Here is a 115,343-nt window from a genome sequence, read left to right on the forward strand (position 1 = left end):
CATTGGTAATATAAAAGGTATTGTTAAAAGAACTTCCGAAGGAATTATAGTTAACATTCCACCCATAACAAAACTGGCAAAACTAATTGCTAACGCACTCTATACCCCTAAATATATACAATTAAAACTTAACATATGAAGTTAAATACAATAAATTAATTAATGTAATATTATCCAAAACAGTAAATGGAATTTTACTTTTATTTAGTGCTGTCAAATTTAATTCTGTGGAATTATTCCAGCAGGCTCCGCCTAAAAATCTAGGCGACTATGGAATATATTGAATAATATTAACAGGTAATTATATGAAAATATAATTTTTATATTTGTACGAAATCTAGGTAATTAAATATATTTATATTATAAATTAAATAAATATTTAGAAAATTATTGAAATATATTGTTTATTAAAATAATGATGAATGATAAAATAATGATTAAGAGGTGATATAAATGAAAAAAATACTAAAGGTAATTTTATTCATTCTAATATTTAGTGGTATAGGATTTGCTATAGGATATTTTTTGTTTGGTAAACATATATAAATTTTAAGGAGATAGAAATGAGTAAATGTATCATATGTGGTGCACATGGCGAAAAACATCACATTGTTTATAAAAATCAAGGAGGAATAGATATTCCTTTAAATTATATTTATCTATGTTCTGAACACCATAGAGGAGCATTAGGTCCTCATAAAAACAGAAATGTAGATTATGAGTATAAAAAAGACTTTCAAAATAAGCTATTTAATATACTTAAAGAAGAATATTATAGCATGAATGATTTAAAAAAATTACTAAAGATAAATCCTTTTCAATGGAAAATAATTGAAAGAAAATTTAAAGAATATAAAAAGGGATATAAAAAGGGATATAAAAAAATAGACGTTATTAAAATACTTATGGGTGGAAAAATATATATTTAACAAATAAAAAATATAATGAACATATAGTTTACATAATATTTATTATGCATTTTTAAAACAAAAGTAAACTTAAATCAAAATTTGAAAAATAAATAAAATCCCTATATAATTATCTACATAAAAACAAGGCAGGTGATAGCAGTGATAGAAAGACTTCAAAAATACATGGCCTCATGCGGAGTTGATTCAAGAAGAAAATGTGAAGATATAATACTATCAGGTAAAGTAAGAGTTAATGATAAAATAGTACGAGAATTAGGAGTAAAAATTGATAATGATAAAGATAAAGTATATGTAGATTCTAAATTAATAACAAAAGAAAAAAGTAAATTATACATAGCTTTAAATAAACCTGAAGGATATGTATCCACTGTTAAAGATGATAGAGGAAGAAAAACAATTATAGACTTAATTAAACTAGATGAAAGAATATATCCAATAGGTAGATTGGACTATAACACTTCTGGATTAATTCTTCTTACAAATGACGGAGATATCTATAATAAAATAATTCATCCAAGAGAAGAAATAAATAAACTATATTTAGCAACTATTAAAGGTATTCCTTCCAAAGAAAAAATAGAGAAATTTTGTAATGGTATTGATATTGGAGGTTATATTACTTCAAATGCAAGTTTTAAAATAATAAAAAAACTTAAAGACACCTGTGAAGTTGAAATAACAATTCATGAAGGAAAAAACAGGCAAATTAGAAAAATGTGTGATAAAATAGGTCATCCAGTCATTTCCTTAAAACGAATTTGTATAGGTAAACTTACTTTAGGAAATTTAAAGCAAGGTGAATGGAGATATTTGCATGAATACGAAATGAATTATTTAAATTCTCTATGATTATACTATAATTCTCCTTAATTTCTACACACTAATCCCTTTAAATATGAAATGTAACTTGATAAATGTTTTAATTGATGTTAAAATGAAATAAAAATTTCATTTTTTTGCAATGTAAGAAAGGGTTTGATAACTATGGACGAAAATACTCAAGATCTCATGAGAACCATTCAGATAAAGTTTCCACGACTAAGTAAAGGTCAAAAATTAATTGCTGAATACATATTAAAACATTATGATAAAGCTGCTTTTATGACAGCAGCAAAGCTTGGTACAAGTGTAGGAGTTAGTGAATCTACAGTAGTTAGATTTGCAAATGAATTAGGCTTTAGTGGATATCCTAAATTACAAAAAGCACTTCATGACTTAATTAAAAATAAATTAACTACTGTTCAAAGAATAGAATTATCAAATAATTTGATAAATCAAGAAAACGCTTTAAAAGGTGTATTAAAAGCAGATATGGAAAATATACGAGCTACTTTAGAAAAGATTAATCATAAAGATTTTGAACAAGTAGTTAATTGTATATTAAATGCTAAAAGAATATATATTATTGGATTAAGAAGTTCTACTGCTTTAGCTGATTTTCTTGGTTTCTATTTAAATATTATGTTAGATAATGTAAAGGTTGTTAAGCACGGAATTAGCGATGTTTTTGACCAAATGATAAATATAACTGATGAAGACTTAGTAATTGGAATTGGATTTCCTCGTTATGCTGGAAGAACTATAGAAGCATTATCTTATGCCCAAAGTAAAGGTACTAAAGTTGTAGCACTAACTGATAGTTTGCTTTCTCCATTAGCAACTAGAGCTGAATATACTTTAATTGCTCAAAGTAATATGGCATCCTTTGTTGACTCCTTAGTTGCTCCTTTAAGTGTTATAAATGCTCTTATAGTAGCTGTTGGCTTGAGAAATAAGGAATCTACTTCCGCCACATTTAAGGAATTAGAAAGTATTTGGGAAGAATACCACGTATATTCTTATAAAAAAGAAGATTAATTTTTTAAAAAGGGGGAGCGTTATATACCCTCTTTTTTTATGTATTATTTATTTTAAATACTTGAATAAACACTAGTGTTATATTAAATTATAATAGTAGAAATTTATGTATGTACAATGAGGTGAATAAATGAGAACAGTTATAGTTGTAGGTGGCGGTCCCGCTGGAATGATGGCAGCAATTAAAGCTTCTGAAAAAAGCACAGTGACTTTGATTGATAAAAACGATAAACTTGGCAAAAAATTATTTATAACTGGTAAAGGTAGATGTAATGTAACTAATAGTAAAGATATAAGTGAGTTTTTTGACTATATACCAGTTAATTCAAACTTTTTATACAGTAGTTTATATACTTTTACTAATGAAAATACAATGGACTTTTTTAATAACTTAGGAGTAGAATTAAAAACTGAAAGAGGAGATAGAGTATTTCCAAAATCAGATAAATCCTCAGATATAATAAAAGCTTTTGAAAAAGCTCTTATAAAAAATAATGTTAAAGTAATGCTAAATTCTTATGTAAAAAAAGTTATAGCAAAAAATAATATGATAGAAAAAATAATTTTAGATAACAATGAAGAGTTTTATGCAGATAGCTTCATTTTTGCTACAGGTGGTTTATCCTATCCTCAAACAGGTTCTACTGGTGAAGGATTAAATTATTCTAAAAAGCTAGGCCATAATATAGTAACTCCTAAAGCAGCCTTAGTTCCAATTGAAGTTAAAGAGAATTGGATAAAAGATCTTCAAGGACTTTCTTTAAAAAACGTATCTTTGTCTATAAAAAATGAAAAAAATAAAATTTTATATAATGAATTTGGTGAAATGCTTTTTACCCATTTTGGTATATCTGGACCTATTGTTCTAAGTAGCAGTAGGGTAGTAAATGAGAGCAAAGGTCTTAAAGCTATTATAAATTTGAAACCTGCTTTAACCGAAGATGAGCTTGATAAAAGAATCCAAAAGGATTTTACTAAATATTGTAATAAAGATTTTAAAAATTCACTGAATGATTTATTACCTAATAAACTTATTGACATAATCATAAAATTAAGCAATATAGATGAATCTAAAAAAGTTAATTCCATAACAAAAGTTGAGAGAAAAACACTTGTTAATTTACTTCAAAATTTTGAACTTAATATTAAAGGATTAAGACCTATTGAGGAAGCAATTGTAACTAGTGGCGGTATTAATGTCAGAGAGATTGACCCTTCTTCAATGAAATCAAAACTAATCAATAATTTATATTTTGCTGGAGAAATGATTGATGTTGATGCTTACACTGGTGGCTATAATATTCAAATAGCTCTATCAACAGGTTATCTTGCAGGTATGTCTGTTAATGAATAATAAATATTGTAAATTATAAAGGATTTTCATAATTAATATAGAATATATTACATTGGTACTGTTTAAAATAGAAAGGCGGATTTATATGAGAATAATAGTGGCAATTGACGGTCCAGCCGGTGCAGGGAAAAGTACTATAGCTAAAAGGGTCGGGGAAAAATTTAATCTTATGTATATAAATACAGGATCTATGTATAGAGCTGTTACCTTAAAGGCTTTAGAAAAAGATATTCATCACTCCAACATGGATAAATTATGTAGATTAGTTGATACTATGGATATGTATTTTCAAAATAATGAATTAATATTAAATGGTGAAAATATAAATGACAAACTTACATTGCCTTATATAAGCAACAATGTTTCTAATTATGCTTCTATAAAAGAGGTAAGACATAGACTTGTTGCAATACAAAGGGAAATGGCTGAAAAGTATGATGTAATAATGGACGGTAGAGATATTGGTACTGTAGTACTTAAAGATGCTCCTTTTAAATTCTTTTTAACTGCTTCTCCAGAGGAAAGGGCTAGAAGAAGATATGAAGAGTTAAAATTAAAAAAACTTGATGTAAATTATGAAAATATTTTAGATGAAATAAAAAAGAGAGACTATATAGACTGCAATAGGGAAACTGATCCATTAACTAAAGCAGAAGATGCTATAGAAATTGATTCTACAAACATGAATATAGAAGAAGTGGTAGAAAAAATTTGCTCTTATATAAGAAATAAAATTAATAATTAATATTATAGAGGTTGTAAACTTATGCGGAATATAATTTTAGCTAGTAAAGCTGGCTTTTGCTTTGGGGTAAAAAGGGCCGTGGACAAAGCCTTAAATGCCAGAAATGAAAATGATAATACAATATATACTTTAGGTCCACTAATTCATAATAAAGATGTAGTAAATTACTTAGAATCTAAAAATATAAATTCTATAGATTTTAAAGATATCGATAAGTTAAAAGAAAAAGATGTTATCGTTATACGTTCCCATGGAACTACTCCTCATGTAATAAATAAACTTAAAGAAAAAAAGTTAACAATTATAGACTCTACTTGTCCTCACGTTTCTAAAATTCATCATGAGGTAGAGAAATATCACAAACTTGGTTATGGTATAGTTATAGTTGGAGACTCTAGCCATCCAGAAGTAATTGGAATAAATGGTTGGTGTGATAATTCAGCTTTAATTACTAAAGATGGTTCAAATATAGAAAATATATTAAAAAAAGTTTGTGTTGTTTCTCAAACTACTGAAAAACAAGAAAATTGGGGGAAGGTAATTAATGTTATTGCATCTAAATGTAGAGAATTTGTTGCTATAAATACTATCTGTAATGCAACTCATATACGCCAAAACTCCGCATGGGATCTTTCAAAAAAAGTTGATACTATGATTGTAATAGGAGGATATCATAGTTCCAATACTACTAAGTTATATGAGTTATGCAAACAAAATTGTAAAAATACTATACATGTAGAAAATTCAGGAGAAATCCCTGATAAAATAATTAAAACTAGTAAAAATATAGGTGTTACAGCCGGCGCTTCAACACCTGATTGGATAATAAAGGAGGCAATTACAAAGATGAATGAAAACAGAGAATTAGAATTTAATGAACAACTTGCTTTCATGGAACAAAATGATGTACAAATAGCAGTAGGTGACAAAATAAAAGGTCAAATAATTTCTTTAAATGAAAGAGAAGCTTTTGTAAATATTGGCTATAAAAAAGATGGTTTCTTACCTCTTAAAGAAGTTACAAATGATGAAAACATAAAATTAACTGACTTATTTAATATTGGAGACGAAATTGAGGCTAAAGTAATCAGTCTTAAAAATGATGATGGTTATGTAGTATTATCTAAAATAGAAATTGAAAGAGAAAAAGCTTATTCTGATATCAAGGAAGCTTTTAATAATAAGACTAATTTAAAAGTTGAAATTAGAGAAACTGTTAAAGGTGGACTAATTGCAAAATATAATGGAGCAAGAGTATTTATTCCAGCTTCTCATTTAGAATTACATCATGTAGATGATTTATCTTCATACATAGGTAAGACCTTAGATGTAAACATAATAGAATATAAACCTCAAAGAAAAGGCACAAGAATTGTAGCTTCTAGAAGAGATTTATTAATCAAAGAAAAAGAAGCAAAAGAAGCCAATGCATGGGAATCTCTTGAAAAAGGTAAGATAGTAGAGGGAGAAGTAAAAAGACTAACTAAATTTGGCGCTTTTGTAGATATAAATGGAATAGATGGACTACTTCATGTTTCCCAAATTTCTTGGGGAAGAGTTGAAAAACCTGAAGATGTTCTTAAAGTTAAAGAGAAAGTTAAAGTATGTATTTTAGATTTAGATAAAGAAAATAGAAAATTATCTTTAAGTATAAAAAGTTTAACACCTAATCCATGGCTTAATGTTGAAGAAAAATATCCTATTGGAAATGTGGTTCTTGGTAAAGTAGTTAGATTCGCTGATTTTGGTGCTTTCATAGAAATAGAACCAGGTGTAGATGGATTAGTTCATATTTCTGAAATAAGTCATAAGAGAATTAACAAACCAAATGAAGTATTAAATATAGGCGATGAAGTAAAAGCTAAAATTTTAAATGTAAGTAATTCAGAAAAAAGAATCAGTTTAAGTATTAAAGAAGTTGAATAACTTAAATATATTGGTTAGAACATGGGGTAAGCATACAGTTTATTGTATTCTTACCTCATTATTTTAGAAATTCTCTTTATAATATGTTGAAATTTAGTAATATTTCAACATTCCTACAATATATAATTTAATAGTAGGTGTATGGAGGGAAAGACTATGGGCAAAAAAAGTAAACGTATGAAGTATAATGAAATCATCTCAGATAAAGAAGATTTAATAATTAAAAAAGTGTTAGATAGATATAATATTGAGTTTATAGACTATAAAAAAGTAAGAAGTGCTTACAAAGTACGAACTTCCAAAGGAAATATATGCTTAAAAAGATTTAGTCATGGAAGAAATAAAGCTACTAACGGAAATATCTTAGTAGAAGCATTATACCAAAATAACTTCAACAATACTGCCACATTCATGAAAACACAAAATGATAATTTATTTGTTAAATATAAAAATTATTTTTTTTATACTACAGAATGGATAGATGGCGATGAATGTGATTTTTCAAATTTGGAAGAAGCTAAAAAATGTGCTTCACTATTAGCTAAATTTCACTCGGCTACTTCTGAAATTGATACTAAAGATCTTAAAATTAAAAACAACTTAAAAAATTGGACTCAAATTTACAAAAATAAACTCTATGACTTGCCAAACTTTAAAAAAATAATTTTAAATAAAAAGATTAAAAATGAATTTGATAAAAAGTATTTAGAACATATAGATGAATTTTATAAGAGAGGTTTGTTAACTCTAAGTATATTAAATAACTCAGAGTACTATAGATTATCTAAAGAAGCCGAAAAAAATCATACAATTTGCCACAATAGCTTTTATTATCAAAATATAATAAAAAGAGATAACAAATATTATATTATTGATCTTGATAGCATAACAATAGATCTACAAGTAAATGATTTAGGTAAATTTATACGAAGACTTATGAGTAAACACAATTATAAATGGGATTTTCAAAAAGCAAAACAAATTATTGAAGGTTATAATTCAGTAACTAAATTGAGTAAAAGCGAATTAGAAGTAATGTTGGCCATAATAGTATTTCCTCATAAATTTTGGAAATTAGGTAGAAAAAGATATATAAAATATAAACATTGGAGTGAAGAAAAATATTCTAGTAAATTAAATAAAATATTATCGAATATGACATTAGAAGAAAAATTTTTACAAGACTATATAAAGTTTTTAGATAGTTATACTTATTAATATCCTAGATTAAAGAAGGTAGAGTTATGTATGAAATAATTCCACTAACTAAAAGTAATTTTTATGAATTTAAAAAACTAAATGATTTAAAAGATAAATTTAATGAAATAAACAAAGATTTTTTTGAAATATATGATAGCAAAAACCCTTTTCAAAAGTTTTTAGAAAAAAAGAAAATTAAATTATTAAAAAATGATTCCTCTTATATAGGTTATATTTGGAGTGAGAATGTAAAAAAATCTATTTATAGAATACAATCTATGTTTGTTGCTAATATCAATAATGATCACATTTTAGATGAGTATAAGCTGTTACTAGATTCAATAAATGGATACTCTAAGATATATTATGATTGTGTGAAAAATAATTTTAATCATAAAATACTAAATACTCTTAATTTTATAAGAGCAAAAGGATTTTTTGAAATGTCTCTAAATCTAAATAATATTACCCCCTTTGATAAACCTGATTACGTTTCTTTTAAAAAGGTACTTATAGGACATGATGAGGAATTACGATGTTTCATTCAAAATGCCATATTTGAGAGTAAAGATAGAATTCCTTTGGAGCCAAAAGATATATACTACGATGAAATACAAGACTATTATTTCGCCAAAGGGGCAATACTTATAAAAGACGGTAATAATTATATTGGATATGGCCAAATAATAATACGAAACGGAACTCCATATATAGTGAATTTTGGAATAATACAAGAATTCAGAAAAAAAGGCTATGCTAAAATACTGTTATCATACCTATTAAATATATTAAAAGATAATAATTATAATAAAGTAAATATTCATGTGGATTTTAATAATTATTCCGCAATTAAATTATATAAATACTTTGGATTTCAAATAAAAAAAGAAACTTATACTTGGGTATTAAATAAATTATAGGAGCATAATATTATTGCTCCTATAGTCTTTGTTAAATAAGAAAATTGCATAGTTACATGTAAATTTCTTTTAATTATGCAATTTCTCTAAATAATTATCAAACTGTTCTTTTAAATTTTTATTCTAAAACATTTTCCCTAGGCACATAAGAAGATTTTAAGTTCATCATATTTTCAGTCTGTACCTTATAATAATAACTTCTATCATAAATACAATCATATCTACTATACTGAGTATCTCTATCTTTTTCTTCTAACTCTTTTGCATCATACATAAATCTCAACCCTCCTTTTTAATATTTTATCCAAAATTTAATTATTTTAACCCTGCTATCCTTTCTGATCCTTCTGAACATTCGTTCGTATTTTTATATCTCAATTAAAGGCTGATTTTAGAATTTACTTTGATATTAAATTAAGATAAATGTTAAAATAACTAAAAAGTCCTTTTAAAAGTTCTTTAAATTATATATAATAATTAATAGTTGCTTAACAAATGGTAAAACTTTATTGAAGGAGATTTAAGATTATGAAAAATTTAAAAGATAAATATTATATAGATACTTGGGGTTGTCAAATGAATGAGGAAGACTCTGAAAAAATATCAGGATTGTTGAAGGGATTAGGATGTAATAGAACTTCTGTTCGTAAAGAAGCTGATATAATAATATTTAATACTTGCTGTGTAAGAGAAAATGCCGAACAAAAAGTATTTGGCCACATAGGAGAATTAAAACACTTAAAAAAAGCAAACCCTAACTTAATAATTATAATTTGTGGTTGCATGACTCAACAAAAAGGGATGCCAGAAAAAATCATAAAGAAATTTCCTTATGTGGATATAATAGTTGGAAGCTTTAATTCCTATAAACTTCCTGAATATATAGATAGAGTGAAAAAAGACGGTAAATCTATAATAGAAGTTTGGGATAAAGAAGATGGCATAATAGAAGGATTGCCTATTGATAGAAAAAGTGATATAAAAGCCTTTGTAACAATAATGTATGGATGCAATAATTTCTGCTCTTACTGTATAGTTCCATATGTTAGAGGTAGGGAAAGAAGTAGAAAACCAGAGGATATAGTCAATGAAATTAAAGATTTAGTATCAAAAGGTTATAAAGAAATCACGCTTCTTGGTCAAAATGTTAATTCTTATGGTAAAGGCCTTGAACCTGAAATAACTTTTCCAAATCTTTTAAGAATGGTAAATAAAATAGATGGTGTTCAAAGAATAAGATTTATGACATCTCATCCTAAAGATGTATCAGATGATTTAATAAAGGCCATAGCTGAATGTGATAAAGTATGTGAACATGGACATTTTGCATTACAATCAGGTTCTACTAAAATTCTTACAGAGATGAACAGAAAATATACTAGAGAAAATTATTTGACTTTAGCTAAAAAACTTAGAGATAACATACCTGATGTAGCAATTACTACAGATATAATTATAGGTTTCCCTGGAGAAAGTGAAGAGGACTTTGAAGAAACCCTAAGTATAGTAAAAAAAGTAGAATTTGACTCTGTATTTACATTTATATATTCTATAAGAGAAGGTACACCAGCTGCAAAACTTCAAGCTCAAGTTCCTGATGATATTAAGCATAAAAGATTTAATAAATTGGTAGAAGCCATAAATGAAATAGTAGAAAGAAAAAATAAAGAATATGAAGGAAAAGTTGTTGAAGTTCTAGTAGAAGGAGCTAGCAAAAATGATGAAACTAGACTTACAGGTAGAACAAGAAACAATAGATTAGTTAACTTTAATGGAAGTCCTGAAAATATAGGAAAACTCGTTAATGTAAAGATAGTTAGAGCTCAGCCATTCTCATTAATTGGAGAAATAGTATAACTAGATTTTTTATCAACATTGATTTTTAATTCATAAGAGAACTTCATTATTAATTCAGTATTAATAATGAAATATAAATCGGATAACTGATATTAATTTAAAATGTCAGAATAATAAAAAGCTCTTATAAGAGCTTTTTATATTATCTTTAAAAAGGAGGTATTTTTGTGGGGTTAACTCCAATGATGCAACAATATCTAGAAGTAAAAGATAGAAACAAAGACTGCATAATATTTTTTAGATTAGGTGATTTTTATGAAATGTTTTTTGATGATGCAGAAATTGCGGCAAGAGAACTAGAGCTTGTTTTAACAGGTAGAGATTGCGGCCTTGAAAAAAGAGCTCCTATGTGTGGAATACCATATCACTCTGCTAATTCCTATATAACACGCCTTGTAAATAAAGGTTATAAGATAGCCATATGTGAACAATTAGAAGATCCTTCAAAGTGTAAAGGGCTTGTAAAAAGAGATGTCATTAAAATAATTACTCCTGGAACTTACTCTGATTCAAATTTTTTAGAAGAAACTAAAAATAACTATGTTATGAGTTTATTTATAGAAAATGACAAAGTAGCTATGAGTTTTGCGGATATATCAACAGGAGACTTTCAATGTACTTTTTCAGATTATGATATTACAACTGTCCTAGATGAAATATCTAAATATACTCCAAAAGAAATTATTATACAAGATAATATAAATACTAAGCTTCTACAATCTATAAAAGAAAGATTCCAAGTTTCCTTTACTTCTCGTCCTATAGATTATTTTAATGATAATGCAGAAGAGAACTTAAAAAGACAATTCAAAAACTTTAGTTCTATAAATTTTGATATTGTTTTACTACAAAGTTGTAATGGTCTTTTAAATTATATATTAGATACTCAAAAAACTATTCTTACACATATTGATACCATTGAATACTATCATATAATAGACTACTTAAGTATAGATATTAATTCTCGTAAAAATTTGGAACTTACGGAGACTTTAAGAGATAAATCAAAAAAAGGTTCTCTTCTTTGGGTAATAGATAAAACTAATACTGCTATGGGCGGAAGACTGCTCAGAAAATGGGTAGAACAACCTCTTATTCAAAAAAACTCAATAGATAAAAGGTTAAATTCAGTACAAGAAATCATAGAAAAAAATTATTTATATGAAGAATTAAAAGAGCAACTTATGGATATCTATGACATAGAAAGATTAGCTGGAAAAGTTTCTTCTAAAAGCGTAAATGCTAAAGAACTTCTATCTTTAAAAAATTCTATAGGAAAGATTCCTAAAGTAAAAGATCTTTTAAAAGGATTTGACAGCTCTCTTCTAAAAGAAATATATAATAAGTTAGATTGTCTTGAAGATGTGTTTAGTCTTTTAGATAAGTCTATTTCTTATGAACCTTCTTTATCGGTAAAAGAAGGAGGGATAATAAAGAACGGATATAATAAAGATGTAGATGAATTAAGGGAAGCAAAAGCTCATGGTAAAGAGTGGATTGCTAATCTTGAAAATACAGAAAGAGAAGTTACAGGAATAAAATCCTTGAAAATACGATATAATAAAGTATTTGGATATTATATCGAGGTTACAAAATCAAATCTAAATCTTGTACCTGATGGAAGGTATATAAGGAAACAAACACTTGCAAATTGCGAACGATATATAACTCCTGAATTAAAGGAAGTGGAAGATAAAATACTCGGAGCACAAGACAAATTAATAAACCTTGAATATGATCTATTTGTAGAAATAAGAGAATCTATAGAAAAAGAAATAGATAGAATGAAATTTACTGCAAAACTTATATCTGAAATAGACTGTTTATGTTCTCTAGCTATTGTAGCTCTTGAAAATAATTACTGCAAACCAGAAATAAAGGAATTTGGAGAATTGTATATTGAAGAGGGAAGGCATCCTGTAGTTGAAAAAATGCTACCAAGAGAAAGCTTTGTATCTAATAACACAACCATTAATAATGAAGATAATCAATTAATTTTGATTACAGGACCTAATATGGCAGGTAAATCTACTTATATGAGACAAGTAGCTTTAATTAGCATTTTAGCTCAAATAGGTAGCTTTGTACCTGCACAAAACGCATCTATAGCTATATGTGATAAAATATTTACAAGAATAGGAGCTTCTGATGACTTAGCTGGCGGTAAAAGTACATTTATGGTTGAAATGTGGGAAGTATCTAATATATTAAAAAATGCAACTAATCGAAGTCTTATATTATTAGATGAAGTAGGTAGAGGTACTAGTACTTATGACGGATTAAGCATTGCTTGGTCAGTAATAGAATATATATGTAATAATCCTTCTTTAAAATGCAAAACATTATTTGCAACTCATTATCACGAGCTAACTTCTCTAGAAGATAAAATTTTAGGTGTTAAAAATTATTCAATAGCTGTTAAAAAGCTTGAAGATGATATAGTATTCTTGCGTAAAATCGTAGAAGGCGGTGCAGACGAATCTTACGGAATAGAGGTAGCAAAACTTGCTGGGATACCTGATGATGTAATAGATAGAGCGCGATCCATACTTGAAAGATTAGAAAATGGGGACTCAGCATCTTCTAATATGGAACATATAAATAGCAACTATAATCCTAACATAATTAAATCAAAAGAAGAATTAAATGTAAAAGAAGCTGCTTTTTCTGCAATAGAAGTAGAAAAAGACATTAAAGATATCAAAAAGGAAACAATTGAAGTAAAACCTTTAGAAATAAAAAAAATAAAAGAAAAAAAACCTAACACCAATATACAGCAGATAGGGTTTTCTGATATAGGAAAAGAAACCTTATTAAAAGAAATAGCTTCTATTGATATTTTAAAAATGAATCCAATGGAAGGATTCAACAAATTATATGATATAATAGAGAAAGCTAAAGCATTGTAATTTATAGAAGGTGATCTAATGAAAAGAATTAGTATATTAAATGACGAAACTTCAAATAAAATTGCTGCAGGTGAAGTAGTAGAAAGACCTGCTTCTGTTGTAAAAGAATTGATAGAAAATAGTATAGATGCAGAGGCTAAGAATATAACTATAGAAATTCATGAAGGTGGTAAAAATCAAATAAAAGTCATCGATGATGGTTATGGAATACATCCTGATGATATGGGAAAAGCTTTTTTACCTCATGGAACTAGCAAAATATCTTCTTTAGAAGACATCTATAACATAAATACCTTTGGCTTTAGAGGAGAGGCTCTTCCAAGTATAGGTGCAGTATCTTCAATTAAATTAAAAAGTAGATATATTGATAACAGCTTTGGTAAAGAAATTTCTATAACTGGTAATAATTTAGACTATATAAAAGAAGTAGGGTGTAATGTAGGAACGTATGTTCAAGTTGACAATATATTTTTCAATGTACCTGCAAGACAAAAATTTTTAAAATCTACTCAAAGAGAATCTGCTTTAATATCTAATATAATAAATAGGCTTGCCTTAGCTAATCATGATATATCTTTTAAATATTATAACAATGATAAAAAATCATTAGTTACATTTGCTTCTAAAGATGTTACAGACACTATAAGAACAATCTATGGAAAAGAAGTATATAAAAATATAATTCATTTTGAAGAACACTCAGATATAGCTTCAGTATATGGATATATAGGAAATGCTGAAATCAGTAGGGGAAGTAGAAACAATCAAAATATATTTGTAAATAAAAGATACATAAAAAGCGGATTAATTACTGCTGCAGTAGAAAATGCTTTCAAATCTTTTCTTACAATAAATAAATATCCTTTTTTCGTCTTGTTTTTAGACATATATCCTGAATTTATAGATGTAAATGTGCATCCAACTAAATCAGAAATTAAATTTGAAAATGAGAGAAGCATATATAAACTAGTGTTCGATACTGTTCATAATGCAATGGCTAAGAGCGTGCGCGATTCTTATAATATGTCTTTAGATAAAGCAGATAATTCTAATCCGAAAGATATAACTGAAGATAAACTGGAAAATAATCTAGCAAAAGTTAATGATGATATTAAATCAGATAAATTAGAGCTTGTGCAAATTCCTATAGATTTAAAAAAAGAGGAATTTAAAACTAGTATTTCACCTAAGAATTTATTAACCGATAATAATATTGCTGCTCCAAATATAGTGACAAACAATAAAGAACATTTTAAAGCTAGCAATACTGAAAGTCTTAATAATTGTTTAAATGATAAAACTCCAGACACTATAAATGACAATACTGAAAAATATAATGAAATCATATATAATCAAACTAAAGAACATGAGCTCGTTGTTGAGAATAACAGTACAAGTGAATGTATAGAACCTAAGTTTCCTTCTCTAAAGATAATAGGACAGTTTAATAACACATATATCTTAGCAGAAGGAAACAATGAATTTTATATGATAGATCAACATGCCGCTCATGAAAAAGTATTATATGAAAAATATAAAAAACAAATAGGTAGTCAAGAGGTAATATCTCAAATACTAATGGTACCAGTAATTTTAGAGTTAACTCATGAGGAATTTTCATATTATGAAGAAAATCAAGATTTATTTAAACAAACTGGATTTGCTATAGAACTATTTGGTGATAATACGATAAATATAAGAGAAGCTCCTATGCTTCTCGGAAAAATCGATGTAAAAAACTTCTTTTTAGAAATTTTAGATAATATTAAGAACATGGGTTCTGGTAAGGTAGAAGAAGTAAAGTGGAGAACTATAGCTTCTCTAGCATGTAAAGCTGCTATTAAAGCTAACCATACCCTTTCCAATGGCGAAATGATAACCCTTGTGGAAACCTTAAGATATCTAGAAGAACCTTTTAACTGTCCTCATGGAAGACCTACTATTATAAGAATGACATTGAAAGACATTGAGAAAAAGTTTAAAAGAATACAATAAGAAAAGGAGAGGACTGATGAAAAGAGATTTATTTATACTTGCAGGTCCTACAGCTGTCGGAAAAACTGCCATATCTATAAATTTAGCTAAGAAGTTACATGGTGAAATTATCTCAGCAGACTCTATGCAAATATATAAATTTATGGATATAGGTTCTGCTAAAGTTAAAGATGATGAAAAACAAGGTGTACCTCATCATGTAATAGATTTTGTTGACCCTGCTCAAGACTTTAGTGTAGTGGAGTTTAAAAACGAGGCAACAAAATCTATAGAAAAGATAACTTCTAAAAACAAACTACCTATGGTGGTAGGAGGTACTGGTTTTTATATTGATTCGCTAATATTTAATTATGACTTTGCCAATACCTACAGAGATGAAGATTACCGAGAATATTTAAAAAACTTAGCTTCTGAAAAAGGTAATGAGTATGTACATTCTTTATTAAAACAGATAGACTCACAATCTTATAGCAAACTATATCCTAATGATTTAAAGAGGGTTATAAGAGCTTTAGAAGTATATAAAATCACTGGGAAAACTATAAGTGAATTTAATGCTATGCAAGATATATATGATATACCTTATAGCGTATATTATTTTGTACTCACTATGAATAGAGCTAAATTATATGAGAGAATTAATCATAGAGTAGATACAATGCTAGAAGAGGGTCTTATTGAGGAAGTTAAAAAATTAAAAGACATGGGTTTAACTGAAGATATGCAGTCTATGAAAGGAATAGGATATAAAGAAATCCTATACTATCTTGATGGTAAGTTATCTTTAGATGAAGCTATAGAAATGATAAAAAAAGGTAGCAGGAATTATGCTAAACGTCAATTGACATGGTTTAGAAAAGACAAAAGAGTTATTTGGATAGATAAAGATAATTATGAAGATAATTATCAAGTTACAGAAGCAATCATTAGTAAATTCAATGAAATGAAAAACCTTAAAATTTAAAGGATTTTATCCTTTTTTATAGAATATAAACATTATAAAAAATTGGAGGGATTGCTATGAATAAATCACCAAATAATTTGCAAGATTTATTTTTAAACAATGCTAGAAAAAACAAAATACCTGTTATAATATATTTAACTAATGGGTTCCAGTTAAAAGGTAATGTAAAAGGGTTTGATAATTTCACAGTAATACTTGATAATGATGGTAAACAAATGATGATATACAAACATGCTGTTTCTACAATAATTCCATCAAAACCTATTTTGTTCACTCAAGATGATAATAATTAAAATAGGCAATTAATTGCCTATTTTTTCATGTTTAATATATTAATCTAAAAATTAATTAATCTTATTTATATAAACATAAGATAAGATTAATTATTATGAAACAAAAGCTGAATTTTTAATATAATTGGAGGTTACTATAATGATTCAACAAATGAAAGAAGAATTAGCTTTAAAATACGGTATTAGCTCTAATATAATTGAGTTGTATAACCAAGCTATAGAGGACATTAAAGATAAGTTTGAAGCTTTAGATGAAATAAGAGAATTTAACCAATTAAAAGTCTTAAATGCTATGCAAGAAGAGAGAATAAGTGAATGTCACTTCACCAATTCTAGCGGATACGGATATGGTGATATGGGAAGGGACTCTTTAGATAAAGTATACGCTAGAATATTCAACTGTGAAGCTGCCCTTGTAAGACCTCACTTCGTTAATGGAACTCACGCCTTAGGAGCTGCTTTATTTGGGAACTTAAGACCTGGCGATACTATGATATCAGTGTGCGGTAAACCTTATGATACACTTCATAGCGTTATTGGTATAGATGGTGATGAAAGAATAGGTTCTTTAAAAGAATTTGGGGTACTGTACAAACAAATCGAGCTTAAAGAAGATGGGAAACCAGATATACAGGCCATTAAAAAAATGATAGCAGGGGATACAACAATAAAACTTGTTCACATCCAAAGATCTACAGGATATGGATGGAGAAGAGCTCTTTCTATAAATGATATAAAAGAAATAGTTGATTGTGTTAAATCAATAAGAAACAATATAATTTGTTTTGTAGATAATTGCTACGGTGAATTTATTGATATTTTAGAGCCAACAGATATAGGAGCTGATTTAGTTGCAGGTTCACTTATTAAAAACATAGGTGGAGGAATAGCGCCTACAGGAGGTTATATTGCTGGAACTAAAGAATGTGTAGAACAATCTTCTTACAGATTAACCGTTCCTGGCATAGGGGGAGAATGTGGCTCCACTTTCGGAGTTATGAGATCTATGTATCAAGGATTATTCTTTGCCCCTCATGTAGCCATAGAAGCATTAAAAGGTGCTATTTTCTGTGCTAGAATAATGGAACTAGCAGGTTTCGAAGTACTTCCTAGATTTGATGAGGATAGAAGTGATATAATTCAAGCTATAAAATTCAACGATAAAGAAAAATTAATTAAATTCTGCCAAGGTATCCAGCTAGGTTCTCCTATAGATTCATTTGTATCTTGTGAACCATGGAATATGCCAGGATACGCTGATCAAGTAATAATGGCTGCTGGGGCATTCGTACAAGGTTCTTCAATTGAACTATCCGCAGATGCACCAATAAGAGAACCATACATCGCTTATCTCCAAGGCGGTTTAACTTTTGATCACGCAAAAATAGGTGTGCTTATTGCATTAAATAAAATACTAAATAACAATCAATAAATAAAAAGCAGCTGTGAGAAGCAGGACCTCTCTTCAGCTGTTTTTAGTACCTTCTGAACAAACCTATTATTTTACCAATAATCTTACAATCATCTACTATTATAGGTTCCATAGCCTTATTTTCTGGCTGAAGCCTAATATGATCTTTTTCTTTAAAAAATCTCTTTATTGTAGCCTCATTTTCAATTAGCGCTACAACAATCTCTCCATTTTCCGCATAATTTGTTTTCTCTATTATCGCTAAATCCCCATCTAAAATACCAGCATCAATCATACTTTCCCCTGAAACATTTAACATAAATACATCCTTATTACTAGGCATAAAATTCAATGCAATAGGAAATGTATCTTCTATATTTTCTACGGCTAATATTGGTTCACCAGCAGTTACTTTCCCCACGATAGGAACGCTAAGCATTTCTTTTTTTATAGGAGGATCTTTTAAAATTTCTATAGTTCTAGGCTTAGTAGAGTCTCTTCTTATCATGCCTTTTTTCTCTAATTTTGAAAGATGCCCATGAACTGTAGACGTAGAACTTAATCCAACTCCCTTACATATCTCTCTTACAGAAGGTGGGTATCCTTTTTGGAGAATATGCTTTTTGATAAATTCGTAAACTTCCATTTGTTTCTCCGGCTTACTTTTACCCATATCTATGCACCTCTCTTTTTAATTTGAATTATATCATATATTTCCAAAAATATCAAACTAATGTTCTTAAAAAATTTGATTATGTTGTTCTATTCTGATATAATACCTTTGAAATACTATTAAAGGAGAAATATAATATGTTAAAATACTGTATCTTGCAATTAAATAAACCCTGTACCAACTGCGGCGACTGTAATAAATGTGATTTAAATTCATCAAAAATATGTAATAATTGTGGTAAATGTTTGCAAATGGAAGGTTATGATTCTAAAGCTATAGGAATAGATGAAATAGTAGAAGAGAACATAGCCGTAGAAGAAAATTTCTCATCAGAAGAATACAATAATAAGGAAGAATTAATCGAAAAATACGCTAAACATAATTCTAATCTAAAAAATAAAGACATAAAAATAGAATACATAGAGGATATAGATGGACTTAATGAAGTGTTAGAAGAAAATGAAGATGAGAAAAAATCCATGAAAGAAGTATTTCCAGGTTTATTTGTATTCGATAATGATAAAGGGGAGTAAAGAGCATAAAAATGTTCTTCACTCCTCACTTAAAGGATTCAAACTTACGGCTTTTCTCAATGATTCATCATCAACATGGGTATAAATTTGAGTAGTAGAAACATTTTCATGCCCTAAAATCTTCTGAAGACTTCTAATATCTACATTTCCATATTTATACATTAGTGTAGCTGCTGTATGCCTCAATTTATGTGGAGTGTATTTTTCTTTATCCAAACCTGCTTTTTCAAGATATTTCTTTACTAATAATTCAACACTTCTTTTGCTGATTCTTCTATTATTCTTACTTATAAATAAAGCATCTTTATCTCCAATATGTATTTTATCATATTTTTTATTTCTAATAGGAACATACGATTCTATGGACTTCAAACAAGCTTTATTAAGATAAACAGTTCTTTCTTTATTACCTTTACCAATTATAGTTAAAGTATCTCCTTTAATCCTAGATATATCTATACTACATAACTCCGAAAGTCTTAATCCACAGTTTAAAAATAAAGTTATTATGCAATAATCTCTCTCTTTTGCTTGTCCATCTATAGAGGAAAGCAGTCTTTTACTTTCATCTAAAGTTAAATAAACAGGATTTCTTTTATTTATTTTTGGAGATTCTAGTTCTGAAGCTGGATTTTCTTCAAGTATCTTAGCTTTTCCAAATAAATATTTAAAAAAAGATTTAAGAGAGGCGACCTTTCTAGCTCTAGCATAATTTCCATTATTCCTATAATTTTCAGCAAAAGATATAAAAGCGTATAGATCAGATAATTTTATTTTTCTAATAAAAGCTTTATCAATATCATCAATAGGTATTTTATCAAAATCTACATTAGATTCTACATAACCTTTGTAGAGTTTTAAAAATCTAAAAAACATAGTTAAATCCCATTTATATCCCTTTATTGTATTGGGGGATTTTCCTTTTATAGTACCTAAATAGTTTAAAAATTCATTTAAATATTCTGGCAAAGTGTTGTCGTATATTTCTCTTAGTGTATAATTCATAAACCCCTCCTATTTTTCCTATTTAACTTCGCTAAATTTACATTTAGCGAAGTTGCTTATGTATTTTTTATGTTAATTATATACTATTTTTAGTTATATGTAAAATATACTTCATCACTAACTAATATATATCCATATAAGCCATATATCTTCATTTAATTATTATACTTATATAATAACTCCTCAATAAATTTGTTTAATTAAATTTTTAACTATAAAATACAATATGACGTTTAAAATCTCTTTATAAATCACACAAAAGCAAAAATCTTGTTTATTTACAAAAAATATTTTCATTTTCAATTCAAACTTAGTTTTATACTTTTGGAATTTACTTTAACTTTATTTTTTATATAAATGGATGTATATATAAATTATATCGAAAGATTTTCATTTAATAATCAATATTTTCATATATCGATTTTCTATTTTAATTAAATATTTATTTTTATTTATTATCTTTTTATATTTATTATTTTTTATGATTTGTTATTTTTAAATATTTATTATTTAAGAATGTATTATGTTATTTAATTTTTAATATTAATTCATATGCAATACTATAAAATATACAATAGTGTTAGATGTACAGTACTATTATATAATTAATATTTTTTAAAATACATTGTCATTTCATTTTTTCCAACTAACAGTGATGAAAATTTATTTTAATTACTCAATCTACATAATTTCCATTTAGCATATTTCATTTAATGCAAAAAGAGGGAGAGAAAAAATATATAAAATAGAAAGAGATTGATATGAGCTCACAACTCATATCAATCTCAAAAATAAACTTCTAAATAACTACACATTTATAGAAACATCTATATTTAATTCTTCTTTATATTCTTCTATAATTGGATTTATATAATCTTTTATAAAATTATCTACTTGCCCTGGAGCCCTTCCTACAAAATTTTTAGGATCAATAATAGATAATATTTCTTCTTTATTCATAAGAAAAGACTCATCATTAATTATCCTTTCAATTAAATCATTATTAAGACCCTCTTCTTTAACTCTTTTTCCTGCTTCCATAGATAAAGTCCTTATTTTTTCGTGTAACTCTTGCCTATCCCCTCCCCTCTTTACAGCTTCCATCAATATATTTTCAGTAGCCATAAAAGGAAGTTCGTTTTCCACATGAGCGGCTATAACTTTTTCGTACACAACCATATTACTAGATATATTTATATATAAATTTAAAACTCCATCCAAAGCTAAAAATGCTTCTGACACCGCTAATCGTTTGTTTGCAGAATCATCTAATGTTCTTTCAAACCATTGAGTTCCAGCGGTAATTGCCGGATTAAGAGAGTTAACTATTATATGTCTGCTTAAAGCGCTTATTCTTTCAGACCTCATAGGGTTTCTTTTATAAGCCATAGCTGATGATCCCACTTGCTTTTTTTCAAAAGGTTCTTCCATCTCTTTCATACTTTGAAGCAACCTTAAGTCATTACTAAACTTATACGCACTTTGCGCTATTTCAGAAAGAACATTCAAAACTATTGAATCAACTTTTCTAGGATAAGTTTGACCAGTAACAGCATATGTATTTGCAAACCCCATTTTTCCAGATACTAATTTATCTAATTTCTTAACCAATTCTTCATTGTTATCAAATAACTTCATAAAACTTGCTTGAGTTCCTGTAGTTCCCTTTACCCCTCTCAACTTCAAACTATCTATAACAAAATTAATTCTTTCTACATCTAAAAGAAGATCTTGAATCCATAGGGTAGCTCTCTTACCAACCGTTGTAAGTTGAGCTGGTTGTAAATGAGTAAATCCCAAAGTAGGAAGTTCTTTATATTTCAATGCAAATTTGGATAAATTACTTACTACAGATAAAACCTTGTTTCTTATTATTATTAATGCTTCCTTCATTATTATTAAATCTGTATTATCCCCTACATAGCAACTAGTTGCCCCTAAATGTATAATCCCTTTTGCCTTAGGACATTGAAGCCCATAAGCATAAACATGACTCATTACATCATGACGTATTTCTTTTTCTTTTTTCTCAGCATCTTCATAATTTATACATTCTACATTTTCTTTTAATTCACAAATCTGTTCCTCAGATATATTTAAACCTAATTCTTTTTCACTTTCTGCTAAAGCTACCCAAAGCTTTCTCCATGTTTTAAATTTTTTTTCATCAGAAAAAAGGTATGACATCTCAAGAGATGCATATCTACTAGTCAAAGGTGTATTATAAACATTTCTTACCATATATAAAAAACCTCCATAACCATATGTTTTAAAGTTATACTGCGTTTATAATTCATATTATAACATATATTATTTATATTTGTAATATTTTTATTCGTATTTATGTGTTTGTTCTATTTTTTTAGGACAAGTAATATACTTTTACTAAGTAATATTTTGAATAATTAGGGGGTACATATGTATAAGTTAAATTCAATAGACAAAATTTCTTTTGTGCTTATTATAATTGGCGCTATTAACTGGGGAGTTATAGGATTATTTGATAAAAACCTAGTAAACTTACTTTTCAGTTTCGCACCGCTCGTAGAACGTTTAATTTACATTTTGATAGGGTTAAGTGCTATAAATACCATTTTATTCATTAAGAAAAGTAACTATTCTCAAAATAAATAAAAGGCTATAATAAGCCTTTTATTTATTCTTCTATAGATTCTATTAGCTTAGCAATCTCTTCAGTAGCTAAAGTTTCATCATCCCCTGAAGCTATGACAGTTACAGGTGAATCTTTAGTAACTCCTAAAGAAAGAACTCCAATTAAACTCTTAATATTTGCTTTTTTATCTTTATATTCAAGATATATATCTGATTTAAAAGAAGATGCTTTCTTTACTAACAAAGTAGCAGGTCTAGCATGTAATCCTGTTGAACATTTTACTACAGCTTCCTTTTTAATCATTTTTTCGTCACCCCTTATCCTTTTTTTACACTATGTATTATAGTCACAAGACTATTATAACATTTTTTTTCAATTTCTCAACTTATAAATACAAATTTGTATATACTATTCTAATTTTAGTAAGAATTTTTGAATTTTTTCTAATCCTTTTTCTATATTTTCCATAGATGTAGCATAAGAAACTCTTATGTAGTCACCTAATCCAAATGCATCACCTGGAATTACAGCTACATTTTCCTCTTCCAATAGAACTCTAGAAAATTCTAAAGAATCATTTATAACAGATTCTTTTATTTTTTTCCCATAAAAATTCGAAACATCAATCATAATATAAAAGGCACCATCAGCCTTTAAACAGGAAACTTTATCAATTTTATTTATTCTATCAATCATAGAGTCTCTTCTTTTTTCAAATTCTTTAACCATCAAATTCATTGAAGATTGGTCTCCATTCAATGCTTCTAAAGCTGCATATTGAGCAATAGAATTAGGGTTAGATGTTGTATGACTTTGAATACTTGACATTAACTTTATAATTTCCTTACTACTTGCAGCATAACCAATTCTCCACCCTGTCATAGCATAAGATTTAGAAACACCATTAATTACAATAGCCCTATTATATGCATCTTCAGATAAACTAGCAATGCTGATATGTTTATTATCTCCATAAATTAATTTTTCATATATTTCATCTGATATTATTATTAAATTGTATTTTTTAGCGAAATCAGCAATCATCTTTAGTTCATCTCTTGTATAAATACACCCAGTAGGATTATTAGGACTATTTACAATTATAGCCCTTGTATTTGCGGTAATACATTCCTCAAGAACATCTAAAGAGTATTTATAACCATTACTCTTTTTATTATTAACAAACACAGGCACTCCATCTGCCAACTTTATTAATTCTGGATAACTAACCCAATATGGGGTAGGAACTAAAACTTCATCTCCTCTATTAAGTATAGCTTGAAAAGCATTAGCTAAACATTGCTTAGCCCCTGTAGAAATAATTATTTGATCATTAGAATAATCTAATCCATTATCTGATTTGAATTTATTAACAATAGCTTCCTTTAGTTCATTTATACCCGATGCAGCAGTATATTTAGTTAACCCATTTTTTATAGCTTTTATAGCTGCATTTTGTATATTTTCAGGTGTATTAAAATCAGGTTCCCCCGCACCAAAACTCACAACATCAATACCATTTTTAGACATTTCCTTAGCTTTTGCAGTAATTGATAAAGTTAAAGATGGCGCTATTTGTTTTGCTTTACTTGATAAATTCATAAACACTTCCCCTATCTATTAAAGTTTATATAAAAAAATATATCATTTATTAACAAAAGTGTAAATCATAAATTAAATTTATTTTATCACATTTAAGGATTATATATTAATAAATTTATTAATAAAAAAAGCACAGTCTCTTATTTAATTAAAAGACTCCGCTTTTTTATCTTTAAATTTACTTTGCATACTCAATGGCCCTGATCTCACGTATTATATTAACTTTAATTTGACCAGGATACTCTAATTCTTTTTCTATTGTTTTAACTATATTTCTAGCCATTTCGATACACTCAGCATCATTAATTTGCTCTGGTTTAACCATAATCCTAACTTCTCTTCCTGCTTGTATAGCATATGACTTTTCTACACCCTCATAGGAATTCGCTATTTCTTCAAGTTTTTCTAATCTCTTAATATAAGCTTCTAAAGTTTCTCTTCTTGCCCCAGGTCTTGCTGCTGATATAGCATCCGCAGCTTGAACTAAAATCGCTTCTATTGAATCATATTCAACATCACCATGATGAGCCGCAATAGCGTTCACTATTATAGAAGACTCATGATGTTTTTTTGCAATTTCAGCACCTATGAGTGCATGTGGTCCTTCAATTTCATGATCTACAGCTTTACCAATATCATGTAGCAAACCTGCTCTTTTAGCCATTGTCGGATCTATTCCTAACTCTGAAGCCATAACACCTGCTAAATAAGAAACTTCTATAGAATGCTTCAAAACATTTTGACCGTAACTTGTTCTATACTTTAATCTTCCTAAAAGTTTTATTAACTCTTGATGAAGACCATGTACACCTGTTTCGAATGTTACCTGTTCGCCTTCTTCTTTTATATCGTTTTCTACTTCTTTTTTAGCTTTTTCTACCATCTCTTCAATTCTTGCTGGATGAATTCTACCGTCGATAATCAATTTTTCAAGAGCTATGCGAGCAACCTGTCTTCTTATAGGATCAAACCCAGATAAAATTACAGCTTCAGGAGTGTCATCGATTATTAAATCTACTCCTGTTAGAGTTTCTAATGTTCTTATATTTCTTCCTTCTCTACCAATAATTCTACCCTTCATTTCATCATTCGGAAGAGCCACTACATGTACAGTACTCTCTGCCACATGATCTGCTGCACATCTTTGTATAGCACAAGAAATTACTTCTCTAGCCTTTTTGTCAGCTTCTTCTTTAGCTTTGTTTTCCATATCTTTGATCATCATAGCAGTTTCATGTTTGATTTCTTTTCTAGTTTCTTCCAGTAAAATTTGACGAGCTTCTTCGGAAGTCAAACCAGATAATCTTTCAAGTTCTTGTCGTTGTTTTTCGTAAAGCTCTTCTATACTAGCTTCTTTCTCTTCTACTTCCTGTTGTTTTTTATTAAGTGCTTCTTCTTTTTTCTCAATTGCATCACTCTTCTTATCCAACAATTCTTCACGTTGAATATTTCTTCTTTCCAATCTTTGAAGCTCATTACGTCTTTCCCTTGATTCTTTTTCAAAATCATTTCTTAACCTATGAACTTCTTCTTTAGCTTCCAAAATAGCTTCTTTCTTTATAGATTCTGCATTTTTTTCAGCTTCTCCTACTATATCCTTTGCCTTAATCTCAGCTTCCGAAATCTTTGCTTGTGATATATTTTTTCTAACGTATACTGTTACAAACACAAATAAAATAACAACAGCAAAAAGCACTAAGTACATAAAATTATTATTACTCAAAACAACACCTCCTCACTATTCTATTTTGAATAAACCATAGTAAGCATTAGCGAAGTTTAGAAAGGTGTTTTATATTTACTTATATATAAATATCATTTTCACATGTTAAACCAGTATTTGTATTCATTTTATATTATTTTTAAATTTATGTCAAGTTTATGAAAAAACTGCTGAAAATCTTTATATCGCATAAATTAATCTTGCTTGTTCTTATATTATATCCATTTGTACAAATAAAAAGACACTTTTATTAAGTAAAATACCTAAAAAGTGTCTTTTTATTACATATTATTTTTTTTCTTTATTAGACTCTTTTTCACTATCAGCTTTTTTTTCTACCTTATTAGCCATATTTCTTTTTGGCAAATCGTGTTTATCTCTAATTTGGTTCTCTACTTCATATAAAACATTGGTATTTTCCCTTAAAAATTGTTTAGCATTTTCTCTTCCTTGACCTAAACGAATATCTTTATAAGAAAACCAAGAACCACTCTTTTGGATTATTTCTTCATCTACACCAACATCAAGCACATTACCTTCATATGAAATACCAGTTCCATACATTATGTCAAATTCAGCTTGTTTAAATGGAGGTGCTACCTTATTTTTAACAACCTTCACTCTTGTTCTATTACCTAAAAACTCATCTCCCTGTTTAATAGTTTCTATTCTTCTAACATCTAATCTTACAGAAGAATAGAATTTTAAAGCTCTACCACCTGGAGTTGTTTCAGGATTTCCAAACATAATTCCAACTTTTTCTCTTAATTGATTTATAAATATTGTTGAACATCTTGATTTGTTAATAGCTCCTGCCAATTTTCTTAGAGCTTGAGACATAAGTCTTGCTTGAAGTCCTACATGAGAATCTCCCATTTCACCTTCTATTTCAGCTTTTGGTACTAAAGCTGCAACTGAGTCAATTATTATTATATCTACTGCACCAGATCTTACTAGAGCCTCACAAATTTCCAATGCTTGTTCTCCCGTATCTGGTTGAGAAACTACTAAGTTATCAATGTCAACTCCCAATGCTTTTGCATAAATAGGATCTAGAGCATGCTCCGCATCTATAAAAGCTGCGGTTCCTCCTGCCTTTTGAGTTTCCGCAACAATATGTAGCGCAACTGTAGTTTTACCTGATGACTCAGGTCCAAACACTTCAATTATTCTACCTCTTGGTATTCCACCTATTCCTAGTGCTATATCTAAAGATAAACTTCCTGTTGAAATAGACTCCACATTAAGCACACTATCTTCTCCAAGTTTCATTACTGAACCTTTTCCAAATTGTTTTTCGATTTGATTCATAGCCGCTTGCAACGCTTTTAATTTTTCACTATCCATATATATCCCCGAAGGGGTCACCATCCTTTCTTATCGAACACTCGTTCTATTACAATTATATAACATTTTATATCTTAGGTCAACATTATAATAATATAAAAGTTCCTATTAGTTGGTAATATAGGAACTTATTAGTAATTATATCCATTTAAAAATAATTTAATCAGTTTTCAGTGCTAAGAGCACTTTTATTTTTTATAAAATAATCAAGTCCCGATATAATAGTTATCACAGTGCAAATGCCTAATGATATGTATGTTATATATACTATAAAAGCAGGACTATATATAAGTTTAATTAAAGCAACTATAATAGCTGTCATTTGAGAAACAGTTTTTATTTTTCCCCACCAACTAGCTGCTATAACAACGCCCTCTGCAGCTGCAACTGCCCTTAGCCCAGTTACAGCAAATTCTCTTGCTATTATTATCATAGCTACCCATGTAGGTACAACCCCATGTTCAACTAAAGAAACAAGAGCAGAAGTAACTAAAAGTTTGTCTGCTAGTGGATCCATGAACTTACCAAATTTCGTTACTTGATTTCTACTTCTCGCAATGTATCCATCTAATTTATCTGTGAAGGATGCAGCTGCAAAAATCACAATAGCTATAATAGTACCTAGAGTAGTATTTAAAGAAATAAATACTAAAAAACCAGGTATTAGTATAATTCTCAATATTGTTAATTTATTTGCAAGATTCATCGCATACAACTCCTATTAAATCATATTCTAAAGCCTCTTTTATTGAAACTTCTATAAAATCACCTATATTTAATATTTTATCACACTTAAAGAAAATTGCACCATCTATTTCTGGAGACATTTCATAGCTTCTTCCAATCCAGTACTCTTCATTTTTTCCTTCCACTAACACTTTATATCTTTTGCCTATCTTTTGACTATTATTCTCTTTAGAAACTCTCTGCTGTATGAGCATTAACTCTTCTTCTCTTTTTTCTTTAATATCAGTTTCTATCTGATTTTCCATTTTAGCTGCTGGTGTATTTTCTTCCTGAGAGTATTTAAATACCCCAAGCTTATCAAATTTTATTTCGGATATAAAATCTTTTAGTTCATTAAATTCAGAATCAGTTTCTCCTGGAAAACCTACAATTATTGAAGTACGTAAAGATAAATCTTTTATCTTAGCTTTTAATTTTAAAATATTACTAATTATTTCTTCTTTAGTACCTTTTCTGTTCATTCTCTTCAATACTGAATTGCTTATATGTTGTATAGGAATATCTAAATAATTACACACTTTATCATTAGTCGCTATCTCCTCTATTAATTCATCTGTAATTTCTTCTGGATAACAGTATAATACCCTTATCCACTCTAAGTCATTTATTTTAGATATTTCCTTTATCAATTCTGGCAGCTTATGTTCATTATATAAATCAATTCCATAACGAGTAGTATCTTGAGCAACTAATATTAATTCTTTAACACCATTTTCAACTAATTCTTTTGCTTCTGTAAGTATATTTTCCATTTTCCTGCTTCTATATTTACCTCTTATTTTAGGGATAACACAATATGTACAAAAATTACTGCAACCTTCACCTATTCTTAGATAAGCACTATGTGAAGGAGTAGTAAGTATTCTTTTACCTTCATTAATTATAGTATCACTATAATTACAATTACGTATTCTATCTATAGTCTTTTTATTAAAAAAACATTCTATATAATCATTTAATTTCTTGTAATCATTCACCCCTAACATAATATCAATCTCTGGTATAAGATTATGTAATTCATCAGAGTATCTTTGTGTAAGACATCCTGTTGCAATTAAAAGTTTACATTTCTCATTCTTATATTCAGACATTTCTAATATGGTATTTATAGATTCTTCTTTTGAGCTTTCAATAAATCCGCATGTATTCACAATAATTATATCTGCTTCTTTTGGGTTATTTACTATTTTGTATTTATCATATAAACTGCCTAATATTAATTCAGAATCAATCCTATTTTTATCACATCCTAAACTAACAAGTCCTATACTATATTTGGTCACTTGATTTCCTCCTTAAAGTTAATTATTTAATATATCATAAAACATATTGTAAATCTTACAATAGATTTTAACAAGTAATTTTACAGATTTTTAATTTTCTTTTTCATCTATACTACTATCTACTAATATTTGCCTTGGTTTGCTACCATTTCTACCTGATATTATCCCTTTTCCCTCCATTTGTTCTATAATCCTAGCCGCTCTATTATATCCTATTCTAAGCTTTCTTTGCAAAAATGATGCAGAAGCTTGTCCTGATTCAATAACTAATTTTATAGCTTCATCAAGTAATTCGTCATAATCTGAATTCTTTTTTTCAAAGTTTGTATTAATTTCTTCCAATATTTCTTCTTCATAAACTACATCATTTTCATGATTTTTAATAGAACCCACTACTTTCTCCACTTCTTCTTCTGATATAAAAGCTCCTTGTATTCTTACAGGCTTAGATTCTCCTACAGGATAGAACAACATATCTCCTCTACCTAATAATTTTTCAGCTCCAGATGAATCTAATATTGTTCTTGAATCAATTTGACTTGAAACAGCGAAAGATATCCTAGATGGAATATTAGCTTTGATTACTCCAGTTATTACATCTACTGATGGTCTTTGAGTTGCAATTACCAAGTGCATACCTGCAGCTCTAGCCATTTGTGCTAATCTAGCTATATATTCTTCCACTTCTCCAGGGGATACCATCATAAGATCAGCGAGCTCGTCTATTATAATTACTATCCATGGAAGCTTATCTTCTACTTTTCCCTTGCTAAATAAATCGTTATACCCTTCTATATTCCTAACATTATTTTCTGCAAATAGACTATATCTTCTAGTCATTTCATTTACAGCCCAATTCAGTGCTCCAGCGGCTTTTTTAGGATTAGTAACTACAGGTATTAGTAAATGAGGTATTTCATTATATACAATTAATTCTACCACCTTAGGATCTACTAAAAGTAATTTTACATCATCTGGAGAATATTTATAAAGCAAACTAATAATAAGTGTATTTATACAAACACTTTTACCTGATCCAGTTGCTCCTGCTATAAGTAAATGAGGCATCTTAGATAAATCTGCAACAACACAGTTTCCACCTATACCTTTTCCTAATGCAAAAGCTAAATTTTTATCAAAATTTCTAAAAGCAGGATCTTCTAAAACTTCTCTTAAATACACAGGTGATACAGTTGTATTAGGCACTTCTATTCCAACAGCACTTTTCCCTGGGATAGGCGCTTCTATCCTAATACTTGAAGCTGCCAAACTTAAAGCTATATCATCCGATAAATGTGTTATTTTACTAACTTTTACTCCTGGACTTGGTTGAAGTTCAAATCTGGTTACAGATGGTCCTCTAGTAACTTGTATAACTTTAGCATCTACTCCAAAACTAGCTAAAGTTTCTTCAAGCTTAGAAGCTATACTTATAAGTTCTCTTTTATTGTTTTTATTATTAATTTCAACTGGATTATAATTTAATAATTCCTCTGAAGGGTATATATATTCTGTTTTGTGATTATCCGATGCTTTTATTATTTTTTCATTCAATTCCTCATTAATTTTTTCTGCAGAAACTTCCTCTTCTATAACATTTCTATTACTTATATTATCTATAATTTTAGGCTCTTGATTACTATCTCCAGCTTTCATAAAATCTATAATTTTAAGCTTATTATTTATATTTTTTATAAAAGATTGTTCATCTTCGTCCTTTTCTTTTATATCAATAGATTCTTTTTCTTTAAAATCTATTAATGTCTTATCTTTCTCTTTTAGTGTATTAGTATTTTTATTTCTGTTTTTAAAGTTTTTTAATATATCATTTAAAGTTATTTGAGATATTAATATAAAAGCAATACTATAAATACCTATGAAAATTATATAAGAACCCATACTACCAAATAACTTATAAAGAGGTATATCTATCAAGAATCCTATAACCCCTGCATGTATATAATCTTGTTCCATATATAACCTTTTTAAAACATCTAACATTTTTCCTTCTTCATAATATTTATCAATGCTCATCATTTGGATAAAAAGAAGAGAGTTAATTATACACAATATTATGCCATAAAATCTTCTATTAAAATTCAATTTACCATTATTAGTTATAAAGCTTACCCCTAAAAGTATCAATACAATAGGTGCAACGTATGCTCCTATCCCCATAAGATAAATAAGTACTTTCTTTACAGTTTGTCCTACTAATCCTGCAGAATTTGTTGCAAAAACACTTAGAAGCATTAGTATTCCACAAGTTATAAGAACTATACCTTTAATATCATTGTGATATCTAGACTTTTCTCGATTTGTGCTTCTCTTCTTTTTATCATTTATTTTTCTGGCCATTATATCACCTCTATCTTTAGTTCTACATTTTAAATAAATAATCCTTTTTATATTATCATAAAGAAAACTAGCCAAGAATGAAATATTTGGCTAGTTTTCTTTTTTATTATCCTGAATCATTCTCTCTAATTTATTTATAGAATCACTAAGCCCTCCTACCTCATCTATAAGTCCATACTCTACTGCTTGATTTCCTATTAATATTGTTCCCATATCATTTAATAATTCGTCTGTTTGAAGCATCAACCTTCTAAGAGTACCTTTGGTTATCTTTGAAGTCTCTGTTATAAATTCAATTATTCTTTCTTGCATCTTATTAAAATACTCAAATGTCTGAGGTACACCTAATACTAATCCATTCATTCTTATTGGATGAATAATCATAGTAGCACTAGGAGATATAAATGAATAATCTGCACATGTAGCAAGTGGCACTCCAATCGAATGTCCTCCTCCAATAACTAAAGATACTGTAGGTTTACTCAAGCTTCTTATCATCTCTGATATAGCAAGCCCTGCCTCTACATCTCCTCCTACTGTATTTAAAATTATTAAAACACCTTCTACACTATCATTCATTTCAATAGATACTAATTGAGGAATTAAATGCTCATATTTAGTAGCTTTTGTTTGGGGCGTAGATATAGAATGACCTTCTATTTGGCCTATTATAGGTAATACGCTAATTCTTTCAGGAAAACTTGTAACATTAGGTACTCCTAATTCTTTTATTGTATCTGTTTTTGTGTTTTTTTCTTCATTATCTATTATTTTTTCACTCACTGCCACTCCTCCTATCTAAACTTATTCTTTACTTAATGAGGAATGACTATTCATTTTATTTATTTTCTAAATTAAATTCTTTATGAAGTGCATTTATAGCTTCTTGTGTATACCTAGATTCTACTAAACACCATATTGTTGTATGAGAATCTGCTGTCTGAAAAATTTCAATATTCTCTTTTGTTAAAGATTTTAAAATTCTAGCCATAACTCCTGGTATTCCACACATACCAGAACCTATAATAGCTATCTTACTACAATTATCAATATGAGAATATTTTAAATTTAGCTTTTTCATTATAGAATCAACCTTTGCTAAATCACTATGATTTATTGTAAATATCTTCTGATTCGTAAACACATTTATTAAATCTATACTTATTAAATTTTCTGCGAGCTCAGGTAATATAGTATGATAATTATCATTATCATGATTTTTTGATAACTCTACTTTAATTTGAACTCTATCAGTCATATGAGTTATTCCAGTTACAGGCTTGTTACTATCTAAGTCACCTACATTATCAATAGTTGTTCCTACACACTCACTCATTGTATTCTTTATAACTAGAGGTATATTACCTTTCATAGCAATTTCTACAGCTCTAGGATGAATTACCTTAGCTCCTTGGTATGCAAATTGAGAAACTTCATTATAACTCATCTCTTTTATAAGAGCTGCATTTTCAACTATTCTAGGATCTGCTGTCATAATTCCATCAACATCTGTGTATATATGAATTTCTTCTGCTTTTAAAGCCACACCTAGTATAGCTGCACTAACATCACTGCCGCCTCTTCCAAGTGTAGTTAAGAACCCATCTTCATTCTCGCCTTGGAACCCTGTTACAACTGGTATTTTATCTTCTTTTAACAACTTCATTAAATTATCTGTATTAACATTTTTTAATTGTGCATTACCAAACTCATTATCAGTTATAATTCCAGCCTGGCCTCCTGTAAGCGGAACTGAATCTATATCATGAGAATATAATTCGTTACATAAAACCACAGAACTTATTATTTCCCCACATCCCATTAAAAGATCTACACCTTGTTTATTTTTATCATTATTTTTATATTCGTCTGTTAAAAGCATTAAAAGAGAATCTGTAGCGTATGGTTGTCCTATTCTACCCATAGCTGACACAACTACAACTGGTGAATAACCAGATTCTTTAGCTTTAGCAATTTTTTCAACTACAGCTATTCTTCGTTCATGAGTAGATACAGATGTTCCCCCAAATTTTTGTATTAAAATTTTCATGTTATTCCTCCAAGTCACTTTATTTATTTATTCTTTTTAATTCTGATTCTTCTACATCTACTATTATAGTTCTCGCACCAATTTTATTTACATATTCCCAAGGTATCTCTAAAATTTCAGAATTAGAAAAAAAGTTAAAATGGGATTTACCATTATTTATTATCAAAAATTTCATTTCCCCATTTTCATCGATTATTATATCATTATTTGAAAGATAATTATATCTCTCCCCATTATTTATATTAATTATTTCATAATTTTCAAGTTCACTATAAAACTTACTATTATTAAATTCCAAATTCATTCCCCCTCTACTATATATATTATATATAGTATGATATATAGCAGAGGTATATTACTATATATTTATACTTTTATAATTTTTAAATGCCACTTTATCTTTTTCTAATACATTTAGTATTAGCTCTTCATCAAAATTTTGACCTACAAAAGCTGAATTTTGTATTCCAAGCTTAAAAGTATTGTTCATTACTCTTTGTAAATCTTCTTTATTTATAGAATCAACTTTATTCATTATATCTTCTGGTGTAATAATTTTATTTAAAAATAATGCAATTCTTCCATTTCTAAACATCCTACTACTAGTGCTTTCTAACCCTAAAATAAAATTACCTTTTATCTGCTCTTTTAACTTTAACAATTTAAAATCAGTAATTTCTGTTTTAGAAAAATCAATTAATTCTTCTTTTATATAATTTATTGCATCAATTGCATATATAGGATTTAGACTAGTATATATAGTAGTTATTCCGCAATTTATGTAAGGAGACAAATATGAATATATAGAATAACACATCCCTAAATCTTCTCTTATTTTCTGAAATAATTTTGATGATGCTCCACCACCTAGAATAGTATTTAATATCATCATAGGGTAAACATCATCATTACCTGTTTCTACACCCCTCAATCCTAATCCTATATGAAGTTGTTCTATTTTTTTATTTTGAAATAAGTTATTATTTAAAATCTGTGGTAATGAATAATTTGTAATTTTTTTATTATTACTATTCCATTCTCCAAAAAATTTTTCTATTATTTTATGTATATTATCTTCATCAAAATTACCACATATGGATATTACTGAATTTTCTGGTATGTAATATGATTTTACATATTCTAAAAGCATTTCTCTAGTAAAAGAACCTACAGTCTCTTCATTTCCCAAAATGGGTAAAGCAATTGAATCTTCACCAAAAGCAGCGCATGAGTGTAAATCTATCAAAACATCTTCTGGATCATCTTTGCTCATATTTATTTCTTCTATTACTACTTTTTTTTCCTTTTCTATATCCTCTACAGAAAATTTACTATTAAACAACATATCAGACAACAACTCTAATCCAAGTTCCAAATGAGAATTCAATACCTTTATGTAAAAACAAGTTGCTTCTTTTCCTGTAAAAGCATTTATTTGACCACCTAAGTTTTCAACAACTTCAACTATTTCTTTAGCATTTTTACTTTCTGTCCCTTTAAAAAACATATGTTCTATAAAATGTGAAATACCATTGTTTTTATAATTTTCATTTCTTGAACCATTTTCAACCCAAATACCTACAGTAGCAGAACTTACATAGTCTATTTTTTCAAATATAATTCTTAAACCATTATTTAATTTAAATAACTTATACATACGCCCTCCTGCTATATAAGCTAAAATTATAAAATAAAAAGGCATTTCAATGCCCTTCTACTTATCGCTTCATTTAATCATATTTTAGTTGTTTTGCTCTTCAGCATCTTTTGTTGAGTCTTGAATAGCATCCTTTCTTGAAAGGTTTATTCTACCCATTTGATCTATATCAGTAACTTTAACTAATATTTCATCTCCAACAGATACAATATCTTCAACTTTATTTACACGTTTAACATCTAGTTTAGATATATGAACTAATCCTTCTTTACCAGGTAAGATTTCTACAAAAGCTCCAAAGTTTGATACCTTAGTAACTCTACCTAAATAAACTTCTCCAGCAATAACTTCTTTTGCATAGCTTTCAATTAACTCTAAAGCTCTTTTACCTGATGGGTAATCTTCAGCTGTTACAAAAACAGAACCATCATCTTTAATATCTATCTTAACACCAGTTTCATCAATAATCTTATTGATAGTTTTACCACCACCACCAATTACATCCTTTATCTTGTCAGGATTTATTTTTATTGTAAATACTTTTGGTGCATAAACAGATACTTCTTCTCTTGGTTGTGGTATACATTCATTCATAACATTTAGTATTTGCATTCTAGCTTCTCTTGCATCATTTATAGCCTTCTTTATACATTCATTAGATAAACCAGCTATTTTTGTATCAACTTGTATAGCTGTAATACCTTTTTCTGTTCCTGCTACTTTAAAGTCCATATCTCCAAAGAAATCTTCAAGTCCTTGTATATCTGTGAGTATTTCTTCTTCTTTAAGGTCTTCACTTGTAACTAACCCCATAGCAATACCAGCAGCTGGTCTTATAATTGGAACACCTGCATCAAGTAACGCAAGAGTACTTGCACAAACACTAGCTTGAGAAGTTGAACCGTTTGAGCTTAAAACTTCTGAAACTACTCTTATAGCATATGGAAATTTATCTTCACTAGGAATTAAAGGTTCTAATGCTTTTTCTGCTAATGCACCATGGCCTATTTCTCTTCTATTTGGTCCTCTTAATGGTTTTACTTCACCAACACTATAAGATGGGAAATTATAATGATGCATATATCTTTTAGATGTTTCTTCTCCAATACCATCTAATATTTGTACTTCACTTATAGAACCTAGTGTAGCTACACTCATAACTTGAGTTAATCCTCTTGTAAATACTCCACTTCCATGAGTTCTAGGTAATATTTGAACTTCAGATGATAACGGTCTTATTTGCTTGAAGCTTCTTCCATCAGGTCTTCTTTCTTCATTTAAAATCATATTTCTTACTACGTATTTTTGAGTCTTATATACTATTTCACTTATGTCTGCAGCATTATCTGGATATTTTTCTGCAAATTCTTCATTTATCTTTTCTTTTACTTTATCTATAGCTGCATTTCTCTCATCTTTATCTGTAATGTACATAGCTTCTTTTATCATATCAAAGGCAAATTCTTTAACTTCTTTTTCAATATTCTCATCTACCTTGTATAATTCAACTTCTGCTTTAGTTTTTCCATACTGCTCCATAACTTCTTCTTGGAATTTAGCTATTTTTTTACATTCTTCAAATCCAAACATTATGGCATCACACATTACATCTTCAGGAATTTCAGAACCACCTGCTTCTATCATCATAACTCTGTCTTGAGTTGCGCAAACAGTTAAATCAAGTGTACTTTCTTCCCTTTGTTTTGATGTAGGGTTTATTACAAACTCTCCATTTAATATTCCAACAGATACAGTACCTACCGGAGTTGTAAATGGTATGCTAGATAGACATAAAGCTAAAGAAGCTCCATTCATAGCCAAAATATTTGGTAAGTTGTCTTGCTCAACAGATAGAACTGTACATACTATTTGAACATCATTTCTGTATCCTTTAGGAAATAAAGGTCTAAGTGGTCTATCTATAGCTCTTGCATTTAGCACTGATTTATCAGAAGGTTTACCTTCCCTTTTTATAAAACCTCCTGGTATTTTTCCTACAGAATACAATCTTTCTTGATATTCTATACTTAATGGAAAAAAGTCTATTCCTTCCCTTGGACTATCTGAAGCATTTGCATTAACAAGCACTACAGTATCTCCATAGCTTATTTTTAAAGCACAATCTGAAAGCATACCTAGCTTTCCAAATTCGCCTCTCAATTTTCTTCCAGCTATAGTTGTTTCAAAAACATGATTCATTTAATAACCTCCCTTCACACATATACAATACATAAATATATTATTGCCTAATAAATTTAACATATTAATGTTTTCTAAAATAATAGAGCGGTACTAGCCCGCTCTGAATTATTTTCTTAATCCTAATTTTTTAATTAATTCACGATATCTTTCAATTTCTGTATCTTTTAAGTAGTTTAAAAGACCTCTTCTTTTACCAACCATCATTAAAAGACCTCTTCTTGAATGATGATCTTTTTTATGTTCTTTTAAGTGCTCATTTAAGTGATTAATTCTTTCAGTTAATAAAGCAACTTGAACTTCTGGAGATCCAGTATCTCCTTCGTGAACTGCATATTGATTAATAATTTCTTGCTTTCTAGCCTTATCCATTCTCAACACCTCCGTTGTATTATCCCCTCTATCCCATGAATGCCGCTGGCCGTTCAGTATTCATAGCATAAGGTTCGCACCTCCAATTATAACAAATAAGTTACAAAATGTAAAATATTTTTTTGATGTTTTGCATAATTTTTATCTTTTTTTATTTGAGCTGAAAGTTCTTCTAAAGAATTAAATCTTTTTTCATCTCTTATGCGTTTTAAAAAATATACTTTTATATCTTCACCATATATATCTTTATTAAATTCTAACATGTGGGTTTCTATACTTAATTTTTTGTTTTTTACAGTAGGATTATATCCCACATTAGTTATACCTTTATAAGGTATACCATTGTATTCCACAACAGTATAATACACCCCACCCCTTGGCAAAACAAATTTTTTATCGTAATCTAAATTAACAGTAGGAAAATTCATTTTTCTTCCTACCTGATTTCCTCTTATAACTTTTCCTTCTAACATAAAAGCTCTTGTTAAATATTTATTCGCTTTTTCAATATCCCCTTCAGAAATAAGATGTCTTATACTAGAGCTACTTATTATTTCGTCATTTTCCTTTACAGGATCAATTACATAGACCTCAAATCCTAGTCTATCTCCCAATTCTCGAAGTAAATCTACATCTCCTAAATTTTTATATCCAAATCTATTATTAAACCCTACAACTACTCCTTGTACATTGTAACACTTAATTAGTTTTTCAACGTATTCCTCAGGCGTTATCTGCATAAACTCCTCATCAAAATTAGCATAATTAACTATATCTATACCAATATCATTTAAAAGTCTTGATTTAATTTCATTATTTATTATTAATTTAGGAGCTATTTCCTCATTGATAATAGTCAGTGGATGGTTTTTAAAGGTGAAAACCATACTTTTGCATTTGTTTTGTTTTGCCAAATTAATAGTTTTATTTATTAAACTGATATGTCCTAAGTGAAGTCCATCAAAACTTCCTAATGCTACATATGTTTTTTCTTTCAAACGCAAACTAAAATTATCTTCGTATATAATCATATCCCCAACCTCTATATCAGTAGTTTTTCCATTTTAAGTCCATAATCACTTCTTTTACCTAGGCCTAAAAATTCCTCATCCTGGCTATAAATCCTATACAATAAATTTTTCTCTATGCCAGCTAATAAGGATGTATCTTTAACTTGAACACCATTAATTAATAGTCGTTTACATTTATCATTTACTTTGACTTTACTATAGTCCGTTAAAGCTTCCTCTATAGAAATTAGCTTTTGCAAAAAATTTAATTCGTTTAGTTCTTCTAATAATATAGAATTATTTTTTGAAAAACTACCGCTCTCTACTCTCTCTAACGCCCACATAGAAGCTCCACATCCAAGTTTTTTACCTATATCATAACATAGGCTTCTTATATATGTACCTTTTGAACATTTAACTTCAAATTCCACATAAGGTAATTTAATTTCCAGAATATCAATATAATATATAGTAATATTTCTAGCTTGTCTTTCTATTTCTATACCTTTACGCGCAAGTTCATAAAGTTTCTTACCTTGTACTTTTATAGCAGAATACATAGGTGGTACTTGAGATATTTCACCTATAAAAGAATTAATTATGTTCTTTACGTCATTTTCTGAAACATTTACTTCATTAATTTCGAGTATTTTACCTTCTTTATCATAAGTATCTGTTAGAACTCCAAGTTTCATCTTAGCTTTGTATACTTTATTGCCTTTCATTATATAATCGACTATTTTTGTTCCCTTACCTATACAAATAGGAAGCACACCGCATGCTAAAGGATCTAGCGTGCCTGTGTGTCCTACTTTCTTAGTTTTAGCAATCTTTCTTACTGTTCTTACAACATCAAAAGATGTTATACCTATAGGTTTATAAATATTTATTACTCCGTCCATCATACCAACTCTTTTTCTATATCTTTAATTAGTATATCCTTAATCTCTTTAAAGCTATTATTAGTCGAAAATCCAGCAGCTCTTACATGACCACCACCGCCAAATTTTTCAGCTATTTTTCTTACATCCACTATATTCTTAGATCTTAAACTTACTTTTACTCCGTCTTCTGTTTCTTTTAACAAAATTGTTACTTCAACAGTATCAATCTTCCCCCCTATTGATACAATATCAGAAGTATCTCCTTTGTTCATATCATATTCTTCTAATATATCTTTCGTAAGTTCCATAATACAAATTCTATCTTCTAAAACTAAATACATCCCCTCTATAACCTTGCCTTGTAATTTCAATCTTGAATATTTCATATTCTCAAAAATATTTCTATGTATTTGAGAAAAATCTATTCCCGTATCAATTAAATGACCGGCTATTTTATGCGTTCTATAGGTAGTGTTAGAGTGTCTAAAAGATCCTGTATCTGTAAGCAGAGATGTATATAGGCAAACCGCAATATCTTTATCTATATCTACATCCATTAAATTAAAAAGTTCATATATTATCTCAGCTACTGCAGCTGCTTTTACATCAACATAATTTACATCTCCGTACATATCATTAGACAAATGGTGATCTATGTTTATTAAAGTATATTTTCTATTTTCTATATCGATATTAGAATTTATTCTATCTACATTGCCGCAATCAAGTACTATGACAGTATCCGTATCATCAATAACACAATCAATATTTTTCTTTACTTCTTGGCAAAATGGTAGATATTCAAAGGTTTCGGGTAGCAATTCTTTAGACATAATATATGCTTCTTTATTTAGTTTGAGAAGTCCCTGATACAATGCAAGTAAACTTCCCAATGAATCTCCATCAGGAGATGTGTGGCATGTGATGCCTATTTTTCTACTTTTTTCAATGAATTTAACTAAACTATTTAATTCCATTATTTATTCTTATCTTTCAAATCATAAAGAAGCTTATTAATATGCATTCCCTGCTCTATACTATCATCTAATTCTAATATTAATTCAGGAGTATACCTTAATTTTACCCTATGCCCTATTTCTCTTCTCATATATCCAGCTGCACTCTTTAAAGCCTCAAAACTTTCATTTTTAGATTCTTCATTGTTGCCAAAAACACTAACAAATACTTTGGCATATCTTAAGTCATTAGTTACCTCTACCTTAGTAACACTAACCATAGCTGTAAGTCTTGGATCATTTATGTCATAATTAATTAAATTGCTTATTTCTTTTCTAATTTCTTCATTAATTCTACCCAATCTATACTTAGCCATAAAATCGCTCCTTTTTATAGATGTTTAGGTTTTATTTCTTCCATAGTGTAAGCTTCTATCAAGTCGCCTTCTTTTATATCATTAAATTTTTCTACCATTATTCCACATTCATAACCTGAGGCTACTTCTTTAACATCATCTTTAAATCTCTTTAAAGATGCAAGCTTTGATTCAAACACTACTATACCATCTCTAATTATTCTAACATCACTATTTCTAACTATTTTCCCATTTAATACATAAGCACCAGCTATGGTACCAACACTTGAAATCTTATATGTTGCTCTTACTTCAGCAGTACCTAAAACTACTTCTTTATATTCTGGTTCAAGCATACCAATCATAGCTGATTTAACATCTTCTATAGCATCATATATAATCCTATATGTTCTAATGTTAACTCCTTCTTTTTCTGCAAGAGTAGCTGCATTATTAGAAGGTCTTACATTAAATCCTATAATTACTGCATTTGAAGCTGCTGCTAATGTTACATCTGTTTCACTTATAGCACCAACGGCTCCATGAATTACTCTTACCTTTACATCTTCAGTAGATAGTTTTTCTAAGGATTGCTTAACTGCTTCAGCTGAACCTTGAACATCAGCTCTAACTATAACACTTAATTCTTTAACTTTACCTTCTCTTATTTGACTATATAAATCTTCTAAAGAAACCCTATTAGTAGATAGATTCTGTTCCTTTAATTTATCTTTTCTTTTTTCAGCCATATTTCTAGCTGTTTTTTCATCTTTAACTACATTAAATCTATCTCCTGCATCTGGTACTTCTGATAATCCAAGTACCTCTACTGGAATTGATGGACCTGCTGATTTTATTTTTTTACCTTTATCATCAAACATAGCTCTTATCCTACCATAAGTAGAACCAACTATTATAGAATCTCCTGTATTTAGTGTACCATTTTGAACTAACAATGTCGCTACAGGACCTCTACCTTTATCAAGTTTAGCTTCTATAACAGTTCCTTTAGCCATTCTAGTAGGATCAGCTTTTAATTCTTCCATTTCAGAAGTTAAAATAACCATTTCAAGTAAAGTGTCTAATCCTTCTTTAGTATGAGCTGAAACTGGAACACATATTACATCTCCACCCCAATCTTCTGGTATAAGATTATATTCAGTTAGCTCTTGCTTTACTCTATCTATGTTTGCTCCTTCTTTATCTATTTTATTAATTGCTACTATTATAGGAACTTCAGCAGCTTTACAGTGATTTATAGCTTCAGCTGTTTGAGGCATTATACCATCATCAGCAGCTACAACTAATATAACAACGTCAGTTATTTGCGCTCCTCTTGATCTCATTGTTGTAAATGCTTCGTGCCCAGGAGTGTCTAAGAATGTTACTTTCTCTCCATTTACATTTACAGTATAAGCACCTATATGTTGAGTTATTCCGCCTGCTTCTGTTGCTGTAACTTTTGCTTTTCTTATAGCATCAAGAATTGATGTTTTACCGTGGTCAACATGCCCCATAACAGTAACAACTGGTGGTCTCTTTTCATTTCCTACTTCATCATCATCTTCTTCTTGTTCTAGAATACCAGAAGTATCTTCTTTTCTCACAACCATAGCATTAAATTTTTCACCTAATTTTTCCGCTGTATCAAAATCTAATTCTTGGTTAATTGCAGCCATTACTCCCATAAACATTAATTCCTTAATTACTTCATTTATAGGTTTATCTAATTTATCTGAAAAATCTTTTACCGTGATTGTATCTTCTATCTCTATTATTATTTCTTCTATATCTTTCACTTCCTTTTCTTGAACACTTTCTTCATTAGTTATATTTTCATTTTTAGCATTTTTCTTATTTTTTTTCTTTTTAGCATTTACAGATTCATCCAATTCTTCTTCGTACTCATCTATAATACTTTTGCCTGAACCATTCTCCTTATTGCCTGTTGCTAAATCTTTATTTTCTTCAAAAATTTCTTTTATAAGTTCGGCATCTTCTTCTTCTAACACACTCATGTGATTTTTAACTTTAATACTGAATTCAGTTAATAGTATATCTATTAACTCCCTACTTGATATATTTAGTTCTTTTGATAATTCATAAACTCTTATTTTAGCCAAAACATTCACCCCCAATAAGTATTTGGTATCTGCAAAACACTGCAGTTTAGCCAGGCTATAGCTAATTAATATATCTTGGTAAAAATATATTATTTTTCATTAATTTCATCTTTTAATCTATTATAAATTTCCTCAGTTATTCTTATACCTAAACTCTTTTCAAGTCGTTTCGTTTTAAAGGCAGATTGTAGACAATTACTGTCCTTGCATATATATGCCCCTCTTCCAGGCTTTTTACCTGTTAAATCTACGGATACTTCATCTTCCTTATTTTTAACAACTCTAATTAAATCTTTCTTTGGTTTCATTTCTGAACATCCCGTACACATTCTTTGGGGTATCTTTCTTACTTTCATACATAAACTACCACCTTTCAAAAGAATTTCTTATTCAGAAACCTGAGATTGGCTTTTTATATCAATCTTCCACCCAGTTAATTTTGCCGCAAGTCTAACATTTTGGCCTTCTTTACCTATAGCTAAAGATAATTGGCTATCCTCAACAACTATCTTAGCAGACTTGCTTTCTTCATCTAATTCTACATCTACAACTTTGGCAGGGCTTAGTGCATTTGCTATGTATTTTTCAGGCAACTTATCCCATTTTATTATATCTATTTTTTCATTTCTTAGTTCATCAACAATATTTTGAACTCTCATACCCTTTGGTCCTACACAAGCACCTGTAGCATCTACATCTTCATCATGAGAGTATACTGCAATTTTCGTCCTAGAGCCTGCTTCCCTAGCAATACTTTTTATTTCCACAATACCATTGTATATTTCTGGCACTTCTAATTCAAATAATCTTTTTACCAGACCAGGATGAGTCCTTGAAACTACAATTTGAGGTCCTTTTGTAGTATTTTTAACTTCTACGATGTATAATTTTAATTTACTATTAAAATTATATTCTTCACCAGGCATTTGCTCATTAGGACCTATTACCGCCTCAATTTTACCTAAATCAACAAATACATTTCCTTTGTCTTTTCTTATAACTATTCCTGTGATTATATCATATTCTTTGGCTACAAACTCATCATAAATAACTTTTCGTTCAGCTTCCTTGATTCTTTGGATAACAACCTGTTTAGCTGTTTGCGCAGCAATTCTCCCAAACTTTCTAGGAGTTACTTCAATATCTACAACATCATCAATATCATATATAGGACTTATTTCTCTGGCATCTTCTAAAGACATTTCATTCACACTTGATACTTCTTCTACAACTTTCTTCGATGTATATACATGAATTTCTCCATTGTCTCTATTAATAGTAACTTTTACATTTTGAAGATTTCCACCTACTTTTGCATAATTTTTCTTATAAGCAGAAACTAATGCATCTTCAACAGTATCAAATAATAAGTCTTCACTTACTCCTTTTTCTTTAACAATTTCTCTCAAAGCTTCAATAAATTCTGCATTCATTTTAAATTCCTCCTCAAAACTCCCCTTTTAAAATTATCCTTTTAATTCGATCTCTAGGTACAGAAATTAATTTTCCTTCAGCCTCTATTTGAACAATTTCATTATCAAAGCTTACTAAATTTCCTTCATATTTCTTGCTTCCATCAAATAGTTTTGATAGTTTAATCATAATGGTATTATTTATATATCTATTTAGATGTTTATCAGTATACAATATTCTTTCAATACCTGGAGAAGATACTTCTAAATAATATCCATCTACAATAGGATCTTCTTCATCAAGCATATCACTTAATCTTCTACTTACTTTCTCACAATCCTCTAGAGATATTCCTTCTTCCTTATCTATATATACTCTAAGGTAATTTTCTCCTTGTTCTTTAACATATTCTATATGATATAACTCATAGCCTAATTGTTCAACAATAGGTGTTATAAGCCCATTTAGTTTATCTAATAAAACATTTTTTTTCATAGTTCTAGCCTCCTTACTTCATAATCTTAGTCTTTACAATTTCTTTTTAAATAAACAGGGTTATTAGTTTCAGGTGGAGTTTTTTATTTCACCTGAAAGCTATTAACATAATTCTTTTAGGAGTTTCACTCCTTAGAAGTCGTTATCTTTTAAAAGAACCAGTTATCCATAATCATACCATTCTTTACTTTCACTAAAAAAATGAAAGTATTATAATGGTTAAATATCGGATAAACAGATATTAATTTAAAAACGCAACAAACCGTTGCGTTTTTACAAATGTAAAGAGTGGGCTTTAACCCACTCTTCAGTTCAAATTTATCTGCAAAATATTCTATTTCATTTTAACATACTAATAACTGCATTTCAAGTAATATACAAAACATTTTATTTGGCATATACTGAATTGGTTTAAAATAAAGATAATTGGTTCGTCTCAGGCAATCCATCAAGACATCCATGTTGATCCAAAGCTTCTATTACAGTTTTAGATACTTTAGCTCTCACTCTTAAATCTTCTTTAGATATAAATTCTCCTTCTTCTCTAACATTTGCGATATTTTTAGCAGCATTTGCAGCAACTCCAGCAAGAGAACTTAATGGTGGTCTTATATAATCACCCTCTATTAAAAATTTTGTTGCATGTGATTTATATAAGTCAATCTTTAAGAATTTTATGCCTCTTTTATACATTTCATAGCATAATTCTAATATAGTTAATAATCCTTTATCCTTTTGCGTAGCATTATTTCCTTGAGAATTTATTTCATCCATCTTTTTTTTAACGGCACCTTCTCCTTGAATAATTAATTGAGCATCAAAGTCATCTATACCTCTTACAGTAAAATATGTTGCATAATATGCTTGGGGATAATAAACTTTGTAGTAAGCTATTCTAACTGCCATCATTACGTAAGCAACCGCATGCCCTTTAGGGAACATATACTTTATTCTTTTACAAGACTCTATATACCAATCAGGTACTTGATGGTTTTTCATAAGAGCTTCATGCTCTTCACTAAGTCCTTTTCCTTTCCTTACTTTCTCCATTATAGTAAAAGCCTCTTTAGGAGGAAGATCTTTATGAAGCAAATACACCATTATATCATCCCTAGTAGATATACAATCTTTTAGGGTAGTATATCCCTCTCCTATAAAGTATTGAGCATTATTAAGCCATACATCTGTACCATGAGATAATCCAGATATTCTAACCAAATCCGAAAATGTCTTTGGCTGAGTATCAACAAGCATTTGTCTTACAAACTTAGTTCCAAACTCAGGAAGGCCATAACTTCCCACAGGGCATTCTAATTCTTCTTCTGTAACTCCTAAACCTTCAGGAGAAGTAAATAAACTTAATACTTTTTCATCACTCAAAGGTACTTTTTGCGGATCAACATCTGTAGTATCTTTAAGCATCCTAAGCACAGTTGGATCATCATGTCCTAGAATATCTAACTTAAGAAGCCTACCACTAATAGAATGATAATCAAAGTGAGTAGTTATTATATCAGAGTTAGGATCATCTGCTGGATGTTGAATAGGGCAAAAATTAAATATCTCATTATCACTTGGAACAACCATAATTCCGCCTGGATGTTGTCCTGATGTTCTTTTAACTCCTGTGCACCCTTGAGTTAGTCTTTCTATTTCTGCCATAGGAACTATTCTTTTCTTTTCATCTAAATACTTTTTAACAAATCCATAGGCTGTTTTATCAGCTATTGTTCCTATAGTTCCAGCCTTAAATGTATGACCCTTTCCAAAAAGAACCTCAGTATATTTATGTATATCACCCTGATTATCTCCGGAAAAGTTAAGATCTATATCAGGCTCCTTATCTCCATTAAACCCTAGGAACGTTTCAAAAGGTATATCATGACCATCTCTTATATATTCCTCCCCACATTCCGGACATTTTTTAGGAGGTAAATCCACTCCTGAAGCTACTGATCCGTCTGTGAAAAATTCACTGTTCTTACATTTAGGACATACATAATGAGGAGGCAATCCATTAACCTCTGTTATATTACACATAGTTGCAACTAAAGACGACCCAACAGATCCTCTTGATCCTACTAAATATCCATCAGATACTGATTTTGCTACAAGTTTTTGTGCTATTAAATACAACACTGCATATCCATTATTAATTATAGAATTTAATTCCTTATCAATTCTTTCTTTAACTATTTCAGGAAGCATCTCTCCATATATTGAATGAGCTTTGCTCATAGTCATGTTTCTTATTTCATCATCAGCACCTTCTATTTTAGGAGGGAATGTTTCATCTGGTATAGGCTTTATATATTCTATTTCTTCTGCAATTTTTTGAGTATTATATATAACAACTTCTTTAGCTATATCTTCTCCTAAATAATCAAATTCTTTTAACATCTCATTTGTAGTTCTGAAATATAAGGGAGCTTGATTACCAGCATCAGAAAATCCCTGTCCTGTCATTAAAATCTCTCTAAAAACAGCATCTTTGGGCTCTAAAAAATGAACATCCCCTGTAGCTACAACCGGTAAATTGTTTCTTTTACCTAGGTCATATATCTTCTTATTTATTTCCTTTAATTGTTCCTCATCTTTTACTTTACCATTTCTTATCATAAATTCATTATTGCCTATAGGCTGTATCTCGAGATAGTCATAGAACTTAATCATATTATCTAAATCCTCATCACTCTTACCTTCTAAAACAGCCTTATAAATTTCCCCCGCTTCACAGGCAGATCCTATTATCAATCCATCTTTGTGTTTCTGTATTAAACTTTTAGGCATCCTTGGTTTTCTAAAAAAGTAATCTAAGTTTGATGAGGATATAAGTTTATATAAATTTTTTAAGCCAACCTGATTTTTTGCAAAGATTATCAAATGATATGTATTCAATTTCTTTATATCCTGATTTCCTAAAAACTCCTTGTTTAACTCTACTAATGTATTTATATTTTTATCTCTTAACAACTCAAAACACTTTAATAATATTTCTGCAGTAGCTCCTGCATCATCCACCGCTCTATGATGATTTTCAAGTGAAATTCCTAAATGTTTAGCCACAATATTTAATTTGTACTTTTTCAGTTCAGGAAAAAGAAATTTAGATAAAAGAACTGTATCCATAACTGCATAATTGAAATTTATATTTAAATCTTTACAATTTTTCCTTATAAAAGAAGCGTCAAAATTTGCATTATGAGCTACAAGTACACTATCTCCTATAAATTCAATAAACTTTGGTAAAACCTCATCTATAGTTTCAGCATCTGATACCATATCGTCTGTTATTCCAGTTAATTCTGTTATCTTAAAAGGAATTTTAATTTGTGGATTTACAAAAACACTAAAATTGTCTATAACACTACTATTTTTTATTTTTACAGCCCCAATTTCTATTATCTTATCATTTACACTAGAGAATCCTGTTGTTTCAAGATCAAAGACTACATAAGTATCTTCTATTTTTTCATTTTTAATATTTTCAGCTATAGGAACCCCATCATTAACTAAATAAGCCTCTACACCATATAAAACTTTAATATTATGCTTTTTAGCAGCATCCATAGCTTCAGGAAACGCCTGAACAACTCCATGATCAGTTATAGCAACAGCAGGATGCCCCCATTTAGCAGCTCTTGCCACTATTGAATTTGTAGGAGACATTCCATCCATAGCACTCATCTGAGTATGTACATGAAGCTCTACTCTCTTCTCTTCTGAAGTGTCCATCTTATCAATTTTAGAAGTCTTCACAATATCTCTAGCCATTATAACTACTTCTCTAGCAAAAGTATCATGTACAGCTTCTCCTCTAACTTTACAGTATAACCCCTCTTTAATTTGTTCTACTACTTCTTCTGTTTCGTTAGGTTTTGGAAAACATTTAACAGTAATCGAACTCGTATAATCTGTAATATAAACTGAAAGTATTTTTCTTCCTGATTTTGTTTCTATAATCTTCACTTTAAATACATCTCCACATATATTGACAACACCTGATGTTTCATCTATGGAAGCAATATCTGTAATTTCCCCATTAACATCTCTTCCCATAATAGCGTTTGGATTTTTAGGCCCTCTTTTATATGAGTTTTCTTTATTACCTCCAAAACTAGATCTTGAATTAGTATTTTTTGTATTTTTCTTATTCTCTACACCATGAGAAGAATCATGAGAAATAGCCGTTTCTTTTAAAGCTTTTTCTATTAATGACTTTTCTTCTATGTCTTTATTATTAAAATAGTTTTTTTCTTTCAATTTATTATTATAATTTAAGCTAACAGTACATTTAACTCCAAACATATTATTAAATATATTTTGCATATATTTTTCAATATTTTTACTTTTAAGAAGTCTACACATGAACTCATTTCCTGTTTCTATTTCTAAACAACTATCACTTATCTTTTTATTAGCATCAGCTAGTAATTGTCTACAAACAGGTACTTTTAAAGCAATATTTTCAATTATATCTACCCAATATTCCTCTATTATTTCTTGTAATGTTTTATTGTATATAGTTTTATAACAAACTATATCTATATTATTAAAATTATATATTTTTTTTAATATGAGATGTTTTATTTCATTCTTCGTATTGTCACTTATCTCATTAGAAGATCTTAAAATAACTTTTAGCTTATCACTTTTAGCAAAATATTGAACTTTTAAAATTTGTATATCTTTCTCCAAAATATCTTTTTTTTCATCTATTTCAGTTTTTAATATACTAACCAAATTACTACTCATTAAGCAACCTCCTAATGCATTACAATAAATATATAAATAATGTAGGCTAAAATTCTAGCCTACATCTTGTCTATTTCTCTTATCAACTCATCAATTATTTTATCTTCTTTTACCTTTTTTATAATCTGACCTTTTTTAAAAATCAACCCTTCACCTATTCCGCCGGCAATGCCTATATCAGCTTCTTTAGCTTCCCCTGGTCCATTTACAACACATCCCATTATCGCAACTTTTAAATTTTTATTACAATCAGATAATTTTTCCTCTGCTTCCTGAGCCAATTTTATTAGATTAATTCTTGTTCTTCCACAAGTAGGACAAGATATGAATTCTATTCCATTTTTTATATAACCTAAAGATTTTAGTATTTGCTTACCTACCTTAACTTCTTCTATTGGATCTCCTGTAAGAGAAACCCTTATAGTATCTCCTATACCTTCTGCCAATAACGTACCAATACCTATACTTGATTTTATAGTTCCATTCCAAGTAGTCCCAGCTTCAGTAACTCCTATATGAAGAGGATAATCTACTTTAGAAGATATTATTCTATAGCTTTCTATCATCTGTAATACATTTGAAGACTTTAAAGAAATAGCTATATCATTAAAATCAGCATCTTCAAGAATCTTTACATGTTTTAAAGCACTTTCTACTAATGCCTCTGGACACACTTTACCATACTTCTCTAATATTTCTTTTTCTAAAGAGCCTGAATTAACCCCTACTCGAATTGGTATTCCTTTTTCCTTAGCAGCGTTAGCTACCATTTTTACTCTTTTCACATCTCCTATATTTCCTGGATTAATTCTTAAAGCAGCAACTCCATTTTTTATTGACTCCAATGCTAATCTATAATCAAAATGGATATCTGCAACCACAGGTATGTTTACTAAACTAGTTATTCTCTTTAGAGCTTCTGCCGCCTCCATATCAGGTACTGCACATCTTGTTATATCACAACCTACTTTTTCAAGTTGTTTAATTTGCTCTACAGTTGCCTTCACATCTCTAGTATCTGTATTATTCATTGATTGAACACTTATTTTTGAATCTCCACCAATATATAAATTTGCCACTTTAATTTTTCTTGTTTTTATTCTTTCCATGAATTTATCCCCTAAACATTTCTAGAATTTTATAGGATACATAACATCTTTAATCGTTACTAATACCATCAATAACAAAAGAAGTGCAAATCCTACGGTATTGATAATCCCTATTTTATCTTTATCAACTTGTTTTCTTGTTATAATTTGATACAATGAAACAAAAATCCAAAAACCATCTAATGCAGGGAAAGGTAACAAATTGAAAATTCCTAACTGAACACTGATAAAAGCAGAGAAAGCAATTAAATTAAGTAATCCAGCTTTAGATATTTGCCAAGTTACTCTTAAAATTGTAACAGGTCCACCTATATCATCCTTTGAAGCCTTTCCTTTGAAAATCATTCCTAAAGATAATATTGTTTGTTTTATTGTTGAAGTGGTTTGTTTAAATCCTTGCTTAATAGATTTAAGAATACCTGGGTTTTCTATAGTAGTTGCATAAATTCCTACTAAATTTTTTTCTGGAGTTATTAAAAATGATTTTTCTTCTTCTCCTCTTAATACCCTCATATTTAGTTGAGAACCCTTTGCTATAGCAACTTCTGTTTTAAAATCTTCCCATGTAGAAATATTGTGTTTATTTACTTCTACAATTTTATCACCAGGTTTTATACCAGCTTCCATAGCAGGACTATTAGGAATTATTTTACTAACTATTGGAACTGAGTACCCCGTGAAACCAGTAACTACAGCAAATAATACTATCGCTAAAATAAAATTCATTATTGGACCAGCAGCTACTATACTCAATCTTTGTGAAGGAGATTTGTTAGAAAAAGCTCTTTCGTCAGTTGAATCTCCTTCTTCTCCAAGCATTCTAACATAGCCTCCAATAGGCACTGCTCTAAAAGCATATAGAGTCTCTTTACCTTGTATACCAAATAATTTTGGACCCATACCTATTGAAAACTCTTCAACTTTCACTCCATTTAATTTTGCCAAAGTAAAGTGACCTAATTCATGGATTATTACTAAAATGCTAAAAGCTATTATAACAATCAGTATATTAAATATTATATCCAAAAGTTTTCCTCCTTTTAAAAATTATATTTATCTTGAATAAATCTTCTAACCATTTTTTCGTAATTTAATATCATTTCTAAATCTATATTACCCCTATTTTCAAAATTATTCATCGAATCTTCAATTATTTTAATTATATCTAAATACTTTATTTTTTTTTCTAAAAATAATTGCACTGCTTCTTCATTAGCAGCATTAAATATAGTTGGCATAATCCCACCTTCTATACCAGCATCATAAGCTAGCTTTAATCCTCTAAAATTAGTGATATTCGGTTTTTCAAAAGTTAACTTTCCAACCTCATAAAAATTAAGTTTACTTATTAAAGAATTTTGGCGATTAGGGTAGTTAAGAGCATACTGTATCGGAAGAATCATATCTGCACTAGATAATTGAGCAATTATACTACCATCTTTATATCCCACCATTGAATGAATTACACTTTCTGGATGAATTATAACTTCAATATTATTATAGTCTATTCCAAATAACCAACGTGCCTCTATTACTTCCAATCCTTTATTTACAAGCGTAGATGAATCAATAGAAATCTTTTTACCCATACTCCAATTAGGATGTTTAATAGCTTCTTCAGGAGTAATATTAACTAGGTCTTCTATATTTTTTCCTCTAAAAGGGCCTCCAGAAGCAGTCAAAATTATTTTATCTACTGAATTTATATCGTTACCTTGGAGAGATTGAAAAACGGCACTATGCTCTGAATCAACTGGAAGAATTCTAACATTGTACTTTTCCGCTTCCCTCATTACAATTTCTCCGCCAGTAACTAAAGTTTCCTTATTAGCAAGAGCAATATCCTTACCAGCTCTAATAGCATTTAGTGTAGGTACAAGACCTATCATTCCTACTATAGATGTCACTACAATATCTACTTCCGATAATATAGATATTGTAGTTAATCCCTGAATCCCCTCAAGTATTTCAATATTTATATTTTCACATTTGCAATAATCACGTACTTTTTCACATATGTATTTATCGACAACAGCAACATATTTAGGTTTAAATTCTTTTACTATATCTATTATTCCTTGGTAATTTTTATTTGCAGAAAAAGCAACAAGCTTAAATCTTTCTTTTTCATTTCTAATAACTTGCAATGTCTGCTTTCCTACAGAACCAGTAGCACCCAGTATGCTAATATTTTTCATTTAATCCACTCCTGTTCCTCCAACTATTCCTATCACTAGAAAACACTATTTCCTTAGTGGTAATAACGTAAATTGGTGCCATAAATAATCCTATAAACCCAAAGATTTTAATTCCAATATATACGGTTAAAATTATAATCAAAGGATGAACATCTAATTTTTTACTTACTAATTTAGTTTCTAATACTTGCCTTGTAACTTGAAGTAAAATATAAAGAATAGTTAACCCTATAGCTCCTATGGTATTTTTTATAATAAAATTATATAATATTAAAGGAATAAATATGAGTATAGTTCCAATATAAGGTATTATATCTAATATACCACATAATACTGATAGGAAAATAGCATTAGGAATATTTAATATTATAAATCCAATTAAAGTTTGTAACGTAGTTAATAAAACTAAAATCAGCTCTATCTTTAGTATTTTATTTATCTCATCTAGCTTTTTCCTAATAATGTAGAAATTATTAGGAAATAACCTTGAAACGTCGTTTATTAATGTAGATTTATCTACTAATATAAAATATACAGCTATATTACTAATAAAATAGGCAAATAGTCCATCTGTAGTATATATAGCTCCCTTTGTTATATAACTGTTGTCTGGAATTATCGAATAAATCCCTTTCATATCTGTATTAATTTTAAAGAAATCATAACCCAAAAAATTATTTACATTACATATAATTTCATTTAAATTGTCTGCTATTTGTGAATAGTTCTCCAATATCAATGTATAAATCTTGTTGTAAACAATCTTTCCAGTATAAAATGTAATAAAAAAAATCATTAAGTTTACCAATAATATGCTTAGTACTGCATTTACATTTTTATTAAAAAGTTCTACTTTACAAAACAAATCATATATAGGCTTGCATATGAACGTAATAAAGATAATTATAAAAAAAGGCTTAAAATAATTTTTAATTATAAAAGTTAAAATAATAAAAATTATTAGTATTACAATACATGAAATAGCCTTATTGTATGTACTTTTACAATATTGCACTCTTTACATCCCCAAAATTATTATTATGTAATAATATACTACAGCAGATGCAAAAAGTATGCTATCAAATCTGTCTAATATTCCCCCATGTCCTGGAATAACATCACCGAAATCTTTAACTCCTGTGTGTCTTTTTATAGAAGAAGCTACTAAATCACCAAATTGTCCCAAAACACCACATATAATACCTATTAAATAAAAATTATATAAAGGTATATTGACACCCTTACTTATAATAAAAGCACCATATAAACCACAACTAATAGTACTACCTAATAAACCACCTATTGATCCTTCTATAGTTTTTTTAGGGCTTATTCTTGGACATAACTTATTTTTCCCAAAATATTTCCCTACATAATAAGCAGAAGTATCACATAGCCATGAAGAGATAAATATTAGCCAAACCAAATAGTTTCCAAAATGCTTTTTGTTAACTTGAACAATAAAACTAAGCAGAACTGCAATATAAAGAAATCCAAATATAGTAATAGCAACATCAATAAAACTATATTCCTCGCTTATTATTGGTATACATAACATTATAATCATAGCTATCACAAGTATTGAAAAAACATTCTTATAGTTTGTGGGGTCTTTTCCTATAAAAAAAACATAATATATAATACAAACCAAATAACAAATACCGCTAATAGGTCTAATACCCTTACTTTGAACAATTTTGAAAAATTCATACATACCCATAAGTGAAAGAAACATAACAACATATTTTAAATATACACCACCAGCAAACAGTACTATTATCAAAGGAGACAAAAGTACCGCTCCTAAGTATCTTTTATTCATAATTTCACCTCTACTTAATCCCACCATAACGTCTATCTCTATTTTGATAATCATAAATGGCTTTTTGCAAGTCTTGTTTTTTAAAATCAGGCCACTTCACATCAGTATACCAAAATTCAGAGTATGCACATTGCCATAATAAAAAATTACTTAATCTTTGTTCACCAGCTGTTCTTATAATTATATCTGGATCAGGCATGTTAGCCGTATATAAATGCTGATTTATAGTACTTTCTTCGATATCCTCAACATCCAATTTTCCTTCTTTAATTTTTTGTGCAATTTCTTTTATGGAATATATTATTTCATTTCTTCCACCATAATTTAAAGCTAAATTCAAAACAAGACCACTATTATTTTTTGTTAATTCGAAAGCATTATTCAACTCTAATTGGCATATCTTAGGAAGCTTAGATGTGTCCCCAATATTATTAACTACTACGTTTTCCTTATTTAGTTCATTTACTTCTTTCTTTAAATATTCTACTAAAAGGTTCATTAATGTATTAACTTCCTCTGAAGGCCTCTTCCAGTTTTCTGTTGAAAATGCATAAAGCGTTAAATACTTTACTCCGATTCTACTACATTCCTTAACTATATCTCTTATAGTTTCTACTCCAGCCTTATGTCCAAAAGTTCTTGGTAATTTTTTTTCTTTAGCCCATCTACCATTTCCATCCATTATTATAGCAATATGTTTGGGTATACTATTTAAATCCAATTCTATAGTTTCTTTTGATTTTTTTCTAAAGCTAAAAAAGCTTCCCATGATAACTGCTCCATTCTAACTCATTTTCTTATTAAGCTCTATTTTTTAAGCAATAATACCTTTTATATTCTTTTAAATTTTATCCTTAAAACCATGTTATAAATTCATTATTTTAAAATTATATAAAATCAATGATACTCAAACAAAATCCACCCTATTCTTAAAGCTTTAAATACCTGCGATTGCGCAGGTATTTAAAGCTTTAATATATAATTATATTTCCATAACTTCTTTTTCTTTTTGTTCAACAACTTGGTCTACACTTTTAATATATTTATCAGTAATTTTTTGTATCTTTTCTTCTGTATCAATTGCCATATCTTCTGCTATTTCATTATCTTTCTTTAAATTTTTAACTTTATCATTAGCATCTCTTCTTACAGATCTAATAGCTACTTTAGCTTCTTCCCCAGTTTTTTTTACTTTTTTAACTATATCTTTTCTTGTTTCTTCAGTAAGTTCTGGGATAAGTAGTCTGATCACTGAACCATCATTTGAAGGATTTAAGCCTAAATCTGATTGTAAAATAGCCTTCTCAATATTTTTAATGGAATTCTTATCCCAAGGCTGTATAAGTAAAACTCTTGGTTCTGGTGATGAAACATTTGCTAATTGGTTAATAGGGGTTTCAGTCCCATAGTAATCAACGCTTATCCTGTCAAGCATAGATGGATTAGCCTTACCTGCTTTCATAGATCCAAGTTCTTTTTTTAATAATGTAACAGTCTTCTCCATTTTTTCTTCTGAGTTTTTTAAAATTTCTTTTACCATCATAATAATGCTACCTCCATTTTATCTTGATACTATTGTACCTATTTCTTCACCCATAACTACTTTTTTAATATTGTTAGGGGTATCAAGTCCAAATACAATAATTGGAATATTATTGTCCATACATAATGATGTTGCTGTAGAATCCATAACCTGTAGGCCTTTTTCTAGAACTTCTATATATGTAAGGTTGTGGAATTTTTTTGCATCTTCATATTTATTAGGATCTTTATCGTATACTCCATCTACTTTTTTTGCAAGTAATATAGCATCCGCCTCAATTTCTGCAGCCCTTAATGCAGCTGTAGTATCAGTTGAAAAATATGGATTACCTGTTCCTGCAGCAAAAATAACAACTCTTTTCTTTTCAAGATGTCTCATTGCACGTCTCCTTATGAACGGTTCAGCAACTTCTTTCATTTCAATAGCTGTTTGCACTCTAGTGTTTACTCCAATTTGTTCTAAAGAATCTTGAAGAGCTAGTGCATTTATACATGTAGCCATCATACCCATATAATCAGCCGTAGTTCTATCCATATCGGAACCATTTCTTCCTCTCCATATATTTCCGCCACCAACAACAGCTCCTACTTCTATACCCATATCTACTATTTCTTTAATCTCTTCAGCAATTCTTTTTGTTACTTCAAAATCTATACCAAAACCTTTTTCTCCACTTAATGCTTCTCCTGATAATTTTAACATTATCCTTTTATATTTAGATGAATTCATAGTATTATTATACCTCCAAAATAACCAAAATTACACTTATTTTTATTATTTTATTCGATGTCTACCGCCATTAACACACCACTCCTCTATATAGATCAGAGATAAGTGGCGCTACGACCCTGTTTCTTTAGGTAGGATTTCAAACTCCATCTGAAGTCAAAAATCTCATTTATGTATAGCCCTTTAAAAAAAGAGAACACAGAGTGTTCTCTTTATTAACTTTTATTCACTATTTTTTTTGCATTTGTTTTTGTACTTCTTCAGCAAAGTTTTCTTCTTTCTTCTCTATTCCTTCTCCTTTTTCAAATCTAACAAATTTAGAAATTGTTATTGGAGAACCTACTTCTTTTGATTTTTCAGCTAATAACTTAGATATAGTATAATCGCCGTTCTTAACCCAAATTTGATCAACTAAACAAACTTCTTTTAAGTATTTCTTAACTCTACCTTCAACCATCTTTTCAACTATTTTTTCTGGTTTTCCTTCATTTAGAGCTTGAACTCTATAGATTTCTCTTTCTTTATTAAGAGCTTCTTCATCAACACTTGTTTCATCTAAGAATAATGGGTTTACAGCTGCTACTTGCATAGCTAAATCTTTAGCAAGTGGTGCTAAAACTTCATTATTTTCTTTTTCACAGTTTAGAGCAACTAATACACCGATTTTTCCACCAGCATGAATGTAGCTGTTTATAGTACCGTTGTTAACTGAAACTTTTTCAAATCTTCTTATATTCATGTTTTCGCCAATTTTAGCAATTAGCTCAGTTAAAGTTTCTCTAACTGTTTTTTCTTCGCTCATATACTTAGAGTCTAATAATGCTTCAACATCTGCAACATCACTGTTTGCTATTTGCTTTGCAACATTATTTGAAAACTCTACAAAACTTTCGTTAACTGCAACGAAATCTGTTTCACAGTTAACTTCTAATGCAACTCCAACCTTACTATCTTCACTTATGTAAGTTGCAACTATACCTTCTGCAGCAATTCTTCCTGCTTTTTTGGCTGCAGATGCTAATCCTTTTTCTCTTAATAATTCTATGGCTTTTTCCATATCACCGTTTGCTTCAGTTAAAGTTTTTTTACAGTCCATCATTCCTGCGCCTGTTTTTTCTCTTAAATCTTTAACCATCTTTGCAGATATCATATCTATTTCCTCCTATCAAGTTGTAAATCAAGTTATTAAATTTATTCAGCTAATTGTTCCCCTTGATTTCCCTCTATTATAGCATCAGCTACTTTAGCAGTTAATAATCTAACAGCTCTTATAGCATCATCATTTCCTGGTATTACAAAATCAACTTCATCTGGATCACAGTTTGTATCAACTATTGCTACAACTGGTATTCCTAAAACTTTAGCTTCTGATACAGCATTCTTTTCTTTTCTTGGGTCTACTACAAACATAGCTCCTATTTTGCTAGCATCCATGTTTTTAATTCCACCAAGGTTCTTTTCTAATTTTTCTTTTTCATTTCTTAACTTTATAACTTCTTTTTTTGGAAGAACTTCAAATGTTCCATCTTGTTCCATTGTTTCTAATTCTTCTAATCTTCCTATTCTTTTCTTTATTGTGTTAAAGTTTGTAAGCATTCCACCTAACCATCTATTATTAACAAAGTGCATGCCTGATCTTATACTTTCTTCTTGTATAGCTTCTTGAGCTTGTTTTTTAGTACCTACAAATATAACTTCTTTTCCTTCTGCAACAACATCTTTAATAAAGTCATAAGCTTCTTCAACTTTTTTCACAGTCTTTTGTAGGTCTATAATATAGATACCATTTCTTTCTGTGAATATGTATGGAGCCATTTTAGGATTCCATCTTCTTGTTTGATGTCCAAAGTGAACACCTGCTTCTAATAATTGTTTCATTGATATTACTGACATAAAAAATACCTCCTATTGGTTTTTACCTCCATTGCCCCGTTACTATCAATAACCTCCTTTATAATTAAAGAAGGCACCAACTTCAAAACAGACAATGTGTGTTTTTCTTCCTTATGTAGTATATCATATCAATTGTACCCATTCAACAAAAATAATAAAAAACATTGAAGAATTTTTGTATTAAATAAAAAAAAACGAGAAAGCCCCCCGTTTTTTATTATTCTTATTTAATTTTTTTTAATTCATCTAATAATTTTTCATTAAGAATTTTTATATGAGTACCTTTCATTCCTAATGATCTTGATTCTATTACTCCAGCACTTTCAAATTTTCTTAAAGCATTTACTATTACAGATCTAGTAATTCCAACTTTATCTGCTATTTTTGAAGCAACTAACAACCCTTCATTTCCATCTAATTCATTGAAAACATGCTCCACTGCTTCAAGTTCGGAATAAGATAATGTTCCTATAGCTAACTGAACTACAGCTTTCTTTCTAGCTTCTTCTTCCATTTCATCATTTTTAGATCTTAAAATCTCAAGTCCTACAATAGTAGCACTATATTCACCTAACACTAAATCTTCCTCTGTAAACTCTTCTTCAAATCTTGTTAAAAATAAAGTACCTAATCTTTCTCTATTACCAACTATAGGTACAATAGTAGAAAGTTTCCCTTGCATTTCAGCTGGTTTACTTTCATCAAAAGATGATTTACCTTGGCTCTCAACATTAGCTAAAGTTTCGTGAATGTTTAATAACTTTTCATTAAAGCTTTCTGGGAATTTCTTTTCATTCAGCACTTTTTCTTTTACACTTTCACATTCCACACCATTAAAAAATCTATATCCTAATATTTTAGACTTTCTACTTATTATATAAACATTACATTCTAAAACTTCACTAAGAGTTGCACAAATATCATCAAACACAACTGGTTCCGCACCAGATTTTTGTAATAATTTATTCAATCTTCTTATTTTATTTAATAATTCTGAAGCCATATGTTTCTCTCCTTTTTAAAATTCGTTGCAAAATATTATAAATGATTAGAATTTTTATTTTTTTTTAAATATTTAGAATTATCCCAACCACTCTAATAATATTAACATAGTGTTTTTTATATTTCAACTCTATTTTTATTAATTTCGACAAAAAAGTTAAATTTTTAACACATTTGTAATAGAATTTCACTTGACTATTTACTTTCATCAACCCTATGCTTACATTCTCCATTTGAACACTCAAAATAATTTCCCTTTGTCTTACTATACTTTTTAACCATATAACTTCCGCATTCTGGACACTTCATATTAACTGGTTCAAACCAACTAACAAAATTACAATCTGGATAATTACTACATCCATAAAACTTTTTACCTTTTCTACTTTTTCTCAATAAAACTTTTCCACCACATAATGGACAAGGTACATCTAATTCTTCAACTAACGGTTTAGTATTCTTACATTCTGGATATCCAGGACAAGCTAAGAAATCTCCAAATCTCCCATGCTTTATGACCATATTTTTACCACATTTTTCACACTTTACATCAGTAACTTCATCTTCTATTGTTATTTTTGCAATTTCTTTTTCTGCTATTTCTATAGATTTTTCTAGAGGTTTAAAAAATTCTCCTACTACATTTGTCCAATTTTCTTTTCCCTCTTCTATGCTGTCCAATTTATTCTCCATACCAGCTGTAAATTCTACATCTACAATTTGTTTGAAAAATTCACTTACAATATTATTTACTATTACACCTAATTCTGTTGGAATTAAATTTTTCTTTTCTCTCTTTACATACTTTCTATCAAGGATAGTAGAGATTATAGGCGCATAGGTACTTGGTCTACCTATTCCATTTTCCTCTAAAGTTTTTACTAGTGAAGCTTCTGAGAATCTTGATGGTGGTTGAGTAAAATGTTGTATACCATCTATTTTAGTTTCTGATAATTCTTCATCTTTATTTAATTCTGGAAGTTGTATAGATGCATCATCATTTTCCTCAGCATAATTGTAAAGTTTCATAAAACCATCGAACATAACACTTGATCCACTTGCCTTTAAAGTATAATTCCCATTTTTTATAGTGACAGCTATTGTATTCATAATACACTCTGCCATTTGGCTTGCCACAAATCTTTTCCAAATCAATTCGTACACTTTATATTGTTCTTTAGTCAAACTATCTTTTATTTTTTCAGGAGTAAACTCCACATAGGTAGGTCTAATAGCCTCATGAGCATCTTGTATATTTTTTTTACCTTTAAAATTTCTTATTTCTTTCGGTATATAGTTTTCTCCAAAATCACTAATAATATAATCCCTAGCATTATTTTGTGCTTCTTTAGACACTCTAACCGAATCCGTTCTCATGTAAGTAATTAATCCTACAGTACCTGCACTTTTAACATCAATTCCTTCGTACAATTGTTGTGCTATAGACATAGACTTTTTTGTAGAATAGTTTAGTTTTTTATATGAATCTTGTTGAAAAGTACTAGTAGTAAATGGTGGTAACGGAGTTCTCTTTTTATTAGATTTTTTGATTTCCTTTACAACATATTTATTTTCACTTAATTCAGAAATAATCTTATTACTTTCTTTTTCATTATTAATTTCAATTTTTTTATTATTTTTTGAAACTAATTTCACAGTAAAAGCTTTTTTGCTACCTTTTTTTAGTTGAACTTCTATAGTCCAATATTCCTTTGGAACAAATTTTTCAATTTCTTCTTCCCTATTGCAAATCATATTTAATGCAACAGATTGCACTCTACCAGCACTCAATCCCCACTTTACTTTTCTCCAAAGAATAGGACTTATTTTATATCCAACTAGTCTATCTAATACTCTTCTTGCTTGTTGAGCATTTACTAAGTTAATTTTTATTTCTCTTGGTTCCTTAATAGCAGCTTTAATAGCATTTTTGGTTATTTCATTGAATTCTATTCTGCATTTCTTATCATTATCTATCTTTAAAGCCTCAGCTAAATGCCAAGAAATAGCTTCCCCTTCTCTATCAGGGTCCGTTGCAAGGAAAACCTTGTCACTTTTTTTTGCTTCTTTTCTAAGTTCCGTTAGTAAATCTCCTTTTCCTCTAATAGTTATGTACTTAGGAGTATAATTATTTTCTATATCAACACCCAATTGACTTTTAGGTAAATCTCTAACATGACCCATAGATGCTTTTACCACATAACTGCTTCCTAAATATTTTCCTATTGTCTTTGCTTTAGCTGGAGATTCAACTATAACTAGCTTCTGACCCATATTATCCCCTCCATTAATTTATCTATTATTTATCTATTATTTATATAGATTTCTATAAATCATAGTTACTTTAAGTATTAAACTAGTTAATATGTATAAATTTATTTATTAATTTTTGTTGCAATTCAAATAATACCGCACATAATTATAATATGTCAATCTTTGTTAGTATTAATTTTCATTTATTAGTAGAAATATTACCCTAAATTCATATCATTTTCATTTAGTGTTTACAAAAAAATTTAATAAAATTAATATTTTATTCATAAAATTTTATATTACTTTATTGTTCCTTACATAATAATTACTACTTAAAGAGATTATTTCATCACTTAATTGTAACTTTAATAACGTCTCATATAGTTTATTTATATCAACTTTTGTTAATTTTAATATATCATCAAAATGTATTGGTTCATTACCTATATATTTATATACATTTCTTTCTATTCCACTCATTATAACTTTCTTTATATTTTCCTCTTTATGATTTTCTATATTTAGAATATCATATATGTCATTAATCTCAGTAAAGACATAAGCTCCGTCTTTAATTAATTTATTTGTACCAATACTTTGAGGAGAAAAAATATTTCCTGGAATCACCATAACATCTTTCCCCTGTTCTAAAGCAGCTCCTGCAGTTATTAAAGATCCACTCTTCTTTCCTCCCTCCACAACAATTATAAGATTGCTAAGACCACTTATTATTCTATTTCTTATAGGAAAATTATAGGAATACGGCTTGGTTCCTGGTGCAAACTGCGATATAATGCATCCATTTTCTAAAATTCTGTCATACAGTTTTGAATTCTCTTTTGGATAAATTACATCTAATCCAGATCCTAAAACAGCACAGGTATATGAATTTTCATTTATACATTTTAAATGTGCTACAGAATCTATTCCTCTAGCCATTCCACTAACTATATTAATATTATTGTCACATAGACTTTTGCTTATAAGATTAGTTACATTTACTCCATAACTAGTACAACTCCTTGACCCCACAATTGCTACACTATACCCTTTATTTAGTTTTTGTATATTTCCTTTATAAAATAGCATATATGGAGAGTCTTCATATACTTTAAGGGATTGGGGATATAAATCATCAGTAATAACTACTGTATTTATTAAATTATTTTTAATTTTATCTTTTACTAAATTAATCTTATTAGTATCCCATGCTTTTTTTAAAGCACTTATAATTTTATTATTTAACAAGTCACTTTCTTCATTATTATATATACTTTTATACCAAATTTCTTCTACATTTTTAAATTCATCTAATAGCCTTCTCTTTACACAATAACTTAAATTACTCATATTAAACCAAAGTTCATAATCATTCATATTATTATTCTCCTTAAATAACTTTTTCATCTATATATTTCCTATATTGTAATGCCTCAAAAACATCAATTTCTGATATAAATTCTCTTTCATTTAAATCTGCTATACTTCTTGAAACTTTTAAAATTCTACTATAGCTCCTTGTACTTAAATTATATTTTTCAAAAATTTTTTTAATAACATTTCTTGCTTTTGAATTAAGACTACAGTATTTTTTTATAAGTCTTTGGTTCATTTGTGCATTACAATAAATTCCACACTCTTTAAATCTTTCTTTTTGTATTTCTCTAGCTTTTTCAACTCTAATTCTAATATTACGAGAAGTTTCTTTTTTATTATTATCCCGATTAATTTCCTTATATGATAAAGCATTAACTGGTGAGAAGATATCTATTCTGTCCAACATAGGCCCTGACATTTTGTTAATGTACCTTTTTCTATCATATTCAGTACACGTACATTCTCTATCCTTACTTCCATAAAATCCACAACTACATGGATTCATAGCACCCACTAACATAAAGTTTGCTGGATAGTCAACACTACCGCTACTTCTACAAATTTTTATGACCCTATCTTCTAAAGGTTGCCTTAATACTTCTAAAACACTTTTTTTATATTCTAATATTTCATCTAAAAATAAGACTCCATTATGAGCTAACGATATTTCACCTGGCATTAAATTTATACCTCCTCCAACCAAGGATACTTTAGAAGAAGTATGATGTGGATTTCTAAATGGTCTCTCTTTTATTAGTCCTTTTGATTCTGCTAAATTGCCTGAGATGCTATAAATTTTTGTTACTTCTAAAGCCTCTTCGTAATTCAACTTAGGTAAAATAGTTGGAATTCTCTTAGCAATCATGCTTTTACCGCATCCTGGAGGCCCATATAAAAGTATATTATACTACAATGTCAATATTAAAACATATTCTTATAATTCTCATTTTGGTTCATATATTTTCTTATTATATTTCTATAGTCATCCATCCATTTAAAAATTGGCATAAGTTTTGTTTTGCCTGTTTCTTCAATTTTGTCAATTATTATGTGTTTTATTTCTTTTAACATTTCTTCTTCTGTTTTTGGTTTGTTTAGCTCTGTATTATTTATCTTATCTATTATATTAGTTATATCTTTTATGTCTTTTTCCAATATAGCATTATCTTTATTAAGTACATTTATTTGCTCTGTTAGGTCATTAATTTTAACTTTGATAGAATTACTTCTTATTATATAATCCTTTTTTTCTATATCTAAATTTGTATATAAGTCTAATAATCTATCTAATCCTATTTCTAATTTTCTTAATTCTTTTTTTAATTCTTTAACCTTATTTTTTGTGTCTATATTTAACATTCCTATAATACTTTCTTTAATATTTTCTAAAAGATATACACTAAATTTATTAATCCATTTTACCATCTTTACATATTTAAAATCTACCAAGTCTTTAATTTCTTTATCTATTAATTCTTCTTTTATATTTGGATTATTACAAACCATAGTACCTTTTTGTTTTTTAACTCTGCAATTATAAAACTTAATTCCTCTATCTCGGTTTGAAGTATAAACATTGCCACAATTTCCACAAATTAATTTTCCACTATATTTACTTTTTCCTTTATAAATTCCCCTTTGATTAATACTATTTATTTTGCTATCTTTAATTTGCTGTGCTTTTTTAAAAGTTTCTACATCAATAATACATGGTACTTTCCCTTCATGTATTATCCAATCTTCTTTTTTCTTTACATGTGGATAGGATAGTTTCTCAAATATTATACCTGTATCATATTTGTTAAGAGCAAGTATTCCACAATATTTTTCATTACCTAATATTCTTTGTATTGTAGACTTACTAAATGATTTACCTTTTCTAGTTACCATTTTCTCTTTATCTAATTGATTTATTATCCTTCTAATACCATACCCTTTTATATATAAATTAAAAATTCTTCTTATCACTTCAGCTTCTTTTTCTATAATTTCTAGTCTGTTTTCTTCCTTTATGTAATTATATCCATATAAAGATGAGTTTGTACTTATTACACCTTTAAGAGCAGATTCCCTTTTACCCATTCTTACTTTTCTACTTTTATCTTTAGATTCATTCTCGTCTAGTGTAAAAAGTATTTGTAGTAATAATTCATCGCCTTCACTTTCTGTTGTTTTATTAATATCCATAAAATATACATAAACTTTTTTCTGCTTTAATTTTCTAATAATATCTGTAATCAGTACATTTCTAGCAAACCTACTACTGTTTTTAACTAAAATCAAATTGAATTTAGGTTTTCTATCTACGTTTACAGTATATATGTTTTCTACCTTTTTACCTCTATTATCAACATGTTCTTCTACATCTATACCTGCATCATACAACATTTGATTAAATTCTGGTCTTTTACTTAAAGAAGTCCCTGAAATGCCTTTATCCGCATAAATTTTATATAACTTATAATTTTTATTTTTTTCTATCTCTCTTTCAAAATAAGATTTCTGATTTTGAAAACTATTTTGTTGGTCTTTTGAATTGGTACTTACTCTACAATAAGCACATACATTAATCATTTTGTTACCACCTCATTATTAAAAATATTTTATGACAATGTACTTAATATAATAATAGTACATTGTCATAATAGAATCAATGTTTATTGTATAACCACTTCCATTTTAGGTAATAATTTTTAATGGAGGTGTTATAATGTTAAAACATAAATCTTATGTAAAAATATCTACACTAATATATGTATCAATTATTTTTATAACATTAATATCAACTATAATAGTTTTAAAATAAAAATAATATGTTTAAATATTATGTTATCTAATATGGAGTAACTCTTATCTTTTTAATTACTACTATACTACTATTATCCTCACTTATAGCAATTAAATTAAAATATCTACTTCTTCCATCATTAAAAATCCATTTATCTGTAGTCTTAATAGTACAAGTTGTATCTGTGCTTTCTGTTATAGTAGCATATTTTACTTTTTCAATTTCTCCATTTACTTCTACATTTTCTACACTCCACACTACTGGAATATTTGAAGTGTAAGTTTTTGTTCTGTTTAAAGCCATTTTATCAGTACCAATAATCTCTAATTGAACTTTACTACCTTCTACTACTTTTACATTTATAATTTTTTCTATATTTTCAAAAGTAACTTTAATAGTTGTGCCTCCCTCTGAAATTGCTTTAGTTAATCCCTTATCATCAACAGTAACTATATTATTATTTAGTGATGTATATATTAATGTAGGTTTTTTTACAGTGATAGTTTTATTATTAACTGTATCCGTAACATTGACTATTAATTGCTTAGTTTCTCCTTCTTTAAGTTGTATATTATCTTCCGTAATATCAATAGAATATTCATGTTTAGTTTCATGTAACCATCTGTCAGCAATCTCATTTTCTAAATCATCTGAAGAAGGATTAAATTGTCCTTTTTTACAGTAAATATATCTTAAGCCCTCATTTTCATTTGTAAAACCAACTACATTCCAAACATTCTGCATTTTAATGATTCTTTTATCGTAACCTATTTTTCTTGTAACACTATTATCTTGTGTTATTAACATAATTTTACCATCAGCAATATTTATATATTTTCCTTCATCAATGCCCTGTCTTTGTGTTTGAATAATTGCAGGAAACTCATGTAATGTGTTGTTTATATAAATTTTAATGTTATGTAATGCTCTAGCAATTACACATTTGTCATAAGTTTGTCCTATATTACTATCTTTATCTATTACAATCCAATTATTTTCCAAACATTCAATGATGTCTCCTTGTCTAACTTTTCCCAACTCCGTAAACAAATATTTATTATCATAACCTTTTTCTCTATCATCTACTTCTTTAAAAAATCCTCTATTATCTATACCATTAATTTTTATACTACAACCATAATTTCTTATATATTCATTAAAAAACTTACTAATTGAATTTTGCATTTAATCACCTTCTTTAAATTTCATTTGTATAATACATCATAAATACAGATTTATTTTCTTTTCCTGCTTCTTCATCCTCAATTTCAATTATTTTATCTTTAATTTTATCAACTTGTTTTTCAAGATTTTTATAAGCATCTCCTTGTGTTCCAAACTCTGTTTCAAGTTTACGCATATAATCAGAATTATTCATAATTTTTTCTAATACATCAAGTGCAGCTTCATATAACTGTTTCTTCATTGTGTTTGTATATGTATCTGTTGCACTTAAATTATGTAACATTAAAATCCCTGTAAATTCTTCATCTGTAAAATATTCTTTATTCCCTAATTCTAGTTTTAACATTTTCAATACATTAAACATTAATTCTTGCCCCCTTTAAACTATATTTTCACATTCATAAATTAATTGATAACCCGAATAAATATTACTATTCCATAGAGCATGTGCATCTTGAAATACTAATCCTCCTAAACTTTTAACTGCCTGTCTGTTATGAACTTTGTTAAAAATTGTATCTATTTCTTCCATTAATAAAAACGGTCTTAGTCCTAAATCAGTTGCCCACAAATCTTTATGACATATAATATTAAAAGATATAGTTCCTTTTCTTAAATGTACACTCCCATCATTACGAAAATCATCTAGTATGATTGATATTATACATTTCTGTTCATCATCAGTGGGTATATAATTAAAAGGGAATATATTGTTATTTATTAGAATATCAGTATCCTTTATATCTCCTTTTTCTAAAGCATCTTTATGAGGATAATATAATAACTTACAGAGTTTTTGATTTTTTAATAATAAATTTTCTATATCAAAAATATATTGGTTTAATTCTTTAAATTTACTCAATTTAATTGCCTTCTTTCTTTTAAAATTTATAAATAAAAAAACATAAGATTTGATCTCTTATGCTGATAATACTATTTTATTTAATTGATGTTTTATATGTAATCACCTATTTGAATAGTTGAGGATTGTCTTTTATTATTTCATATAATCTTTCAGATATTCCATCAATTAAATTTTCATCAACTGATAAATCATTTCTGCCCATAGCATTAAAAATTCCATGAAACAATTCATGTATTAATGTAAGTTCTTGTGTTTGTAAAGGTATGTTTTTATTTAATCTTATAATTTCGTTTATATAATCTATATCTCCACATAATAAATCTCCTTCAGAATCTGTGGGGTTATCTTCATATTTAATTTTATAATTTCTCCAACCTAATTTAATTTTGTTAGGTATACTCATATCTATCAAAACTCCTTTCAGCTTTAATTTATATTTATTGTTGTTTTGTGACTATTATATATGGGGTAAATGTAGATATATCAAAGGTTTAGGGGGTATAGGAAAGGTTAAAATTTTGCTGTGGAAAAAATAGAGGTCTACGTACAGAAAAAATATCAAAAAGGGGGTAAAAAAAGAAATGACCTATATTCTAAGCCATTTCTATACTATCATATTAACATTTTTACTAGCTTCATTTATTTCCTTTTGTCTTACACGAATATATCTTTGTGTAGTTGCAATACTAGAATGATTTAAAACCTCTTTTACTAGTTCTATATTATTATTGTTATTCTCATAAATCGTAACTGCGTACATTTTTCTAAATGAATGCGTTGATATATTGCTTAATCCTAAATAATCACATACTATTTTAAGTTGTTTTTGTACTGCTCTTACTGATAATCTCTTGAATAACATATCATTAGCTTTTATTCCTTCATTTATTGCATAATCTTTTACCAATTCAATTATATTACTATTAACTTCCCTATTTTGCATCTTCTCTGTTTTATCCTCTGTTATTATTAGTTTACCATTTCTAAAGTTATTAGCTGTTAAACTAAGTACATCACCAATACGTAACCCTAAATTAGCCTGTAAAGTTAATGCTAAATATAGTTTCTTATTAGCTCTAAATTTCTTTTCTTTATTATTTTCCATATAATTGAATCCACTAGTTATTAAATTCATTATTTCCTTATACTCATTTAATTCTAATGGTCTAGTTGACATATAAACACACCCTTTTCAATATTTTCTATTTTTAATTATATTTTATTAAAAAGTTCGTGTTTTGTCAATCATAAGTTCGCGTTTTATTTAGTATTGTTTAACCTACCCCCTGTAAGCATTGATACATGTACCTTCACAAAATAAGTTCGTGTTTTATAGAAAAGGCGTACTTTAAATTAGATATAGTAATGAAGTATATAATACATTTAATATCACATTATTGCATACCCTATATAGGTATACTTATATAGTAATAACTACCGTATTATAATATACAGTATTATATGATAATAAATACCATATATGCATATAGGGTAACAGAGTAACAGTGGAATATTCGTGGGTGAAATACACTCCCACACTTCCAATATTATTACCCTATTTATCCCACATCTAATTACATATAACTATCTCATAATATAATCTATTATAATATGTCACTCATATCCAATCATATTATATCTTTCTCTATTGTAAACAATTATCTTTGCTTTGGTTTACATTATCATTTACACCACTATTTCCATTATTCTCTTTTACCTCTTTTAGCTCTTCTTCCTCTAAACGTTCAACCGTTTGATTAACGTCACTTGTTAATGGACTAGCTTCGATACTATCTCTTTGACTCATAGCTTTAATTTCTCTTAACTTAACAATATTATCAACAGTTTCACTGTCATTTGCAGGTCTTGAATAATTAAATTCTATGTCTATATATTCATCATCATTAAATTCAATTCCCTCACATTCTTCAAGAATAGTATCTATTACCTCCCATCTTTGTTCTAATCCTTCTCGCATCCACATCTCATTTATAGATGCTCTATTGCTTGCAATTTGATACAATTGTTTAATTACTGTTTCAGATATATTTGCAACATTACTTTGTCCATATATTGCTGACGGTATTGCCCCTATCTTATGTAACTCTTCTTTTAAAGTATCTAAATATAATTTAATACAATCATAATCCATTTGTGCGTATGGATAATCAACCTTTCCTCCATCAGTTGCTATTGCATAACCTATACCATCTACATTCATTGTATTGTCATCACCTTTTAATTCACCATCAATATGTAGAATGGGATTAGTTATAATAGTATGTACTGCATCACCTAATCTATTTATTATCCCTTCCAAATCATCTATGATTCCTTTTATATCTTCTATCTCACTTCTACCATATCTTTCATCACCATCATTCAAATTGTGCCAATGTACAGGCAATCCATAACTTGTCTTAATATCTCGTAATGTTAATCCATACCCACCTTCATTATCCCAAAATTCAACTTTATCACCATAATAAACTCTATAGTAACTTACTTTGCTATCTTCATGTGTCCAATGTTCTATTGCTCCAACATAATCAAAGGTATCGCTATATATTGGATAAAAGTCTTCAGATTGAATTATATAACTTGCAACTCCTTTTTTATTTCTTTTATCTTTAGTAGGGTATATATATTCTCCTAAATCACCATATTTCTTTACTTTATCCAATATTTTATAATCAATACTAGAATATTTTCCTTTTCTATATATATTATTGTATAATTTAACTTTGTTTTCACTGCCTATAAAACTTGGTTTTTTACCTAATAAATATATTGTACTAAAATCTAAAATATTTTTTATTTCATTAAATACAGTTTTTTTAGTTGCAAACTCTTTGTTTTTGTATTGAATATTAGGTTTATTTAATATTTTATGTACTCCATTAAGATAATTTTTATATTCAAATACTTTTAATATTCTTACTTGTTGTTCTTCAACTTCTTTTTCAAACCACATTTCAGAACCATCATACTTACTATTTATATATTCTTCTAATGTTTGTCCAAACACTTAATCACATCCCTTCAAAAAATAAAAAAGATAAAGTAATAATATATCCCTACATTACTTTATCTAAATTTTAACTTTATAATCTTTGTCATTATTTTATATCATTATTATTAAATATTTTTATATCCAACGCCACCATTTACCTTCTTTGATACCTTGTAATGCTAATGCTGTAGCCATAATAGTATCATCATGAAAGCCATTCATTGCACCCATTTTTCCACTATCATTAATCGTAAATACTTTCATTTCTTCCAATACCTCAACTGAATTAATCTCAATTAGTCCAGTTTCAAACATTTCAATAAAGTTATTAATTATCAATCCTTTAGTTTTAGGATTAGTATCAAATCCCCATTTGGTAACTTGTCTATTCTTCTCATCGTAAGACTTGTATTTATATAATCTTTGGTATTTAAAATCATTTCTTAATTTATCTATAACAGTATGACCACCGCTTGCCTTTTCTACAAGTAAAAAGCCTTTATTATAATATCTTCCTATCATATCTACTATTTTAGAAAATTGATAAGGTTTTATTTTATTACTTCTAAACATAGCACATTCTTGACCTTCAGTATTGTACACTTCAATAACACTATAATCTCCGCCATAACCTTCAGCAACGTCTACACCTATATAATATTTTTTATCTTTTTTAGCATCATGATAAATTTTAAATTCTTTACCATAATATTTTTTTAGATCACTACTAAGATTATCTAATTTCAACTTATGTATAAACTGCCTATCTTTACCTATAATACTTCTTTCAACACTATCTATCCTCTTAGTATCAACCATACTTTCACCTGTTGTAAGGAAAGCTTCCATATCAGTAATAGGTCTGTCCTCGTGAAACTTATCTATTCCAACTGTTGCTATTTCCAGCCTTCGCCACATTAACTGTTTTGGTGTACCACCTAATTTAATAATTTGTTGTTCTTCTTCATCTAAATCTATATCATCTAAAGTCAATTTTCTACCATATAAAGCCTTATATTTTTCAACAGCTTTATCCCATTCACGTTCAAATAGTTCGGGACATTCAAGCCAACTAAAAAAGAACGACTTATATTCGTTCTTTCCGCTCTTACCATCTATGTACATTTTGTGATAAGCATTCCCTGTGCCTTTTGCTGTACTTTCAATTATTATGATAGCATCAGCAGTACAACTATTTTTTGCTGAGTTAAGACACTTCATGGGGCTTTTATAATATGGGAACTCGGTTAAGTGTAGTATTCCATTTATTGTTCCACCTCTACCCAAATCCCCTTTACCAACTGTTCTACATGTTATTTTACTTCCATTAGCAAGTTTTAAAACTTGTCTATTATTTAAAACCACTTTTGGTTTAATCCATTTTGGTAAATTGTCATACATAACTTTTAACTTATCAAAATTATCATCTGCTGACTTTTGTTCAAATGAAACAATTAAACTATTTGAATTTGGTACTGTAATTGCTTTTTTTAAACTCATTGCTAAACTAATTAAAGAGAACCCCATTTGACGACCTTTTAAAACTATATTTCTATCCGTCATTGCTTGTACAAATAAGTGTTGTTGTTTTGTTAAACCAAAAGGTACTGTCATTGCTTCCTTGTTATCTATATATATAAAATTCTCTATCCATTCAGAGGTATTTTCATCATCCCATAACCATTCTAATAGCTCCTTATCTTCTTTACTTAAACTCAATTTATATCACCTACTTCTTTTGTAATTGTTTTTTCTTTCTTATAGTGTCTAACCATTCCTTTGCTTCATTATCTGTATTGTCAAAGAATGTTGACTCACTAAAATCTGCGACCCATGATGCACTTTTTGTGTCTCCATTTAGAGCTAAATCAACTTGTTTCTGATATATTTTTAATAAATTTTTTTTCTTAATTAAACTTAAATAATATTGTATTCCCTCCTGAACCTTTTCCTCTAATAACCAATTTTCAATTGTTTCTTTTGTTTTATTATGTATATTGCCTTTCCAATCATCAAAATTGGGTCTTTCATCTTCAGGAGTACAGTACCATATGATAAAAACCGCCTTATCCATATTTCCTGTGATATCATATAATTTTTGTTTTGGTGTTTTTTCTTTTCTATTTGTTCCCATATATTATTCTCACTCCTTTATATTTTAGTGAAGTAAAAAAGTATATGTTTTAACCATATACTCTAACTCCTTGTTTAATCTTTAAATTTTTTAATATTTTCACTTATTCTTTAGTCTACATAATTAACGAAGTTGAATTTATGTAGACTTCCTCAAATATTGTAAAACTATGTCAATTATGATATAATTAACATAATAAAATAAATATTAGGGGGTACGTTATACATGTTAAAAAGAAAATTAATCTTATCTAGTCTATCTCTTCTATGTTGTTTATCATTTTCATCTATAGCTAATGCTCAAGTCGATGGATACCTAATAAAAAACAATGATAATATAATTCAATATAATATAGATGATTTATTAGAGTCTATGGATAAAAATGATAATTTGTATAAACAATTCCAAAATCAATCAAAAGAAAATGGAATATATGCTTACCATGATGATAGTGGTAAAATAGTGTCTACTCAAGAAATTATAAATGCCTATTTAGATGAAAGTGAGGGCTTTAATTTGAATAATTTTATAAAAAAAGATACTACGAAAAGCTTAGATGTTAAAGATGTTAAAAATGCTAAAGATACTATTAACACACCAACTAATCCTGAAAAACCTAGTGATAATGTAAGTATTGATGATTTAAAGAAGAAAATAAAAACTCCAGAGGAGTTAATAGAGTATTTTAATAAGACCGAAAAATTTAATACTTTAAAAACTCCTGCTGGTACATTTAAATTTACTAATAGTGTAAAGGTTAATAAAGAACCTGAAAACCTTATTTCTCCAGCTTTTGATATATCTATCACAACTGATTGGAAAGATGTATTTCCTTATGAAGTAGCTACTTGTAAAAATTGTACTAAAGAACAAGCTAAAGAAATAGCTCAATTATTAAAGAATTATCAAAAACAATTAGCAGATATTACTTTAGCACTTTTCCCAAATAAAAAAGTAGTTGGTCAATTTTATACTGAAAATAAAGAACAAGTAAACAACTATCCTTATCATGAAAAATATGTGTACTTCTATACTTGGGGAACTTATGATGTACCTCATAAAAATTTTTATTGTGATTCTAAATTAAAAGAATTTACTTGGTACGAAGAACTTGATAATCTTAGATTTACAGACAGACGTTTTAATTTATATAATTAACTAAACAATATTTTCCCACCATTTGTAAATTTCATACTTCGTCCACTTTTATGACTAATTATTAAATTCCCATTAGCTGTTTCTATTCTAGCTAATGGGTTTTCGCCTTCATTATCATTATCCCAAAGTGCAATTTCAGCATTTTTATAGCTATTTACATAAATTTGAATACGTCTTTTAGGTACTGTTTGGGAAAAATCTGTCATATTAGCATACCAAACTTGATTTCCTCCCGGAGTTTCTTCTCTACTTACATTTCCTATTAACATTTGAGGGTTACCTGTTTTATCACCCATTTGGATGTAGCTTCCATAATCACCATTTCCACTATATAATCCTAATCTTGGTTTATTAATGTCTTCTCCAAAAACTAATTGAGATATGTGTTCACGATGCATTGGGTTTAAATTTGAATCAGCAGAAAACAAAATACTAGTTTTATTGAAAGTATTTTTTAATTGAATAGTACCTGCACTAATACCATTATTTACATTATCAATCGCTGATATAAGTACATTTTCTACTCCATTTTTACCATTAAGTGTAATTGAACCTGCATTTTCTTCTTTTTTAATCCCTATAAATACTTTTTGTCTTTCTGTATTTTTATTATTAAATAAAATAATATGTCCGCCATCAAATTGTTCACTGTCATTAATAGCTCCAATCTTTACAGATGGTTTAACTATAGTAGATACTAGAGCATCTTGTTCATTTATTTGTATAATTCCACCACTATCATTCCCTGATAAAGAAATGATATCATTTGTACTATTATTTTTAATTTTTACAGCACCTGTGTCATTAGCAGTTAAAACACCTAGTTCAATTCTTTCTTTACTACCACCATTTTCCTTAGATTTCCCGTTATATAACTTAAAAAAACCTCCCATATAATCAGTTGAAGGAGGAGAACCAAGAAAAGCGTTTAAATCACCGTTCCAGTTATTTATTAATAACTTTCCACCTTTTTCATCGTCTTTATATCCATCAAGTAATATAATTCGATTTTCTTCAGGCTCAACATCCCACTTATCTTTAGGCGACCACTCTGATAAGTGTCTAACTACTCTAACTCTTCCATCTAATCTCATTTCACCGTCTTTATCTGCATAGATAGCTTCATATTTATTACCATTAATAATTTTAATTCTTCCATTATCAACCACTAATCCATTATCATCTAATGATGTATCTTTATTAATTACATGAAAAGATTTAGCATAAATTTCTCCACTCATATCTAGCCATAATAAATCTTCCCAATCAGCGGTAGTAGTATCTCTTTTTTGAATTTTAAATCCGTACTCTGGATTCATATAAATTCTATTTAATAAATTCTTTCTGATTAAAGATAAATCCATATTTGTAGCTGTCATATGGCTACCATCAACTAAGAATGAACTTTCTCCATTTTCATTCATATTTGTTATAATAAGTTTGTTAGAGCCTATTATTTTTCCATAAAGAGCAGGTGCGCAAATACCCTTAGGCGTAATGGCAACGGAACAATTTTCCCATTCTGAATCAGTAAATGCAATCGTGTTATTAATAATTCTTAGTTGTTCCTTGTCATCAAATAAATCTTTCATTTGTATCCCATATTGGTCTATGATAATATTCTGATTTCTAGCACTACTAATCCTATTCTTAGCTGAATCTAAACCACTATTAATAATTTGTGAAATCATATCTGTATTTTTACCACTCAAATCCCATTTGTGCTTAAACATATTAACTGTATTACTAGCTTCTGTTGAATTCTTAATTAAATCTGATATGTATTTAGCTGTATCATCTACATGATTATTATTTGATATTGTTATATCTATATTGTTTTCATCTATACTATGAGATATTTTTATAATTTTTGACTCAATATATAAGTCGAAATCATCATAATAAATATTAATAATATCACCTATATTTAATTTTCCCCAATCATGTTGACATTCAACAATATTAAGAAAATCTACAATATCTAAACTATACTCAACCGAGGGTTTACTTAATTTCCTTAAAGCTTTTTCTCCTTCTTTTATTAATTCAAAACCATCTGAATAATTTTTATTTTCCCATGTTTCTTCTTTTACAAAAGTATCTAATATTTCTAATTGTTTAGTTGTGAAATTATTTTTCTTATCTAATGTATTTTCTAAAAAATCTATGTTGTTTAATACTATATTTATCTTATCTTCTACATTTGAAATTTCTACTGTCTTGTTTTCAATCTGCTTATCTATTTCTCTTATTTGTTTATTAAATTCTGATAAATCCGTTCCATGAATATCTGAAAAGTCCACTTCTATTTTATCCATATCAGCATCGTAATCAGTATGATATTCCGTATGTTGAATGGCCATATCTCTACTATCTTCTTTTTGTGTCTTTTGCATTTGTAAATCTACTAATTGATTTTCTAATATAGTTTGATTTTCTCTTAATGTTTTTAACTCTTGAAGATAATTATAAAAAATAGGGGTTTTAACTTTTTGTAATTCATCATAATCATCTAATGCTTTTAATAAGTCATAATCCATAGAATTACTATTTCTATAATATGAAAAGTCTTCTAAATATTCTTTTCCTGTTGGATTAACACTAGATATACCTAAATTATTTTTTCCAAATATCCTTAGTCTTGTAATTACATCATCGTTTTTTGTTTCTTTTTTTATAGTCTTTAAATAGTTTTCTTTAGATATATATAACCCTTTATTTTCGTAAAATTTATCTTTATGATATATATTTATTTTTTGATTTATTGTATCTACCCTTACAATACAATCAAATAATTCTGGTAAACTTTTATATAAGATATCACTCCAAGCCTGCTTGTTTATATCCCATGTACGATATTTTCTATGATGTTGACCTAAACTTCTATCCTCACGAACATCAATATCTATATAACCTACTTTCCAAGATGTTTCTTGCTCTAAAAGATTTAATAACCCTTCACCAGTTTCACTTACAATTCTTATAGATATTTCTATTTTTTTATTAAAAACATCTTTGTCTTTATAAGTTATATCTATACCATCTATTTGTGCAAACTTATCTTTATTATTCCATATATATTCGCCAATTAGCACATTAAAATGGTCATATCTTCTTATTAAAATGTTTTTACCATCTTCAGCTTCAAAAGGAGTTGAATAGTTTGTCCATGTTGAGCCATCTAAACTATATGATATTTTTGATGTGGTTGTTTCTGAACCATCTCTATATAGTTGTCTAGTTCCTTGTAATCTAGCTAATTTTCTAAAACTCAATAGATATTCTTTACTATAAGCATGAACATGTTTTGTATTAATTTCCTCTTTATTTTCAGCTACATTATTGATTACAAACATTTGTTCATTATTTACTTTTATTAATAAATAATCTTCAGTAATTTTCCAATTATCATTTTTCACTTGAAGATATTGTTGTTCAACATAGTAAGGTAAATCAAATTCTAACTCATCCATATCATGAAGATTAAAGTTAATTTTTACACTATGAGCTTCTTTTAATTCTGTAATTTCCGTTCCATCAGCCTTACATAGTATCATTTCTAAATTTTCAAAATAAGTCTTCTTTGTTAAATCAATTTGTCCTAAACTAAAGAGTTTATCACTTTCAGCCTTTGTAATTATTTTATTATTATAATAAATTTTACTCAATTTATCACCTTACTTTCATTTATAATTTGATTAATTTAAATAATAAAAAGAAGAGCATTATCTAAGCGAATACTCCTCCTATTCCTTGTTTATTTAAAGCTTGTCTTAACTGTTCTAATGTATTTTGTCCAGCTTGTCTTATTTCTGGTAATGTTGACTTATCTGCATTCCCTTCAATGTTAATTAAATTATCCATTTTTATCTCTACTGGTGTATTGCCAACCGCAGAGAATTTAGGTATATTGAAATTTGTAGGAATATTAATAGTAGGCATTTTGATTTTATTTAATGATGATGATAAATATTCCTCAAACTGTGGCATATTATCACCACTAAAAGCAGACATTGGAACTTGTGGTATTTGAGGTATATTAGTTTTATATTTCTGTCTTATCTCCTCTGAACGTTCTTTCCAATATGAATCTGGCTTTTGTAATTTAGGATTCTCTAAACTATCTAAATATTCTTGTTGTAATTTTAAATATTCAGGGTCTGTATAGAAATCATCTATCTTATCTCTATTTGCTTGATTATAATGATTTTTTCCACCAGTTTCATTTACATCAAATTCTTGTCTTACACTCGGAGTCTTTAACTCTTTACCATCTTTAGATTTTAAGCCTTTTTCTACTACCAGTTGATAATGTCCTTTTTCAAATCCTTCACCTGTAGGTTTAACAACAATATTTTTACCATTGCCATCTAAAGAAACATCAATATCTACTTTATTGCCTTTTTCATCTAACACATAGACTTTATCTTTTAATGTTTTTTCATCTATTTCTTTATTCATTTTGATAGTCCATTGTTTATCTTTAGATACCGCAGGTTTATCTCGCATAATTTGATTACCATTTTCATCTGTTTGTCGACCTTCCCAATCAGGGAATAGTTTACTATTAGCTAATTCCTTCATAGAATCAATGGCTATTCTAAGATTATCTATAATGTTTTTCTTAATGGAGTCACCCATAGAACCAAAGATTCTTTCACTATCTTCGCCATACTGTTCAAGTAGAACTTTTAATTCATCCAAATTACCTTCCATTAATAATCTTCTAGCTTCAGCATATAATTTTTCAGCTTTTAATTTTTCTTCATTAGATTTTTCTAATGCCTTAACTTCTTGGTCATATAAATCTTTAGCTTTCTTATACGCTTTATTTTCTTCATCTATTTGTTTCTGAATAGCTTTTTTCTTTTCTTCTAGTTCATCTTGAAGATTTTGTTTTCTTAATGTAACATCACGCTTATGAACAAATTCATTGATTTCTTCCTCTTTATTCTTAATTTGTTCTAATAAGTCTTCTCTCTTACCTTGTGCTTCTAAAGAAGAATCCATTAATAAACTATCATATTGTGATTGTAACTTGGCTTTTTCTTGTTGTTTCTTATTTAAATCTTTTTCATAAGAATCTTTATCTTCTGCTCTGTCTATTTCTTTGATTTTTGCATTATAGATTTCTTCATAAGCTTTTAATTCATCATTTAATAATTCAATTTTCTTATTATGTTCTTCTTCAAAAATTTCTAATGCAGTTTTACTACCATCTTTAATTAACTTTAATTGTTCTTCAGTTAAATTTTTTTGTAATAATAATTCCTTAGCTTTCTTTTCTTTAGCTAATTTAATTTCTTCTTCATACTTTTTCTTCAAAGCAGATACAATTTTATCTTCTATAGTAGAAAGATTTTCTAATTGCATTTTCTCTACTTCTTTTAACTTTTCTTCCTGTGTAGCTATTATCTTATTACTTTCATCCAACTTTTCGTTGTACTCTTCAATAAGATTTTTGATTAAACTCCATTCAACTGTATTTTCTCTAAGATGACTTAATTGAATTTTATATTTTTCTATTCCATCTTTAATAAAATTTTGTTCTGCTTTTTGAGATTCTAGTAATTCTTTATGAAGTTTAATTCTCTCTTGCCAATTATATTTATCTTTAATTTCTAATAAATCAATCTTATCTTGAATGTCACCAGTTTTATCAACTAATTCTTTTGTAGTCAACTCTCTTAGTTTTTCTTGCCATTCTACACGCTCTTTAACTGCATTCGTGATATCAACTTCATTGTCTAATATCTCTTGCTCTTTCTTTTGTAGTTCTTTATTATAATTATTAAGATTATCCATAAGAGATTTAAACTTTTGTGCATTCTCTTCTAGTAATTTTTGTCTTGCTTCTCCTTTTTCATCATATCCTGTAAATTCTGGTTTTTCTCTACCATACATCTTATTATATTGATTAGCCCAATCAGTTTCTGTCATTCTTGCTATATCATTAACATGTTTTTTTCGTAAGTCTCCACTCATTTTTTGCAATTGGTCAATTATTTTAGAATTTCTAGTCTTAATTAAATCCGCTTGCTGACCTTTTAATAATTCTTGCTTTTTATGTAACGTGTCAACCTTTTGTGCTTGCGTGTCTAATATACGAGAATATACATCCTTAGTTTGTGCTTCTTGTAACTTAGCAGTTAGTTTAGTCAATCTATCCATCATTAGACCATAATTTTCTAGTTGTTTGTTAATATCTTTTAATTTTGCTTCGTATAGGTCTAATGGTTTACCGTCATAGAAATGCTTGGTTGGTTCTTTATCTTTCTTGTCTTTACTACCTTTTTTACTATCTGAACCAGAAGGAGGCATCCAAGATGAGGACGAAGGGTCTGGCAATTTAGGCATAGGTATTTCTTTAAATTGTCCATCTATTTGACTTATTATAGATTTTAGGTTTGAAAGTTCTTGCATTTTTTGATTATATACTGCATCAAATGCTCCTCCAACAACAGAGCCTACTCCCATCATATTAGGATTTAAAGTTGACATTGCTGTCATTATGTTGCTAAAAGCACTAGCCCCAGTTACAGCGTTTCTCATAACTTCCACTTCTTTAACCATATAAGCTATTCTTTTTTGTGCATTTTCATAAGAAGCTTTAGTCTTTCCTATTTCTGCTTCTGCCCATTTTTTTGCACTATTTAATTTAACATTTGTTAATTCTTGTACAGTAGTATTTTCTATATTTAATATCTTATTTTCGGCTTTTAATAAATCAGTATTTTTAATGGTCGCATTTCCTTCTTTATCCCTTGCAACTATTAATCCTGATATTTTATTATTCAATATTTGTGTTAATTCTGTTAATCTTTGTTTTGTTTCCCAATTCTGATTTTCACTTTGAGATAACCTTTGATATTCTTGAATTAAAGCAATTAATTCTTTTCTATTCTCTAATTCTGCTTGGGCTGTTTCCTTTATTTTATCTACTATAGCTTGATTTGCTAAAAATGCTTGTGCTTGACCAACTTTATATATTTTCCCAGTAGTTTCATCAAATTCTACACCTGCTGATTTTAATACATTTTTTAACTCATTTAATTGTTGAGTTAATTTATCCACTTCTTTAGCGGTGTCTCCATAAGCTTTTGTCCCAACCATACCTCCATTATGCATAGTTGTTAAACTTTCTTGTGCTTGCTTTCTTTTTTTTATCAACTCTTGTAATTGCTGTTGCTCTTTAGCTAATTTATCAACATTATCTTTCATTCCTATAGTGTTGCCTGTCTTTATAGCTTTATTTAAATTTGTATATATCTCTTTGTATTCCTTTTTTAATTTTTCCGTTTCTTCTCTTTGCTTTGCGAGATGATTAGTAAGCGCTATAACTCCTCCAATCGCAACAGCTACCCAAGTAAGGGGGTTCGTTGCTAATGCTCCTAAAGTTGCTAAACTTATACCTTTTAAAGCAGTTAAAGCCATTCCAAATAAATTTACACCTTTTATTAGTCCAACAAATTGTGCTGTTAAAGCTATAAGTCCAACCCCTAATAATTTGTTGTGGTTAACTAATTCATCTATAATAGTTACAACTTTACTTAATAGGTTTATACCATTCATTATTGTTTTAGAATCAATTAGTTTCATCCACATTCTTTCTGTTTTTGCTTGTAATTCTGCCGCTGCCCCTGCTGTAGAATTTAAATGTTTTTCATATTTTTCATTTAATGTACTTGTTGCACCTAAAACATTATTATAATTTTCCATAACTCTTGTTTGGTCGTTCATAATAATGTTAAATGTCTCTGATCCGACCTTTCCAGCTAGTTTACTCTGAATTGTAGACTTAGTAATATCATCAAACTTATTCCAATTTTTCATCAAATCTCTTATTACAGCTTCACTAGAACGCCATTCATTTTTATTTTTTCTAAGTGCAATTCCATTTTTATTTAGTATTTTTTCGAGTTTGGATAATTCTTCGTTACCTTCTTTTGTTACATTTTGCATATTAATTAGCATACTTCGTAAAGCACGACCAACCGCTTCTGGTGCTAACTTACTTTTTTCCTGTATAGTAGAAACTATTCCCAACATAAAATCCATACTCATTCCCGTTTCTTTAGCTGTTTGTGCCACAGCAACAGATGTTTTATTTATATTTTTTGTATTAGTTGCTGTGGCACTATCAAGATAAGCGACCTTATTAGCATATTTTTCAACTCCTTGTGCATTTAAGTCGTAAGCATTGCTTACAGTTACTAAATAATCAGCAGTTTGAGCATTTGTATCATTAGCAATTCTAGCCATTTTGATGCTGATGTCTGTCATTTTATTTGCTTCATCTATCGCCTTTCCCGCACGCAAAAATTTTTCCTCTGCATCTACAACTTCTGTTGTTACGGTCTTTAAATCTAACGCCAATTGATTCCATTTTTTCGCATATTCATTTAATTCTTCTTTAGATTTTCCCGTTATCATTCCAATGTCTGTAAGCTTTGTATCAAGATTAGAAATAAAAGAAAATCCCTCTTTTACCTTTTGTGTAGTTCCATAAACCGCGGTCATTCCTAATGCCCATTGTGACACTTTTGATACTACATGAGTCATTTGCTGTGCGAAAGTCCTACTACTATTATTTAATCCACATATTGCATTGTTCACATTATTTATACTTGTTCTAGTATTACTCATTTGTGTACTAAACCGTTGTATTTCTTGATTTGCTTGATTAACTCTAATATTAATAAAATTTCTATCTGCTAAATTCTGCAAATCTTTATTCAGATTACTAAATTCTCTTTTAACTTGATTTACAGAGTTTAAGTCCAATTGTATTTTTGTTTTAATCCCAAAACTTTTCCCCATATATACCTCCTTCATTTAAATATATCTACTATCAACCAATAATCATTATCGTAAAAAATAGTTGATAACACTTATATTTAAATGTTATCAACTATCTCACAACAACCTTCCCCATATTTTTCTTCAAGCTCTATTTTAGTTTTCTCCATAAATTCTCTAGCCGGATAACTATGATACATATTATCTATGCCTGTTTTATCCGTATGTCCATAGTTTAAAAATTTAGGAACATACATACTTACATTTTCGCCCGTTACTTTAGATTTATAATCTAATTTACTATCGTCAAAATACGTAAATCCCTCAACTTTATCACTTTTAATACTTTTTTGTAAATCTTTAGTTCTTTTATAAATGTTAGGAGAATAATTGTCATAGACCTCTTCTTGAACATTTTTTTTGAGTAATTCATTTGCTTCTTTTGTAATTACTCTAGTAAGTTGATTAGTTTCTTCTGTAAGATATTCTATTAACTCATCCCATTCATCACTCATTATCTTCCACCTCTAATGAAGTAATTTGTTTTAATATCTCTTTACGTTTTTCTTTATCATCTTTGCATTCTGTTAATTCATCATATAATGCCTGTAATTTTTCATCCTTAGTAGGCTCTTGTGGTAACTTAATACCATGTTTTTCTGTTATAGCCTTCATTTTTTGTTCTAAATTAATTATTTCCTGTCCACTTCTTAAAACATCTACTAAAATATCCATAACATTGTTGATCAATTGTGCGAATTCACTTGTTGGTACTTTTACCATCTTAGAAAATTCTTTTAAATCAATATCCATTTCGATATTTGATATATTAGGAATCATATTATATAGGAACTCTTCATTGCTCATATTTTCCGCTTTAATATTTTTAACTTTATCTATCATATCTTGTCCTATTCTATAGAACTCAACTTCCTTTCCTTCTAGTGTTTCAGATATTCTATTAAATATACCATCTATAAATCTTAATTTTAAAACTGGTCTAAACATAGATATTTTTATTTTATTATTTTCCACTATTAACTACCTCCTTAAATTTAATATCAATTTTATCATTATTTTTACTAACTATTACATCATAAAATGGAATTAATTCCATTTCTTCAATTTCTCTAAAATCATTGGATATTGCTATGTATTCAATTGCATTGTTTCGATGATATAAAGTTTCTGCTCTTGTAACTACTACTTTTTTCATCACTTCTTGTGCTATTTCAAATTCATCTCTAATTACGTTAAATGGTAATTCAAACTTTCCAACTTTCATACTATATACTCCTTTATTTAAAATTTATTTTTTATTGACTTTATCTTTCTTTGATTTTTCCTGTTTTTGTTTCTCTTTCTCTAAAGCTTTTAATTTAGCCTTTTCCTCTTTTTCCTTTTGTTTTTCTTCTTTAATTTTTATCTTAAATTCTTCTTTAAACTTTTTACTAGAATTGATATATTCAATTGCTTTCTTATATATTTCCTCCGTAAAAGGTTGTTTTTCATTTATCAGCATACTTATATAAGGTCTTTGTATTTCACAATATTTTGCTAATTCATTTTGTGTTATATCTTTCATAAGTAGCTGAGTTTTTATTTGTCTACCTGTAAGCATTTAATGTCACTCCTTTTTAAAAAATAATAAAGGAATGAGAATTTAATCTCATTCCAATAAATTAAGCTGTAGCTTTTTCAATAATAACTATTCCAGCATCATTAACTAGACCTACTCCTGCTATTAAATCAGCATTTACTTTGTAAGATTTCTTATCTATATTTCTTTCTTGTTCAGGGTTTAATTTTCTTTTATAAGGAACTGATAAAGAATGTTTCTTAATTATAAAAGTTTTACATTTTTGATTGACTGAATCATATGTACCCTTAGAACTCATTACAACTGGAATACCACAATATTCACCTATTATGTTTCTCTTAACTATTCCATTATCCTTTTTAGCAGTTGTAGAAGTTGTTTTTGAGAATGATTCCATAGCTTTAAATGATTTCTTTAATTTAGGATTTATTAAGATACATTCAAAATCATTATAATTTTGTTTATCCCCATAAAGATTTAAAGCTTCATCAATCTCATCTTCTGTTATTGCAGTAGCACCAGCACATTCAAAAGTAAGTGGAGTTGTATTAGCTATTGCAATAGCTTCATCATCAAGTGCATCTGCAATTAGCATACCAATTTGGTCTGACATTTCCCCTATAGGGTCGCCTATACTTGATAATAACGCTCTATCTGTTATTTCATAACCTTTTGCAAGTTGAAATAAATCAATCTTTTGAGTAGTATGAGTTAATTTATCATAAGGAATTGCTTCTCCTTCAGTTAATTTAACTGCCTTACTTCCTAAAGACCATTTTGAGATTGTTAAAGAATCTCCTGCTTGACCTTCTAATGTTGAATCAATATCACATACTCCTAGCATTACTGAATGTTCTTCAATACTAGCACTAATCATTGGTGCATATACCTCTGGTACTGGCACATCTGTTCTCATTGTTGCCATATGTTAATTACCTCGCTTTCATTTTTTTAATTATATTTTTATAAAATAAAAAACTACTGTACTTTGAAATACAATAGTTTTAATTATTTAGCGTATTAAATAAGTTTGGATTAGTCTTAAATAAATTCATTCTTTCTTTATAAGACATATTTTCAAACTGCTCTTTAGTCATTTCACCATCATTCTTTTTATGTCCTGTTGGTTTGAAACTGTTATTAAATTTTTCATCAGCAAATAATTCCTTTAAACTTTCAACCACTTGCTTTCTATCTTCTTCATTTTCAGAATGTAATTTTTCAAAATCAATATCCATCAATTGACTTGGTAAACTCTCATTCTGTAGAATTTCTTTAGCCTTATATATTTTATTTTCAGCTTTTATTTTTTCAAGTTCTATTTCTGTTTCGCTTTTATCTTTAGGTTTGTATTGCTCTAAATCTTTAATAGTTGTTTCATACTCACCTTTTGCCTTTTCAAAATCTTCTTTACTTATATACTCCTTAAATAAATCTTTAGTTTTTCCAATCTCTGTATCTAATTGTTCTTGTGTAAACAAACCTTCTTTAGCTGTATTTGTTGCAGTTTCAATATCTGCATCATATTCCTCTTGACTTAAATTTTCTTTCCATGCCATATATTACTCCATCCTTTCTTTTTTAAAATTTAATTTTTATTTCATTTCTTCATAAATATAACTATATAATTCAATAATCTTTTTAACTATAGTTGCTTTTATATCATCATCAGAATAATCATCTTCTTTAAATGCTACATTCAAATTTTTAATAAAATCTATTTTTTGAATTATAAAGTTAAAATCTATAAATCGTAATTTATCAAAGAATTCTTCTTGTTCTTTGTCCTTTAGCAATAAAGCTTCTTGATAACCTAAATTCCACATTATATTTAAATTTTTTTCTAAATGTTTATTATTATCTTTTGTTATTTTAGTTAATGCTTTAAGTAAATTTTTATTAATGTTTTTCTGTCCTTCATCAAAATAAGTTCTTTCCTTGTCTTTTTCCATAAATCATTCTCCTTTTTTATTTATATTTTAAAAATAGTAGAAGGTTATAAGAAAATTAATCCTTACAACCTTTTTGGAAGTGTAGCATTCATTTATTAATTAATGAACTTTGAAAAATTAACGGTATTGTTTAGAACTAATATAAAGTTCTAATAGAAATATACAATTTACTTTTTAAATCTCGTTTTAGATTAAAAATAGAGATAGTCTTTTTATTTAACTATCCCTATAATAAAAAAGGAGATTTATAAAAAGTTTGAAATATAAATATATATATTTCTATTAAAACTCTATAAAAAGGATATAGAACTTTAATCTATTATCCTTTTTAATTATTAAAATTAATATATTTATCTAATTTATATAGCTTAAATATTTTACGTAATTTCTTAAAATGTAATCTGAGCATTCATCAACATTTTCATATTTTCTTATAAAGGCTCTATATAATTCATCTAACTTATTATCCAGTTGTGCATTTTCCATAAGATTAATTCCCCCATTCTTTTAATTTTTAAAAATAAAAAAGACTACTAAAAAATTAGTAATCTTTATTTTATAAACATATCTAAAGCTAAATTAAATAAAAATAAAGCAAAAGAAATATATTTCTTTTTTCTAGTTCTACTTTATTTTTATAAAATTGTATCCCTTCCCCAAGCTTTATAAAAAAACAAATAATTAATATAACTCCTAAAAATATTTTCATTTTTCCATCTTCATATTTTTTGTAAAGTGGTATATAATAAATATTAGGGATATAAGGAAGGTTGAACCCTTCCCTATGTGATTTAGTTGTGGCGTTTCCTTTTGCCTATAAGGAAACGTCTTTTATTTTTACTTTGTTTGGGTTTGATCCCTTGACACTATATGTGTTTTGATATATAATTATATTGGATATTTATAGGTATAATCATTTTTAAAAATATAAAATACTAATCATTTAATAATTAATTAATAACCTATTGGCATATAATCATGCTTTAAAATATAGTTATCTTCAAACCAATACTGTGTCTGCATTTCACTAATATATGCATATGCATCTTTTTCATCTTCAACGTCATCTAATTTATCTTTATTTTGTAAAATTATTTCTGCCATTTTTGTAGAATCTAAAATTATCCTATTTGTGTATTGTTCTCTACACCAACTCCAAACTGCCGTATAACCTAAACCTGCTTCTGTAAAATCAATATTATAAATTACTACCTTTTCCATTTTTAACGCCACCCCAAGTTTATATTTTTGTATAAGAGAAAGGACTGAGAAAAATTTCTCCGTCCTAAATAGTTCTTACAAATCCCACATATTCTAACTCTTTATCTACAATTATATATCCCTGTCCCCAACAACCACCATATTTATGGTTAATGGAATATAAAGAATTATAATCCTTATATTTTTTTAATTCTTCTGTAACATATGTATAATCTGTATTCCATTCATCTTTATGTTTTTCCCAATATTCAATTTCATCTTTTACAGACACAATTCTATCATCCATTAGCTCCATTTCTAATTCTTCTATTATATAGTCATTTAATTTTTCTAAATTATCCATAATATAATCCTCCAATTTTTATTAATATAAAAAGCTGAATGTTAAACTAACACGCAGCTTCTAATTCTCTCTTAGCTTTAGAAAACACTTCATCTTTTTTACTATAATTATCAATTAAAATTTCAAAATTTGTAATAACTTTTTTATCATCAAATTTTTGAACTATTAATCTATTATCTATATAACTTATAGATATATTTTCAAAATTAAACTCTTTTAGTTTGTTAAAGACATATTCCTTTATATCTTCTATTCTCCAATCTGAACAAAGTACACTTAAACAGCTATATAAGTCTCTAATGTAATCTTTATATTTTACAATTTCACTTTCTAATTTTTTAGTTGTTTTATAACGTTCAGCTAATTCTTCATTAATTTTATTAACTCTATCATTATTTTCTCTTTCTAACCAAAGTGCTAATGATTTAATTTTTCTATTGTTAAAGCTCTTAGTCTTTCTAATATAATTATTTCTATAATTAATCTCATTTTCATATAAGAAATTTATAATAGATTTTAGTATACTTTTAATATCATAATTTTCTATTTCTTCTATAGTATAATTTTCATATACTTCATCTTCACAAGAAATTGTAAATCGAATAGTATTGTCTTTATTTAAACTGAAACAATAATCTACACATCCATTCTCAATCTCCCATTGGTTGTGATTGTTTAAAATGTTCTCAATCTCTTGTAAATTCTTTCTAATTTCTGTTTTAGTTAAATTTTTCATATATAATATCCTCCTGCTCTTTTAAGTCTCTCGACTATATATTTTTTAATAATAAAAAGAGTAGACAAAGTTAATCATCTACTCATAAGAATTATTATTATAAAATTAGAAATTTGAACAAGATATATCAATATCAACCCTGTTCACTAAATAGCATAAATTTACAAGTGAAGTGTAACGAAACGTAGTAAATTTGTGCATTTACCCTGTTATATATAATTTATAATATTTTTATTTATATTTATTATCTTTCCATGTTTATAACGTTCTTTTACCTTTTGTTTAACCATCTTCTAGTCATAGGACTTGTACGTCACTACGTTCCTACAATTCCTAATGCTAGAACCTAGCCGACAAAAGGTAAGCCACTAGGGCAAACCAAAAACGGCTTTGATGTTATTTTTTGAAAACTCCTATAATGATATAATACTCCACATTTTTAATACTTTAATTTTCTATTATTAATTTTTTTAAAAATAAAATGTAGACAGAATCATGTATCTCCTAAATATTTAGGAAGTGCATAAAAGTGTCTACAAAACAACATATTAAAATATAATTTTACCTAATATCCAATGTGATTTTTCTTTTTTTACTTTTCCATTGTCATCTCTATAGGATTTTCTTTCATCTGTTTTAATAATAAAAGGTAGTTTTTTATCTTTAATATACCCATTTAATGTATTAATGCCCAAACTTCTTGCTTTAAGTCCGTATTCTCCAAATCGTTCTTTTAATATTTTTTGTTCTTCTTTAAACATTTTAATTCCAACTATACTATCTAAAAATTCTTCAAAAGTTTGAGATATATCTTTAGTTTCCCATTCTATAATATTGTCACTCTTAATTTTTAAATTTGTAGCTATTATGCTTTTAAAATTTAATTTATAGTTTTTACCAACTAAAGAATCATATAATGTTAAATCGTTTTTATATTTAAGATATACACATTTATTTACTCTTTTATGTAATTCACCATTTATAGTAACATCATCGATTATTCTGCCATCAGTAAATCTATCATTTTTAAATTTAGTATTAACATAGATTTCTTCACCTTCATTAAATAATAAATTAGCTTTATTAATAGAATCTCCTATTTTCTTCTTAAATCCATTAATCCTTCTACCATCATTCTTCCATCCATAGAAATATAAATTTATTTTTTCACCTTCTGATACTCTTTTTCTACCTAAACATTGGATAAATTCATCCCTATCAAGAATATCAATAATTATATGTTTTACTGGAGTGTTTTCTTTAATATTTACTCCATTATCTAAAGCTGTAGTAGTACATAGAATATGATTTTTAAATGTTCCATTTTGAATTATACTTTGTATTTCCTTATAATTTTCTGTTTCAATAATTACTTCTTCACCTTTTTCATTTTTTTCTTTTTTAGATTCTATGTATTTATTCCACAATCCATCCTTATTACGTTTACTACATATAAAAGTTCCATTATATTTTTTAGATATTTCTAAAGCTTTTTTAGCTGAACTAAAAAATATTATTTGTTCATCTTGTGGAATTTCTTCTATTATACTATCTATAGTTTCATATGTATTAAAAGCTACGATTTTATTTAAATAACTATAATCAGTTCTTAATATATAATCATAATCAATTTTGAATTTTTCTTTTTCAATGTATAATTTTAAAAGCCATGGTGTAGCTGTCATAAAAATTTTACATACTGTATCATCTTTCAATAATTCGGTTAAAAATAAATCAGTTGTTCTTGAAAATGAAGCGTCCGTAAAAAAATAATGTGCTTCATCACATACAACATAATCATAATTATCTAATTTTAATGTTCCATTAAGCATAAAAGATTCTATCTTTTGATAATTTTTTATCGTTATATTAGTAAAATTTCCAATATCATTTTTAACTTGTTCTTTTAAAGTATCTCTGTTAGTTAAATACAATATATTTTGTCCAGTAGACATACAATATGTATTTAATTCATTTTTAATAAAATAAGATTTTCCACAGCCTGTTCCTGCTTCAATTAATACAATATTATCCTTTAACCATTTTTTATATTCTTCTTTTATAATATCTGTTATAAATTGTTTACTCATAATAGTCCACCTTTTCTTTTCAATAGTTATTTTATAAATTTACCAACTTTCTTTTTTAGTTGTAATAACTCATATAAAGCTTGTTTAAACTGTTCCGTTTCTGCAAAAACAAATTTAGTATCCTTTCCATACCCATTTTTTCTGTATTTATATCCTAAAAATGCTAAAGATTCTGCTAAGTATCTTTTATCAATAATTGTATATTTATATTCATTACACATCTTAACACCTCCATTTTGTTGATTTGTGAAAGATACTTAATATACTAACTACCTTCCACAACATAGCATAGGGTAGGCGTAGCCGTTCCCTATGCGTTAACCTTATGTATATAAGCTACTATGTAAGTTGGTTTATTCGTTATATCTTTTAAAATTACTCCTAACTCTGTTTTATCTTTCAATAATTCTTCTAATTGATCATAAGTCTTTTTTCCCTTACAACCTTTAACTTTATTATTGAAAATTATTTCATCATTAATATAGAATTTATCATTTTTCTTACTTAAAGTTTGTCCATCTTCTAAATCAACTGGTCTAAATTTGATTTCTATAATTTCTTCTTGTTTTAATTGTTCTTCTTTAATTTGCATTGCTTGTAAATCTGTTTCCTTTCTATTTGTTTTAATTTTGTTGTATTTCTTAAACATCCAATCATATTTACCATTCGCATCTTTTTCAAATGTGGTAATATCGTTATAATATAAATCTAATAAAGCCTGTATTACATTAAAACAGCAGTCTATCATAAATTTTGTTCTTATCGCACTATTAGTAGATTTACTCATTTTCAAAAGTCCACTCGCCATTGTATTTAAATCATATCTATCGCTTAATATCATAATAGATTTAGATATTATAAGATTATTTTTTCTAAGTTCTTCATTTTTCTTAACTTTATTATCCTTATAAGTTGCTCTTATTCTTTCAGCTTCATTTTTCCAACTACTGAATATTCCTTTTAATAGTGGAATAACCTCTTCTGTTTTATCTGTAATATCAGCATTACTTAATATTTTATTTGTGCATCCAACTCTATCAGCTTTGGCATAATTATCTGTTTCTTTCTTAACTCTTTCTAAATCTTTTGCCATTAATGTTCTTGCTACATTCTTAGCATGTAAATTTAATACAGAATGAGTTAAACTAAAATATCTTTCTCTTCCATTTTTATCAAACCTATCTTTATAAGGCATGTTATATTTCCTAAAAACGGGGTCTTTTTTTTCTAAAACATCTTCTTTAAGACTTTTTATTTCTTTATTGTCAATTTCTTTTAAAGTTTTTGGAATGTCTATACTTAACATTTGTAATTGTAGTGCTTTATAACTTAGAGTTTTATAATTGTAAAATTGTTGTATTAATAACTCTCTTATCTTGTCTTCTTCTAACGTATCTATTTCAATAAGTTCTTTATTATCTATTTTTTCTTTAAGTGCTTTAGTGAAATATTCCCTTTTCTTTTTATTAGCATCTCTTGCATAATCATATAATTGCTCAGAAAGTGTCTGGATTTCCCATTTTTTATCATCTATTTCTTGATCATTCATCATATAATCAAATTCTTTAAGTTGTGTTACTATATAATCCATTTGAGATTTTAAATCTTTTACTTTTTTTATTTCATATATTTCTTTCTCTAAAAACTCTTTTTTCTTTTCATAATAACCTTCTTCTAATTCTTTATATCCATAAGTTGCATCATTTTTAGGACAATAGTAACCCATTTCTGTACACATAGTAGATATTTTAGTACCTACATTAGCAATAGTTCCTATTTTATTACCAGCAGCCTTTACAATACAGTAATACTCATTTTCTTTAGTATATTCATGTTCTACTGTATCTTTGTTATCTTCCATATTACAGAAATTATAACCATCTTCTGGTTCTACTACTGAATTGTAAATAACATCGCTATCTACCCATAGATTGCAGTCCCCATCTGCGTCTTCTCCAGATTCAATCATAAAAGTATCATCTTTTTGATTAAAAAATGCAATTTCTGATGTTAATTCTCCACAATATTTTTCTAATAAATCATTTTTAGTTATTTCAACTTTTTGGATTTCTGAAAAACTGTTTAATGGATTACGACTTATAACTCTTTTACCAGTTTCTTTTGGTATGTAATATTCTCTTACCTCTAATCCTCTATTACACTTATTTAAATCTCTACACATAATCCAATCCATAAATGTTACAGGGCAAGTTGAAGCTATTTTATAATGACCTTTCACATAAAATTTACCTTCTGCCAATAGATTGATTTTCTTTCTAACCATTCTTACAACTTGTTGTCTAACTGATGGTATCGTTAAAGCCTCTTCTGTAGATTGTAATAAATAGTGTATTTTATCCATAGACCCTAATTCTTCTGTATCATCTGTGGCTATATCTTGCATTAGTAATCTTATATAATTAACATCCATGCTTAAGACTTTTTTATACATATCATATGTTTCTTGCTGTAGCTGATTTAATTCTTTAGGTGTTAAAGCTAGATTTGAAATAAATTGATAGTTAGTCAAAGAATATTCTTTAGGTTCTCTTTTATTGATTTTAGTTACATATAGTTTTAATAATAAAGCTCTATACTTATCATATTTTTCTTTTCTCAGTTCTTTATCAACTTCTTCCATGATATTTATAGGTTTATCTTGTTTCCACCACTTAGCCCATTTAGCCATATTAGTATTTATTATTAAATCAGCCTTTGATATATTAACCATTTTTCCAAAATAATCCAAAGTATAAAACCCATCTTCTCTTTTTTCAAAAACACCTTTATTGTCTTCCTTATACATATCGTCAAAATATTTATTAAAATCAACTTTTACAACCAACCCTTTAACTGCTAAAGGGTCTTGACGTATTATTGCAAAGTCTACTGGATAATCTACTTTCATTTGTTGCTGTATTATCCCTGACATTTCAGGTGACATTAAACCACAACCATCCTGAAATTCATGCTCTTTAGTAACCTCACTATACTTTAGTTCACTATAATCTTGATTTGCAAAATAACAATAATTTGCAGTATATGTATATGTATCTGTTGGTAATATAACTATATTAGGTCTGTAATTAATTGAATAACTACTAGAAGTATTTAACGCTAATCTTGCTACAACATCTTTATTAATAGCCATTTGTGTTCTGGTTTCAAATCTTTCTGTTAATTCACTTCCACTTGTAATCATTTCAAATATTTTTATAAATTCTTCATCTTCTTTTGATATAAAGAAATATTCACATTTAAAATCTTTTTTATAATAGTCATCCTGCCCCTCTTTTTTCATCATGCTCGGACTACTTATTAAAGGTATAAATTTCTTTCCTCTAAAGATAATACCGTTTTTCAATACTTCTAAAGGTGTTTCATTGTCTTTATCATCTTTGTTATGCGGCAATGATACTTTTATAATATTTTCTATAAATTGGTCTTTTTCTTCCAATCCTTTAAATATCAAATATTTTCTTATTAAATTGTTTGCTTGTAAACTAATTTCTCTGTCTAATAATTCTGTCTCTGCCCATTCTTCTTTTCCTAAATCTCCATTTGTAATATTGTAAATTGTATACATTTCTAATTTTTTCATTAATAATAATCCCCCTGTTTTAATAATACTAAAATCATTTTGAATATCTTCCACAACATAGCATAGGGTAGGCGTAGCCGTTCCCTATGCGTTAACCTTATGTTAAAGCTTATTATATTAAATCTAGTTTCACACTAGTGGTACAAGTTTGTGACTCTTCTTTAATGAATAGTCTACTCTATGTGGAACTTTTAACTCTAAACAATTTGTTTTTGAATTTTACAGCTTAACCCCTTACCTAGTGTATGTTGTGGAATAGGAATACTCTTTGTCCCATTTGTATAAATTTTATGGTCTCCTCTTCGCCTTATAGGTTCATAGCCATTCAATTTAATTAACTTATCCATTTCTTTATAGTTAAATATTTTCTTAGTAGTTATTTTGCTGACTTCTTCTGTTTTTTCTTTACTAGTTTTTAATTTAATCTCTTTTGCTTTCTTATCTAATATTTCCTTAACTTTTGTAATCTCATCATCAATAGCTTTCTTATATGGATTCATAACTTCATCTAAAACAGTATTTAAAATATATGTTATACGCCCTATAGTTTGCCATGTTCTACATTCTATTTTGTTTGCTAGTTTTTGTAAATTACTATAATAAGCTAAGGCTTGTACCATTTTAATTTCATCTATCATCTTTTTACTTTTTTCTCCAACACTTTCAAATAAGTCTTTTTTAAATCCTTGTGTTATTTCAGGATTATATAAATATTTGTTAAAATTATTTATTTTATTTACAAAATCATTTATAAGTTTATTACATTTTTCAATTGTAAAATCTTCACTTTTGCACTCTTCTTCAATTTCTGTTCCTATATCTCTTATTTCAAAATATTTTTCCCTTCCTATTTTGTCAGCAAACTCGCTTATACTATCATTTCCATCCATGCACCAAAAATCTTCAATCCCCTTCTGTAATTTTAAAAATTGTCTATTCAATTTAATTTCTAATGGTTTCATTAAATTATTCCTCCAATTCTTTAACTATAAGTTATTAAATACTTCATAATATAGTAATTAATCAACATTATTGCCGACTTAATATTTTTTATGAAAATGTAAGCATTTTAAAGATATTTTAATATAATCACATTCTATTTTCTTTAAATCAACTTTTTGTGATTTTATTTAGTCGGCAAAATCCTATATAATAAGCTTAACAAATAAAAAAGCATCACTCCATTCTGTGTGTTGATGTATAAAGATTAAAAAACTTGTTAATAATAAAAATAGTGTATAAAACGGAAATAAGTGTCAGTTATTTCCTGTGTTTTGGTATTTAATTATAGGTAAAAATGAGTACTTAAATCTTATCACACTTGTCCACACCTTTTCAAACTGGACATTAGATGATATTTAAGTAAATATTGGTATATAAGGTTATTATGTTTAATTAAATGGTTATAATATCAAATTATAGCCTTATTTGCGTTTATACATATGTTTCTAAAATCCCCTGTAACATTTGTGGACATACATCTTCTCTTGGGTAAAAGTCTAATTCAGATGTATCTGAATCTACATATATATATCCATCTTTTACTTCTAGGAATACATCCTCTTTAATTTCTCCACCACAGCATATATAGTCTTCTACTATAGTATAAGTAGCTAAAGTTTTTATCCATACTGGATAACCCATTTCTTCTACCATTTTTTCTATTTGTTCTTCTGTTCCAATTCTAAAAACCTCTTCTTCTACTAACATATAATCATATAGTTTTTCAATTTTCATCATTTTTTAAATCCCCCATTTGATTTATTTTATTCCACAAAACATTTGGAATTATTGTAAACTTAATTTTTTGAACTTCCTCAAATTTGAGGTGCTTGGCTCTATGTTAAACTCTCTACAAAACATTATAAATCTTTGTAGTATTTTAATAGACATATTTATACCTCCATTCTGCAAGAGCGAAATTTTCGCCTTTGCGTTAATATTAAGTTATTTTTTATATTTCATAAATTTTACCTTCTACTTTATCCTTGTCCCCTCGCACCTGCGGTTTAATCCATACTTTCTTGCCACTCTGATATGTTCTCCAGTGTCCTCTAACTGTCCAACCAAAAGTATGTCTTTCATAATGCTTCATCTCTTCCTCTGTAGGTGTAGGAATATGATCTGTATTTAGTCTTATAATATTTTGTTTGATGAGCTTAACCTTAGGTTTCTTACCTTTTCGCTTGTCCTTCTTAGATTGAATTTTTTTAGTGTGAGTTCTTGTTTGTGTGATGATGGATTCTTGGTTGAGTTGAGAATATATTAGGATTGAAAAGCATTCTCTTAGACCATCCTTAAGATTTTCAATGCAATATTCATTGTATTTATCGGAATCTTTACATATTTCCTCATAATACCATTGATTTGTAAAGGTTTCAATGTAATTTCCATCTATAAAATCTTTTCCATATATAATATTTAATACTTTTTGAAAATCGATATTTAAATTGAAATATGATATACAAGGTATTATAGTTTCTTTAAAATATACATTTGCAGAGATTTCCGTTACTTCATTATTGTTATTAAATTTATAATACCCTAAAGAACTAATATCTTTATCCAAATTTGTTATTTTAATAATAATTTCTTTAAAAACAATGTTCATTTTATTTATATTCCCTTTAATTAATTCTATATTTCTTTCACACCAAAATTTTATATTTGCTAATTCGTTGTTATTAATCATGATAATATCAATTTTATTTAACTCTTCTTTGGATATTTTTTTGAGTTTGGAAATTTCGTTCAATTTATCTTGTTTTTCTAACTCTTTCACCTTCATCCCCCCATACCTTTTTTAAGGTTGCTACCCTCTAACATAAGAACAGTTGTGTGCCTATGTTAAGCTATAAGTTGTAATACCATTCCAATAAATTTACCTTATGATTATATTATAGTGGCTACTATAATAGTTGTCAATCGTATAAACTTAACAAAATGTTAACAAATTGTAAACATTATTCTATTAACAACTATAATAGTATGTAGTACAATAATTATAAAGATAAATTTTGGAGGTATTTAGAAATGATTGTTTTTAAACTAGATGAACTATTAAAAAGCAAAGGAAAAACTAAATATTGGTTATCTAAAGAAACTGGAACAGATAACAATACATTAGGTAAAATATATAATAATGAAAGTAAGCAAATTAAATTACAAACTTTAGAAAAAATATGCAATGCTCTTGAATGTGATATATCAGATATTTTAGAAATAGTAAAAGAGGACTAAGATTGATTTCCTAGTCCTCTTGTTTTACCAATATATCGCAAAATGAAATATATCTTTTTCACTACCTAAGAACATACAATTAACAACTTCACATGGATGATATTGTTCAAATGATTAAAGAATACTGATTTAAATACATCCTATGTTAGTTCCTAACTTGATTATCTCCTCTAATTTGTCTCTGTACTGTTCTAATTTGAATACATCCTATGTTAGTTCCTAACTTAACAACAAAAGATATAGCTTCAATAATTCCTTTATTTAAATACATCCTATGTTAGTTCCTAACCCTTTTTAACTGTTAATGGTAATTGAATATGTTCTATTTAAATACATCCTATGTTAGTTCCTAACAAAAAGGCAAGTGAAGGTGAAATGAAACTTCAAATATTTAAATACATCCTATGTTAGTTCCTAACGTTTGTTTATTTTAGGTGATTAATTTGCTTATCTAGATTTAAATACATCCTATGTTAGTTCCTAACCACTGTATTTAAGCCATTTCTTAAATTGGATGTATCTCTACACGCCTTACTATAATTAGTATCTGTGTAAAGTTTCCCAGTTAAACTGAGGCTTATCGAGAGTTGCTATGTTACATATGTAAACTTATTAGTACTACTCGATTTAAGGACGCTAAGTCTCCCTTTATGGCTGGTAAAATTTATACCATTTTTAAAATTGCTCTTTAATTATTTCATCAATATTTGGTATAGCTATATTTTTACTAGCATTAACATCAGCATTTTCTTCATGTCCGCATACAACACATTTAAACTTTGATTGATTGTTTTTACAATCTCTATTTTCTTCATTTATACATCCACACTTACTACATCTTTTAGAAGTATATTTAGGATTTATATATATTACATCTATACCTACTTCTTTTGCTTTATATTCAATCTTGTTTTGTAAATCATAATAACTCCAATCTTTTAAAAATTTTTCATGTGTTAATTGTGTTGCTCCACTTAAATTTTCCATTTGTATTATTCCGCAATTATTTTTAATTGCAAAATCAACTATATATCTACTATATTTATGATTAAAAGTATCAGCAAAATCACCAACTTTTTTACGAATTTTTTCTAGTGGTTTCATTCTATTATTATAACCATGCCCTTGCCTTCCATTTCCTACACATTTACTCGCTATACCTAATTCTTTATTTCTTTTATCAATTGTATTCCTATATTTGTTAATCAGCAATCCACTTATGCTTCCGATATTAAATTTATTTAATTGTCTTTGATGTAAATTTTCATTATATTTTTGAATTTCATCATTTATCTGTTTGTTGGTCATTCCTATGTTAAAAAGTTTTTGTCTAAATCTAATTAACTCTTGTCCGCTTAATAAATTATGTTTGTAATTTATATAATCCCAATTTTCTTTATTGTTATCCCATATAGACATAGTTGCTACATTAACTATTCCTAAATCAATCCCTAATATTCTATTTTTGTCTAATGCTTTTGTTTCAGCTTCAAAGCTATAAGAAATGGTTAACTCGATTTTATCTTTATTAGATATTTTTATTTGTGCAGAACCTTGTTTATACTCACCGTTAATTATTTTGTTTATTGTAGTTTTTTTATTTCCATCTAGTTTGTCTATTTGAAATTTTAACCTTGTACCGTTTTTTAAATTATATTTTTTATAACCACTTTTACTAAAAAATGATAACTCTACAAAATACCCATATTTATTTGATAAAATATAATTGTTATTATAAATATAAAAAGGTGTATCTTTTTTATATTGTGGTATTCTACATTCATAATTTAATATTTTTTCTTTATCTCTTTTCCAATTATTTTGTACTAATTGTTGGTCTAAAGAACCAACATTACTTGTATTATAATTCTGCATTATCAACTTTGTGGTGGCTTGTATTACATTTTCATAATTTTTTCCATATATTTCTTTATCTTTTTTTACTATTTGTTTTTCAATATTCATTAACATTTTTCTTTCTATGTGTTTTTTAGCAGTTTTTTTGACTTTATTAAGATAATTTTGGTTTTGTAATTTAGTTTTATCTTTAATTTTTTTTAATCTCTTATTGTATTCTTTTTCTATTTCTATATTAATTATTTCATTATCTATATTGTTTAATTCACTTTGTGCCTCCCATCTATTATTAAAATAATATTCTTTCCACATATCGCTTGATTTATTACATGCATGACATGACTTTAAATTAGCTTCCTTTATAATTTCTTTTGCAGTCTTCATATTTAGATGTAGATAAGGTTTATTTGTATCTTTTATATTTTTTTTATCTATTTCAAAACATTTATTTAAAGTTATTTTTATACATTTATTCATAGACTTACCTCATATTTCAATAAACTTAATTATTTCATATTTAGTAATGCTCTAATATAATAAAAAAATACATAGAAAAATAAGGTATCTTAATTACAAGTATAAGAGCATTTGTAACTAAAATACCTAACCCCTATCATATTTACTTTTTAGAATATTTATTTTTAACAAACGCATAATTATAAATTTGAATATCACTATCTATAAATCCCCTTCGCCTTGCCCCTATTAGAGTTTCATACATATTGCATCTCCCAACAATATTGTCAGTATGTATATATATTTTACTTATTTTTAATCCGTTTTCACAGATATATTTCACTAAATCATAGCCTGTTGGCAGTAAATTCCCTTCATCATCTTCCCCTAAATCATGGTCTAAGGATAGTATTTCAATATCAAAATTTTTAAGATAATATATAGCTTCTTCTATTGTCCTAACAATCTTAAAACCTTCTGGACAATCCCTTAAATCATCGACGTAGAGATTAATTTTCATCTTCTTCTGAATCCCATTTAATACTTATCGCTTTCCTATCCTCTCCAAAGTCCAGTATTTTTGTTGTAAATCCTAATTTTTCAAGTTCTTGGATAACATTTTCTATCATATCACATTCAGATTTATCACAAAAATAGCTTATTGAATAATTTCCTTTTTCAGCCATTATTTCTACCGTTTGTAGTATTTTTTTTAGTGTTTTATCTGTTTCTTTTTTAATATCTATTAGTTGTTCATTCTTTTCATCAGCTAATTTTCTCATTTCTTTTGCTGTTTTATATTCAAATTCTTCTTTAATACTCATCACTTATTCTCCTAACTTCTTTTTTAATATAATTTTAACATTTAATATTTAAAAAACATAATAGAAAAGTTTCCCATTAAAATAAACGTCTTAAAACGTGAAATAATAAGTTTAGCCATTTTTAAACTAAAGTTCCTGTTGATACTCCTAATTCTTTTGCAATTTGTTCTTGTGTCAAAGGTGCATTTTGCACTCTTGAACCTCCATGTGTTATTCCACATAACTTTACATATTCACTATAAACTTTACCTTGCTTAACTGGATTATTTTCAACTAAGGATTGTAATTTTGGTATAAGTTCATTTAGTTTTTTATAATTTTGTAATTGCCTTTGGTCTATTCCTATTTGATTGGCTAAATCTTCTTGAGATTTTTGCTCAGCGAAATTATTTCCATCAGCTACTTTATTATACTGATTTATTCCCCTGTTTCCACCTGCACTACTAATCCTAATCCCATCTAACAAAGTGACATAAAGTCACACAGTCAACTATATTTTAACCTATTCCGCTATCCCTCAAAGTGATAGCGAATTTAATCCTAAGTTTAACTTAGTACACCTTAATCTTATCCCTTTATTATCCTATTATCCTATTTTAGGACTTTATCTCGGCACTATATTTGGGTTGACTTCATAGTTGTTCTTGATTTTTAACTACCGAATAATTCAGTAGTTTTTCAAGTCTACACCTCTTTGCATTTTCCATTAGATGATGTATAATAATATTGGAGTTTAGGAAGAGTTTTATTAAACCCTTCCTAATATAGATTGTTTATTAATGTTGGCGTTTCCTGTGGATTAGGAAACGTTTTTTATTTTTAAGTTACCATTTAAGGAATTTTAAATTTATATAATATATAATTAAGTTTTAATTCTTAGTTGTATTTATTCCTATAGCAGCATTGTCTTATCTTATATTTAATAATTGTTCTGTTCTAATGCGACACTAATTTTAATTGCAACTTCAAGCTTACTAATTACTGTAAAATATCTGTGGATAACTTCCGTATGTAATAAAAAATAGTATTATACACTATACATATAATTGTTTTATATCGTCTATAATACTATTTGAACCATTACATTTGAAACGCCGAGGTAAAAATGGATATGACAAATAAGCTTATCTGTTTATATTTTTTCAAAAATTTGATATAATATAAATAAGCTTAATTAAATGATGAGTATTTAATTGTTTTGCACTTATCGAAACGCCCATTTCGGTAGGTGCTTTTACTTTATTTCGATGCCGTTGAGTTTAACCCCATCGCTCAAAGCAACTCTGGGTTATATTCCATTTCTCCCAACAACATCTTTTCTAAGTTATTATAATTATAGTTTCTTTGTTGATAATTATTAAAATCGGTACGTTGCATGTTGGTGTAACTATTCTTATAGTTATTTTTATAGTTGCTTTTATTTTTTCCACCATGACTACAATTCTGTGTATCAGCTTTCTTAATATTATCTTTATTACCTTTTACAGTTTGTTTTAAGTGGTCTACAGCGTTGTTAATTTTCTTTTGGACTAATATATATAAATTACTAATTGAGCCTCTCCTACGCTTGATTATGAGTTTTAAAGACACCAATTCTTTTATGTATCTGTTAATCGTTCTTTCGCATCTTCCCAAAGCACAAGCGAGATATTTAATACTTGGAAAACAAGTAGTCTTATCTCCATGTGCCATAGACAATAATAAATTATAACACCTATAAGCACCATCAGATATTTTTAAATTTGTAATTAAATTATTATCTATAATAGTATAGTTTGTCATTTTTATTTCCCCCTCTAAACTATACCAAAGTGAGTTATATCAATACATTTCAGTAATTTGGATATTGTACTATAATTTTAGTATATTATGCCCTCCACAAGCTGCTACCTCTACTGCTCTTTTACAACTTTCTTGTCCAATAACATCCTCAAAATCTATTGCATATTCTTTTATATTATTTTTTTCTGTTGGTTCATAAGGCATCAAGTCTCTATATTTTATAAAATTAATAACTTCATTTATATTATTCAATGGATATATATTGGCTTTCTTTATAGCTGCACATTCTTCAGCATTTTCCATGGGCACAACAAAATTATTTACCCCTTGATTTATTCCTTCAATTACAATAGGGAGAGCTCCTTTTATTCTTTTCAATTCGCCAAATAAAGATAATTCTCCCATAAAGATAAAATCTTCAGTATCACCTGCATATACTTGATTAGTTGCAATTAAAATACCTAAAGCTATAGGTAAATCAAATAAAGAACCTTCTTTTTTTAAGTCAGCTGGTGCAAGATTAACTGTTATTCTTTTTGCCGGAAATTCAAATCCAGAATTAGTTATTGCTGATCTTACTCTTTCCTTAGATTCTCTTACAGACATATCTCCTAATCCTACAATATTAAACATAGGAAGTCCTGATGAAATATCTATTTCTACACTAACAATAGTTCCATTAATACCTGTAAATGTAGCTGAATATATTTTTACTGCCATATTAATCACCTCATGGGAAATTATTACCAAATGAAGAATTTATATAATGCTTTTTTAAATTTTATAATATTTTTTTATTTTAATATTTAAATTAATGTATTTTTGTTTCTATTTTTAATTTCCTTTATAATCTTTTAGGACTTATTGTGAAAATATTTATTAACCTTATCTTAATCAGATATTTATTATTTTAAGTCTAAAAAATGCATACATGTCACTAACTTATTTGGCATGTATGCATCCATGTTGAAAAATATCTTATTTTACTTGTTTATCTTTAGTTTATCGTTGTTTAATACTGCTTGGCTATAAGCTATAGCTTTTTCTTGTCTCGTCTTATAAAACTATTATACTCATTAAGTAATATGTCTAATTTTTGACTTAGTTTTACAAGTTCAGGATCAACAAGTGCAGACTTTTCGCTTACAAGCTGATGCATTAAACTTCTAACTTCTTCTATTTTTTTTAGTAGCAGTTCTTCTTTTGACATAATATCCCCCCTTTCTTTTTCAACTATATAAAATAGGAAGGATATCATACAGACAATTTAAAATAAAAAACACTTAAAACACATTTAAATTTGCTTTAAGCGCTCTTTAAAAATTATTTTTATTTTTAGTATATTTATTTAGAATCTACACATACTACTTTCATAGAGAGGTGATTAGCAATGGATATAGATTTTAAAAACAATTATTTAAGGTTAGTCCGAAAATAATTTTAAAGTCTCCATATACTCACTAATCTTGTTGCCAGGAAGTAATATTACTTCCTGGTTTTATTTTCTATACTTATTTATATTTTTCTTCACTAATCATATTAAGTATTTATTCTATTGTTTTTATATACGCATAAAAAATTCACCTTATATTAAACTATTTGTTTTAATATTTATAAAAGTTTCCTCTATTTCCTCTAAACACTTATTGAATTCTCTATATAATCTTTATATAATTATCTTGAAAAAAGTTATTTTAACAAATTCTAAATGCAAATAATTCAAGTTAATAATCTGAAATATTTGTAAAGCTCTTATTTTGAACCTACATCATTTATAAGGGAGTTCGATATTTAAATGCGGATTAGTCTTATAAGACCAACTATGAGTGGCAAAGGCAACAATACATTTGTGAGAACACCCACCTATCGAGAGATAGGTGTCAAAATTAGAGTAGCGGTATTTTGGATTTATAAATATTAAGAGCATGGCATGCATATTATTAGGAGAGGTAATTTATCCTCTCTTTTTTATTTATCTTATATACACTCCCAATATTCAATATGGTACAACCTATCAAAGAATATAGTATAATCACAAAACACCCTATAGAATAGACTTTCTTTAATTTTCTACTCTATAGGGTATTTATATATATCGATATTAAAACATTGGCATATTATCTAAATTATCATTTTCACTACTATTAGGATTACTTCTTAAAAATTCTCTTCCATTTTTACTTTTGCCTACATTTACTCCTTCAATAGCGTGGCTTTTAGCCATAACTATAGCATCCTCAATAGAATGTACTTCTCCGTTTTCTAACATTACATCTGTGATATCTCCATCATTATTCTTTTTAACTTTTATTATTTTATGATCACTATTCATAATTAATCCCTCCTTATTATTACTATTAGTATTTAATTTATTTTTTTAAATATTCATGTTTTTAACATTATACATACTTTATGTATGTCTCTTATTTTATGAAGAGACTAGTATAGCTATCTGGATAAACTAATAATAATTTTTAATACACTTACCTCTCCAATAATTACTTAAAACATAACATTTATTTTAAGCTATAATCATATATGTTTGCTTTGAAATATTGATAAATTTTTATTTCCTTATAAGTATTATTTTATATAAAAAATTAGTGATATTTCAGAGTGAACTAGATGTCTGATTAAATTCAAAATTTTAGTATGGCAGTTTACATTTAAATTTTACTTTACATAATTAAAACTATGTCATCCTTATTTGCCTATGGCCTTAACTACTGTTGCTATAACTTTGCCCGCATCACCTACTCTATTTTTGCATAATTTTTCCCACTTACAGAATTTATATTTTTATATACTAAAAAGCAGTAGTTTTCCTACTGCTTTTACTATTGTAGTGCTATTATTTCTTTACAATATCCTATAGGAGGCAAGCTCTTCGTAACTGCTCCACCATAATACACTGATATCTACTCATCTTCCTTTAAATCTTTAAAAGATATTTTTTTGTTTTTTACATCTATTCTTTTTGTATTTTGGTCAATGTTAAGTTTTATTTTTTCATATCCAAATTGCGTAGCTTTTTCCCTTCTATATATAATATAAATCCCTTGTTTATTACTATCTACATTTCTTATATTTTTAATTTTGAAAGAGTTTTACAATACTATTTCTTCTAACACTTCATAAACTAATTGATTATTTACTCTCTTACTTTCCATAAGAGCTATTGAGTATATAGGCACTTTAATTGGATCAATAATAATTTCTTTTGTTAAGTCTCTTCTAATTACTTGCCTCCCAAGGGTAATATGTGGTTTATATTTTCTATTATCAATACTAAATCTATTTTTAACTAATAATTTTCTTAATTGTTCCTGAAACTTGACAAGTTCCTTATTTTTTTCAATTCCACACCAAATAGTTTCTATTTTTTCCCTTTTAAAAGAACCAATATTAGAAACAACAAGTTGTTTAGGTGGCCTCTTTAATTCTTGTAAAATTATAATTTTTAAAATAAAATTTTCTATAAAAATTGTTCTTCATTATATACTATCATATATCATTTAAACTATATTTCCTCTAGTTTTACAATTACTATTTAATCATGTTTATTTTACCCCATATATACAATCAATATTTCTTTCATCTTTAGATGAATGGTATTATCTATTTACACTCATTTATAAGTTCTCTTAATCTCATTTTTTCAAATCATTAATAAATTTTTTAGTCAAATGTTCTTTAAACCTATACATCAACTAATAAGTTTACATTTAAATTTTAATTTACATAATTATAATTATGTATTCTTTTCTATTTTAATTTAACTTTTCTTCATTATATAATTTTTTCTATTAATCTAATATTTTCTCTGTGTCCCCATCTATCTACCAACATACTTTTATTAAAATTACGTAATATATAAGTACAATCTAAAAAAGGAGGTAATTTATATATGGCATACAGAAAATTAGTTCCTGAAGCAAAACAAGGCTTAAATAAATTTAAAGCTGAGGTTGCTAAAGAATTAAACGTTCCTTTAAGTGATTACAATGGAGACCTTACATCTAAACAAAATGGTTCTGTTGGTGGCGAAATGGTTAAAAGAATGGTAGAAAATTACGAAAAAAATTTATAATCAAATTTAGATAATATAAAATAGAAATTTACTAAAATTAAAGATTTATATCAAAATAAAAGTCGCACTTTAAAATGCGACTTTTGTTTTGATATAGATTTCATTGCTTATAAAATATAATTAAATATTGAACTATGTTTATAAATAATAAATTTTATCTCCTAAAATTTTTGCTTCTTCCATATCATGAGTTACCATTATAACGGTTCTTTTATCTTCTTGCCAAATTTTCAAAAATTCTGCTATTATATATTGCTTAAGCTTAACATCAAGCCCTTTAAATGGTTCATCCATAAGCAACAACTCACTTTTATATGAAAAAGCTCTTGCAACAGCAACTCTTCTTTTCATCCCTCCACTAAGCTCATGTGGTAATTTGTCCTTATGATCATTTAACTTTACTATATCTAGATATTTATGTATAATATTATCCATTTCTTTTTTGTTCTTATATGATTTTAAAGTAAAAGCTATATTTTCATAAACTGTAAGCCATGGTATAAGCCGATCTTCCTGAAAAATATAAGATATACTATTATTATTTACAACTACTTTTCCAAAATCTACTTTCTCAATTCCACTTATGATGTTTAACAAAGTTGTTTTGCCACAGCCAGATGGTCCTAATATAACTGAGATCTTATTTTTTACAAAACCTATATTCAAATTTTTAAAAACATCCTGCCCCTGAAAACTCTTACATACATTTATTAATTCTATTTCGTAATCATAATTCATAGTACTTTTCTCCCTATAAGAACATTTATCTTTTGGGTTTTTAGTTTATTATATTTCAGTTACCTTTCAGTTTTATTTTTTATATAATATTTAAATATAGTTTCAAAAATAAAACTTAATAGTACAACTATAATAGTCCATGCAAAAAGCTCTTCTGTTTCTAAGATAGATTTTGCATTTAAAAGATTTAATCCTATAGAATATCTCGGAGTACTTAAAACTTCTGATGCAACACATATCTTCCATCCAATACCCAAACACATTAGTATACCTGATATAACATAAGGTTTTATAGATGGTAAATAAATATCTTTCAATATATAACTTCTTTTAACTTTATATATATGTGCCATCTCAATTAAATCTGAATTTACATTCTTTATACCTTGAAGCACATTAGTATAAATTATTGGAAAACACATAAGCACATTAGTTAGTATTGCAACATTAGAAGAATTTACCCAAACTAAAACTATTATTATAACAGAAATAACCGGTGTGGATTTAATTGTTACTATTAGAGGATTCATTAATTCTTCCATAAAATTATTGATTCCTGAAATTATTCCTAAAATTATACCTATTACTATAGATAATATAATCCCTACTATTACTCTAAAAATACTTTTGCCTACACTTTGCCAAAAATAAATTTTTCCCATAAGTACAAGTAAGGCCTTAAATACTCCAAATGGTGATGGAAATAAAATTGTATTATTAATAAAAAGGGAGCATAGCTCCCAAATTAATAACCAAAATAATAATATAAAAATTCTTTTAAATAGCTTAGATATTTTTTTAGTTTGTTTTGCTGCTCTTGTAGTAGAAATTTTCATCTGGAATCTTTCCTCCAATGGATTTTGGATCGCTTTCTTTTAAAACATTATAAAACTTTTCTAAAGAATCCTTTCCATCTTCTGCGCTAATAAATACTATATTACATTTAGGAATAGCTTTTTCTGCTATTGCTGCTTTTGGTAGTATACCATTCTTTTCTATAATCTTTCCCGCTTCTTCTTTATTACTATTTACAAAATCCACAGATTTTTTATATTTATCTAAAAATTCATCTACATCTTTTCCTCTTTTATCAATAAAATCTTTTCTATATACTAATGTTCCCATAACTAATTTACTCTTTGCATCTGAAACCTTATCCCATTCTTTTGTTAAATCTAGCTGTACCTTTAAATCCTTATCTTTCATTTTTGTTGTTGTTACAAAAGGCTCCGGTAATACTGCTATGTTAACTTTTTTTGACGCAACAGCAGTAGCTAAATCATTATGTTGCATTTTATATTCTATTTTAACATCTTTACCAGGTTCTAATCCATTCTTTTTTAATATATAATTAAAAATAAATTCCGGTGCCGATCCTTTTCCACTAGCATAAACAGTTTTACCCTTCAGATCCTTTATTGATTTTATAGTATCTCCATTTTCTACAATATGTAATATGCCTAAAGTATTTATACCTACTAATTTAACTCCACCTTTTGTCTTGTTATATAAAACGGATGCTAAATTAGATGGTACAGCTGCTGCATCAATTTCTCCATTTACGATTTTAGAAACTATTTGATCAGGTGAATCAAAAATAGTAATATCATAGTCTTCCTTATTTTCTTCCATAAGCTTGACCATCCCCATACCTGTAGGACCTTTTAATACAGCTATTTTGATTTTTTCTTTTTTCCCTTTATCATTAGTTTGTCTTGTACTACTTGTCCCCTCTTTATTGCTAGGTTTATTTGAGCAACCTACTGCAAATAACATAGAAAATACTAGTATAATTGCCATCAATACTGTTCCTGTTCTTTTTTTCATAGTTATTACCTCCTATATTTATATAAATTGATTTTTGACTTTGGTGAAGTTTGCTTGGCTGATAACTTCCTCACTTTACTTTATCTGATTATAAAAACTCACATATCACATATATAATTTCAAATAGCTCAAGTATTTACTCCCCTATAGATTATTTTACCACTTACCATTAGTTTTTTTAATAATATATATAAAATTCATTAAATCTACAAAACAAAATAGCACTCATACCTTAATATTGAATGCTATTCATCATACCTAACATGTCTATACAAAATTTCATATTTTCAAACTGAATTAACTATTTTTTAATATCAATTATAGAATATATACTAATATTTTAATTCTTGTTTTTCTTTTACTTTTAAATATTTATATTAATTAGTTAAGAAATTAAATAATTGAGGAAATTGTATAATTAAAAATTTCAAGTGAACAATAAAACTTACATGCATCTTAATCTGTTTATATTATATATTTAATCTCCTTGTTTTTAAATTTATTATCCAGTTCCTCTTTAAAAAAATCTTTTATTTCTTGTAGTTGCTCTTTTGTATATACGTATTTTCCATACCCAAATTGTCCATACTTAAATTTTCTTTCTTCATCATTCATTGGTAATTTAGTTTCAGGAAATATATTAAGTATAGTATTTTTAGCCTTAGTTGTATATCTATGAGATATTACTTCAAATCCAATAGGCATAATAAGATTTTTAGGCAATGCTTTGTACAACATATCTATGAGATTTTTATATTCTTCTTTCCAATTTTCATATATAAATACAGGAGCTATTATAAATCCTATTGGATAGCCATTCTCTGCAAGCTTTGCTGCAGCTTCTATTCGCTTTTGTACTGATGATGTAAAATGCTCATATTCCTTTATTACAGTGTCAGTGTTTAAACTAAATCTAATTTCTGTGTGCCCATTATGGCTAGCATTTAATAGACTATCTACATCGTTATATTTTGTAACAAACCTAAATCTTGCAAATTCTTGATCTCCAAAATATTCTATGCATTTTTTTAGCACATTAGTATATGGTTCCACCGGAATAGGATCTGAAGTCGCTGCACCTTCAAATATAGTTACCTCTGGACTTCTTTCTTGTATATATTTTTCAGCTTGATTCAATATTTCATCAACATTTACATGAATCCTTACAAATGGTTTATCTCCTAATTGAGTATTTAAATAACAATATTCACATTGTCCCATACATCCGCTAACTAAGGGCAACTGATAATGTGCTGATGGTTTGCAAGTTTGAAATTTCAAGCTCTTTTTTACTCCAACAACCAAAGTTTTTTTACCTGCTCTATACTTCTCATATATATTCTCTCCAGGTATAGATGCACCAACTCTGTTTGATGATATCTTTATAATCTCAACAGTGGAATCATCTTTAAATTTATTGTACATTTTATTTCCAAGCTCATAATCTAAAGCTCCTTTTTCGAATATGATTAATCTAGGGATAAACATAACATACCTACCTTCTAATAAAAATATATTTTTGCATGGCCTTATAAATACTAAATAAAATTACACTAGATTGTTTATGATTTTTTAAAATAAAACCTAACATAAATATATTTTTAACTATAAGTTAGTTTATTATTAGTTTAACTTTTTACCATCGCCATATATCCTTTTAGCTACTTTAAACCGCACCTTAAACTATTAAATTTGTTATATTAATTATTTTTAAAACTATATCAAATCAATAGATTTTATTAAGACGTGACCTTTTTCTTGAAAACTCTTAATCTATATGCATTCATAGCTGTTTTGCCTAACTTCTCCATTAATTGATAATTTGCATAAGCTCCAACTAAAGCACCTATCCATGGAACTAACTGCAGCATTTTTGCTAAATCTATGTAATCCCTGTATTCCTGTTGAAAGCTTCTCCAATCAAAAAAACTAGAATCTTTAGGTAAATTTTTAGAATAATCATTCCATTTTTTAAGTATTTCATATATTTCAATCCTTTTTTCATCACTTGAAAAAGCCAATAAAAAAACATGTAAAATATATAATCTTTCTTTATAGTCCTTTACATTAAATCCATATAAACTAGCTGTATCAAATAAAAATTTAATTTTTATACTTAATAAAACAGGGAAATCTGCAAGTCCTATTATAATTCCACCAGCCCCTGTTCCAGCACCACTTAATGTAGCCGTTTTTCTGTAAAAATTCAACTTTTTCATTACCAAAATTTCTCTTTCCTCTAAAGATGCATTAATCATGGGTGATTTTGTAGTAAATTTTGATCCAACTAATACAGCTTTGATCATGTTTTTGATTGCCTCAGTAATTACCACATGAACCTTATCAGGAATAAAACTATTTGCTTTTGTTTGCAATCCCTTACTTATTCGATTTGCAAAAGATGGTTTCTTTAGCATATTTTTTTCCCAATTTTTCAGATCATATAATGCTTTTTTCTCATAAGAATTCATATTTATCCCTCACAAAACTAAAGTTTAATTTTTACCCTTACCTCTACTTTAATATATATTTACTTTATAAACGCATCTCCCAATTATAATATTCATTAAATTCATTAGAAAATCCTAAAGTTAGTCTTATACAAAAATTCATTTCATTTTAAGCATAATGGTAATAGTAAATTTATTTTGTTCTTCATTTATATCAACTACCCCATTATATTTTTTAGCAGCATTTTTTATATTAGAGATTCCTATACCATGATTATACTTATCTATTTTTGTGCTAATAATTTTATTTTTATCATATTGGATCTTATCTGTAGTAGTATTATAAACTTCGATTATTAAATATATGTTTCTAATATATGACTTTATAGATATTAACTTGTGGATATTACTATCTGTAATTCTCAAACAAGCTTCAAGTGCATTATCTAATACATTGCTTAAAATGACACATAAATCTATTGATTCTACTGAAATTTCTTTAGGTATCATAAAATCACATATAAACTCTATTTTATTAGCTTTTGCTATATTGTATTTTTCATTTATAACTGAATCTGATATAGCATTACCTGTTTTTATTTCAAAGTCAAGTTTGCTTACGGTTTGACCAATATTATAAAGATATTTTTTTATTTCCTCAACATTATTAGTATTAGCTAAACTTCTTAAACAAGAAAGATGATTGTTCATATCATGTTTTATCCCCCTTATACCATCATAAAGTCCTTCAATATTTTTACTATATTTAAGCTGCAATTTAAACTGTTGCTCCATAAGCATATTCTTTTCACCTTCAAGCATTTTTTTAAATGTGTAGGCTATAATTAATATTGATATTAATAAGGTAGCACTTATAATAGGTATTAAATAATAAATCCTGGGGAAAACATAATGGAAATAGTATTTTTTATCATCAATTCTAATTACTTGGATAGTATAAAAAATAAATGATAAACCATAAATTGCCATACAAGGAATAAGCAAATATAAGCTCTGATACATATTTACTGATTTTTCTTTTAAATTTAAAAAGTCGCAAATCTTTTTTAAAAATATAAATAATATTCCAAAACGTATAAGATCATTAACCATGTTACTTATAAAGCCAATAATCATATGTCCATTAAAAGACATATTGATCTTATGTATAATAGGTATAATATCAAAATCTAAAGTTAGAAAAGTTAAATTAATAAGTAGTAATATTACATTTTCAACAATGACAGCATAAAGCTTAATTATAAAATTCCCCTTACATAAAAAACATATAATTATTAATAAAATTACATCATATATAATTATTCTTAATGGTTTATATCCTATTATAGTAATATAAAAATCAATAACTATTAATAATAATGCACATAAACTAAACTTCCAAGGCTTGCTCTTAAATCCTAAAAATCTTTTATAAAAATAGTATCTAATTATATACAAAAAAGGTTGTGTTAAACATACTGATATCCATTGGATAATTTTAAACACTTGTTCTTTTTCCATATTTATTGTTCCTCATCTTTTAAATAATACATAAATTTCTTTGAAAAATCAGCTAACTTATATTTCGAAACATATATTTTTTCTGAGTTTGTTAAAGTTATAAATGTATTATCATAACTGGAGACATACTTCAAATTTACAATATAGCTTTTATGGCATCTAAAAAAATTATATTCATAAAGTTCTTGCTCAATATCAGATATCTTATAGTAATATTCAATAACATCATAGATAGTATGTACTCTTATTTTTCTTCTCGCCGCTTCTATATACATTATATCCTTAATGAAAACCTTAGTTGATTTACTAATTGTTTTAGCAATAATAAATTTCTCCTTCTTTTCAAACTGTGCTGAAGCTGAATATAAAATTTCTTTAAGTTTTTCTTCGTCAATAGGCTTTAAAATATAATGAAAAGCCCTTACATCAAATGCATCGAACACATATTCTTTAAGTCCTGTTATAAATATAATAACTGCTCTTTCATTTACCAATCTGATTTTTTTTGCCACTTCTATACCTGTTAGTTTATCCATTTTTATGTCTAAAAAATATATATCAAACTTCCATGTAGATACCATTAATTGTTCACCATTACTGAATTCAGTTATTTTATGCTCCTCATTATT

The 115,343-nt window shown here is 27.7% G+C and carries 102 protein-coding genes, 1 other RNA gene, 1 pseudogene and 1 CRISPR repeat array (1 of these 105 running past the window's edge); of the genes and pseudogenes, 20 read left to right on the forward strand and 84 right to left on the reverse strand.

All coding sequences use genetic code 11. The features are described from left to right. Positions 1-563 precede the first annotated feature (563 nt). From OW729_RS06320 to OW729_RS06355, 8 genes are all read left to right on the forward strand, one after another. The gene (locus OW729_RS06320; RefSeq protein ID WP_268060634.1) at positions 564-929 is read left to right on the forward strand and encodes an HNH endonuclease; all 366 of its coding nucleotides are present in this window, start codon (positions 564-566) and stop codon (positions 927-929) included. Positions 930-1,070: 141 nt separating this feature from the next. Then, the gene (locus OW729_RS06325; protein ID WP_268060635.1) at positions 1,071-1,781 is read left to right on the forward strand and encodes a pseudouridine synthase; all 711 of its coding nucleotides are present in this window, start codon (positions 1,071-1,073) and stop codon (positions 1,779-1,781) included. Positions 1,782-1,916: 135 nt separating this feature from the next. Then, on the forward strand, positions 1,917-2,789 hold the full coding sequence (locus tag OW729_RS06330; RefSeq protein ID WP_268060636.1) for a MurR/RpiR family transcriptional regulator: 873 nt from the start codon (positions 1,917-1,919) through the stop codon (positions 2,787-2,789). Between the two features lie 130 nt (positions 2,790-2,919). Continuing rightward, positions 2,920-4,143: a BaiN/RdsA family NAD(P)/FAD-dependent oxidoreductase gene (locus tag OW729_RS06335; RefSeq protein WP_268060637.1), complete on the forward strand. Its 1,224-nt coding sequence runs from the start codon at positions 2,920-2,922 to the stop codon at positions 4,141-4,143. A gap of 85 nt (positions 4,144-4,228) precedes the next feature. Beyond that, on the forward strand, positions 4,229-4,888 hold the full coding sequence (cmk, locus tag OW729_RS06340; RefSeq protein ID WP_407647646.1) for a (d)CMP kinase: 660 nt from the start codon (positions 4,229-4,231) through the stop codon (positions 4,886-4,888). Between the two features lie 21 nt (positions 4,889-4,909). Continuing rightward, positions 4,910-6,814, forward strand: coding sequence for a bifunctional 4-hydroxy-3-methylbut-2-enyl diphosphate reductase/30S ribosomal protein S1 (locus tag OW729_RS06345; protein ID WP_268060638.1), 1,905 nt, complete (start codon positions 4,910-4,912; stop codon positions 6,812-6,814). A 156-nt stretch (positions 6,815-6,970) separates the two neighbouring features. Then, on the forward strand, positions 6,971-8,032 hold the full coding sequence (locus OW729_RS06350; RefSeq protein WP_268060639.1) for a CotS family spore coat protein: 1,062 nt from the start codon (positions 6,971-6,973) through the stop codon (positions 8,030-8,032). Positions 8,033-8,058: 26 nt separating this feature from the next. Beyond that, positions 8,059-8,934, forward strand: coding sequence for a GNAT family N-acetyltransferase (locus OW729_RS06355; protein ID WP_268060640.1), 876 nt, complete (start codon positions 8,059-8,061; stop codon positions 8,932-8,934). Positions 8,935-9,052: 118 nt separating this feature from the next. Here OW729_RS06355 and OW729_RS06360 read toward each other — a convergent pair whose 3' ends face one another. Beyond that, positions 9,053-9,208 carry a hypothetical protein gene (locus OW729_RS06360; protein ID WP_268060641.1) on the reverse strand — a complete coding sequence of 52 codons (156 nt, stop codon included), beginning with the start codon at positions 9,206-9,208 and terminating at the stop codon, positions 9,053-9,055. A gap of 254 nt (positions 9,209-9,462) precedes the next feature. On the opposite strand from OW729_RS06360, the gene miaB reads away from it, so the two are divergent. The 6 genes from miaB to OW729_RS06390 all read left to right on the forward strand — a co-directional run bounded on the left by miaB (position 9,463) and on the right by OW729_RS06390 (position 18,384). Next, positions 9,463-10,791: a tRNA (N6-isopentenyl adenosine(37)-C2)-methylthiotransferase MiaB gene (miaB, locus tag OW729_RS06365; protein ID WP_268060642.1), complete on the forward strand. Its 1,329-nt coding sequence runs from the start codon at positions 9,463-9,465 to the stop codon at positions 10,789-10,791. Positions 10,792-10,958: 167 nt separating this feature from the next. Then, complete coding sequence (gene mutS, locus OW729_RS06370; RefSeq protein ID WP_268060644.1) at positions 10,959-13,700, forward strand: DNA mismatch repair protein MutS; 2,742 nt, start codon at positions 10,959-10,961, stop codon at positions 13,698-13,700. Between the two features lie 18 nt (positions 13,701-13,718). Beyond that, positions 13,719-15,695 (forward strand): DNA mismatch repair endonuclease MutL, encoded by a 1,977-nt coding sequence (mutL, locus tag OW729_RS06375; RefSeq protein WP_268060645.1) that lies wholly within the window; start codon positions 13,719-13,721, stop codon positions 15,693-15,695. A 16-nt stretch (positions 15,696-15,711) separates the two neighbouring features. Next, a complete protein-coding gene (gene miaA, locus OW729_RS06380) occupies positions 15,712-16,659 on the forward strand; it encodes a tRNA (adenosine(37)-N6)-dimethylallyltransferase MiaA (RefSeq protein ID WP_268060646.1) in 948 nt (315 codons plus the stop codon). Between the two features lie 56 nt (positions 16,660-16,715). After that, positions 16,716-16,952, forward strand: a complete 237-nt coding sequence (gene hfq / locus OW729_RS06385) for an RNA chaperone Hfq (protein ID WP_268060647.1) — start codon at positions 16,716-16,718, stop codon at positions 16,950-16,952. A gap of 151 nt (positions 16,953-17,103) precedes the next feature. Continuing rightward, entirely contained in the window at positions 17,104-18,384 is a 1,281-nt protein-coding gene (locus tag OW729_RS06390; protein WP_407647647.1) for a methionine gamma-lyase family protein, read from the forward strand. Between the two features lie 43 nt (positions 18,385-18,427). Here OW729_RS06390 and lexA read toward each other — a convergent pair whose 3' ends face one another. After that, entirely contained in the window at positions 18,428-19,036 is a 609-nt protein-coding gene (gene lexA, locus OW729_RS06395; protein WP_268060649.1) for a transcriptional repressor LexA, read from the reverse strand. 137 nt (positions 19,037-19,173) lie between these two features. Here lexA and OW729_RS06400 point away from each other — a divergent pair, with 137 nt between their 5' ends. Next, positions 19,174-19,569: a hypothetical protein gene (locus tag OW729_RS06400; protein ID WP_268060650.1), complete on the forward strand. Its 396-nt coding sequence runs from the start codon at positions 19,174-19,176 to the stop codon at positions 19,567-19,569. 18 nt (positions 19,570-19,587) lie between these two features. Here the strand turns inward: OW729_RS06400 and OW729_RS06405 are convergent, their stop codons facing one another. Together OW729_RS06405 and purB are read right to left on the reverse strand one after the other, a co-directional pair. Next, positions 19,588-20,574, reverse strand: coding sequence for a tyrosine recombinase XerC (locus OW729_RS06405; protein WP_268060651.1), 987 nt, complete (start codon positions 20,572-20,574; stop codon positions 19,588-19,590). Between the two features lie 807 nt (positions 20,575-21,381). After that, positions 21,382-22,815, reverse strand: a complete 1,434-nt coding sequence (purB, locus tag OW729_RS06410) for an adenylosuccinate lyase (protein ID WP_268060652.1) — start codon at positions 22,813-22,815, stop codon at positions 21,382-21,384. Positions 22,816-22,992: 177 nt separating this feature from the next. On the opposite strand from purB, the gene OW729_RS06415 reads away from it, so the two are divergent. Then, positions 22,993-23,208 (forward strand): DUF378 domain-containing protein, encoded by a 216-nt coding sequence (locus OW729_RS06415; RefSeq protein WP_268060653.1) that lies wholly within the window; start codon positions 22,993-22,995, stop codon positions 23,206-23,208. A gap of 22 nt (positions 23,209-23,230) precedes the next feature. Here the strand turns inward: OW729_RS06415 and OW729_RS06420 are convergent, their stop codons facing one another. The 45 genes and pseudogenes from OW729_RS06420 to OW729_RS06640 all read right to left on the reverse strand — a co-directional run bounded on the left by OW729_RS06420 (position 23,231) and on the right by OW729_RS06640 (position 74,429). Beyond that, positions 23,231-23,491, reverse strand: coding sequence for an HPr family phosphocarrier protein (locus OW729_RS06420; RefSeq protein WP_268060654.1), 261 nt, complete (start codon positions 23,489-23,491; stop codon positions 23,231-23,233). A gap of 105 nt (positions 23,492-23,596) precedes the next feature. After that, positions 23,597-24,790, reverse strand: coding sequence for a pyridoxal phosphate-dependent aminotransferase (locus tag OW729_RS06425; protein ID WP_268060655.1), 1,194 nt, complete (start codon positions 24,788-24,790; stop codon positions 23,597-23,599). A 178-nt stretch (positions 24,791-24,968) separates the two neighbouring features. After that, a complete protein-coding gene (rny, locus tag OW729_RS06430; protein WP_268060822.1) occupies positions 24,969-26,495 on the reverse strand; it encodes a ribonuclease Y in 1,527 nt (508 codons plus the stop codon). A 306-nt stretch (positions 26,496-26,801) separates the two neighbouring features. Further along, positions 26,802-27,860, reverse strand: coding sequence for a recombinase RecA (gene recA / locus OW729_RS06435; protein ID WP_268060656.1), 1,059 nt, complete (start codon positions 27,858-27,860; stop codon positions 26,802-26,804). 163 nt (positions 27,861-28,023) lie between these two features. Next, positions 28,024-28,566 carry a CDP-diacylglycerol--glycerol-3-phosphate 3-phosphatidyltransferase gene (pgsA, locus tag OW729_RS06440; RefSeq protein WP_268060657.1) on the reverse strand — a complete coding sequence of 181 codons (543 nt, stop codon included), beginning with the start codon at positions 28,564-28,566 and terminating at the stop codon, positions 28,024-28,026. Continuing rightward, positions 28,550-29,890 (reverse strand): 30S ribosomal protein S12 methylthiotransferase RimO, encoded by a 1,341-nt coding sequence (gene rimO, locus OW729_RS06445; protein WP_268060658.1) that lies wholly within the window; start codon positions 29,888-29,890, stop codon positions 28,550-28,552. Before rimO ends, pgsA begins: the two co-directional genes overlap by 17 nt. Positions 29,891-29,980: 90 nt before the next feature. Next, a complete protein-coding gene (locus tag OW729_RS06450; protein WP_268060659.1) occupies positions 29,981-32,248 on the reverse strand; it encodes an FtsK/SpoIIIE family DNA translocase in 2,268 nt (755 codons plus the stop codon). A 90-nt stretch (positions 32,249-32,338) separates the two neighbouring features. After that, entirely contained in the window at positions 32,339-33,019 is a 681-nt protein-coding gene (locus tag OW729_RS06455) for a ClpP family protease (protein ID WP_326498362.1), read from the reverse strand. A gap of 67 nt (positions 33,020-33,086) precedes the next feature. Next, entirely contained in the window at positions 33,087-34,298 is a 1,212-nt protein-coding gene (dapG, locus tag OW729_RS06460; RefSeq protein ID WP_268060660.1) for an aspartate kinase, read from the reverse strand. Between the two features lie 19 nt (positions 34,299-34,317). Beyond that, positions 34,318-34,602 carry a YlmC/YmxH family sporulation protein gene (locus tag OW729_RS06465; RefSeq protein ID WP_268060661.1) on the reverse strand — a complete coding sequence of 95 codons (285 nt, stop codon included), beginning with the start codon at positions 34,600-34,602 and terminating at the stop codon, positions 34,318-34,320. Positions 34,603-34,656: 54 nt separating this feature from the next. Next, positions 34,657-35,955, reverse strand: a complete 1,299-nt coding sequence (locus OW729_RS06470; RefSeq protein WP_268060662.1) for a M16 family metallopeptidase — start codon at positions 35,953-35,955, stop codon at positions 34,657-34,659. A gap of 84 nt (positions 35,956-36,039) precedes the next feature. After that, positions 36,040-38,154, reverse strand: coding sequence for a polyribonucleotide nucleotidyltransferase (locus OW729_RS06475; protein ID WP_268060663.1), 2,115 nt, complete (start codon positions 38,152-38,154; stop codon positions 36,040-36,042). 108 nt (positions 38,155-38,262) lie between these two features. After that, on the reverse strand, positions 38,263-38,526 hold the full coding sequence (gene rpsO / locus OW729_RS06480) for a 30S ribosomal protein S15 (protein ID WP_268060664.1): 264 nt from the start codon (positions 38,524-38,526) through the stop codon (positions 38,263-38,265). An 86-nt stretch (positions 38,527-38,612) separates the two neighbouring features. Next, positions 38,613-39,557 (reverse strand): bifunctional riboflavin kinase/FAD synthetase, encoded by a 945-nt coding sequence (locus OW729_RS06485; protein ID WP_268060665.1) that lies wholly within the window; start codon positions 39,555-39,557, stop codon positions 38,613-38,615. 11 nt (positions 39,558-39,568) lie between these two features. Continuing rightward, entirely contained in the window at positions 39,569-40,438 is an 870-nt protein-coding gene (gene truB, locus OW729_RS06490; RefSeq protein WP_268060666.1) for a tRNA pseudouridine(55) synthase TruB, read from the reverse strand. Continuing rightward, the gene (locus OW729_RS06495; RefSeq protein WP_268060667.1) at positions 40,438-41,397 is read right to left on the reverse strand and encodes a DHH family phosphoesterase; all 960 of its coding nucleotides are present in this window, start codon (positions 41,395-41,397) and stop codon (positions 40,438-40,440) included. The genes truB and OW729_RS06495 overlap by 1 nt, the downstream gene beginning before the upstream one ends. Continuing rightward, positions 41,397-41,753 carry a 30S ribosome-binding factor RbfA gene (gene rbfA / locus OW729_RS06500; protein WP_268060668.1) on the reverse strand — a complete coding sequence of 119 codons (357 nt, stop codon included), beginning with the start codon at positions 41,751-41,753 and terminating at the stop codon, positions 41,397-41,399. The genes OW729_RS06495 and rbfA overlap by 1 nt, the downstream gene beginning before the upstream one ends. Positions 41,754-41,767: 14 nt before the next feature. Then, a complete protein-coding gene (gene infB, locus OW729_RS06505; protein WP_268060669.1) occupies positions 41,768-43,855 on the reverse strand; it encodes a translation initiation factor IF-2 in 2,088 nt (695 codons plus the stop codon). 89 nt (positions 43,856-43,944) lie between these two features. Next, complete coding sequence (gene rnpM / locus OW729_RS06510) at positions 43,945-44,211, reverse strand: RNase P modulator RnpM (protein WP_268060670.1); 267 nt, start codon at positions 44,209-44,211, stop codon at positions 43,945-43,947. A 30-nt stretch (positions 44,212-44,241) separates the two neighbouring features. Continuing rightward, complete coding sequence (nusA, locus tag OW729_RS06515) at positions 44,242-45,288, reverse strand: transcription termination factor NusA (protein WP_268060671.1); 1,047 nt, start codon at positions 45,286-45,288, stop codon at positions 44,242-44,244. Between the two features lie 13 nt (positions 45,289-45,301). Then, on the reverse strand, positions 45,302-45,763 hold the full coding sequence (rimP, locus tag OW729_RS06520) for a ribosome maturation factor RimP (RefSeq protein WP_268060672.1): 462 nt from the start codon (positions 45,761-45,763) through the stop codon (positions 45,302-45,304). A 411-nt stretch (positions 45,764-46,174) separates the two neighbouring features. Continuing rightward, the gene (locus OW729_RS06525) at positions 46,175-50,518 is read right to left on the reverse strand and encodes a PolC-type DNA polymerase III (RefSeq protein WP_268060673.1); all 4,344 of its coding nucleotides are present in this window, start codon (positions 50,516-50,518) and stop codon (positions 46,175-46,177) included. A 59-nt stretch (positions 50,519-50,577) separates the two neighbouring features. Continuing rightward, positions 50,578-51,627, reverse strand: a complete 1,050-nt coding sequence (ispG, locus tag OW729_RS06530) for a flavodoxin-dependent (E)-4-hydroxy-3-methylbut-2-enyl-diphosphate synthase (protein ID WP_268060674.1) — start codon at positions 51,625-51,627, stop codon at positions 50,578-50,580. Positions 51,628-51,648: 21 nt separating this feature from the next. After that, on the reverse strand, positions 51,649-52,653 hold the full coding sequence (locus tag OW729_RS06535; RefSeq protein ID WP_268060675.1) for a M50 family metallopeptidase: 1,005 nt from the start codon (positions 52,651-52,653) through the stop codon (positions 51,649-51,651). A 14-nt stretch (positions 52,654-52,667) separates the two neighbouring features. Beyond that, on the reverse strand, positions 52,668-53,825 hold the full coding sequence (dxr, locus tag OW729_RS06540) for a 1-deoxy-D-xylulose-5-phosphate reductoisomerase (RefSeq protein WP_268060676.1): 1,158 nt from the start codon (positions 53,823-53,825) through the stop codon (positions 52,668-52,670). Further along, positions 53,812-54,840: an AI-2E family transporter gene (locus tag OW729_RS06545; RefSeq protein ID WP_268060677.1), complete on the reverse strand. Its 1,029-nt coding sequence runs from the start codon at positions 54,838-54,840 to the stop codon at positions 53,812-53,814. The genes dxr and OW729_RS06545 overlap by 14 nt, the downstream gene beginning before the upstream one ends. 3 nt (positions 54,841-54,843) lie before the next feature. After that, positions 54,844-55,647: a phosphatidate cytidylyltransferase gene (locus OW729_RS06550; RefSeq protein WP_268060678.1), complete on the reverse strand. Its 804-nt coding sequence runs from the start codon at positions 55,645-55,647 to the stop codon at positions 54,844-54,846. Between the two features lie 10 nt (positions 55,648-55,657). Further along, the gene (locus OW729_RS06555) at positions 55,658-56,416 is read right to left on the reverse strand and encodes an isoprenyl transferase (RefSeq protein ID WP_268060679.1); all 759 of its coding nucleotides are present in this window, start codon (positions 56,414-56,416) and stop codon (positions 55,658-55,660) included. 213 nt (positions 56,417-56,629) lie between these two features. Then, the gene (frr, locus tag OW729_RS06560) at positions 56,630-57,187 is read right to left on the reverse strand and encodes a ribosome recycling factor (protein WP_268060824.1); all 558 of its coding nucleotides are present in this window, start codon (positions 57,185-57,187) and stop codon (positions 56,630-56,632) included. Between the two features lie 21 nt (positions 57,188-57,208). Further along, positions 57,209-57,919, reverse strand: coding sequence for a UMP kinase (gene pyrH / locus OW729_RS06565; protein WP_268060680.1), 711 nt, complete (start codon positions 57,917-57,919; stop codon positions 57,209-57,211). Between the two features lie 229 nt (positions 57,920-58,148). Further along, complete coding sequence (tsf, locus tag OW729_RS06570; RefSeq protein WP_268060681.1) at positions 58,149-59,069, reverse strand: translation elongation factor Ts; 921 nt, start codon at positions 59,067-59,069, stop codon at positions 58,149-58,151. Positions 59,070-59,110: 41 nt separating this feature from the next. Then, positions 59,111-59,812, reverse strand: a complete 702-nt coding sequence (rpsB, locus tag OW729_RS06575) for a 30S ribosomal protein S2 (protein ID WP_268060682.1) — start codon at positions 59,810-59,812, stop codon at positions 59,111-59,113. A gap of 223 nt (positions 59,813-60,035) precedes the next feature. Continuing rightward, entirely contained in the window at positions 60,036-60,815 is a 780-nt protein-coding gene (gene codY, locus OW729_RS06580) for a GTP-sensing pleiotropic transcriptional regulator CodY (protein ID WP_268060683.1), read from the reverse strand. A 194-nt stretch (positions 60,816-61,009) separates the two neighbouring features. Further along, on the reverse strand, positions 61,010-63,088 hold the full coding sequence (gene topA, locus OW729_RS06585; RefSeq protein ID WP_268060684.1) for a type I DNA topoisomerase: 2,079 nt from the start codon (positions 63,086-63,088) through the stop codon (positions 61,010-61,012). A gap of 273 nt (positions 63,089-63,361) precedes the next feature. After that, positions 63,362-64,444: a DNA-processing protein DprA gene (gene dprA, locus OW729_RS06590; protein WP_268060685.1), complete on the reverse strand. Its 1,083-nt coding sequence runs from the start codon at positions 64,442-64,444 to the stop codon at positions 63,362-63,364. Between the two features lie 13 nt (positions 64,445-64,457). Further along, positions 64,458-65,351: pseudogene (locus OW729_RS06595) on the reverse strand (YifB family Mg chelatase-like AAA ATPase); the annotation flags it as partial. A 14-nt stretch (positions 65,352-65,365) separates the two neighbouring features. Then, positions 65,366-67,018 carry a recombinase family protein gene (locus OW729_RS06600; RefSeq protein WP_268060686.1) on the reverse strand — a complete coding sequence of 551 codons (1,653 nt, stop codon included), beginning with the start codon at positions 67,016-67,018 and terminating at the stop codon, positions 65,366-65,368. A 259-nt stretch (positions 67,019-67,277) separates the two neighbouring features. Next, positions 67,278-68,417, reverse strand: coding sequence for an Ig-like domain-containing protein (locus OW729_RS06605; protein ID WP_268060687.1), 1,140 nt, complete (start codon positions 68,415-68,417; stop codon positions 67,278-67,280). 13 nt (positions 68,418-68,430) lie between these two features. Next, complete coding sequence (locus OW729_RS06610; RefSeq protein WP_268060688.1) at positions 68,431-68,781, reverse strand: hypothetical protein; 351 nt, start codon at positions 68,779-68,781, stop codon at positions 68,431-68,433. Between the two features lie 15 nt (positions 68,782-68,796). Further along, positions 68,797-69,279, reverse strand: coding sequence for a hypothetical protein (locus tag OW729_RS06615; RefSeq protein WP_268060689.1), 483 nt, complete (start codon positions 69,277-69,279; stop codon positions 68,797-68,799). Between the two features lie 106 nt (positions 69,280-69,385). Continuing rightward, positions 69,386-69,685, reverse strand: coding sequence for a hypothetical protein (locus OW729_RS06620; RefSeq protein WP_268060690.1), 300 nt, complete (start codon positions 69,683-69,685; stop codon positions 69,386-69,388). 201 nt (positions 69,686-69,886) lie between these two features. After that, the gene (locus OW729_RS06625) at positions 69,887-70,459 is read right to left on the reverse strand and encodes a tyrosine-type recombinase/integrase (protein WP_268060691.1); all 573 of its coding nucleotides are present in this window, start codon (positions 70,457-70,459) and stop codon (positions 69,887-69,889) included. Positions 70,460-70,927: 468 nt separating this feature from the next. Next, complete coding sequence (locus OW729_RS06630; protein WP_268060692.1) at positions 70,928-72,310, reverse strand: phage portal protein; 1,383 nt, start codon at positions 72,308-72,310, stop codon at positions 70,928-70,930. Positions 72,311-72,430: 120 nt separating this feature from the next. Next, on the reverse strand, positions 72,431-74,014 hold the full coding sequence (locus OW729_RS06635) for a phage terminase large subunit family protein (RefSeq protein ID WP_268060693.1): 1,584 nt from the start codon (positions 74,012-74,014) through the stop codon (positions 72,431-72,433). A gap of 10 nt (positions 74,015-74,024) precedes the next feature. Then, positions 74,025-74,429 (reverse strand): hypothetical protein, encoded by a 405-nt coding sequence (locus OW729_RS06640; protein WP_268060694.1) that lies wholly within the window; start codon positions 74,427-74,429, stop codon positions 74,025-74,027. A 225-nt stretch (positions 74,430-74,654) separates the two neighbouring features. Here OW729_RS06640 and OW729_RS06645 point away from each other — a divergent pair, with 225 nt between their 5' ends. Next, a complete protein-coding gene (locus OW729_RS06645; RefSeq protein ID WP_268060695.1) occupies positions 74,655-75,587 on the forward strand; it encodes a hypothetical protein in 933 nt (310 codons plus the stop codon). Here the strand turns inward: OW729_RS06645 and OW729_RS06650 are convergent. The 19 genes from OW729_RS06650 to OW729_RS06740 all read right to left on the reverse strand — a co-directional run bounded on the left by OW729_RS06650 (position 75,584) and on the right by OW729_RS06740 (position 98,711). Then, positions 75,584-79,255, reverse strand: a complete 3,672-nt coding sequence (locus tag OW729_RS06650; RefSeq protein WP_268060696.1) for a phage tail protein — start codon at positions 79,253-79,255, stop codon at positions 75,584-75,586. The genes OW729_RS06645 and OW729_RS06650 overlap by 4 nt on opposite strands. A 61-nt stretch (positions 79,256-79,316) precedes the next feature. Then, positions 79,317-84,407: a phage tail tape measure protein gene (locus tag OW729_RS06655; RefSeq protein ID WP_268060697.1), complete on the reverse strand. Its 5,091-nt coding sequence runs from the start codon at positions 84,405-84,407 to the stop codon at positions 79,317-79,319. Between the two features lie 77 nt (positions 84,408-84,484). Then, positions 84,485-84,901: a hypothetical protein gene (locus OW729_RS06660; protein WP_268060698.1), complete on the reverse strand. Its 417-nt coding sequence runs from the start codon at positions 84,899-84,901 to the stop codon at positions 84,485-84,487. Then, complete coding sequence (locus OW729_RS06665) at positions 84,894-85,421, reverse strand: hypothetical protein (RefSeq protein ID WP_268060699.1); 528 nt, start codon at positions 85,419-85,421, stop codon at positions 84,894-84,896. The genes OW729_RS06660 and OW729_RS06665 overlap by 8 nt, the downstream gene beginning before the upstream one ends. After that, positions 85,411-85,671: a hypothetical protein gene (locus OW729_RS06670; RefSeq protein ID WP_268060700.1), complete on the reverse strand. Its 261-nt coding sequence runs from the start codon at positions 85,669-85,671 to the stop codon at positions 85,411-85,413. Before OW729_RS06670 ends, OW729_RS06665 begins: the two co-directional genes overlap by 11 nt. Before the next feature lie 24 nt (positions 85,672-85,695). Next, entirely contained in the window at positions 85,696-86,007 is a 312-nt protein-coding gene (locus OW729_RS06675) for a helix-turn-helix domain-containing protein (RefSeq protein WP_268060701.1), read from the reverse strand. Positions 86,008-86,068: 61 nt separating this feature from the next. Further along, positions 86,069-86,911, reverse strand: a complete 843-nt coding sequence (locus OW729_RS06680) for a phage major capsid protein (RefSeq protein WP_268060702.1) — start codon at positions 86,909-86,911, stop codon at positions 86,069-86,071. Positions 86,912-86,990: 79 nt separating this feature from the next. Beyond that, entirely contained in the window at positions 86,991-87,545 is a 555-nt protein-coding gene (locus OW729_RS06685) for a hypothetical protein (RefSeq protein WP_268060703.1), read from the reverse strand. Positions 87,546-87,581: 36 nt separating this feature from the next. After that, on the reverse strand, positions 87,582-87,938 hold the full coding sequence (locus OW729_RS06690; protein ID WP_268060704.1) for a hypothetical protein: 357 nt from the start codon (positions 87,936-87,938) through the stop codon (positions 87,582-87,584). Positions 87,939-88,292: 354 nt separating this feature from the next. Beyond that, the gene (locus tag OW729_RS06695) at positions 88,293-88,424 is read right to left on the reverse strand and encodes a hypothetical protein (RefSeq protein ID WP_268060705.1); all 132 of its coding nucleotides are present in this window, start codon (positions 88,422-88,424) and stop codon (positions 88,293-88,295) included. Positions 88,425-88,892: 468 nt separating this feature from the next. Further along, positions 88,893-89,159, reverse strand: coding sequence for a hypothetical protein (locus OW729_RS06700; protein WP_268060706.1), 267 nt, complete (start codon positions 89,157-89,159; stop codon positions 88,893-88,895). A 64-nt stretch (positions 89,160-89,223) separates the two neighbouring features. After that, positions 89,224-89,502 (reverse strand): hypothetical protein, encoded by a 279-nt coding sequence (locus OW729_RS06705; protein WP_268060707.1) that lies wholly within the window; start codon positions 89,500-89,502, stop codon positions 89,224-89,226. A 46-nt stretch (positions 89,503-89,548) separates the two neighbouring features. Further along, positions 89,549-90,238, reverse strand: a complete 690-nt coding sequence (locus tag OW729_RS06710) for a hypothetical protein (RefSeq protein WP_268060708.1) — start codon at positions 90,236-90,238, stop codon at positions 89,549-89,551. A gap of 548 nt (positions 90,239-90,786) precedes the next feature. Continuing rightward, positions 90,787-92,328, reverse strand: a complete 1,542-nt coding sequence (locus tag OW729_RS06715; protein ID WP_268060709.1) for a DEAD/DEAH box helicase — start codon at positions 92,326-92,328, stop codon at positions 90,787-90,789. Between the two features lie 26 nt (positions 92,329-92,354). Then, on the reverse strand, positions 92,355-92,549 hold the full coding sequence (locus tag OW729_RS06720) for a hypothetical protein (protein ID WP_268060710.1): 195 nt from the start codon (positions 92,547-92,549) through the stop codon (positions 92,355-92,357). An 89-nt stretch (positions 92,550-92,638) separates the two neighbouring features. Next, the gene (locus OW729_RS06725) at positions 92,639-95,929 is read right to left on the reverse strand and encodes a hypothetical protein (RefSeq protein WP_268060711.1); all 3,291 of its coding nucleotides are present in this window, start codon (positions 95,927-95,929) and stop codon (positions 92,639-92,641) included. A gap of 197 nt (positions 95,930-96,126) precedes the next feature. Next, positions 96,127-96,891 (reverse strand): type II toxin-antitoxin system HicA family toxin, encoded by a 765-nt coding sequence (locus OW729_RS06730; RefSeq protein WP_268060712.1) that lies wholly within the window; start codon positions 96,889-96,891, stop codon positions 96,127-96,129. 472 nt (positions 96,892-97,363) lie between these two features. Beyond that, complete coding sequence (locus OW729_RS06735) at positions 97,364-97,669, reverse strand: hypothetical protein (protein WP_268060713.1); 306 nt, start codon at positions 97,667-97,669, stop codon at positions 97,364-97,366. A 214-nt stretch (positions 97,670-97,883) separates the two neighbouring features. Next, entirely contained in the window at positions 97,884-98,711 is an 828-nt protein-coding gene (locus tag OW729_RS06740) for a hypothetical protein (protein WP_268060714.1), read from the reverse strand. A 251-nt stretch (positions 98,712-98,962) separates the two neighbouring features. Between OW729_RS06740 and OW729_RS06745 the strand changes: the two genes are divergently transcribed. Then, positions 98,963-99,169: a helix-turn-helix domain-containing protein gene (locus OW729_RS06745; protein ID WP_268060715.1), complete on the forward strand. Its 207-nt coding sequence runs from the start codon at positions 98,963-98,965 to the stop codon at positions 99,167-99,169. Between the two features lie 126 nt (positions 99,170-99,295). Next, a CRISPR array of direct repeats spans positions 99,296-99,654; the repeat unit is 31 nt; unit sequence TATTTAAATACATCCTATGTTAGTTCCTAAC. 190 nt (positions 99,655-99,844) lie between these two features. On the opposite strand, the gene OW729_RS06750 is transcribed toward OW729_RS06745, so the two are convergent. The 7 genes from OW729_RS06750 to OW729_RS06780 form a co-directional block, all read right to left on the reverse strand. Continuing rightward, on the reverse strand, positions 99,845-101,503 hold the full coding sequence (locus OW729_RS06750) for an RNA-guided endonuclease InsQ/TnpB family protein (protein WP_268060716.1): 1,659 nt from the start codon (positions 101,501-101,503) through the stop codon (positions 99,845-99,847). 142 nt (positions 101,504-101,645) lie between these two features. After that, on the reverse strand, positions 101,646-102,002 hold the full coding sequence (locus tag OW729_RS06755; protein WP_268060717.1) for a cyclic-phosphate processing receiver domain-containing protein: 357 nt from the start codon (positions 102,000-102,002) through the stop codon (positions 101,646-101,648). Beyond that, the gene (locus OW729_RS06760) at positions 101,992-102,306 is read right to left on the reverse strand and encodes a hypothetical protein (RefSeq protein WP_268060718.1); all 315 of its coding nucleotides are present in this window, start codon (positions 102,304-102,306) and stop codon (positions 101,992-101,994) included. The genes OW729_RS06755 and OW729_RS06760 overlap by 11 nt, the downstream gene beginning before the upstream one ends. A gap of 121 nt (positions 102,307-102,427) precedes the next feature. Then, entirely contained in the window at positions 102,428-102,772 is a 345-nt protein-coding gene (locus tag OW729_RS06765; RefSeq protein ID WP_268060719.1) for a hypothetical protein, read from the reverse strand. An 806-nt stretch (positions 102,773-103,578) separates the two neighbouring features. Then, positions 103,579-104,088, reverse strand: a complete 510-nt coding sequence (locus OW729_RS06770; protein ID WP_268060720.1) for a helix-turn-helix domain-containing protein — start codon at positions 104,086-104,088, stop codon at positions 103,579-103,581. A gap of 69 nt (positions 104,089-104,157) precedes the next feature. Further along, a complete protein-coding gene (locus OW729_RS06775) occupies positions 104,158-104,808 on the reverse strand; it encodes a magnesium chelatase domain-containing protein (protein WP_326498361.1) in 651 nt (216 codons plus the stop codon). Positions 104,809-105,121: 313 nt separating this feature from the next. After that, positions 105,122-105,298, reverse strand: a complete 177-nt coding sequence (locus tag OW729_RS06780) for an aspartyl-phosphate phosphatase Spo0E family protein (protein ID WP_268060721.1) — start codon at positions 105,296-105,298, stop codon at positions 105,122-105,124. 516 nt (positions 105,299-105,814) lie between these two features. Here OW729_RS06780 and ssrS point away from each other — a divergent pair. After that, positions 105,815-106,001: non-coding RNA, 6S RNA (gene ssrS / locus OW729_RS06785), on the forward strand. A gap of 188 nt (positions 106,002-106,189) precedes the next feature. Here ssrS and OW729_RS06790 read toward each other — a convergent pair. Together OW729_RS06790 and thpR are read right to left on the reverse strand one after the other, a co-directional pair. Continuing rightward, positions 106,190-106,420 (reverse strand): DUF3892 domain-containing protein, encoded by a 231-nt coding sequence (locus OW729_RS06790; RefSeq protein ID WP_268060722.1) that lies wholly within the window; start codon positions 106,418-106,420, stop codon positions 106,190-106,192. A 775-nt stretch (positions 106,421-107,195) separates the two neighbouring features. Beyond that, complete coding sequence (gene thpR, locus OW729_RS19465) at positions 107,196-107,573, reverse strand: RNA 2',3'-cyclic phosphodiesterase (protein WP_407647648.1); 378 nt, start codon at positions 107,571-107,573, stop codon at positions 107,196-107,198. Positions 107,574-107,995: 422 nt separating this feature from the next. On the opposite strand from thpR, the gene OW729_RS06795 reads away from it, so the two are divergent. Next, positions 107,996-108,178, forward strand: a complete 183-nt coding sequence (locus tag OW729_RS06795; protein WP_268060723.1) for an alpha/beta-type small acid-soluble spore protein — start codon at positions 107,996-107,998, stop codon at positions 108,176-108,178. Positions 108,179-108,316: 138 nt separating this feature from the next. Here OW729_RS06795 and OW729_RS06800 read toward each other — a convergent pair whose 3' ends face one another. From OW729_RS06800 to OW729_RS06830, 7 genes are all read right to left on the reverse strand, one after another. After that, positions 108,317-108,916 (reverse strand): ABC transporter ATP-binding protein, encoded by a 600-nt coding sequence (locus tag OW729_RS06800; protein WP_268060724.1) that lies wholly within the window; start codon positions 108,914-108,916, stop codon positions 108,317-108,319. 59 nt (positions 108,917-108,975) lie between these two features. Then, the gene (locus OW729_RS06805; RefSeq protein ID WP_268060725.1) at positions 108,976-109,752 is read right to left on the reverse strand and encodes an ABC transporter permease; all 777 of its coding nucleotides are present in this window, start codon (positions 109,750-109,752) and stop codon (positions 108,976-108,978) included. Continuing rightward, a complete protein-coding gene (locus OW729_RS06810) occupies positions 109,715-110,743 on the reverse strand; it encodes an ABC transporter substrate-binding protein (protein ID WP_268060726.1) in 1,029 nt (342 codons plus the stop codon). The genes OW729_RS06805 and OW729_RS06810 overlap by 38 nt, the downstream gene beginning before the upstream one ends. A gap of 465 nt (positions 110,744-111,208) precedes the next feature. Then, positions 111,209-112,231, reverse strand: a complete 1,023-nt coding sequence (gene splB, locus OW729_RS06815) for a spore photoproduct lyase (RefSeq protein WP_268060727.1) — start codon at positions 112,229-112,231, stop codon at positions 111,209-111,211. Positions 112,232-112,482: 251 nt separating this feature from the next. Further along, on the reverse strand, positions 112,483-113,214 hold the full coding sequence (locus OW729_RS06820; RefSeq protein ID WP_268060728.1) for an EcsC family protein: 732 nt from the start codon (positions 113,212-113,214) through the stop codon (positions 112,483-112,485). 138 nt (positions 113,215-113,352) lie between these two features. Continuing rightward, positions 113,353-114,714, reverse strand: a complete 1,362-nt coding sequence (locus OW729_RS06825) for a sensor histidine kinase (RefSeq protein ID WP_268060729.1) — start codon at positions 114,712-114,714, stop codon at positions 113,353-113,355. Between the two features lie 2 nt (positions 114,715-114,716). Then, positions 114,717-115,343: the 3' portion of a LytR/AlgR family response regulator transcription factor gene (locus OW729_RS06830; protein ID WP_268060730.1), read on the reverse strand. Its footprint extends 81 nt past the window's final position; only the last 627 of its 708 coding nucleotides appear in the window; its start codon lies off the right edge, out of view — the gene reads right to left on this strand; the stop codon is at positions 114,717-114,719.

The sequence above is a fragment of the Clostridium brassicae genome, assembly GCF_026738875.1.
GTDB lineage: Bacteria > Bacillota > Clostridia > Clostridiales > Clostridiaceae > Clostridium_H > Clostridium_H brassicae.

Bases quoted from the DNA above. Each gene is read 5' to 3' on its own strand.
- OW729_RS06320 (WP_268060634.1), top strand. From the start codon at position 564: ATGAGTAAATGTATCATATGTGGTGCACATGGCGAAAAACATCACATT.
- OW729_RS06330 (WP_268060636.1), top strand. From the start codon at position 1,917: ATGGACGAAAATACTCAAGATCTCATGAGAACCATTCAGATAAAGTTT.
- OW729_RS06335 (WP_268060637.1), top strand. From the start codon at position 2,920: ATGAGAACAGTTATAGTTGTAGGTGGCGGTCCCGCTGGAATGATGGCA.
- cmk (WP_407647646.1), top strand. From the start codon at position 4,229: ATGAGAATAATAGTGGCAATTGACGGTCCAGCCGGTGCAGGGAAAAGT.
- OW729_RS06345 (WP_268060638.1), top strand. From the start codon at position 4,910: ATGCGGAATATAATTTTAGCTAGTAAAGCTGGCTTTTGCTTTGGGGTA.
- OW729_RS06350 (WP_268060639.1), top strand. From the start codon at position 6,971: ATGGGCAAAAAAAGTAAACGTATGAAGTATAATGAAATCATCTCAGAT.
- OW729_RS06355 (WP_268060640.1), top strand. From the start codon at position 8,059: ATGTATGAAATAATTCCACTAACTAAAAGTAATTTTTATGAATTTAAA.
- OW729_RS06360 (WP_268060641.1), bottom strand. From the start codon at position 9,208: ATGTATGATGCAAAAGAGTTAGAAGAAAAAGATAGAGATACTCAGTAT.
- miaB (WP_268060642.1), top strand. From the start codon at position 9,463: ATGAAAAATTTAAAAGATAAATATTATATAGATACTTGGGGTTGTCAA.
- mutL (WP_268060645.1), top strand. From the start codon at position 13,719: ATGAAAAGAATTAGTATATTAAATGACGAAACTTCAAATAAAATTGCT.
- miaA (WP_268060646.1), top strand. From the start codon at position 15,712: ATGAAAAGAGATTTATTTATACTTGCAGGTCCTACAGCTGTCGGAAAA.
- hfq (WP_268060647.1), top strand. From the start codon at position 16,716: ATGAATAAATCACCAAATAATTTGCAAGATTTATTTTTAAACAATGCT.
- OW729_RS06390 (WP_407647647.1), top strand. From the start codon at position 17,104: ATGAAAGAAGAATTAGCTTTAAAATACGGTATTAGCTCTAATATAATT.
- lexA (WP_268060649.1), bottom strand. From the start codon at position 19,036: ATGGGTAAAAGTAAGCCGGAGAAACAAATGGAAGTTTACGAATTTATC.
- OW729_RS06400 (WP_268060650.1), top strand. From the start codon at position 19,174: ATGTTAAAATACTGTATCTTGCAATTAAATAAACCCTGTACCAACTGC.
- OW729_RS06405 (WP_268060651.1), bottom strand. From the start codon at position 20,574: ATGAATTATACACTAAGAGAAATATACGACAACACTTTGCCAGAATAT.
- purB (WP_268060652.1), bottom strand. From the start codon at position 22,815: ATGGTAAGAAATGTTTATAATACACCTTTGACTAGTAGATATGCATCT.
- OW729_RS06415 (WP_268060653.1), top strand. From the start codon at position 22,993: ATGTATAAGTTAAATTCAATAGACAAAATTTCTTTTGTGCTTATTATA.
- OW729_RS06420 (WP_268060654.1), bottom strand. From the start codon at position 23,491: ATGATTAAAAAGGAAGCTGTAGTAAAATGTTCAACAGGATTACATGCT.
- OW729_RS06425 (WP_268060655.1), bottom strand. From the start codon at position 24,790: ATGAATTTATCAAGTAAAGCAAAACAAATAGCGCCATCTTTAACTTTA.
- rny (WP_268060822.1), bottom strand. From the start codon at position 26,495: ATGTACTTAGTGCTTTTTGCTGTTGTTATTTTATTTGTGTTTGTAACA.
- recA (WP_268060656.1), bottom strand. From the start codon at position 27,860: ATGGATAGTGAAAAATTAAAAGCGTTGCAAGCGGCTATGAATCAAATC.
- pgsA (WP_268060657.1), bottom strand. From the start codon at position 28,566: ATGAATCTTGCAAATAAATTAACAATATTGAGAATTATACTAATACCT.
- OW729_RS06450 (WP_268060659.1), bottom strand. From the start codon at position 32,248: ATGGCCAGAAAAATAAATGATAAAAAGAAGAGAAGCACAAATCGAGAA.
- dapG (WP_268060660.1), bottom strand. From the start codon at position 34,298: ATGAAAATTTTAATACAAAAATTTGGGGGAACATCTGTATCTACTCAT.
- OW729_RS06465 (WP_268060661.1), bottom strand. From the start codon at position 34,602: ATGAATTTGGAATTTAATAATAGTAAGTTTTATAGTGAACTTGAAAAT.
- OW729_RS06470 (WP_268060662.1), bottom strand. From the start codon at position 35,955: ATGTATAAGTTATTTAAATTAAATAATGGTTTAAGAATTATATTTGAA.
- OW729_RS06475 (WP_268060663.1), bottom strand. From the start codon at position 38,154: ATGAATCATGTTTTTGAAACAACTATAGCTGGAAGAAAATTGAGAGGC.
- rpsO (WP_268060664.1), bottom strand. From the start codon at position 38,526: ATGGATAAGGCTAGAAAGCAAGAAATTATTAATCAATATGCAGTTCAC.
- OW729_RS06485 (WP_268060665.1), bottom strand. From the start codon at position 39,557: ATGATTATATACGAAGATAATTTTAGTTTGCGTTTGAAAGAAAAAACA.
- truB (WP_268060666.1), bottom strand. From the start codon at position 40,438: ATGGACGGAGTAATAAATATTTATAAACCTATAGGTATAACATCTTTT.
- OW729_RS06495 (WP_268060667.1), bottom strand. From the start codon at position 41,397: ATGGAATTAAATAGTTTAGTTAAATTCATTGAAAAAAGTAGAAAAATA.
- rbfA (WP_268060668.1), bottom strand. From the start codon at position 41,753: ATGGCTAAGTATAGATTGGGTAGAATTAATGAAGAAATTAGAAAAGAA.
- rnpM (WP_268060670.1), bottom strand. From the start codon at position 44,211: ATGAAAGTAAGAAAGATACCCCAAAGAATGTGTACGGGATGTTCAGAA.
- nusA (WP_268060671.1), bottom strand. From the start codon at position 45,288: ATGAATGCAGAATTTATTGAAGCTTTGAGAGAAATTGTTAAAGAAAAA.
- rimP (WP_268060672.1), bottom strand. From the start codon at position 45,763: ATGAAAAAAAATGTTTTATTAGATAAACTAAATGGGCTTATAACACCT.
- OW729_RS06525 (WP_268060673.1), bottom strand. From the start codon at position 50,518: ATGAGTAGTAATTTGGTTAGTATATTAAAAACTGAAATAGATGAAAAA.
- ispG (WP_268060674.1), bottom strand. From the start codon at position 51,627: ATGGAAAGAATAAAAACAAGAAAAATTAAAGTGGCAAATTTATATATT.
- dxr (WP_268060676.1), bottom strand. From the start codon at position 53,825: ATGAAAAATATTAGCATACTGGGTGCTACTGGTTCTGTAGGAAAGCAG.
- OW729_RS06550 (WP_268060678.1), bottom strand. From the start codon at position 55,647: ATGAATAAAAGATACTTAGGAGCGGTACTTTTGTCTCCTTTGATAATA.
- OW729_RS06555 (WP_268060679.1), bottom strand. From the start codon at position 56,416: ATGGGAAGCTTTTTTAGCTTTAGAAAAAAATCAAAAGAAACTATAGAA.
- frr (WP_268060824.1), bottom strand. From the start codon at position 57,187: ATGGTAAAAGAAATTTTAAAAAACTCAGAAGAAAAAATGGAGAAGACT.
- pyrH (WP_268060680.1), bottom strand. From the start codon at position 57,919: ATGAATTCATCTAAATATAAAAGGATAATGTTAAAATTATCAGGAGAA.
- tsf (WP_268060681.1), bottom strand. From the start codon at position 59,069: ATGATATCTGCAAAGATGGTTAAAGATTTAAGAGAAAAAACAGGCGCA.
- rpsB (WP_268060682.1), bottom strand. From the start codon at position 59,812: ATGTCAGTAATATCAATGAAACAATTATTAGAAGCAGGTGTTCACTTT.
- codY (WP_268060683.1), bottom strand. From the start codon at position 60,815: ATGGCTTCAGAATTATTAAATAAAATAAGAAGATTGAATAAATTATTA.
- topA (WP_268060684.1), bottom strand. From the start codon at position 63,088: ATGGGTCAGAAGCTAGTTATAGTTGAATCTCCAGCTAAAGCAAAGACA.
- dprA (WP_268060685.1), bottom strand. From the start codon at position 64,444: ATGAATGATTATGAACTTTGGTTTAATATGAGTAATTTAAGTTATTGT.
- OW729_RS06600 (WP_268060686.1), bottom strand. From the start codon at position 67,018: ATGATTAATGTATGTGCTTATTGTAGAGTAAGTACCAATTCAAAAGAC.
- OW729_RS06605 (WP_268060687.1), bottom strand. From the start codon at position 68,417: ATGCAAAATTCAATTAGTAAGTTTTTTAATGAATATATAAGAAATTAT.
- OW729_RS06610 (WP_268060688.1), bottom strand. From the start codon at position 68,781: ATGTTTAATGTATTGAAAATGTTAAAACTAGAATTAGGGAATAAAGAA.
- OW729_RS06620 (WP_268060690.1), bottom strand. From the start codon at position 69,685: ATGAGTATACCTAACAAAATTAAATTAGGTTGGAGAAATTATAAAATT.
- OW729_RS06625 (WP_268060691.1), bottom strand. From the start codon at position 70,459: ATGTCAACTAGACCATTAGAATTAAATGAGTATAAGGAAATAATGAAT.
- OW729_RS06640 (WP_268060694.1), bottom strand. From the start codon at position 74,429: ATGGGAACAAATAGAAAAGAAAAAACACCAAAACAAAAATTATATGAT.
- OW729_RS06645 (WP_268060695.1), top strand. From the start codon at position 74,655: ATGTTAAAAAGAAAATTAATCTTATCTAGTCTATCTCTTCTATGTTGT.
- OW729_RS06655 (WP_268060697.1), bottom strand. From the start codon at position 84,407: ATGGGGAAAAGTTTTGGGATTAAAACAAAAATACAATTGGACTTAAAC.
- OW729_RS06660 (WP_268060698.1), bottom strand. From the start codon at position 84,901: ATGAGTGATGAATGGGATGAGTTAATAGAATATCTTACAGAAGAAACT.
- OW729_RS06670 (WP_268060700.1), bottom strand. From the start codon at position 85,671: ATGAAAGTTGGAAAGTTTGAATTACCATTTAACGTAATTAGAGATGAA.
- OW729_RS06675 (WP_268060701.1), bottom strand. From the start codon at position 86,007: ATGCTTACAGGTAGACAAATAAAAACTCAGCTACTTATGAAAGATATA.
- OW729_RS06680 (WP_268060702.1), bottom strand. From the start codon at position 86,911: ATGGCAACAATGAGAACAGATGTGCCAGTACCAGAGGTATATGCACCA.
- OW729_RS06685 (WP_268060703.1), bottom strand. From the start codon at position 87,545: ATGGCATGGAAAGAAAATTTAAGTCAAGAGGAATATGATGCAGATATT.
- OW729_RS06690 (WP_268060704.1), bottom strand. From the start codon at position 87,938: ATGGAAAAAGACAAGGAAAGAACTTATTTTGATGAAGGACAGAAAAAC.
- OW729_RS06695 (WP_268060705.1), bottom strand. From the start codon at position 88,424: ATGGAAAATGCACAACTGGATAATAAGTTAGATGAATTATATAGAGCC.
- OW729_RS06700 (WP_268060706.1), bottom strand. From the start codon at position 89,159: ATGGAAAAGGTAGTAATTTATAATATTGATTTTACAGAAGCAGGTTTA.
- OW729_RS06705 (WP_268060707.1), bottom strand. From the start codon at position 89,502: ATGGATAATTTAGAAAAATTAAATGACTATATAATAGAAGAATTAGAA.
- OW729_RS06710 (WP_268060708.1), bottom strand. From the start codon at position 90,238: ATGAAAAATTTAACTAAAACAGAAATTAGAAAGAATTTACAAGAGATT.
- OW729_RS06715 (WP_268060709.1), bottom strand. From the start codon at position 92,328: ATGAGTAAACAATTTATAACAGATATTATAAAAGAAGAATATAAAAAA.
- OW729_RS06720 (WP_268060710.1), bottom strand. From the start codon at position 92,549: ATGTGTAATGAATATAAATATACAATTATTGATAAAAGATACTTAGCA.
- OW729_RS06725 (WP_268060711.1), bottom strand. From the start codon at position 95,929: ATGAAAAAATTAGAAATGTATACAATTTACAATATTACAAATGGAGAT.
- OW729_RS06730 (WP_268060712.1), bottom strand. From the start codon at position 96,891: ATGAAACCATTAGAAATTAAATTGAATAGACAATTTTTAAAATTACAG.
- OW729_RS06735 (WP_268060713.1), bottom strand. From the start codon at position 97,669: ATGATGAAAATTGAAAAACTATATGATTATATGTTAGTAGAAGAAGAG.
- OW729_RS06745 (WP_268060715.1), top strand. From the start codon at position 98,963: ATGATTGTTTTTAAACTAGATGAACTATTAAAAAGCAAAGGAAAAACT.
- OW729_RS06750 (WP_268060716.1), bottom strand. From the start codon at position 101,503: ATGAATAAATGTATAAAAATAACTTTAAATAAATGTTTTGAAATAGAT.
- OW729_RS06755 (WP_268060717.1), bottom strand. From the start codon at position 102,002: ATGAAAATTAATCTCTACGTCGATGATTTAAGGGATTGTCCAGAAGGT.
- OW729_RS06760 (WP_268060718.1), bottom strand. From the start codon at position 102,306: ATGAGTATTAAAGAAGAATTTGAATATAAAACAGCAAAAGAAATGAGA.
- OW729_RS06770 (WP_268060720.1), bottom strand. From the start codon at position 104,088: ATGACAAACTATACTATTATAGATAATAATTTAATTACAAATTTAAAA.
- OW729_RS06775 (WP_326498361.1), bottom strand. From the start codon at position 104,808: ATGGCAGTAAAAATATATTCAGCTACATTTACAGGTATTAATGGAACT.
- OW729_RS06780 (WP_268060721.1), bottom strand. From the start codon at position 105,298: ATGTCAAAAGAAGAACTGCTACTAAAAAAAATAGAAGAAGTTAGAAGT.
- OW729_RS06790 (WP_268060722.1), bottom strand. From the start codon at position 106,420: ATGAATAGTGATCATAAAATAATAAAAGTTAAAAAGAATAATGATGGA.
- OW729_RS06795 (WP_268060723.1), top strand. From the start codon at position 107,996: ATGGCATACAGAAAATTAGTTCCTGAAGCAAAACAAGGCTTAAATAAA.
- OW729_RS06800 (WP_268060724.1), bottom strand. From the start codon at position 108,916: ATGAATTATGATTACGAAATAGAATTAATAAATGTATGTAAGAGTTTT.
- OW729_RS06805 (WP_268060725.1), bottom strand. From the start codon at position 109,752: ATGAAAATTTCTACTACAAGAGCAGCAAAACAAACTAAAAAAATATCT.
- OW729_RS06810 (WP_268060726.1), bottom strand. From the start codon at position 110,743: ATGAAAAAAAGAACAGGAACAGTATTGATGGCAATTATACTAGTATTT.
- splB (WP_268060727.1), bottom strand. From the start codon at position 112,231: ATGTTTATCCCTAGATTAATCATATTCGAAAAAGGAGCTTTAGATTAT.
- OW729_RS06820 (WP_268060728.1), bottom strand. From the start codon at position 113,214: ATGAATTCTTATGAGAAAAAAGCATTATATGATCTGAAAAATTGGGAA.
- OW729_RS06825 (WP_268060729.1), bottom strand. From the start codon at position 114,714: ATGGAAAAAGAACAAGTGTTTAAAATTATCCAATGGATATCAGTATGT.